The sequence below is a fragment of the Pandoraea pnomenusa genome, from assembly GCF_040391475.1.
In the GTDB taxonomy this organism is placed as follows: Bacteria; Pseudomonadota; Gammaproteobacteria; order Burkholderiales; family Burkholderiaceae; genus Pandoraea; species Pandoraea pnomenusa_C.
This window is the reverse complement of the sequence record NZ_JBEBXS010000005.1, coordinates 114,370-226,136: the sequence shown is the minus strand read 5'-3', so window position 1 is coordinate 226,136 and position 111,767 is coordinate 114,370. Positions and strand designations below refer to the sequence as shown.

Annotated in this window: 110 protein-coding genes and 1 pseudogene (1 of these 111 running past the window's edge); 69 read left to right on the top strand and 42 right to left on the bottom strand. The window is 65.2% G+C overall.

The window, feature by feature from the left end; all coding sequences use genetic code 11:
* Positions 1-68: 68 nt before the first annotated feature.
* The 7 genes from mhpT to ABWO90_RS08140 all read left to right on the top strand — a co-directional run bounded on the left by mhpT (position 69) and on the right by ABWO90_RS08140 (position 9,705).
* A complete protein-coding gene (gene mhpT / locus ABWO90_RS08170; protein ID WP_353190706.1) occupies positions 69-1,325 on the top strand; it encodes a 3-(3-hydroxy-phenyl)propionate transporter MhpT in 1,257 nt (418 codons plus the stop codon).
* Positions 1,326-1,482: 157 nt separating this feature from the next.
* Positions 1,483-2,631 carry a porin gene (locus tag ABWO90_RS08165; RefSeq protein WP_353190705.1) on the top strand — a complete coding sequence of 383 codons (1,149 nt, stop codon included), beginning with the start codon at positions 1,483-1,485 and terminating at the stop codon, positions 2,629-2,631.
* Between the two features lie 141 nt (positions 2,632-2,772).
* A complete protein-coding gene (locus tag ABWO90_RS08160) occupies positions 2,773-3,603 on the top strand; it encodes a p-hydroxycinnamoyl CoA hydratase/lyase (RefSeq protein WP_353190704.1) in 831 nt (276 codons plus the stop codon).
* A gap of 53 nt (positions 3,604-3,656) precedes the next feature.
* The gene (locus ABWO90_RS08155; protein WP_353190703.1) at positions 3,657-5,108 is read left to right on the top strand and encodes an aldehyde dehydrogenase; all 1,452 of its coding nucleotides are present in this window, start codon (positions 3,657-3,659) and stop codon (positions 5,106-5,108) included.
* An 82-nt stretch (positions 5,109-5,190) separates the two neighbouring features.
* Positions 5,191-7,074 carry a feruloyl-CoA synthase gene (locus ABWO90_RS08150; protein WP_502922565.1) on the top strand — a complete coding sequence of 628 codons (1,884 nt, stop codon included), beginning with the start codon at positions 5,191-5,193 and terminating at the stop codon, positions 7,072-7,074.
* A gap of 1 nt (position 7,075) precedes the next feature.
* Positions 7,076-8,794: an acyl-CoA dehydrogenase family protein gene (locus tag ABWO90_RS08145; RefSeq protein WP_353190702.1), complete on the top strand. Its 1,719-nt coding sequence runs from the start codon at positions 7,076-7,078 to the stop codon at positions 8,792-8,794.
* Positions 8,791-9,705 carry an amidohydrolase family protein gene (locus ABWO90_RS08140; RefSeq protein WP_353190701.1) on the top strand — a complete coding sequence of 305 codons (915 nt, stop codon included), beginning with the start codon at positions 8,791-8,793 and terminating at the stop codon, positions 9,703-9,705. Before ABWO90_RS08145 ends, ABWO90_RS08140 begins: the two co-directional genes overlap by 4 nt.
* A 12-nt stretch (positions 9,706-9,717) precedes the next feature.
* On the opposite strand, the gene pcaQ is transcribed toward ABWO90_RS08140, so the two are convergent.
* Complete coding sequence (gene pcaQ, locus ABWO90_RS08135; protein ID WP_353190700.1) at positions 9,718-10,665, bottom strand: pca operon transcription factor PcaQ; 948 nt, start codon at positions 10,663-10,665, stop codon at positions 9,718-9,720.
* Between the two features lie 131 nt (positions 10,666-10,796).
* Between pcaQ and pcaH the strand changes: the two genes are divergently transcribed.
* From pcaH to pcaD, 5 genes are all read left to right on the top strand, one after another.
* Positions 10,797-11,507: a protocatechuate 3,4-dioxygenase subunit beta gene (pcaH, locus tag ABWO90_RS08130; protein ID WP_353190699.1), complete on the top strand. Its 711-nt coding sequence runs from the start codon at positions 10,797-10,799 to the stop codon at positions 11,505-11,507.
* Between the two features lie 3 nt (positions 11,508-11,510).
* Positions 11,511-12,101: a protocatechuate 3,4-dioxygenase subunit alpha gene (gene pcaG, locus ABWO90_RS08125; protein ID WP_353190698.1), complete on the top strand. Its 591-nt coding sequence runs from the start codon at positions 11,511-11,513 to the stop codon at positions 12,099-12,101.
* Positions 12,102-12,206: 105 nt separating this feature from the next.
* Positions 12,207-13,583 carry a 3-carboxy-cis,cis-muconate cycloisomerase gene (locus ABWO90_RS08120; RefSeq protein WP_353190697.1) on the top strand — a complete coding sequence of 459 codons (1,377 nt, stop codon included), beginning with the start codon at positions 12,207-12,209 and terminating at the stop codon, positions 13,581-13,583.
* Complete coding sequence (gene pcaC / locus ABWO90_RS08115) at positions 13,580-14,011, top strand: 4-carboxymuconolactone decarboxylase (RefSeq protein WP_353190696.1); 432 nt, start codon at positions 13,580-13,582, stop codon at positions 14,009-14,011. Before ABWO90_RS08120 ends, pcaC begins: the two co-directional genes overlap by 4 nt.
* Positions 14,012-14,024: 13 nt before the next feature.
* Positions 14,025-14,831, top strand: coding sequence for a 3-oxoadipate enol-lactonase (gene pcaD / locus ABWO90_RS08110; RefSeq protein WP_353190695.1), 807 nt, complete (start codon positions 14,025-14,027; stop codon positions 14,829-14,831).
* 89 nt (positions 14,832-14,920) lie between these two features.
* Here the strand turns inward: pcaD and ABWO90_RS08105 are convergent, their stop codons facing one another.
* A complete protein-coding gene (locus ABWO90_RS08105) occupies positions 14,921-15,850 on the bottom strand; it encodes a helix-turn-helix domain-containing protein (RefSeq protein ID WP_353190694.1) in 930 nt (309 codons plus the stop codon).
* 278 nt (positions 15,851-16,128) lie between these two features.
* Between ABWO90_RS08105 and pobA the strand changes: the two genes are divergently transcribed.
* Positions 16,129-17,307: a 4-hydroxybenzoate 3-monooxygenase gene (gene pobA, locus ABWO90_RS08100; RefSeq protein WP_353190693.1), complete on the top strand. Its 1,179-nt coding sequence runs from the start codon at positions 16,129-16,131 to the stop codon at positions 17,305-17,307.
* Between the two features lie 321 nt (positions 17,308-17,628).
* Positions 17,629-19,005 (top strand): MFS transporter, encoded by a 1,377-nt coding sequence (locus tag ABWO90_RS08095; RefSeq protein WP_353190692.1) that lies wholly within the window; start codon positions 17,629-17,631, stop codon positions 19,003-19,005.
* A gap of 108 nt (positions 19,006-19,113) precedes the next feature.
* Here ABWO90_RS08095 and ABWO90_RS08090 read toward each other — a convergent pair whose 3' ends face one another.
* The 3 genes from ABWO90_RS08090 to ABWO90_RS08080 all read right to left on the bottom strand — a co-directional run bounded on the left by ABWO90_RS08090 (position 19,114) and on the right by ABWO90_RS08080 (position 22,311).
* Complete coding sequence (locus ABWO90_RS08090) at positions 19,114-19,962, bottom strand: DUF72 domain-containing protein (protein ID WP_353190691.1); 849 nt, start codon at positions 19,960-19,962, stop codon at positions 19,114-19,116.
* Between the two features lie 110 nt (positions 19,963-20,072).
* The gene (locus tag ABWO90_RS08085) at positions 20,073-21,830 is read right to left on the bottom strand and encodes a chloride channel protein (RefSeq protein ID WP_353190746.1); all 1,758 of its coding nucleotides are present in this window, start codon (positions 21,828-21,830) and stop codon (positions 20,073-20,075) included.
* A 52-nt stretch (positions 21,831-21,882) separates the two neighbouring features.
* Entirely contained in the window at positions 21,883-22,311 is a 429-nt protein-coding gene (locus tag ABWO90_RS08080) for a MarR family winged helix-turn-helix transcriptional regulator (protein ID WP_353190690.1), read from the bottom strand.
* Positions 22,312-22,562: 251 nt separating this feature from the next.
* Between ABWO90_RS08080 and ABWO90_RS08075 the strand changes: the two genes are divergently transcribed.
* Entirely contained in the window at positions 22,563-22,805 is a 243-nt protein-coding gene (locus ABWO90_RS08075; protein WP_353190689.1) for a hypothetical protein, read from the top strand.
* Positions 22,806-22,871: 66 nt separating this feature from the next.
* On the opposite strand, the gene ABWO90_RS08070 is transcribed toward ABWO90_RS08075, so the two are convergent.
* Positions 22,872-24,104, bottom strand: coding sequence for a porin (locus tag ABWO90_RS08070; protein ID WP_353190688.1), 1,233 nt, complete (start codon positions 24,102-24,104; stop codon positions 22,872-22,874).
* 379 nt (positions 24,105-24,483) lie between these two features.
* Here ABWO90_RS08070 and ABWO90_RS08065 point away from each other — a divergent pair, with 379 nt between their 5' ends.
* The 34 genes from ABWO90_RS08065 (at position 24,484) to ABWO90_RS07900 (ending at position 56,628) form a co-directional block, all read left to right on the top strand.
* On the top strand, positions 24,484-25,395 hold the full coding sequence (locus ABWO90_RS08065) for an N-formylglutamate amidohydrolase (RefSeq protein WP_353190687.1): 912 nt from the start codon (positions 24,484-24,486) through the stop codon (positions 25,393-25,395).
* Positions 25,392-26,186, top strand: a complete 795-nt coding sequence (locus ABWO90_RS08060; protein ID WP_353190686.1) for an IclR family transcriptional regulator — start codon at positions 25,392-25,394, stop codon at positions 26,184-26,186. Before ABWO90_RS08065 ends, ABWO90_RS08060 begins: the two co-directional genes overlap by 4 nt.
* Positions 26,187-26,269: 83 nt before the next feature.
* Positions 26,270-27,802 (top strand): YfcC family protein, encoded by a 1,533-nt coding sequence (locus ABWO90_RS08055; RefSeq protein ID WP_353190685.1) that lies wholly within the window; start codon positions 26,270-26,272, stop codon positions 27,800-27,802.
* A gap of 73 nt (positions 27,803-27,875) precedes the next feature.
* Complete coding sequence (locus ABWO90_RS08050) at positions 27,876-29,096, top strand: helix-turn-helix domain-containing protein (protein ID WP_353190684.1); 1,221 nt, start codon at positions 27,876-27,878, stop codon at positions 29,094-29,096.
* Between the two features lie 44 nt (positions 29,097-29,140).
* Complete coding sequence (locus ABWO90_RS08045) at positions 29,141-29,815, top strand: Vgb family protein (protein ID WP_353190683.1); 675 nt, start codon at positions 29,141-29,143, stop codon at positions 29,813-29,815.
* 180 nt (positions 29,816-29,995) lie between these two features.
* Entirely contained in the window at positions 29,996-30,559 is a 564-nt protein-coding gene (gene ahpC / locus ABWO90_RS08040) for an alkyl hydroperoxide reductase subunit C (protein WP_353190682.1), read from the top strand.
* Between the two features lie 194 nt (positions 30,560-30,753).
* Positions 30,754-32,340, top strand: a complete 1,587-nt coding sequence (ahpF, locus tag ABWO90_RS08035; RefSeq protein ID WP_353190681.1) for an alkyl hydroperoxide reductase subunit F — start codon at positions 30,754-30,756, stop codon at positions 32,338-32,340.
* A 366-nt stretch (positions 32,341-32,706) separates the two neighbouring features.
* A complete protein-coding gene (fliF, locus tag ABWO90_RS08030; RefSeq protein ID WP_353190680.1) occupies positions 32,707-34,353 on the top strand; it encodes a flagellar basal-body MS-ring/collar protein FliF in 1,647 nt (548 codons plus the stop codon).
* On the top strand, positions 34,337-35,356 hold the full coding sequence (locus ABWO90_RS08025; RefSeq protein ID WP_353190679.1) for a FliG C-terminal domain-containing protein: 1,020 nt from the start codon (positions 34,337-34,339) through the stop codon (positions 35,354-35,356). Before fliF ends, ABWO90_RS08025 begins: the two co-directional genes overlap by 17 nt.
* Entirely contained in the window at positions 35,353-36,087 is a 735-nt protein-coding gene (locus tag ABWO90_RS08020; RefSeq protein ID WP_353190678.1) for a FliH/SctL family protein, read from the top strand. Before ABWO90_RS08025 ends, ABWO90_RS08020 begins: the two co-directional genes overlap by 4 nt.
* Positions 36,084-37,385, top strand: a complete 1,302-nt coding sequence (locus ABWO90_RS08015; RefSeq protein ID WP_353190677.1) for a FliI/YscN family ATPase — start codon at positions 36,084-36,086, stop codon at positions 37,383-37,385. Before ABWO90_RS08020 ends, ABWO90_RS08015 begins: the two co-directional genes overlap by 4 nt.
* Entirely contained in the window at positions 37,382-37,951 is a 570-nt protein-coding gene (locus tag ABWO90_RS08010; protein WP_353190676.1) for a flagellar FliJ family protein, read from the top strand. The genes ABWO90_RS08015 and ABWO90_RS08010 overlap by 4 nt, the downstream gene beginning before the upstream one ends.
* A complete protein-coding gene (gene fliD, locus ABWO90_RS08005; RefSeq protein WP_353190675.1) occupies positions 37,939-39,360 on the top strand; it encodes a flagellar filament capping protein FliD in 1,422 nt (473 codons plus the stop codon). Before ABWO90_RS08010 ends, fliD begins: the two co-directional genes overlap by 13 nt.
* 34 nt (positions 39,361-39,394) lie before the next feature.
* Positions 39,395-39,772 (top strand): flagellar export chaperone FliS, encoded by a 378-nt coding sequence (fliS, locus tag ABWO90_RS08000; protein WP_353190674.1) that lies wholly within the window; start codon positions 39,395-39,397, stop codon positions 39,770-39,772.
* Complete coding sequence (locus tag ABWO90_RS07995; RefSeq protein ID WP_353190673.1) at positions 39,765-40,064, top strand: hypothetical protein; 300 nt, start codon at positions 39,765-39,767, stop codon at positions 40,062-40,064. The genes fliS and ABWO90_RS07995 overlap by 8 nt, the downstream gene beginning before the upstream one ends.
* Complete coding sequence (locus ABWO90_RS07990; protein ID WP_353190672.1) at positions 40,054-41,349, top strand: flagellar hook-length control protein FliK; 1,296 nt, start codon at positions 40,054-40,056, stop codon at positions 41,347-41,349. Before ABWO90_RS07995 ends, ABWO90_RS07990 begins: the two co-directional genes overlap by 11 nt.
* Complete coding sequence (locus ABWO90_RS07985) at positions 41,346-42,290, top strand: FliA/WhiG family RNA polymerase sigma factor (protein ID WP_353190671.1); 945 nt, start codon at positions 41,346-41,348, stop codon at positions 42,288-42,290. Before ABWO90_RS07990 ends, ABWO90_RS07985 begins: the two co-directional genes overlap by 4 nt.
* The gene (locus tag ABWO90_RS07980) at positions 42,287-43,159 is read left to right on the top strand and encodes a motility-associated protein (protein WP_353190670.1); all 873 of its coding nucleotides are present in this window, start codon (positions 42,287-42,289) and stop codon (positions 43,157-43,159) included. Before ABWO90_RS07985 ends, ABWO90_RS07980 begins: the two co-directional genes overlap by 4 nt.
* Complete coding sequence (locus tag ABWO90_RS07975; protein WP_353190669.1) at positions 43,156-44,049, top strand: OmpA family protein; 894 nt, start codon at positions 43,156-43,158, stop codon at positions 44,047-44,049. The genes ABWO90_RS07980 and ABWO90_RS07975 overlap by 4 nt, the downstream gene beginning before the upstream one ends.
* Positions 44,050-44,066: 17 nt before the next feature.
* Positions 44,067-44,366: a flagellar biosynthesis anti-sigma factor FlgM gene (locus tag ABWO90_RS07970; RefSeq protein WP_353190668.1), complete on the top strand. Its 300-nt coding sequence runs from the start codon at positions 44,067-44,069 to the stop codon at positions 44,364-44,366.
* Between the two features lie 44 nt (positions 44,367-44,410).
* Positions 44,411-44,818 (top strand): flagellar export chaperone FlgN, encoded by a 408-nt coding sequence (gene flgN, locus ABWO90_RS07965; protein WP_353190667.1) that lies wholly within the window; start codon positions 44,411-44,413, stop codon positions 44,816-44,818.
* Between the two features lie 193 nt (positions 44,819-45,011).
* Entirely contained in the window at positions 45,012-45,455 is a 444-nt protein-coding gene (flgB, locus tag ABWO90_RS07960) for a flagellar basal body rod protein FlgB (RefSeq protein ID WP_353190666.1), read from the top strand.
* Between the two features lie 2 nt (positions 45,456-45,457).
* A complete protein-coding gene (gene flgC, locus ABWO90_RS07955) occupies positions 45,458-45,868 on the top strand; it encodes a flagellar basal body rod protein FlgC (protein ID WP_353190665.1) in 411 nt (136 codons plus the stop codon).
* Positions 45,865-46,569, top strand: a complete 705-nt coding sequence (locus ABWO90_RS07950) for a flagellar hook assembly protein FlgD (protein ID WP_353190664.1) — start codon at positions 45,865-45,867, stop codon at positions 46,567-46,569. The genes flgC and ABWO90_RS07950 overlap by 4 nt, the downstream gene beginning before the upstream one ends.
* A gap of 14 nt (positions 46,570-46,583) precedes the next feature.
* Complete coding sequence (locus ABWO90_RS07945) at positions 46,584-47,684, top strand: flagellar hook protein FlgE (protein WP_353190663.1); 1,101 nt, start codon at positions 46,584-46,586, stop codon at positions 47,682-47,684.
* 4 nt (positions 47,685-47,688) lie between these two features.
* On the top strand, positions 47,689-48,420 hold the full coding sequence (locus ABWO90_RS07940; RefSeq protein WP_353190662.1) for a flagellar basal body rod protein FlgF: 732 nt from the start codon (positions 47,689-47,691) through the stop codon (positions 48,418-48,420).
* 91 nt (positions 48,421-48,511) lie between these two features.
* Entirely contained in the window at positions 48,512-49,300 is a 789-nt protein-coding gene (gene flgG / locus ABWO90_RS07935; RefSeq protein WP_353190661.1) for a flagellar basal-body rod protein FlgG, read from the top strand.
* Positions 49,301-49,315: 15 nt separating this feature from the next.
* A complete protein-coding gene (gene flgH / locus ABWO90_RS07930; protein WP_353190660.1) occupies positions 49,316-50,047 on the top strand; it encodes a flagellar basal body L-ring protein FlgH in 732 nt (243 codons plus the stop codon).
* 3 nt (positions 50,048-50,050) lie between these two features.
* Entirely contained in the window at positions 50,051-51,208 is a 1,158-nt protein-coding gene (locus ABWO90_RS07925; protein WP_502922564.1) for a flagellar basal body P-ring protein FlgI, read from the top strand.
* A gap of 17 nt (positions 51,209-51,225) precedes the next feature.
* Positions 51,226-51,561: a hypothetical protein gene (locus tag ABWO90_RS07920; RefSeq protein ID WP_353190659.1), complete on the top strand. Its 336-nt coding sequence runs from the start codon at positions 51,226-51,228 to the stop codon at positions 51,559-51,561.
* Positions 51,562-51,590: 29 nt separating this feature from the next.
* Positions 51,591-52,922: a FlgK family flagellar hook-associated protein gene (locus tag ABWO90_RS07915; protein ID WP_353190658.1), complete on the top strand. Its 1,332-nt coding sequence runs from the start codon at positions 51,591-51,593 to the stop codon at positions 52,920-52,922.
* 25 nt (positions 52,923-52,947) lie between these two features.
* On the top strand, positions 52,948-53,841 hold the full coding sequence (locus tag ABWO90_RS07910; protein WP_353190657.1) for a flagellin family protein: 894 nt from the start codon (positions 52,948-52,950) through the stop codon (positions 53,839-53,841).
* Between the two features lie 47 nt (positions 53,842-53,888).
* A complete protein-coding gene (locus ABWO90_RS07905; RefSeq protein WP_353190656.1) occupies positions 53,889-55,139 on the top strand; it encodes a hypothetical protein in 1,251 nt (416 codons plus the stop codon).
* Between the two features lie 253 nt (positions 55,140-55,392).
* Positions 55,393-56,628, top strand: a complete 1,236-nt coding sequence (locus ABWO90_RS07900) for a flagellin N-terminal helical domain-containing protein (RefSeq protein ID WP_353190655.1) — start codon at positions 55,393-55,395, stop codon at positions 56,626-56,628.
* Between the two features lie 121 nt (positions 56,629-56,749).
* On the opposite strand, the gene ABWO90_RS07895 is transcribed toward ABWO90_RS07900, so the two are convergent.
* From ABWO90_RS07895 to ABWO90_RS07865, 7 genes are read right to left on the bottom strand one after another with little or no spacing between them, the layout of a single operon-like run.
* Positions 56,750-58,828 (bottom strand): flagellar biosynthesis protein FlhA, encoded by a 2,079-nt coding sequence (locus ABWO90_RS07895; RefSeq protein WP_353190654.1) that lies wholly within the window; start codon positions 58,826-58,828, stop codon positions 56,750-56,752.
* A 4-nt stretch (positions 58,829-58,832) separates the two neighbouring features.
* Complete coding sequence (gene flhB, locus ABWO90_RS07890) at positions 58,833-59,981, bottom strand: flagellar type III secretion system protein FlhB (protein ID WP_353190653.1); 1,149 nt, start codon at positions 59,979-59,981, stop codon at positions 58,833-58,835.
* A 3-nt stretch (positions 59,982-59,984) separates the two neighbouring features.
* Complete coding sequence (locus ABWO90_RS07885; RefSeq protein ID WP_353190652.1) at positions 59,985-60,812, bottom strand: flagellar biosynthetic protein FliR; 828 nt, start codon at positions 60,810-60,812, stop codon at positions 59,985-59,987.
* Positions 60,813-60,839: 27 nt separating this feature from the next.
* A complete protein-coding gene (gene fliQ, locus ABWO90_RS07880; protein WP_353190651.1) occupies positions 60,840-61,112 on the bottom strand; it encodes a flagellar biosynthesis protein FliQ in 273 nt (90 codons plus the stop codon).
* 9 nt (positions 61,113-61,121) lie between these two features.
* Positions 61,122-61,979, bottom strand: coding sequence for a flagellar type III secretion system pore protein FliP (locus tag ABWO90_RS07875; protein ID WP_353190650.1), 858 nt, complete (start codon positions 61,977-61,979; stop codon positions 61,122-61,124).
* A complete protein-coding gene (locus tag ABWO90_RS07870; RefSeq protein ID WP_353190649.1) occupies positions 61,976-62,452 on the bottom strand; it encodes a FliM/FliN family flagellar motor switch protein in 477 nt (158 codons plus the stop codon). The genes ABWO90_RS07875 and ABWO90_RS07870 overlap by 4 nt, the downstream gene beginning before the upstream one ends.
* An 11-nt stretch (positions 62,453-62,463) precedes the next feature.
* The gene (locus tag ABWO90_RS07865; protein ID WP_353190648.1) at positions 62,464-63,330 is read right to left on the bottom strand and encodes a flagellar motor switch protein FliM; all 867 of its coding nucleotides are present in this window, start codon (positions 63,328-63,330) and stop codon (positions 62,464-62,466) included.
* Positions 63,331-63,554: 224 nt separating this feature from the next.
* Here ABWO90_RS07865 and fliE point away from each other — a divergent pair, with 224 nt between their 5' ends.
* Positions 63,555-63,887 (top strand): flagellar hook-basal body complex protein FliE, encoded by a 333-nt coding sequence (fliE, locus tag ABWO90_RS07860; RefSeq protein WP_353190647.1) that lies wholly within the window; start codon positions 63,555-63,557, stop codon positions 63,885-63,887.
* An 84-nt stretch (positions 63,888-63,971) separates the two neighbouring features.
* On the opposite strand, the gene ABWO90_RS07855 is transcribed toward fliE, so the two are convergent.
* From ABWO90_RS07855 to ABWO90_RS07830, 6 genes are all read right to left on the bottom strand, one after another.
* Positions 63,972-65,630, bottom strand: a complete 1,659-nt coding sequence (locus ABWO90_RS07855) for an ABC transporter permease (protein WP_353190646.1) — start codon at positions 65,628-65,630, stop codon at positions 63,972-63,974.
* A gap of 2 nt (positions 65,631-65,632) precedes the next feature.
* Positions 65,633-66,571: an ABC transporter substrate-binding protein gene (locus ABWO90_RS07850; RefSeq protein ID WP_353190645.1), complete on the bottom strand. Its 939-nt coding sequence runs from the start codon at positions 66,569-66,571 to the stop codon at positions 65,633-65,635.
* Positions 66,572-66,610: 39 nt separating this feature from the next.
* Positions 66,611-67,324 (bottom strand): ABC transporter ATP-binding protein, encoded by a 714-nt coding sequence (locus ABWO90_RS07845; RefSeq protein ID WP_353190644.1) that lies wholly within the window; start codon positions 67,322-67,324, stop codon positions 66,611-66,613.
* Positions 67,324-68,460 (bottom strand): porin, encoded by a 1,137-nt coding sequence (locus tag ABWO90_RS07840; protein WP_353190643.1) that lies wholly within the window; start codon positions 68,458-68,460, stop codon positions 67,324-67,326. Before ABWO90_RS07840 ends, ABWO90_RS07845 begins: the two co-directional genes overlap by 1 nt.
* A 198-nt stretch (positions 68,461-68,658) precedes the next feature.
* Entirely contained in the window at positions 68,659-69,966 is a 1,308-nt protein-coding gene (locus tag ABWO90_RS07835) for an ATP-binding protein (RefSeq protein WP_353190642.1), read from the bottom strand.
* 3 nt (positions 69,967-69,969) lie between these two features.
* Positions 69,970-70,674 (bottom strand): response regulator, encoded by a 705-nt coding sequence (locus tag ABWO90_RS07830; RefSeq protein ID WP_353190641.1) that lies wholly within the window; start codon positions 70,672-70,674, stop codon positions 69,970-69,972.
* 256 nt (positions 70,675-70,930) lie between these two features.
* Between ABWO90_RS07830 and ABWO90_RS07825 the strand changes: the two genes are divergently transcribed.
* Positions 70,931-71,809: a MipA/OmpV family protein gene (locus ABWO90_RS07825; RefSeq protein ID WP_353190640.1), complete on the top strand. Its 879-nt coding sequence runs from the start codon at positions 70,931-70,933 to the stop codon at positions 71,807-71,809.
* 46 nt (positions 71,810-71,855) lie between these two features.
* Positions 71,856-72,551: pseudogene (locus ABWO90_RS25040) on the top strand (SDR family oxidoreductase); the annotation flags it as partial.
* A 496-nt stretch (positions 72,552-73,047) separates the two neighbouring features.
* Here ABWO90_RS25040 and ABWO90_RS07815 read toward each other — a convergent pair.
* From ABWO90_RS07815 to ABWO90_RS07805, 3 genes are all read right to left on the bottom strand, one after another.
* Positions 73,048-73,956: a LysR family transcriptional regulator gene (locus ABWO90_RS07815; protein WP_353190638.1), complete on the bottom strand. Its 909-nt coding sequence runs from the start codon at positions 73,954-73,956 to the stop codon at positions 73,048-73,050.
* Between the two features lie 100 nt (positions 73,957-74,056).
* Entirely contained in the window at positions 74,057-75,004 is a 948-nt protein-coding gene (locus ABWO90_RS07810; protein WP_353190637.1) for a carbohydrate kinase family protein, read from the bottom strand.
* 89 nt (positions 75,005-75,093) lie between these two features.
* Complete coding sequence (locus ABWO90_RS07805; RefSeq protein WP_353190636.1) at positions 75,094-75,936, bottom strand: sulfite exporter TauE/SafE family protein; 843 nt, start codon at positions 75,934-75,936, stop codon at positions 75,094-75,096.
* Positions 75,937-75,996: 60 nt separating this feature from the next.
* Between ABWO90_RS07805 and ABWO90_RS07800 the strand changes: the two genes are divergently transcribed.
* Both ABWO90_RS07800 and ABWO90_RS07795 read left to right on the top strand, forming a co-directional pair.
* Positions 75,997-77,016, top strand: a complete 1,020-nt coding sequence (locus tag ABWO90_RS07800; RefSeq protein ID WP_353190635.1) for a LysR substrate-binding domain-containing protein — start codon at positions 75,997-75,999, stop codon at positions 77,014-77,016.
* Positions 77,017-77,256: 240 nt separating this feature from the next.
* On the top strand, positions 77,257-78,669 hold the full coding sequence (locus tag ABWO90_RS07795; protein ID WP_353190634.1) for a methyl-accepting chemotaxis protein: 1,413 nt from the start codon (positions 77,257-77,259) through the stop codon (positions 78,667-78,669).
* A gap of 117 nt (positions 78,670-78,786) precedes the next feature.
* On the opposite strand, the gene ABWO90_RS07790 is transcribed toward ABWO90_RS07795, so the two are convergent.
* The 5 genes from ABWO90_RS07790 to ABWO90_RS07770 form a co-directional block, all read right to left on the bottom strand.
* Positions 78,787-79,086 (bottom strand): hypothetical protein, encoded by a 300-nt coding sequence (locus ABWO90_RS07790; protein WP_353190633.1) that lies wholly within the window; start codon positions 79,084-79,086, stop codon positions 78,787-78,789.
* Positions 79,087-79,575: 489 nt separating this feature from the next.
* On the bottom strand, positions 79,576-80,157 hold the full coding sequence (locus ABWO90_RS07785) for a hypothetical protein (RefSeq protein WP_353190632.1): 582 nt from the start codon (positions 80,155-80,157) through the stop codon (positions 79,576-79,578).
* Between the two features lie 130 nt (positions 80,158-80,287).
* On the bottom strand, positions 80,288-80,425 hold the full coding sequence (locus ABWO90_RS07780; RefSeq protein ID WP_353190631.1) for an entericidin A/B family lipoprotein: 138 nt from the start codon (positions 80,423-80,425) through the stop codon (positions 80,288-80,290).
* 109 nt (positions 80,426-80,534) lie between these two features.
* Positions 80,535-80,741: a CsbD family protein gene (locus tag ABWO90_RS07775; protein WP_353190630.1), complete on the bottom strand. Its 207-nt coding sequence runs from the start codon at positions 80,739-80,741 to the stop codon at positions 80,535-80,537.
* 142 nt (positions 80,742-80,883) lie between these two features.
* Positions 80,884-82,452 carry a sensor histidine kinase gene (locus tag ABWO90_RS07770; RefSeq protein ID WP_353190629.1) on the bottom strand — a complete coding sequence of 523 codons (1,569 nt, stop codon included), beginning with the start codon at positions 82,450-82,452 and terminating at the stop codon, positions 80,884-80,886.
* Positions 82,453-82,688: 236 nt separating this feature from the next.
* On the opposite strand from ABWO90_RS07770, the gene ABWO90_RS07765 reads away from it, so the two are divergent.
* From ABWO90_RS07765 to ABWO90_RS07725, 9 genes are all read left to right on the top strand, one after another.
* Entirely contained in the window at positions 82,689-82,865 is a 177-nt protein-coding gene (locus ABWO90_RS07765) for a DUF1328 family protein (RefSeq protein WP_353190628.1), read from the top strand.
* 89 nt (positions 82,866-82,954) lie between these two features.
* Positions 82,955-83,116: a DUF1328 domain-containing protein gene (locus ABWO90_RS07760; protein ID WP_039374862.1), complete on the top strand. Its 162-nt coding sequence runs from the start codon at positions 82,955-82,957 to the stop codon at positions 83,114-83,116.
* A gap of 137 nt (positions 83,117-83,253) precedes the next feature.
* Positions 83,254-83,811, top strand: coding sequence for a ferritin-like domain-containing protein (locus ABWO90_RS07755; RefSeq protein WP_353190744.1), 558 nt, complete (start codon positions 83,254-83,256; stop codon positions 83,809-83,811).
* A gap of 72 nt (positions 83,812-83,883) precedes the next feature.
* Positions 83,884-84,525 carry a response regulator gene (locus ABWO90_RS07750; RefSeq protein WP_353190627.1) on the top strand — a complete coding sequence of 214 codons (642 nt, stop codon included), beginning with the start codon at positions 83,884-83,886 and terminating at the stop codon, positions 84,523-84,525.
* Between the two features lie 13 nt (positions 84,526-84,538).
* Complete coding sequence (locus ABWO90_RS07745; protein WP_353190626.1) at positions 84,539-84,961, top strand: response regulator; 423 nt, start codon at positions 84,539-84,541, stop codon at positions 84,959-84,961.
* Positions 84,962-85,314: 353 nt separating this feature from the next.
* Entirely contained in the window at positions 85,315-86,349 is a 1,035-nt protein-coding gene (locus tag ABWO90_RS07740) for a methionine ABC transporter ATP-binding protein (protein ID WP_353190625.1), read from the top strand.
* Positions 86,339-86,992, top strand: a complete 654-nt coding sequence (locus ABWO90_RS07735; RefSeq protein WP_039400341.1) for a methionine ABC transporter permease — start codon at positions 86,339-86,341, stop codon at positions 86,990-86,992. The genes ABWO90_RS07740 and ABWO90_RS07735 overlap by 11 nt, the downstream gene beginning before the upstream one ends.
* A gap of 79 nt (positions 86,993-87,071) precedes the next feature.
* Positions 87,072-87,884: a MetQ/NlpA family ABC transporter substrate-binding protein gene (locus ABWO90_RS07730; protein ID WP_353190624.1), complete on the top strand. Its 813-nt coding sequence runs from the start codon at positions 87,072-87,074 to the stop codon at positions 87,882-87,884.
* Between the two features lie 442 nt (positions 87,885-88,326).
* Positions 88,327-90,138, top strand: a complete 1,812-nt coding sequence (locus ABWO90_RS07725) for a GGDEF domain-containing protein (RefSeq protein WP_353190623.1) — start codon at positions 88,327-88,329, stop codon at positions 90,136-90,138.
* A gap of 81 nt (positions 90,139-90,219) precedes the next feature.
* Here the strand turns inward: ABWO90_RS07725 and ABWO90_RS07720 are convergent, their stop codons facing one another.
* The 3 genes from ABWO90_RS07720 to ABWO90_RS07710 all read right to left on the bottom strand — a co-directional run bounded on the left by ABWO90_RS07720 (position 90,220) and on the right by ABWO90_RS07710 (position 95,590).
* Complete coding sequence (locus ABWO90_RS07720) at positions 90,220-91,836, bottom strand: APC family permease (RefSeq protein WP_353190622.1); 1,617 nt, start codon at positions 91,834-91,836, stop codon at positions 90,220-90,222.
* Between the two features lie 425 nt (positions 91,837-92,261).
* Positions 92,262-93,773, bottom strand: coding sequence for an NAD-dependent succinate-semialdehyde dehydrogenase (locus ABWO90_RS07715; RefSeq protein WP_353190621.1), 1,512 nt, complete (start codon positions 93,771-93,773; stop codon positions 92,262-92,264).
* A 266-nt stretch (positions 93,774-94,039) separates the two neighbouring features.
* Positions 94,040-95,590 (bottom strand): UbiD family decarboxylase, encoded by a 1,551-nt coding sequence (locus ABWO90_RS07710; protein ID WP_353190620.1) that lies wholly within the window; start codon positions 95,588-95,590, stop codon positions 94,040-94,042.
* A 569-nt stretch (positions 95,591-96,159) separates the two neighbouring features.
* On the opposite strand from ABWO90_RS07710, the gene ABWO90_RS07705 reads away from it, so the two are divergent.
* A complete protein-coding gene (locus tag ABWO90_RS07705) occupies positions 96,160-97,215 on the top strand; it encodes a transglycosylase SLT domain-containing protein (protein ID WP_353190619.1) in 1,056 nt (351 codons plus the stop codon).
* 158 nt (positions 97,216-97,373) lie between these two features.
* Here ABWO90_RS07705 and ABWO90_RS07700 read toward each other — a convergent pair whose 3' ends face one another.
* The 4 genes from ABWO90_RS07700 to ribBA all read right to left on the bottom strand — a co-directional run bounded on the left by ABWO90_RS07700 (position 97,374) and on the right by ribBA (position 100,949).
* Positions 97,374-98,579 (bottom strand): pyridoxal phosphate-dependent aminotransferase, encoded by a 1,206-nt coding sequence (locus ABWO90_RS07700; RefSeq protein ID WP_353190618.1) that lies wholly within the window; start codon positions 98,577-98,579, stop codon positions 97,374-97,376.
* Between the two features lie 146 nt (positions 98,580-98,725).
* Positions 98,726-99,181, bottom strand: coding sequence for a transcription antitermination factor NusB (gene nusB, locus ABWO90_RS07695; RefSeq protein ID WP_353190617.1), 456 nt, complete (start codon positions 99,179-99,181; stop codon positions 98,726-98,728).
* Positions 99,181-99,696 (bottom strand): 6,7-dimethyl-8-ribityllumazine synthase, encoded by a 516-nt coding sequence (gene ribH, locus ABWO90_RS07690; RefSeq protein WP_353190616.1) that lies wholly within the window; start codon positions 99,694-99,696, stop codon positions 99,181-99,183. Before ribH ends, nusB begins: the two co-directional genes overlap by 1 nt.
* Positions 99,697-99,827: 131 nt before the next feature.
* The gene (ribBA, locus tag ABWO90_RS07685; protein ID WP_353190615.1) at positions 99,828-100,949 is read right to left on the bottom strand and encodes a bifunctional 3,4-dihydroxy-2-butanone-4-phosphate synthase/GTP cyclohydrolase II; all 1,122 of its coding nucleotides are present in this window, start codon (positions 100,947-100,949) and stop codon (positions 99,828-99,830) included.
* 241 nt (positions 100,950-101,190) lie between these two features.
* Between ribBA and ABWO90_RS07680 the strand changes: the two genes are divergently transcribed.
* Complete coding sequence (locus ABWO90_RS07680; RefSeq protein WP_353190614.1) at positions 101,191-101,523, top strand: ArsR/SmtB family transcription factor; 333 nt, start codon at positions 101,191-101,193, stop codon at positions 101,521-101,523.
* A 2-nt stretch (positions 101,524-101,525) separates the two neighbouring features.
* Positions 101,526-102,023 carry an SRPBCC family protein gene (locus tag ABWO90_RS07675; RefSeq protein ID WP_353190613.1) on the top strand — a complete coding sequence of 166 codons (498 nt, stop codon included), beginning with the start codon at positions 101,526-101,528 and terminating at the stop codon, positions 102,021-102,023.
* Between the two features lie 161 nt (positions 102,024-102,184).
* Here the strand turns inward: ABWO90_RS07675 and ABWO90_RS07670 are convergent, their stop codons facing one another.
* The 6 genes from ABWO90_RS07670 to ABWO90_RS07645 form a co-directional block, all read right to left on the bottom strand.
* Complete coding sequence (locus ABWO90_RS07670) at positions 102,185-102,886, bottom strand: ABC transporter ATP-binding protein (RefSeq protein WP_353190612.1); 702 nt, start codon at positions 102,884-102,886, stop codon at positions 102,185-102,187.
* Entirely contained in the window at positions 102,886-103,653 is a 768-nt protein-coding gene (livG, locus tag ABWO90_RS07665; protein ID WP_353190611.1) for a high-affinity branched-chain amino acid ABC transporter ATP-binding protein LivG, read from the bottom strand. Before livG ends, ABWO90_RS07670 begins: the two co-directional genes overlap by 1 nt.
* A complete protein-coding gene (locus ABWO90_RS07660; RefSeq protein WP_353190610.1) occupies positions 103,650-104,924 on the bottom strand; it encodes a high-affinity branched-chain amino acid ABC transporter permease LivM in 1,275 nt (424 codons plus the stop codon). Before ABWO90_RS07660 ends, livG begins: the two co-directional genes overlap by 4 nt.
* A gap of 8 nt (positions 104,925-104,932) precedes the next feature.
* A complete protein-coding gene (livH, locus tag ABWO90_RS07655) occupies positions 104,933-105,856 on the bottom strand; it encodes a high-affinity branched-chain amino acid ABC transporter permease LivH (RefSeq protein ID WP_023597247.1) in 924 nt (307 codons plus the stop codon).
* 104 nt (positions 105,857-105,960) lie between these two features.
* The gene (locus tag ABWO90_RS07650; protein ID WP_353190609.1) at positions 105,961-107,073 is read right to left on the bottom strand and encodes a branched-chain amino acid ABC transporter substrate-binding protein; all 1,113 of its coding nucleotides are present in this window, start codon (positions 107,071-107,073) and stop codon (positions 105,961-105,963) included.
* 446 nt (positions 107,074-107,519) lie between these two features.
* Positions 107,520-108,425, bottom strand: a complete 906-nt coding sequence (locus ABWO90_RS07645; protein WP_353190608.1) for a LysR family transcriptional regulator — start codon at positions 108,423-108,425, stop codon at positions 107,520-107,522.
* Between the two features lie 160 nt (positions 108,426-108,585).
* Here ABWO90_RS07645 and ABWO90_RS07640 point away from each other — a divergent pair, with 160 nt between their 5' ends.
* From ABWO90_RS07640 to ABWO90_RS07630, 3 genes are read left to right on the top strand one after another with little or no spacing between them, the layout of a single operon-like run.
* On the top strand, positions 108,586-108,795 hold the full coding sequence (locus tag ABWO90_RS07640; protein WP_023597244.1) for a tautomerase family protein: 210 nt from the start codon (positions 108,586-108,588) through the stop codon (positions 108,793-108,795).
* The gene (locus ABWO90_RS07635) at positions 108,795-109,634 is read left to right on the top strand and encodes a 2-keto-4-pentenoate hydratase (protein ID WP_353190607.1); all 840 of its coding nucleotides are present in this window, start codon (positions 108,795-108,797) and stop codon (positions 109,632-109,634) included. Before ABWO90_RS07640 ends, ABWO90_RS07635 begins: the two co-directional genes overlap by 1 nt.
* A complete protein-coding gene (locus tag ABWO90_RS07630; RefSeq protein ID WP_353190606.1) occupies positions 109,631-110,392 on the top strand; it encodes a 2-keto-4-pentenoate hydratase in 762 nt (253 codons plus the stop codon). Before ABWO90_RS07635 ends, ABWO90_RS07630 begins: the two co-directional genes overlap by 4 nt.
* 127 nt (positions 110,393-110,519) lie before the next feature.
* Here the strand turns inward: ABWO90_RS07630 and ribD are convergent, their stop codons facing one another.
* Together ribD and ABWO90_RS07620 are read right to left on the bottom strand one after the other, a co-directional pair.
* Entirely contained in the window at positions 110,520-111,617 is a 1,098-nt protein-coding gene (gene ribD / locus ABWO90_RS07625; RefSeq protein ID WP_353190605.1) for a bifunctional diaminohydroxyphosphoribosylaminopyrimidine deaminase/5-amino-6-(5-phosphoribosylamino)uracil reductase RibD, read from the bottom strand.
* A gap of 6 nt (positions 111,618-111,623) precedes the next feature.
* Positions 111,624-111,767, bottom strand: partial view of a TPM domain-containing protein gene (locus ABWO90_RS07620; protein WP_353190604.1) — the final stretch only. 432 nt of this gene lie beyond the right edge of the window; only the last 144 of its 576 coding nucleotides appear in the window; its start codon lies beyond the right edge, outside the window; the stop codon is at positions 111,624-111,626.

The following is a 111,767-nucleotide window of genomic DNA, read 5'->3' as shown; positions in this document are numbered from 1 at the left end:
CCCGCGGTGTCAGTCGCGGCCATCGGGGAAGGTGACCGAAGTCCATCAAGAAGATCACAGGAGACACCATGGAATCGAATCGGGACGGCAGCGCGCGAGCGTTGCCATTGGGTGAGGGCGGCGCGGCGAGCAACGCCAGCCCGGTCGCGCTCACGCTTGCCTTGTGCTTCGCCGTGGCGTTGCTCGAAGGCCTCGACCTGCAATCGGTCGGCGTGGCAGCGCGTGGCATGGCGAAGGAATTCGGTCTGAGCGTTGCGCAGATGGGTATTGCGTTTTCGGCAGGCACGTTCGGGCTGTTGCCGGGGGCGATGGTGGGCGGCCGGCTGGCCGACAGCATCGGCCGCAAGCGTGTGTTGATGCTCTCGGCAGCGCTGTTCGGCGTGTTGTCGATCGCCACGGCATTCGTATCGGATTTCTGGATGCTGGTGATTGTGCGCGTGCTCACGGGCATTGGACTGGGCGGCGCCATGCCGAACCTGATCGCGCTGTCGTCCGAAGCCGTGGCGCCGCGCTCGCGTGGCACCGCCGTGAGCATCATGTACTGCGGCATTCCGCTGGGCGGTGGCATCGCGGCCACCATCGGCATGCTCGCCGTGAGCGACGCCGACTGGCGTCACATCTTCTATGTCGGTGGCGTGGGTCCGTTGCTGCTGTTGCCGCTGCTGGCATGGTGCCTGCCGGAATCGCGCGCGTTTGCCGCCGCCACGGCGCAAGGGCAGCGCGCCACGCCCGCGCCGATGATGTCGGTGCTGTTCTCCGAAGGGCGTGGCGTCTCGACCGTCCAACTGTGGCTGTCGTACTTCTGCACGCTGATCGTGCTGTATTTCCTGCTCAACTGGCTGCCCTCGCTGATGGGCTCGCGTGGCCTCGCGCGTGGCGAGATCGGCTGGGTGCAGATTCTCTTCAACGTGGGAAGCGCCGTGGGCGTGCTCGCGCTCGGCTATCTGATGGACCGCGTGCGCATGTCGCTCGTCATCGGCGGCATGTACCTCGGCATGATCGCGTCGCTTGTCGGTCTGGCTGCGGCACAGGGCTTCAACGTGCTCGCCACGGCGGCGTTCTTCGCGGGCATGTTCATCATCGGCGGGCAATCGGTGCTCTATGCGCTGGCGGCGGCCTACTACCCGACGGCCATGCGTGGTACCGGTGTCGGCGCGGCCGTGGCCATCGGCCGCATCGGCTCCGTGGTCGGGCCGTTAGCTGCCGGCATGTTGCTGGCCGTGGGCAGCAGCGCTGCGGTGGTAATCGGCGCAAGCATTCCCGTAACGATCGTGGCCGCGCTGGCCGCACTCACGCTTATCCGTCGTCCCCGCGCGGCTGACTGACCTGCATCGGTTGGCCTCGCTTCTCACGCGACGGACGGCATTCGGCTGCCCCGTCGCGTTTTTTCTTGTGCGAGCCGCGTTCCCGACACGCGTCGCGCACATTTGCCGGAGCACGCGCTTTACCGATAACGACATCAATAATCCATTGGAGACTCGCATGGCATTGGCACTTCCCTCGCACAAACGAGCGCTGGCCGCCCTCGGAGCGGCTGCGGCATTCGTGGCGCCCGGCATCGCTGGCGCGCAATCGAACATCACGCTGTACGGCATTGTCGACACCGGCATCGAGTACGTCTCGAACGCCAGTGCCAACGGCGCCGTGTGGCGCATGCCGGGCGTGACCGGCGAACTGCCCTCACGCTGGGGCCTGCGTGGTACGGAAGATCTCGGCGGCGGCCTGGCCGCCATCTTCCAGCTGGAGAGCGGCTTCAATGTCCGGGGCGGCGACCTCGGGCAGGGCGGACGCCTGTTCGGGCGTCAGGCCTTCGTGGGCGTGAAGGCACCCTACGGCACGCTCGCCTTCGGTCGCCAGTACACCATGACGTACTACGCGCTGCTGGGCTCCGACGTGCTCGGCCCGGACATCTACGGCATGGGATCGTTCGACGCCTATATTCCCAACGCACGGACCGACAACTCGGTCACGTACCAGGTCGCGTGGCAAGGGCTGTCGTTCGGCCTGGGCTACTCCTTCGGCCGCGACTCGGCCGGAACGGGCAACTCGCCGGGGCAGGGCACCTGTGCCGGGCAGGTGCCGGGACAGTCGGTGCAATGCCGCGACTGGTCGGCCATGCTCAAGTACGACGCGAGCAACTTCGGCGTGGCGGCGTCGTATGAAGAGCAGCGCGGCGGCACCAACGCCGCGGCGAACTTCTTCGACGGACAGGCGACCTCGGCCTTCACCAGCAGCAGCGACAAGGACACCCGCACGACCCTGGGCGCGTACTACAAGTACGGCGCGTTCAAGGTCGGTGGCGGCTGGCTGGGCCGACGCGTCTCGACGGCTGCCATCAACACGCACTCGAACCTGTTCTATCTCGGCGCGGCGTACAGCATCACGCCGGCATGGCTGGTCGACGGCGAGGTCTATCGCATCATCAACAGCGACCACAACACGCGCGGCACCATGACCACGCTGCGCGCCACCTATTCGCTCTCCGTGCGCACGGCCGTCTACGCGCAAGCCGCCTATCTGTTCAACAGCGCACACGCCGCGTATTCGGTCAGCGGCGGCGGTGGCGGTACTACGCCGCCCGTCGGCTCCGGCCAGACCGGCGTGATGCTCGGCATGCGTCATACGTTCTAACGCTTATTCGTTAGGGTTTTCACTGCAATCGCAGTGCTTGCAATGTAAGGTTGCCTGATATTAAATGTGCGTGTTGGCAACACCGCGCGCCACTCCCGGCGCGCGGCGCACGTTGTCCCGGACACTTGGGAATTACGCAAAATGAACGCATACGAAGGACGCTGGAAAACGGTCGACGTGAAAGTCGAAGGCGGTATCGGCTGGGTGATCTTCAATCGCCCGGAGAAGCGCAATGCGATGAGCCCGACGCTGAACACCGAAATGAATCAGGTGCTCGACGCGGTCGAACTCGATGCCGACATCAAGGTGGTGGTGCTCACGGGGGCCGGCGCCGCGTGGACTGCCGGCATGGACCTGAAGGAGTATTTCCGCGAGATCGACGGCGGTCCTGAGATCGTGCAGGAACGCGTGCGTCGCGACGCATCCGACTGGCAATGGCGCCGTCTGCGCATGTACTCGAAGCCCACGATCGCGATGGTCAACGGGTGGTGTTTCGGCGGCGGTTTCTCGCCGCTCGTGGCCTGCGATCTGGCGATTGCCGCCGACGAAGCCGTGTTCGGTCTGTCGGAGATCAACTGGGGCATTCCGCCGGGCAATCTGGTGAGCAAGGCGATGGCCGATACGGTGGGGCATCGTCGTGCGCTGCACTACATCATGACGGGCGACACGTTCACGGGCGTGGAAGCGGCCGACATGGGACTGGTCAATCAGAGCGTGCCGCTCGCCCAGTTGCGCGACGCCACGCTGGCGCTCGCCGCCAAGCTGCTCGAGAAGAACCCGGTGGTGCTGCGCGCCGCGAAGCACGGTTTCAAGCGTGCACGCGAACTCACGTGGGAGCAGAGCGAAGACTATCTGTACGCCAAGCTCGATCAGGCACAACTGCGCGATCCGGAACATGGCCGTGAACAGGGCCTCAAGCAGTTCCTCGACGACAAGTCGATAAAGCCGGGGCTGCAGGCCTACAAGCGCTGACAGGGCGTACGCAACGATCGAAGCGAACCAGCAAACGAGAAAGGACTCACGCGATGCATGAAGTGCAGATGCTGATTGGTGGCCAGTGGCGCGGCGCGCAGGGCGGGGCGACGTTCGAGCGGATCGACCCGGTGACGGGCGCCGTGGCGTCTTGCGCCCCGGCGGCCACGCTGGCTGACGCCGACGCCGCCGTCGATGCCGCGCAGGCGGCATTCCCCGCCTGGGCGGCGCTCTCACCCACGGCACGTCGACAGCGTCTGCTCGCCGCTGCCGAGCGCATGGATGCACGCGCGGCGGAATTCATTGCCACCGGTGCGGCCGAGACGGGCGCGATGGCCAACTGGTACGGCTTTAACGTCATGCTCGCGGCCAACATGCTGCGCGAGGCGGCAGCCATGACCACGCAGATCGACGGCAGTGTGATTCCGAGCGACGTGCCCGGCAGCCTCGCGATGGCGGTGCGCTCGCCGGTGGGCGTGGTGCTCGGCATCGCCCCGTGGAACGCCCCGGTCATTCTCGCCACGCGTGCGCTGGCCATGCCGCTCGCCTGTGGCAATACGGTCGTGCTCAAGGCTTCGGAGCAATGCCCGGGCGTGCATGCACTGATCGGTGCGTGTCTGCATGAGGCGGGGCTGGGCGACGGGGTGGTCAACGTCGTGACGAACGCGCCCGCCGACGCGGGCGAGATCGTGGCGCGTCTGATTGCGCATCCCGCCGTGCGCCGCGTGAACTTCACCGGCTCCACGCATGTGGGGCGAATCATCGCGCGTGTCGCGGCCGAGCATCTCAAGCCGGCGTTGCTGGAGTTGGGCGGCAAGGCCCCGGTACTCGTGCTCGACGATGCCGATCTGGACGCCGCCGTCGACGGCATTGCCTTCGGCGCGTTCTTCAACCAAGGGCAGATCTGCATGTCGACGGAGCGCGTGATCGTCGACGCCCGCATTGCCGACGCCTTCGTCGAAAAACTCACCGCCAAGGCATCGACGCTGCATGCCGGGGCACCGACATCGCCGGACAGTGTGCTGGGGGCGATGGTGAGCGCACAGGCGGCGTCGCGCGTGGCGGCGTTGGTCGAAGACGCGCGCGAACATGGGGCGCGTCTGCCGCTGGGCTGTCGCGTCGACGGCGCAATCATGCAGGCCACGATTGTCGACGGCATCACGCCCGCCATGCGCCTGTACCGCGAGGAATCGTTCGGTCCGGTGGTGACGATCCAGCGCGTGCAAGGCGACGACGAAGCGGTAGCGGTGGCCAACGACAGTGAGTTCGGTCTGTCGGCGGCGATCTTCAGCCGCGACGTGTCGCGCGCGCTGCAACTGGCCAGGCGCATCGAGTCGGGCATCTGCCACATCAACGGCCCGACCGTGCATGACGAAGCGCAGATGCCGTTTGGTGGCGTCAAGGCCAGCGGTTACGGGCGCTTCGGCAGCAAGGCGTCCATTGGCGAGTTCACCGAGTTGCGCTGGATTACCGTGCAGACGACGCCGCGCCACTATCCGATCTGACCTTTCCCGGGGATGAGACTGTGCCCGCCGGCGAACGCGACCGAGAATGCGTCGTGGCGGGTTCGAAGCAGGAGACAGTGTTTTGAATCAAGGCAACAACACGGCCGCGGCCCCGGTGTCGACCGGCATCGCCGCGCATCGTTATCGTCAGGTCACCATCGGCAATCCCGGCGTGGACGTGAAGCGCGACGGCGAGTTCTGGTATCTGCGCTCGCGTGAGGTCCTCGGCGACTTCCCCGAGCGGCTGACCGACCGACTGGTCTCGGGCGCGGCTCGGCATCCGGAGCGCTGGCTGATCGCACGACGTGGCCCGGACGGCGCATGGATCGGCATCACCTATGCGCAGATGCTGCTGCGCGCACGCGCCATCGGCCAGGCCCTGCGGGATCGCGGGCTGTCGGCGGAGCGTCCGGTAGCGATCCTCTCCGGCAACGATCTCGAACACTTCCAACTGGCGCTTGGCGCGATGTACGCGGGCGTGCCGTTCGCGCCGATCTCGCCCGCCTATTCCGTCGTGTCGACGGACTTCGGCAAGCTGCGGCACACGCTCGGCGTGCTGCGCCCGGGCCTCGTCTATGCGACGGACGCCACTGCCTACGGTCGTGCGATGGATGCCGTACTCGGCGACGACGTGCTGCGTGTGACCGCACGCGGCGACGGCGGCACACTCCCGTTCGACACGCTGCTCGACGCCGTGCCGCGCGACATCGATGCCACGCACGCACAGGTGAGCGGCGACACGGTGGCGAAGATTCTCTTCACGTCCGGCTCGACGCGACAGCCGAAGGCCGTGCCGACGACCCAGCGCATGCTTTGCAGCAACCAGCAGATGCTGCTGCAGACATTCCCGACGTTCGGGGAGGCGCCGCCGGTGCTGGTCGACTGGCTGCCGTGGAATCACACCTACGGCGGCAGTCACAATGTGGGCATTGCGCTGTACAACGGCGGCACGCTCTACATCGACGACGGCAAGCCGGTGGCCGGCAAGTTCGAGGAGACGCTGCGCAATCTGCGCGAGATTTCCCCGACGGTGTATTTCAACGTGCCGAAGGGATGGGAAGACCTCGCCATCGCGCTGGAAAGCGATGCCGACTTGCGGGCGCGCTTCTTTGCCCGCGTGAATCTCTACTTCTTTGGTGGTGCGGGACTGTCGCAGGCCGCCTGGGACCGGCTGGAGCGTGTGACCGAAGCGCACTGCGGCGAGCGTATCCGGATCATGTCCGGCCTCGGCATGACGGAAACCTCGCCAAGCTGCATGTTCACCACCGGGCCGATCATGCGCGCCGGCTACATCGGGTTGCCCGCGCCAGGCTGCGAGGTGAAGCTCGCGCCGGTGGGCGGCAAGCTCGAAGTCCGCTTTCGCGGGCCGAACGTCATGGCCGGGTACTGGCGTCACGAGGCGAGCGATCCGGTCTTCGACGACGAGGGCTACTACTGCACGGGCGACGCGGCGACGTTCGTCGACGCCCAACAACCCGAGATTGGTCTGCAGTTCGACGGACGCATTACCGAAGACTTCAAGCTGAGTTCGGGCACCTTCGTGAGCGTAGGGCCGTTGCGCGCTCGCGTGATCTCGGAGGGGGCGCCGTATGTGCAGGACGCCGTTGTCACCGGTATCAATCGCGACGACATCGGCCTGATGGTGTTCCCGCGTGTGGAGGATTGCCGACGGCTCAGTGGAATGGCGAAGGATGCGTCGCTGGCCGATGTGCTCGGCTCGGCGGCTGTGCGTGACGCTTTCGCGGCGCTGCTCGCGCGCCTCAATACGACGGCGGGCGGCAGCGCCACGTACGTCGCGCGTCTCATGTTGCTTGACACGCCGCCTTCGCTGGATCGAGGCGAAGTCACCGACAAAGGTTCGATCAACCAGCGGGCGGTGCAGGACCATCGCGCGGCGAGTGTCGATGTGTTGCACGCGGCGCAGGTCGACGCGCGTCACATCATTCTCGCGCCAGCAAGGCGTTGATATGCGCTATTCCGAATTGCAGAGCGCGGCGGACGATATCGCATTCGTTCTGGACACGTTGGGCGTGGGCGATGCATTGACGCGACTTGCCCCGTTCCGTGAATTCGACACGGCGACGCTCGTGCAGGTCGTCGACGAAGCGGCGCGGTTCTCGCGGGAAGTGCTCGCCCCGCTGAATGCCGTGGGCGACCGCGAGGGATGCACATGGCGCGACGGCGAAGTCGTCACGCCTGCGGGATTCGCCGACGCCTATCGTCAGTATCGCGATGCCGGCTGGCCGTCGTTGCCGTGCGATCCGTCGCTGGGCGGGCAGGGGCTGCCTGTCGTGGCGCAGGTTGCCGTACAGGAACTGATCGCGGGCGCGAATCTCGCCTGGACGATGTATCCCGGCATTCTGCACGGCGCCTACGAATGCGTGCATCGCTTCGGCAGCGACGCGCTGCGCGAGGCGTGGCTGGGGCCGCTGGTCAGCGGCGAGTGGCTGGCGACGATGGCGCTCACCGAACCGGGCGCGGGCAGCGATCTGGGCCAGATTCGTACCCGTGCGGAATGGGTCGCGGGGCAGGACGAGACCGTCCTTGTCACGGGCGAGAAGATCTTCATCTCCGGCGGCGAGCAGGACCTGACGCCGAACATCGTCCACCTCGTGCTGGCTCGCACGCCGCAGGCGCCTGCCGGCAGTGGGGGACTGTCGCTGTTTCTCGTGCCGAAAGTGCTCGCGAACGGCGAGCGCAACGCGGTGCGCTGTACGGGCATCGAGCACAAGATGGGGATTCGCGGCAGCGCCACGTGTTCGATGGCGTTCGAAGGCGCGACCGGGTATCTCGTCGGCAAGCCGCATCGCGGGCTTGAAGCGATGTTCGCGATGATGAATTCGGCGCGTTTGCACGTGGGCGCCTCCGGCGTCGGACTCGCGCAGAGCGCCTATGAAATGGCCATGCGCCACGCCAGCGAGCGCGTGCAGTCGCGCGTGCCGGGTGCGCCGGCGGACACGCCTATCGCACAGCACCCGGCCGTGTGGCGTTTGCTCGAAGGGCAACGCGTTGCGGTCGAGGGCGCGCGACTCCTGCTGTACCGCGCGGCGCTCGCCATCGACGAGGCACATCACGCCTCCACGGCACAGGCACGCGCGCAGGCCGACGCGCTGGCCGCGCTGCTGACCCCCGTCGTCAAGGCGATGCTCACGGCGCAGGCGTTCGAAGGGGCGAGCGGCGCATTGCAGGTCTTCGGCGGCTACGGCTATGTTGAGGAGACCGGCATCTCGCAGTATCTGCGCGACGCGCGTATCCCCATGATCTACGAGGGGACGAACGAGATTCAGGCCGTCGATCTGCTGATGCGAAAGATCGTTCGAGACGAAGGCGCGACGCTGCGCCAGTGGGTCTCGTGGGCACGGGAACAGATGCATGCCGCACGCGGTATCGAGGCACTGGGTGGCTTCGACGCAGCGCTGGCGGCGCTCGACGAATGGACCGCGCTGGTGCCGCAGGTCGTCGCGCTGGCGCAAGCGTCGCCGCGCGCGGCGCTGTGCGTGGCAGGGGAAGCGATGCGTGTGGTGTACGGGCTGTCGATGGCAGGACTGTGGGCGCAGGCGGCGCTGACCGATGCACCGGGCAAGCGCCGTGCTGCCCGCTATTGGCTCAAGTTCGAACTGCCGGAGGCACGTCGCGCAATGGCGATCGTGGCAGCCCAAATCCTGGACCCGGAGACAGCCGAATGAAGCTCGACACGCTCATCGCCATCGACACGCACGTGCATGCGGAGGTGTCGTGCTGCCAGCCACCGGACCTGTTCGGCAAGGACTTCGATGACGCTGCCGACAAGTACTTCGGCACCGTGCTCAAGCAAAATCGCCGGCCGACCATTCCCGAGACGATCGCGCACTATCGCGAACGCAATATCGGCTTTGTGATGTTCACTGTCGATTGTGAGGCGAACATCGGGCGTCGCCGCATTCCGAACGAGGAGATCGCGGGCTTCGCGCAAGAGAACGCCGACATCATGATCGCGTTCGCGAGCATCGACCCGCACAAGGGACGCATGGGCGTGCGCGAGGCGCGACGCCTCGTGGAGGAGTTCGGGGTGCGCGGGTTCAAGTTCCACCCGACCATGCAGGGCTTCTTTGCAAACGACCGCATGGCGTACCCGATGTACGAGCTGATCGCGGAGTACAAGCTCACGGCCGTGTTCCACAGCGGGCATTCGGGCATCGGTTCGGGCATGCCGGGCGGTGGCGGGTTGCGGCTCAAGTTCTCCGAGCCCATTCATCTGGACGATGTGGCGACCGATTTCCCGGACATGAACATCGTGATCGCGCATCCGTCGTGGCCGTGGCAATCGCAGGCGCTGTCGATTGCGCTGCACAAGCCGAACGTCTACATCGATCTGTCGGGATGGTCGCCGAAGTACTTCTCGCCGGAACTGATCCAGTACGCAAACTCGCTGTTGCGGGAGAAGATGCTGTTCGGCTCGGATTTCCCGCTCATCGCACCGGATCGCTGGCTGCGCGACTTCGAGACGGCGGGCTTTCGCGACGAGGTCAAGCCGCTGCTGCTCAAGGACAACGCCGTCAGGATGCTCGGGCTGGCGCCGGCGCATACGGCGGACGATGCCACTGTGGCGCAGACGTGACGCGTGGCGCCGTCAGCGAAGCCCCTGCATGCCGTAGCGCGCCCGCGCGGCTTCGCGCATGGCGCTGATGAGCGTCTGCTCGGGCGGGGTGGGGACGGTGTCGTTGCGCCACAGAATGCCGATGGATTCCTCGGTGCCCTGCGTGGCAAAGGGCAGGGCGCACAGGGCGCCGTCGGCGAGGTCGTCCTGCACGGTGATCTCGGACGCGATCCAGACGACGTCGTCGCGCAAGGTCATGGCGCGGGCGAGCGACATCGACAGCAACTCGGAGTAGTCGTCGAGCGTACCCACACCATGCGCCCGCAGGAAGCTGTCGGCGGTATGCCGCAGGATCGTGCCGTGCGGCGGCAGGATCACGTGATGGTTCGCCAGGTCCGCCATCGACACGCTGCGCTGCTGCACGAGCGGATGCGTCGGGCGCACGACCACGCACAGGGGGGTGGCGCACAGATGCTCGAACGTGAGTCCGGCCATGCCTTCCGGATCGGACATGCGGCCGAGCGCCAACGCCATTTCCCCGGATTTCAGGCGGGTGAGCAACTGCTGATTCGCCCCGGTATGCACCTGCACCACGATGCCGGGCCATTCGCGGCGGAAGGCTTCCAGCACGCTGGGCATCATGGCGGCGGCCAGCGTGGGCAATACGGCGATCTCGATCACGCCGCCGGTCTGGCCGACGGCTCGCGAGAGCACGTCGATGCCCTGGCGCAGCGCACTCACGCTCGCGCCCGCATGACGCAGGAACAGTTCGGCCTGCGCCGTGGGCCGCGCCCCGTTGCGTCCGCGCTCGAACAGGCGCACGCCCAGCAGGCTTTCCAGCTCGGCAATGGTCTTGCTCACGGCGGGTTGCGTGATGGACAACGCATCGGCGGCGCGCTGGAGGCTGCCGTGCTGGGCCACGGCCAGCAGGCATTGCAGATGGCGCAGCTTGATTCGCCCGTCGAGTAGGTGTCTTTCCATGCCGGAAAGTTATGAAAAGCCTAAGAAAATGTCAATAAATATATCCGTTGATTATGGATATAGTGTCGAAAACAAGCTGGCGATGGGCCACGACGCCTGCCAGATCAGTCAACACAAAATGGAGTGAGACCATGTCGAACACGACAACCGTCCTGCGCCCCCGCGACTGGGATTCGCATCCCAAGCTCATCGACAGCGGGTACAAGTCCACGGCGCTGCGCGGGCCCAAGCAATTGCTCGTCCCCGTCAAACAGAACCTCGCCGACCTGCGCGCGCCGGTCTACGGCAACGGCATCATCGGCGCGCTCGACGGCGACCTCACGCGCAATGCCGTGCGCAACGGCGAGCCGCTCGGCGAACGCATGATCGTCACGGGCCGCGTGCTCGACGAAGGCGGTCGTCCGGTGCCGAACACGCTCGTGGAGCTGTGGCAGGCCAACGCCTGCGGGCGCTACGTGCACAAGGTCGATCAGCACGACGCGCCGCTCGACCCGAACTTCCTCGGGGCCGGTCGTGCCATGACCGATGCCGAAGGCCGCTACAAATTCCTGACGATCAAGCCGGGCGCGTATCCGTGGAAGAATCACCACAATGCGTGGCGCCCGCAGCACTTGCACTTCTCGGTGTTCGGTCACTACTTCGCGACGCGTCTGGTCACGCAGATGTATTTCCCGGGCGACCCGCTGCTCGGCTACGATCCGATCTTCCAGGCCACGCCGGCGCATGCCCGCGACCGTTTGATCGCGCGTTTCTCGATGGATATCACCGAGCCCGAGTACGCGCTGGGTTATGAATTCGACATCGTCCTGCGCGGTGCCGACCAAACGCCGATGGAGTCCTGAGCCATGTCCGACTATCAGCAAACGCCGTCGCAGACCGTCGGCCCGTATTTCGCCTACGGCCTGTCGCCGGAGCAGTACCTGTACGACTTCAAGAGCGCCTTTACGCCCGTGGTGGCGACCGACCGTGCCGAGGGCGAGCAGATTCGCCTGATCGGCTGCGTGTACGACGGCGCCGGCAATCCGATCAACGACGCGCTGATCGAGGTGGTGCAGGCCGACGCGCATGGCAAGTACGTGCGTACGGCCGAGGATATCGAGCGCACCGGTTTCGCGGGCACGGGCCGTTGCGGCACGGGCACGGATCCGGAGCACCGCTTCGTGATCGAGACGATCAAGCCGGGCGCGGCTGCGCCGGGCGATGCCCCGCGCATCGACGTGATTCTGACGATGCGGGGCTTGCTCAATCATCTGTTTACGCGTATCTATTTCGACGACGAGGCAGCGGCCAATGCGGCCGACCCCGTGCTGCAACAAGTGCCGGCCGAGCGTCGTCACACGCTGGTCGCGCGTCGCGAGGTGAGCGGTGGCCGTGTGTCGTACCGGTTCGACATCCGCATGCAGGGCGACGAGGAGACGGTCTTCCTCGACCTCTGATGTCGGTCATGCAAGGCTGAAACTGGCGCGGCTTCAGGCTGCCGGCATGCAAGTGCCGGCGGCCTGGAGCCGTATCTGCATTTTTGCAACGCAACAGACTCTCCGATGACGGAACTGCTTGATTCCTTGCTGCGCGGCTCGGCCGTGACGGCGCGATTCTCGCGCGACGCCACGCTCCAGGGCATGCTCGACTTCGAAGTGGCGCTTGCCGCCGCCGAAGCCGAGACCGGCCTGATTCCGGCCGCCGCCGTCGCCCCGATTGCCGCCGCTGCGCATGCCGGCGCGCTCGACTGGCCCGCTTTGCGCGATGCCGCAGCCTGTGCGGGCAACCTCGCCATTCCTCTGGTCAAGCAACTCACGGCCCAGGTGGCGGCGCACGATGCCGACGCCGCGCGCTTCGTGCATTGGGGTGCCACCAGTCAGGACGCCATCGACACCGGCCTCATCCTGCAGGTGCGCGGCGCCCTCGACGATCTCGGTGCCGACCTGGATGCCTTCATCGGCGAACTCGCCGAACAGGTTCGCCAGCATCGCGCCACGGTCATGGTGGGGCGCACGTGGTTACAACACGCGTTGCCGATCACCTTCGGGCTCAAGCTCGCCGGTACCCTCGACGCCTTGCTGCGCGCCCGGACCGACCTCGCGCACGTGCGCGAACAGGCGCTGTGCGTGCAGTTCGGTGGTGCGGCGGGCACGCTGGCGTCGCTCGGCACGCAGGGACCGGCGGTGGCGGCGGCGCTCGCACGACACCTCGGCTTGCCCGACGCCGACACGCCCTGGCATGGGCAGCGCGATCGCATCGTGCGCGTGGGAGGTTGGGCCGCGTCGCTGACCGGCTCGCTCGGCAAGTTCGCGCGCGATACGGCCATGCTCACGCAGACGGAAGTCGGCGAGATCGCGGAAGCCTCCGGCCCCGGGCGTGGCGGCTCGTCCACCATGCCGCACAAGCGTAATCCGGTCGGATGCGCGGCCATTCTGGGTGCGGCGGCACGCACGCCGAACCTCGCCGCCACGCTGTTCGGCGCCATGCAACAGGACCACGAGCGCGGACTCGGTACATGGCATGCCGAGTGGGAAACCTTGCCCGAACTGCTCATGCTGTGCGGCGGCGCGCTCGCCACCGCGCGCACGCTCGTCGCCGACTGGACCGTCGATGCGGCGCGCATGCGTGCCAACGTGGACATCACCCACGGGCTCATCATGGCCGAGGCGGTCACGATGGCGTTGGGTGAGTCGATGGGACGGCTCGAAGCGCATCGCCGCGTCGAAGCACGCTGTCGCGACGCCATCGCGCAACAGCGGCATCTGCTCGACGTGCTGCGCGAAGACAGCGATATTACCCGCGTGCTATCCCCGGAGGCGCTCGAGCGCCTCACCGATCCGCAACATTATCTGGGCGCCGCCGAGACGTTCGTGAGCCGCGTGCTTGCGCGCGTCGATGCGGCTGCGGTGCCCGCTCAATCCGGCAGGAAATCCAAATGAACGATCAGGACCGCTACGACAACGGCATGCAAGTGCGCCGCGCCGTGCTCGGTGACGCCCACGTCGACCGCACGCTCACGCGCATCAACGACTTCAACGACGACTTCCAGAACTTCATCACGCGCTTCGCCTGGGGCGATGTCTGGACGCGACCCGGCCTCACGCGCCATATGCGCAGCATGGTCACGATGGCGTTGCTCATCGCACTGAATCGCGGCGATGAATTCCGCATGCACGTTCGCGCAGCATTCAACAACGGGGTGACGCGCGAGGAGATGAAAGAGCTTTTCATGCACGCTGCGCTGTACTGCGGACTGCCGGCGGCGAATCAGGCCATTCACGATGCCGAGAAGGTCTTCGCGGAAATGGAAGCGGCCGATCCCGGCTCGACCACCCGTGCGCGCGAGCGTGCGGACGGCCAGGTGTGAGGGGGCGACACGAATGACCGTAGAACGATTGATCGATGTCGGCGACGCGACGCTGCGTGTGGCTATCGACGGCGACGACCGCGCACCTGCGCTCGTGTTGTCCAACTCGCTGGGGACGACGCTCGACATGTGGGCGCCCCAATTGAGCGCACTGGCTCGCGAATTCCGCGTGATCCGTTACGACACGCGCGGACACGGCGGATCGTCTGTGACGCCCGGTCCGTACGTTATCGACCAATTGGGCCGCGACGTGCTCGCGCTGCTCGACGCGCTGAACATCGAACGCGCCAGTCTGGCGGGCGTATCGATGGGCGGAATGACCGGCATGTGGCTCGGCATTCACGCGCCTGAGCGGCTAGAGCGCCTCGCGATTGTCTGCTCGTCGGCACACATCGGCGGCGAAGACGGCTGGAACGCGCGCATCCGCACCGTACAGGCCGACGGCATGGGCGCGGTTGCCGACGCCGTGGTATCGCGCTGGTTCACGCCCGAATTCGCCGAACAGGAGCCTGCGCTCATCGAGCGCATGAAGGCGATGTTCCGGTCGCTTTCGGCACAGGGCTATGCGGCGGCGTGTGCGGCCGTGCGCGACATGAACCAGCTCGATGAAATTGCGTCGATCAAGGCGCCGACGCTGGTCGTGACCGGCGCGGGCGATCTGGCCACGCCGCCCGCGATGTCGACGGCTATCGTCGAACGGATTCGCGGCGCGCAGCAGGTCATCGTGCCCGGGGCGCATCTGTCGAACATCGAGTGCGCAGGCGCCGTTACCGACGCGCTGCTGTCCTTTCTACGGGGGAAGACGCCGGTCGGCGCATAAGCAGTACCAGCGCTGGCTGTGGCGTAATAGCGCGGGGGCGGGGCACGCGATGGCGCTGCCCCGCCAACCCGACAGGTGTCATCGACGTCTCACGACTCGTCGCCGAGATGGGCGTGCTGTGCCGTGCGCCGGAAGGCCGACGGCGTGACCCCGACATGCCGCTTGAAGACACGGCAGAAGTACGCGGGATCCTGGAAGCCCAGTTCGTACGCCACGTGCGAGACCGGTGCCGGGATGTAGATGAGTTTGCGCCGGGCTTCAAGCATCAGGCGATCCTGCACCAGATCGAACGCCGACTTGCCCGCGATACGCCGACACAACCGATTGAGCTTGCTCTCGGTCACATGCAGCCGTTCGGCATACGTGGGGATAGCCCACGCTTCGGTGTAGTGCGTCTCCACCAAGGCGCGAAATCTCGCGAAGAGATCCACTTCCGAGCGCCCCGCACGGGTCGCAGAGTCGTGATGCGCATGCAGGCGAGCGAGCAGTAACAGCACGCTGCGCGTAAGCCAGCCGACCATTTCCCCGTGCCCCAGTTGCGGGCGCGAGAACTCGTCCATGATCAGCCCGAGCAGGGTGTAGAGACGGTCGCGCGTTTGCGGCGCGTCGGCCAGCGGGAAGAGCCACGGCTTGCGCAGCAGCGACGCCATGTCGGCCTCGGCGCCGATCGAGGTGTCGAACGGCACGCTCTGCGCCATCGTCAGCACCAGCCCGTGTGCGCCGCGCGAGAAGCGGAAGTTGTGGACCGCCGACGGGTGCACCGTGATGACGGCCGGGCCGGTGACCACCCACGTCGCGTCGTCGACGTTCGCCTCCACCGAGCCCTCGAAAATCGCCAGTACCTGAAACAGCCCGAGATGCCGGTGCGTGTCGATATGCCAGTCGTACAGACGGCTGCGCGTTTCAATCCATTCGATGTGGACGAAATCGGCGCTGTCGGTTTCCGTCAACTCGCCGTAGAGCGAAAACTCCGGAATCGTCTCGCGCGCCGCGCGCAGCCGGGATGTCGCGCCTGACATACTGGTTTTCCCTTGGGCGAAGTTGTCAAAAAAGTACAAGAAAGTCGTCGATTCATCCATTCAACGCGACGCGCGCGCTCCATAAGATATGACGCATTCGCTCCTCGTGACAAGGCGAAATAATCGCTTTCGACATGCTCGTTTACGCGCAGTCCTAAGTGCAGGCGGTGTGCGCAAGGCAACCGAGAAATGCAATCCGCACGCCTGCCGGGTTTCTGTCGCGACATGCCCGGCAAACGGTCGCCGGACGAGGGCGAGGCAACTACAGGAGACAACTCATGCGTACCCATTACCCAGTCGTCATCGTCGGCGCCGGTCCCGCCGGCCTGCTGCTTTCCCATCTGCTTCACCTGCAGGGCATCGAATCGATCGTGCTCGAATCGCGCTCGCGCGAGGCCGTCGAATCGACCATCCGTGCCGGCGTGCTGGAGCAGGGCACGATGGACATCCTCAACGAGACGGGCGTCGGCGAACGCATGCGCCGCGAAGGGGCGGTGCACCACGGTGTCGAACTCGCCTTCGGCGGCCAGCGTCATCGCATCGCGCTCACTGAGCTCACGGGGCGGTCCATTACCGTCTATGCCCAGCACGAGGTCATCAAGGATCTGATCGTGGCGCGCGAAGCGGCGCAGGGCGAGATTCTGTTCGACGTGTCGGATGTATCGGTGCACGACATCGACAGCACGCAACCGAGTGTGCAATTCACCGTTGACGGGCAGACGCGACGCCTGACGTGCGACTTTGTCGCCGGCTGTGACGGTTTTCATGGCGTATGCCGCCAGGCGATGCCCGCATCCGTGCGCAAGGAGTATCAGCGCGTGTATCCGTTCGGCTGGTTCGGCGTGCTGGTCGAGGCCCCGCCGTCGTCCGACGAACTGATCTACGCAGCGCACGAGCGCGGTTTTGCGCTCATCAGCACGCGTTCGCCGACGGTGCAGCGCATGTATTTTCAATGCGATCCGAGCGAGCGCGCCGAGCAGTGGAGCGACGAGCAGATCTGGCACGAATTGCACACGCGTACGGAGACGAGCGATGGCTGGCGTCTCACGGAAGGCCCGATCTTCCAGAAGAACGTGGTGGCCATGCGCAGCTTCGTTGCCACGCCGATGCAGTATGGTCGTCTGTTCCTCGCCGGCGACGCCGCGCATATCGTGCCGCCGACGGGCGCCAAGGGCATGAACCTGGCGGTCGCGGACGTATGGCGTCTTGCCCGCGCGCTCGACGACTTCTTCCACCGCGACAGCGATGCCGGGCTGCAAGGCTATTCGGAGGCAGCGCTCAAGCGGGTCTGGCGTGCCGAGCACTTCTCGTACTGGATGACTCGCATGCTGCATCGTCTGGACGACGCCACGCCGTTCGAGCAGCAAATGCAGCGCTCGGAGCTGGAGTATGTCGTCAGCTCGCGTGCCGCATCGCTCATGCTGGCAGAGAATTACGTCGGGTTGCCGCTGGTCTGATCGATGCAGGCACGGGGGCGGGCATGGCCCGCCGTGCCCGTATGGGGCGGTGTGCCATAACCGATGCATCGACCGATCGGCCTCGCCACCCACCGCCCAACCGCACGATTCCCTTTGCGTCCATAACTGTGCGTTATGGATGAACTGACGAAAGATCATTTCGAGCGGCATTCGAAGGACGTAAAGTAGCGGCAGAATTCGAGACGCCGCCGGGCAGACATTGCGCACCACCCCCAACCCACGGTTGCGCAGGCGGTGCCGGATTCCAACAAAAATAATGGGATGACAAACGAGGCGGACACGCCTCGAGGAGACAGCTTCATGAATCAAACGCGCACGGTGGACGTACCCACCTATATCAACGCACAACGTTTTTCCGGCTACCAGTGGCTGGTGCTGATCCTGTGTTTCTTCATCGTTGCCATCGATGGATTCGATACGGCCGCGATCGGCTATATCGCCCCTGCACTCGTGCAGCAGTGGCACATCGACAAGGGATCGCTCGGTCCGGTCCTCTCGGCGGCACTGTTCGGTCTGGCCGGCGGCGCGATCTTCGCCGGGCCGCTCGCCGACAGGCTCGGCCGCAAGACCCTGCTTGTCCTCTCCGTGGTGTTCTTCGGTGTCGCGAGCCTCGCGACGGCTTTCGCGCAAGATCTCGAGACCCTCACGGTGCTGCGGTTCCTGACCGGTCTCGGGTTGGGCGCGGCCATGCCCAACGCGGTGACGCTGATCTCGGAATACGCGCCCGAACCGCGCCGCGCGATCATCGTCAACACGATGTTCTGCGGGTTTCCGCTCGGTGCGTCGGTGGGCGGGTTCGTGGCGTCGTGGCTGATCCCGCACTTCGGCTGGCATAGCGTGCTCGTGCTCGGCGGCGTGCTGCCGCTGGTGCTCTCGGTACTGCTCATCCTCTGCCTGCCGGAGTCGGTCAAGTTCCTCGTCGTGCAACGCAAGCCCGTCGAGCGCGTGCGCCGCATTCTGTCGCGGATCTCGGGCGAGTCGCTCGCCGACGTGGCCACTTTCACCGTCAACGAAGCTGCGCCGAAGCGCGCCGGGTCGGCCATCGGCGTGGTGCTCTCGAAGCAATACGGCTTCGGTTCGCTCACGCTGTGGGTGACCTACTTCATGGGGCTCGTGATCTTCTATCTGCTCACGAGCTGGATGCCGATCCTCTTCAAGGATGCAGGTTTCACCATCGAGCGCGCCGCACTGATTACGGCATTGTTCCCGCTGGGCGGCGGCATCGGCACGATTCTGTCCGGCTGGTTCATGGACAGGTTCAATGCGCAAAAGGTGGTGGCCGTGGGCTACGCGCTCACCGCCGTGCTGGTCTACGCGGTCGGGCAGGCGATGGGCAACATCGGCGTGCTCGTGACCTTGATCTTCCTCGCGGGTACGGCAATGAATGGTGCGCAGTCGTCGATGCCGTCGCTGGCCGCGATGTTCTACCCGACGCATGGCCGTGCCACGGGCGTGGCGTGGATGCTGGGCATCGGGCGCTTTGGCGGCATCGCTGGCGCCTTGCTCGGTGCGGAACTCATGCGTCGTCACCTGGGCTTTGCGTCGACGTTTTCGCTGTTGGCAGTGCCCGCGCTGATCGCTACCGTTGCCTTGCTGGCGAAGAATGCGTGGGAGCGTGCGAGCGGGCATGTTGCCGCGACGTCGGCAGATGCGCGCAACTCGGCGGCCATGCACTGATTACTCCCCGCGGGCCAGACTCGCGGGACGGACCGATTGACCGTAGTGGCTGTACCGAACGCGGCGCCTTGTGCGCCGCGTTTTTCATTCGTCACGCCAGCGTGTAATTCAGTGCTTGGCCAATGCCGCAATCATTGCCATCGCTGCCGCCGGATTGCGTTCCTTGAAGCCGCTGATCACATAGAGAAAGACATCACGATGCTTCGCCTTGGGCGGCGCACCGGCGAGGGTGTCGAGGTCCTTCGGCACGCCGCCCTGTGCAAACGTTTCCGCCCGAGCGAGCCATTGCGTCATCGCCTTGGGGGCATAGCCGAGCTTGTAGCGTTCCTGTGTTCCCATCAGCCGCGCATAGACGAACGGTGCGGTGACGTCGGCAATGCACGGAAACTTCGCATCGCCGGCCAGGACGATGGCCATTTTGTACTTGCGCGCCAACGCGACAAACTCGGGCACGGCGAAGCTTTCATGCCGGACCTCGAGCGCATGGCGGATCGGACGACCCCCTGCCTCGACCGGCAACAGGCGCAGGAAATGCTCGAAATCCTCGGCGTCGAATGCTTTCGTCGGGGCGAACTGCCAGTTAACCGGCCCTAGCTTTTTGCCCAGTTCCAGCACGCCGCTATCGAAGAAGCGGGCGACGGAATCGCCAGCCTCGCCGAGCAGGCGCCGATGCGTGGCATAGCGCGACGCCTTGACCGAAAACACGAAATCGTCCGGTGTCTCTTCGAACCAGTTGCGGAAGGTGGCCGGTTTCTGCGAGCCGTAGAACGTGCTGTTGATTTCGATGGAGGAGAGGTGCCGGCTGGCGTATTCGAGTTCGCGGCGCCTGGGCCACTTCTCGGGATAGAACGTGCCTTGCCACGGCGCGAAGTTCCAGCCGCCGACGCCGATACGAATGCGCTCGCTGTCGGCGGCGCGTGTGGTTTTCGTGGAGGTTGACGCGGGCGTTTTCACCATCGGAGCTTGCGCATGTGAGCGATGCGCCGTGAGGAGGATGAAGTCCCCGATGGTGGGCCAACGGTGTGGCGTGCGTCAACAACGGTGTGGGCCGCACGCCACGATCGGTGCTATCGATTACGTCGGCGTCCGAGATGAAGCATGCGCTCGCGTACCTCTTCCTCGGAGCGCCAGTGCTCCGCCGGTTTGACCAGATCGCTGCGACTGATGATGCCGACAAGCTTGCGCGAGGTGGCGTCGCTGACCACGGGCAGACGTTCCAGATGGTGCGCCGCGAAGCGCGCCGACACGATGCGTCCGGTCTCCGACGGCAAGGCGACCAGCGGCGGGTTCACGCCGTAGAGCTGGCCGAGTGTTTGCAGTCCGTTCGCCTGGGCATGCGTGAGTCCCTGACGGTCGACCATGCCCAGCACCGCGTGCGTGGCGTCCACCACGGGGTAGGCACGATGGCGCTGGCTTGCGCCGAAGGCTTGCGTGGCGGCGGCTTCGATCGTCATGTCGGCACGCAGCGATTCGGGTTCGCGGCTCATCAACTCACCCACATGCAGGCGTTCAAGCGGATCGACACCATATTCCCGGTGGATGTGACGCCCGCGGCGGGCAATCTTCTCCGTCATGATCGAGCGCGGCATGATCCAGATCGTCACGCCGTAGGAGACGCCGCAGGTGAGCAGTAGTGGCAGCAGCGCGTTGACATCGTGGGTGAGGCCCAGCGCGAAGACGATCGCGGTCAGCGGTGCGCCGAGCACGCCCGCGAGTGTGGCGGCCATGCACACGAGCGCCCAAAGCGAGACGTCGCCACCCGGCAACATCGGGGCGAGCAGCGTACCCAGACCCGCGCCGATCATGAGCAGCGGGGCGAGCACGCCGCCCGAGGTGCACGACCCCAGCGCAATCGCCCAGATCACGGCCTTCACCAGCAGTAGGGCGAGTGCGGCATGCATCGTGAAGTGCCCGTTGAGCAGATCGGCGATCACGTCGTAACCGACGCCGAGGGCGCGCGGTTGGAAGTAACCGCCAATGCCCACAGCCAGGCCGCCGATGGCGGGCCACCACATCCAGTGCACCGGCAGCTTGTGGAAGCCGTCTTCGATGGCGTAGAGGGCGCGCGACATGCCGGCCGACAAGATGCCCGCACACAGTCCCGCAATCAGGCACGACACGATGGCGATGGGGGCGGCGGGCGGCGTGGCCAGCGGGAACAGCGGTCCGGCCTCGAGCATCAGCGGACGGGCAAAGCCTGCGACCGCGCACGCCACGATGACCGGCAGCAGACTGCGCGGACGCCATTCGAACAACAGCAATTCCACCGCGAGCAGCACCGCGGCGACCGGCGTGCCGAATACGGCCGTCATGCCGGCTGTGGCGCCGGCGACGAGCAGCGTCTTGCGTTCGGCAGCACTCAGATGGAAGTACTGCGCGATGAGCGAGCCGAGTGCGCCGCCCGTCATGATGATCGGTCCCTCGGCGCCGAACGGTCCGCCGCTGCCGATCACGATGCCCGACGACAGCGGCTTGAGCACCGCCACGCGCGGCGACATCTTGCTCTTGCCGAACAGGATTGCTTCGATGGCCTCGGGAATGCCGTGACCGCGAATCTTGTCGCTGCCGAATCGGGCCATGGCACCGACGATCAGGCCGCCGATGACGGGCAGCACGATCACGACGGCGCCGAGCGTGTTCTCGGCAGGCGAGCGCGGCGCGAACGAGAGCGTCTGGTAGAAAAAGAGGTTGGTGAAGCCCTGAATCAGGTGCAACAGCAGCCATGCGGCAGGCACGCCGCAAAAGCCGATCACGGCGGCCAGCGCGATGAGACGCGGCAGGCCCGGCGCGCGCGAAAAGTCGCGGGCATGCTCGGGCGCCGCCATCGGGGCGTGGTGCGAAGACGTGTTTGGAACGGTGGACATGGGACTGCCGTGTTTACAGGTGAACGCCACGAATGTGGAAGATGTCTGCGAAGGTGCTCAATTCGTTGCGGTGCTGCGCCGCGAGATTGGCGAGGCACGCTTCACCGGTCGCCGAAAGGTGGATTTCCACCACGCGCCGGTCGCTCTCGTTTTGCCGCCGCGTGACGAGCCCCGCCTTTTCGCAGCGCGCCACCAGCGCGACCATGCTGTGGTGCACGGCTTGCAGCCGCTCGGCCAATTCACTGATGGACGCCCAATCGCGTCCCGGGATACCTTTCACATGCAACAACAGCAGATATTGCTGGGGCGTAATGCCGCCTTCGCGGGCGGCGGCTTCGCTGAAGTTCAGGAAGCGGCGCAGGCGATAGCGAAACTCCGAAAGGGCTTCGAAATCACTCTTGGTCAGGGCATCGCCAGTGATCGGCGGATTCGGTGAAGGCATAGATTCGCAGGCGTTGGAATAGGAAGCGTCCGAAAGAGGCGTCGAAAGCGAAAAAATATATCACATCGCGATATATTCGGCGGTCTTAGGGATACCCGGGATGACAAACGGGGCGGCGAACGTGCAGAATCGCGAAAAAACGAGACTCAGCAGTGACTGGAACTCGCACCCCGCCGAGACACTGGATTCCGGGAAGTCATCACCGGTGACAGATGCCCTGCGAGCGGGCCGACCTCTGACAGGGAGGAGACATGGCTTCCACGGTCCGACGCCGCTGGCGTACGGGTACGTTGTTGTTGCTGTCGGTGGCGCTCGGTTCGACCGTGGCCGCCTATCACTACGCCACTGGCTTCGAATTGGGTGGTGGCGTATTTCAGCAGATCGGCTTCGGACGTTCGGGCACGTCGTCCGGGTCGCCTGCGCGTGCGCGAGGCGCACCGGCTTCCTGTTCGGGGAGCGACTGCCGCGACGACGCGTCGCCCCCGGCGCATTGATGCGCGCTTGATCCTTCCGTGCTGCGCACCGCACCCCGTTGCAGGGTGCGGCTGGCTTTCGCCGCGTTAGAACACGTGGCGCAGGCCGATGGTCATGGCGTTTTGCGTGGCATCGCGTCCCGGCGCACCGCCTGTGATCCCGGGGTTGTACATATCCCAGGCGCGCAGGTTGGCGAAGTATGAGTAGATGTCGGTGCGTTTGGACAGGAAGTAATCGACGCCGACGTTGAACTGCAGCAGGCGGCCGGTGGCCGGAGCGCCGACGAACGAATAGCGCGAATGCAGCACGGCGCCGACCAGCTCGAGGTTCGGCGCAATCCAGTAGTTCACCCCGACATCGAACACGTTCGTGGCATTGTTGTTCGAACCGGCGGCCGCAAAGGCGCCGCTGCTGGCCGCGCTCGTGAACTGGGTGGCCAGCGGCGCCGACGTGCCGCCGAAGCGCGCGAGCGGTTGCAGCGTGCGCGACCACGACGCGTAGACACGCGCCTTCTCCCACTTGTAACTCGTGCCGACCATCCAGGTCCGGATACACACGTCGCCGGCATGCCCGAATGACGGATCGCACCCGGCACCGGAGGCGGCGCCGACGTCGCTCGACGAATTGGTCGCCGCCGTGCCCGTACCCAGCCGCGATTGCCAGTAGCCGAAGCCCACGCCAAAGCCGCCGTATTTATAGTTCGCGCCGAACCCCAGTGATTGTCCCGTGGACATCGAGCCGGGGGTGCCGCCGAAGCCGTAGGTGGCGTTCGCCGTCAGTCCGTGAAAGTCCGGCGAGTCGTAGCGCACCGAGTTGTTCGATCGATTGCCACCCACGCGGTCGAGATTGTTGTTGTGTACGCCGTTGATGAAGGTGCCGAAGTTGTAGACGCTCGAATACCAGGTGGCAATTTCATCGATGTAGTCCTTGCGGCGACCCAGTTGCACTGTGCCGTAAGGGCTCGACAGGCCCACGACCGAGGTGCGTCCGAGCGGCAGGTTCCCCTGACCGGCCGTGCCGTTGGCAACCGAGAAGCCGCCTTCGAGGATGAAGAGCGCCTTCATGCCGCCACCCAGATCCTCGGTGCCCTTCATGCCCCAGCGCGATTGCTGGAGATCGCCGCTGTCCACGCTGAAACGACTGCCAGTGGCCGTGCCGCTCGGACCGGCGACCTTGCTCACGTAGGTCACGCCGCTGTCGAGCAGACCGTAGAGCGTGACGTTCGATTGCGCGCGTGCCGACGTGCCGAACATCGTCAGCGCCGCAGCGCCCATCCCCATGACGGCCACGCGAGCGATTGGCCAAGCCTTGTATTTCATATCCCCCCTCCGGGTGTGTTTAATGAACTTGTTACAAATGTTTTAATAATTAAAACAACGTTTCGAAAATTATCGTGTTCAGATGTCCGAATCGTCAACCATCGATAAAAATTCATGCGACGAGAGACGGCGGAGTCGATGGATGGGGGGGTATTTCAATGATTGAAACACGTCCATTTCACGAGGGTTTGCGAGTGATTTTGGAGGGTGTTGCCTATGTGGCTTGTTCTGATGACAGATTCCCTGCTTGACCCGCTCAATATTTTGAGGCTTAATTTTTAATACGTTGTTTTAATCAATAAGACATAGTGAATCGACGAAGCGTCGAGTTGCAGATCGGGGCTGTCGGATGGCCCTCGGCTCGCGGGAAAAATTTTTTATGGTGACGCAAGAAAACAACACGAACGCTTCCGGCGTGGCCGAGGCTTCGCGAAACCCGGCGTGTATCGTCGTGCCCGCGCAGGCGGTGCCGCTGCCGATCGTGTTCGACTCGCCGCATAGCGGCATCGACTTGCCGGCCGATTTCGGCACGGTGGCATCGCGCGAGGCATTGCTCACAGGGTGGGACGCGTTCGTCGACGAGCTGTGGGCGTGCGTGCCGCGCCATGGCGGCACGCTGATCGCCGCGACCTTCCCGCGTGCGTACATCGACGCCAATCGCGCTGTCACCGATATCGATGCCGACATGCTTGACGCGCCGTGGCCGGGCCCGATCGCCCCGGAAAAGTATTCGGCGCGCGGCATGGGGCTGTTGCGCCGTTACGCGCTGCCGAACCAGCCGATGTACGACCGGAAACTCACGGTGGCGGAGGTGCGTCATCGCATCGACGCGTATTACCTGCCGTATCGCCGTGCGCTTGCCGACGCCGCTGAGGCGGCGTATGTCCGGCATGGGGCGCTCTGGCACGTCGACTGCCATTCGATGAAGTCGCGCGGCAATGCCATGAATGTGGACGAAGGGGCGGCGCGCCCCGACATGGTCGTGAGCGACCGGCTCGGCACCACGGCCGACCCGGCGTTCACGCAATGGGTCGCCGAAACGCTGCGCGAGCTGGGCTACCGGGTTCAGGTCAACTCGCCGTATCAGGGGGGAGATTTGCTCACTGCGGTCAGCGATCCCGCCCGCGGTCGCTCCAGCCTGCAGATCGAAATCAATCGCGCGCTGTACATGGACGAGGCGCGCTTTGTGAAGCACGCGGGATTTGATACGCTCGGGCGCAACCTGGAAACGTTCACGGCTGCGCTCGCCCGTTGGGTGCGTGCGCAGTCAAGCCCGAAGGAAACCCCATGAACTACATCGTCGATTCCGTCGACAGCGCCCTGAAACTGCTCTCGCTGGTTGCGGAGCATCCCGGGCTCGGTGTGACGGAGCTGTCCAATCGTCTGGGCATCAACAAGTCGCGCACCTATCGCATGTTGTGCACGCTGGAGCACAACCGCTTCGTGTTGCAGGACGAACGCACCACGACCTACGCGCTCGGCCCGCAGGCATTTGTCATCGGGGTGGCGGCCTCGCAGCAGAACATACTCGTGCGCGCTGCGCAGAAGCACATGCTCGCGCTGAACCAGGCGATCAACGAAACCATCGTGTTGCGGGTACGCGAGGGGCTCGAGACGGTGTGCGTCGCACGCTGCGAGACCACGCATCAGGTGCGCTCGGTGGGTTCCGTCGGCAACCGTCGCCCGCTCAGTTCGGGGGCGTCGGGCAAATTGCTGCTCGCATTTGCGCAGGACGCCATTCGTAACGAGTTCTTCTCGCGCATGAAGCACCTGCCGGTCGCGGCCGACCCGATGACGTTCGCCGACGAGCTGGCGGCCGTGGCACGCAAGGGGTATGCGATGAGCGCGGGTGAAGTCACCAGCGGGGCCGTGGCGATTGCGGTACCGGTGCGCGACGTCTCCGGCGAAGTCGTGGCGGCCATTTCCATTTCGGGTCCCGAAGCGCGCATCAGCCGTATCGAGATTCCCGACTATCTGGAACGTCTGCAAGCGTGCAGTCGCCAGATTTCCGCAGAACTGGGGTACACGGGCACCGCCGGTGCGCAGGCCCCGAACGAGGCGCGAGCCGACAAGGTGGCGTAAGCCCGCCGCCCGCCCGGTCTGCCGGGCAGGGCGCAGCGCGACGTCATTTCACAACCATAAAAGAGACAACAGGCAGGACTGATATGACAGCGCTTGCGCCGACGCCCGTCGACGGGCATTCCCGTTCCCATTCGAATGCGGTGGATCCCGCTTCGGCATCGCCCCCGGCATCTGCCGACGCCGGCCAGGGCGAGGGCGCGCCCGGTCACACCGAAAAACCGCACGGCAAGATGCTGCACCCGGTCGTCATGATGCTGTGGGTGTTGATCATGGCGGTCGCGATGACCTGGTGGGTCGATGCCGGCCGTTTCGAACGCGAGGGCAAGCTCGTGGTGCCGGGCACCTATCAGGTCGTGCCGAAAACCCATGATCCCGCGCTGCTGATCGCGCCGCGTGCCACGCGCAGTACGCCCGAGCAGGCGCAGCCGGCGAACGTGGTGTCGGCGTTTCTCGCCGTGCCGCAGGGGCTGGTGAAAAACGCGCCGCTCATCTTCATGGTGATGTTCGTGGGTGGCATGTTCGGCGTGATGCGCAAGACGGGCGCCATCGATGCAGGCATCGACCGGCTTTTGCAGCTGACGTCGGGCAACATGTATGTGCTCGCGCCGCTGCTGATGGTGTTGATCGCACTGGGCAGCACGCTGCTCGGTTTCATCTCCGAATATCTGGTCGTGATTCCGATGGTAATGGTGCTCACGCGCCGTCTGGGCCTGTCGAATCTCTTCGCGGTAGCGCTCGTCGCGATTGCCGCGAAAATCGGCTACATCGCCTCGGTGACGAACCCGCTGGCGCTGGCCGTGGCGCAACCGCTCGTCGGCCTGCCGCTGTTCTCAGGCATCGGGTTGCGTATTGCGATATTCGTGGTGTTTCTCGCGTTGGGTATCGCCTATTTCCTGTGGCACGTGTATCGCAGCGACTATCGTCTGGCGCAGGCGCGCGCGCAGATGGACGCGGTGGCGCATCTGCACGCCCGACTCTCGGGCCGCCACAAGGCCACGTTGCTGGTGCTGGCGGTCGCGGCGGCCATGCTGGTGTACGGCACGCGCGAACTGAAGTGGGGCAATCTCGAGTTGTCGGCGTTCTATGTGCTGACGAGCCTCGTGACGGCCGTGGTCGGTCGTCTCGATTCGCGCACCGCCGCCGATGCCTTCGTGGAGGGACTGAAGGGCATGATGCTCGCGGGGTTGCTGATCGGGCTGGCCGCGTCGGTCGAGCTGATCCTGCACGGTAGCTATGTGCTCGATACGTTGATCAACGATTTCACGCAACGGGTGCGCGGGCAGTCGGCGGTCGCGGTGGCCAATGGCCTGATGGGCGTGCAGATGGCGCTGGATGTCTTCATTCCGTCGGTCTCGGGCAAGGCGGCGGTGAGCATGCCGATCATCGGGCCGATCGCGCAGCTCTCGGGCGTGAGTCCGCAAACGTCCGTGCTGGCGTTCCTGCTCGGCGGCGGATTGACGAACATGATTACGCCGACATCCGGCATGTTGCTTGCCTATCTCGCCACGGCACGTGTGGGCTTCGGCCAGTGGCTGAAGTTCATCCTGCCGCTGTTCTTCGTCTTGCTCGTGCTCTCCGGTGGGGCGCTCGCGTTCGCGGTCATCAGCGGATATTGAACGCGGCGACCACGCCGTGACGCCGTGACGCCCGCGAAAGCGAGCGCGAGGACGCACGCGGTAATATCGCGCGATGGACTCCCTGATTGCTGCTTCCGCCCGCGCGCTGGCCGCGGGCGATCCGCTCGGTGCGCTGCGCCGCGTTGCGCTTCGCGACGACCCGCCTGCGCTTGCGCTGCGCGGCATCGCAATGGCGCAGCTTGGCGACTACGCGCGCGCCCGCGAATTGCTCAAGCGCGCTGCGCGGGGCTTTGGCACGCATGAGGCGCTCGCGCGGGCACGTTGCGTCGTCGCCGACGCCGAGGTCGGCCTCGCCATGCGCGATCTGGGGGGCCACCCGCGCGCGCTGCAATCCGCAGCGGCGCTGCTCGAAACCCATGCCGATTTTCCCAACGCCATGCTCGCGCGGCTGCTCGTCGCCCGGCGGCTATTGCTGCTGGGCAAGCTCGATGCCGCAGCACAAGCCGTGCGCGACATTCCCGCCGCCAATGTCCCCGCCCGTCATGCCGCAGTCTATGCGTTGATCGCGGCGGAACTGGCACTTCGCACACTGCGCATTGCAGATGCGCGAGACGCGCTCGATCACGCGCACACCGCCGCCATTGCCGCTGACGTGCCGGCGCTCAGCGCCGAAATCGAGAATCTGCGCGATGTACTGACACGCCCGGCGGCGCGCCAGTGCGACACGGGCCACGAGCGCGAACTCTGTCTCGACGACGTGGCGGCGTTGCTCCACTCAGATGCCCTGGTGGTCGACGCGTGTCGTCGCGGCGTGAGCATCGGACATCTGTGGCGTCCGTTGGCCCGACGTCCGGTGCTGTTCACACTGGCACTGCAACTGGCGCGTGCGTGGCCGGGCGATATTTCGCGCGAAGCGCTGATCGAAGAGGCGTTTCGTATGCGTCACCCGGACGAGACGCACCGAGCGCGGTTACGCGTGGAAATCGGCCGCCTGCGCAGCTTGCTGCGAGGCGTCGCCGAGATCGATGCGACGCCCGATGGCTTCGCATTGCGCACGACCGGCGCGCGCACGGTATCGGTCCTGCTGCCGCCCATCGACGGTGAGCGCGCATCGCTCATTGCCCTGCTCGCGGATGGCGCGGCGTGGTCGACGTCCGCGCTGTCCCTGGCGCTCGGCGCGAGCCAGCGCACGGTGCAACGGGCACTGGGCGAACTGGAGGCGCAGGGGCGCGTGCGTTCGGTAGGGCGCGGCCGGGCGCAACGCTGGATGGCGCCGCCGCTCACCGAATTCGCGACGATTTTGTTACTCCCTGCCGGGTGGTCGTTTGGCTAGAGTGGACTTGCACGCTAATTACGGCGTCACAACCGGAGCCTGACATGACGAGCAATACGCAACGCATTTCCTCACGCACGCCTGCGGTAAGCACCGCCGACATTACCTCGGAGTACGGACCATTCCCCGGCTTCGAGCGGATTCACGGCGTGACCTTCGACGGACAACGGGTCTGGGCCGCCACCGGCGACAAGCTGATCGCTTTCGATCCGGCCAGCGGCAAGTTGCAGCGCACGCTCGATGCCGCGAGCGACGCCGGCACGGCCTTCGACGGCAAGCATCTCTACCAGATTGCCGACGCGCGCATCGACAAGATCGACCCGTCGACCGGACGCGTCGTGCATTCGTTTGCGCTAACGCACGGCAGCGGCAGCAACTCGGGGCTGACGTGGGCCGAAGGCAGCCTGTGGATGGGACAGTACCGCGACCGTCGCATTCTGCAGATCGACCCGGAAGACGGGCGGGTGCTGCGCACCATCGAGTCGGACCGTTTCGTGACCGGGGTGACCTGGGTCAACGACGAACTCTGGCACGGCACGTGGGAGGACGACGAGAGCGAGTTGCGTCGCGTGGACCCCGTTGACGGCGAAGTGCTGATGCGTGTGCAGATGCCCGAAGGCATCAACGTGAGCGGCGTCGAATACGACGGTCACGGTCTCTTCTACTGCGGCGGTGCGGCCACCGGCAAGGTTCGCGCGGTGCGTTACCCGAAGGATTGATCGCCCGACGCGGCCCAAGGGCGGCGGCGTCCGGCGGTAACGGACTATCCGACGTTGCATACGCAGGCTATCGATCCCGATAGCCTGTCTCAATTGAATAGATTTTTATAATCAATTTCCTGAGATTGATAGCATTCGGCATACTGACAACACTTTCCACCCAGTCAGAGAGACACCGAAATGCCGATCATCAATACCCAGATCAAGCCGTTCAAAGCCCAAGCCTACCAGAACGGCGATTTCATCACCGTGACCGACGAGACCCTCAAGGGCAAGTGGTCGGTGGTGGTGTTCTACCCGGCCGACTTCACCTTCGTGTGCCCGACCGAGCTGGGCGATCTGGCCGACAACTACGAAGAATTCAAGAAGCTGGGCGTTGAAATCTACAGTGTTTCGACCGATACCCACTTCACGCACAAGGCCTGGCACGACACGTCGGACACGATCCAGAAGATCCAGTACCCGATGATTGCCGATCCGACCCTGGCGATCTCGCGCAACTTCGACGTGCTGATCGAGGAAGAAGGTCTGGCCCTGCGTGGCACGTTCGTGATCAACCCGGAAGGCGAGATCAAGCTGTGCGAAATCCACGACAACGGCATCGGCCGCGACGCCAAGGAACTGCTGCGCAAGGTGCAAGCCGCGCAATACATCGCAGCGCACCCGGGCGAAGTCTGCCCCGCCAAGTGGACGCCGGGCGCTGAAACGCTGAGCCCGTCGCTCGACCTGATCGGCAAGATCTAAGCCCAGCAGCAACCGAAGCAAACCGCAGCAAACGCCGCTCCCGTCACGGAGCGGCGCTCCGCCGGCGCGTCGGCCCCCTAAACCCGACGCGCTGGCACCCAATCCCGAATACCCGATGCCTTGCTGCAACGGCCGCCGGCCGACGCGGAAGCCCTCGCTCGCCCTTTTTTACCCAATCGAGACGGATAAACGCCATGTTGGACGCGAACCTCAAAGCTCAGTTGCAAACGTACCTCCAGAAAGTCACGCGCCCGATCGAGATCGCCGTGTGGCTCGACGATAGCCCCAAGGCGGCCGAAATGAAGGCGCTGGTCGACGAGATCGCTCCGCTGTCCGCACAGATTCAGGTGGTTGCCCGCGACGATGCCGGCGAGCGCCGTCCGTCGTTCGCGATCGGCACGCCGGGCGAGGCGCCGCGTATTCGTTTCGCAGGGTTGCCGATGGGCCACGAGTTCACGTCGCTGGTGCTGGCGCTGCTGCAGGTGGGCGGTCACCCGGTCAAGCTCGACGACGACACCATCGCGCAGATCCGCGAACTCGACGGCGATTTCCGCTTCGAGACGTACATCTCGCTGTCGTGCCAGAACTGCCCGGAAGTCGTGCAGGCACTCAATGTGATGGCGCTCATCAACCCGCGTATCCAGCAGGTGACGATCGACGGCGCATTGTTCCAGGGCGAGGTTGAAGCGCGTCAGGTGATGGCGGTGCCGACGGTGTTCCTCAACGGCGAATCGTTCACGCAAGGTCGTACCAGCGTGAAGGAACTGCTTGCCAAGCTCGACACCGGCGCTTCGGCGCGTGCCGCGAAGGCGCTCGAGAACAAGCCGGTCTATGACATGCTGATCGTTGGTGGCGGTCCCGCAGGGGCGGCGGCCGCGATCTATGCGGCACGCAAGGGCATCAACACGGGCGTGGTTGCCGAGCGCTTCGGCGGTCAGGTGCTCGATACGATGGCCATCGAGAACTTCGTCTCCGTCACGCACACCGAAGGCCCCAAGTTCGCCACGGCCCTCGAGCAACACGTGAAGACGTATGACGTCGACATCATCGACACGCAACGCGCCGAGGCGCTGATTCCGGGCAAGATCCACGAAGTGCATCTGGCCAGCGGTGCGGTGCTCAAGGCACGTGCGGTGGTGTTGGCCACCGGGGCACGCTGGCGCGAAATCGGCGCGCCGGGCGAGCGCGAGTATCGCAATCGCGGCGTGGCGTACTGCCCGCACTGCGACGGCCCGCTGTTCAAGGGCAAGCGCGTCGCGGTCGTCGGCGGCGGCAACTCGGGCGTGGAAGCGGCCATCGATCTTGCCGGCATCGTCAAGGAAGTCACGTTGATCGAATACGGCGCGCAACTGCGCGCTGACGAAGTGCTGCAGCGCAAACTGCGCAGCCTGCCGAACGTGCGCGTGTTGATGAACGCACAAACGACCGAGATTCGCGGCGACGGTCAGAAAGTGAACGGTCTCTCGTATCTCGACCGCGTGTCGGGCGAGACGTCGACGATCGCGCTGGAAGGTGTGTTCGTGCAGATCGGTCTCGTGCCGAACACCGAGTGGCTCAAGGGCACGGTGGCGTTGTCGCGTCATGGAGAAATCGAAGTCGATGCCAAGGGCGCGACGTCGGTGCCGGGCGTGTTCGCCGCAGGTGACGTGACGACTGTGCCGTTCAAGCAGATCGTGATCGCCGTGGGAGAGGGCGCAAAGGCATCGCTCGGCGCGTTCGAGCACCTGATGCTCAGCTCCGTCGAAGACGAAGCGAACGAACCGCAGGCCATCGCGGCTTGACACCGGGCGGCCCGAGCGGGCCGCCAACCCCATCGAGTCTTAACGGATCGGCCTTACGCAGTCGTCGTATGGCCAGCGGAAGCCCTCACGCGTGATGCGCGTGAGGGCTTCTTTCATATCTGCCCGTGTGTCATCGATTTCGGGGTGTTGTTAATGGGAAATCGCACATATTCGCTTTCCCGATACAGACGATGCCCAAAGAGCGTGGAGATTTTCGATAGTCGGCGAATTCGTCGACAACATGTGTCCCTTCAATCGACAGACGACGCCTGAGGCACCCGCTTCGAGCGTCAATCAGGTATTCGCCGGTGGATGGCGGCCGGATTTCGATCCGTGCCAGGCATGACCGGCAAGATGAATGGACATATGGGAATCGACAACTTCTTGCGCACACTGAGTGACGCCGGCAGGCGATCGCGTGAGCGGTGGCAGAAGTGGCGCGCGCAGTCGACCGGCCTCGGCGCACCGTTGCGCAGCGCGCTGCCGATCGTGCTGGCGGCGGCTGCCATCACGGCGCTCACCGTGGCCTGGTACGCGCGCGACGCGGGCTATGCGCCGCTTTTCGGTCAGCACCAGCGTGTTTCGATCGAACGGGCGGCGGAGGTGCTCGACGCCGAGCGGATTCCGTTTCGCATGCATCCGGAAACCGGCGCAATTCTGGTGCCGCACGACCGGCTCGGCCGCGCGCGTCTCGCGTTGGCCGCCAAGGGCGTGACGCCGGAGCTGCCGCCGGGGCTGGAGCTGGTCGATCGCGACGAGCGTCTGGGTGTGCGCCAGTTCGTGCAGGACGTGCGCTTTCGCCGTGGCCTCGAAGGAGAACTGTCGCGCACCATCATGTCGATCGACGCGGTGGACGCCGCCCGCGTGCATATCGCGCTTGCGCCGCAGACATCGTTCGTGACGAATACGAAGGCATCGGCGAGCGCGTCGGTACTGATTTCGGTGCGCCCCGGTCAGACGCTTGCGCCGCAACAGGTGAGCGCCATCGTGAAGCTGGTGGCCGGCAGCGTCAACGGCCTGTCGACGGAGCATGTCGCCGTCATCGATCAGCACGGCACGCCGCTCACGGCGAATCTGGATCTGGACGAGGCGATGCACGGCGAAGCGCAAGCGCGCACCCGTTCGCGCGACGACGCGCTGCGAAACGTGCGGGCGCTGCTCGACGGCATTCTCGGTGCGGATCGCTATCGCGCGAGCGTGAGCGTCGATCTGGACGAGGATGTCGTCTCGAACACCACGGAAGCGCTTGGCGCCGAGCCGCGCGTGATGCAGGAAGCCGTGCGCGAAGCGCGTGACGAAGACAACGTCGTTGGCGGCGTGCCGGGTGCCATGAGCAACCGTCCGGTCGATGCAGCGCCGCTGCTGGCCGGCGAGGGCGGTGCCATGCGCACCACGTCGTCCACTCGCCAGTTCGCCTACGACCGCTCGATCACGCAGACGAAGCGTCAGCGTCCGCGCGTGCGTCAGATGCATGTGGCTGTCATGGTCGACGCGCAGGCCGCGCCAGGCGGCAATGGCTGGACGAGCGAGGCGCTTGCCGATCTGGAGCGCACGCTGCGTGCGGGCGTCGGCATCCAGCCGCAGCGTGGCGACACGTTGGTGCTCAGCGCGCTGCCGTTTGCGCCGTCCCAAGCCGTGTCACCGTTCGGCGTGCCCGACGCCGAACCGGGCGGGCTGGCGCTGACGGACAAGCAAAAGCAATACGCCGCAATCGCGGCCGGGGCGCTGCTCCTGATCGCACTGGTCGCGTGGGCGATGCTGGCCCGGCGAGCACGCCGGCGCAAAGCGGCCGTTCAGGCCGCCGAGGCCGAGGCGCGCGAGCGTAGCCGACGCGAAGCCGAGCTGGCTGCGCAGCAGGCAGCGCTGCCCGCCTTTGCGCGCGATCTGCCGCCAACGTCGGACACCTCGTTCGACGCCAAGCTCGAACGCCTGGGCGCGCTGGCGACGAGCGAACCGGAGCGCGTCGCGCAAATCATCAAACACTGGATCGTTTCGCATGCTGCCTCCCGCTGATACTTCCGCGCTGACGCAAATCAACGGTGTCGACCGCGCGGCCGTGCTCTTGCTCTGTATGGGCGAATCGGCCGCTGCCGCCGTGATGGCCCAACTCGCCCCTGGCGAGCTCTTGCGCGTGGCGCGCGCCATGTCGCGGGCCGGTAGCGTCAAGAAACACGACGTGCACGCCATCGTCGATCAGTTTCTCGACGCCTGTACCGAGCACGGCGGCGCCAATGCCGCACCCCGCGCGTATCTGGAGCGCTCGCTCTCGGCAGCGCTCGGCGAGGGCATCGCGAGCAACGTGCTCGACGGCATCTACGGCGATCGCGTGCGGCCCAAGCTCGCGCGCCTGCAATGGGTGAGCGTGGCCAGACTGGCCGACGTGCTCTCGCGGGAGCATCACCGGATGCAGGCGTTGCTGCTCGCCTACCTGCCGGCCGAACTCGCGGGCCAGTTGTTGCGCGCGCTGCCCGACGCGCAGCAGGAGGCGTTGCTGCTGGAGACGGCGCAGCTCACGCGTGTCGATCGCGAATTGTTGGCGGATCTCGAAATGATTGCCGACCGATGCCTTGCCGGACTGTCCGCAGACAGCGCCGATGTGCCGGGGGCACGGCTCGCTGCCCAGATCATCGGTCATGTGCCCGACGAGCAGAAGCGGCTGATGGCTGTCCTGCGCGGGCACGACGTGGCGCTGGCCGAGTCCGTCGAAGCCAGCATGTATGGTTTCGACATCCTCGCCCACCAGGCGCCCGAGGTCCTCGATCTCGCCGTGGCCGACGTGTCGATCGAGACGTGGGCGACGGCGCTCAAGGGTACGGATAACCATTTGCGTCAACGCGTACGAGAGCGCATGTCGCGTCTCCAGGAAGATGCGCTCGCGCAGGCAATGCAGCGTCTGGGTGCCGTCTCTGCTGCGCGCGTGGAAGCCGCGCGTGCCGAGATCATGGCGACGCTCCGGACGCGTACTCGCGAAGCGGAGATGACACTGCGGCTGGCTGACGGTGAGGTACTGGAATGAAACAGCACCGTTTCGGCACGAAGGCCGATGCAGCGGCCCAACGTGGCTGGCTGCCGCTGCAACCCGACATGGCGACCGTGCGCGCGCAGGCTTATGCCGAAGGGACAGCGCACGGCGAGGCACAGGCGCGCGAGGCGGTCTGGCAGGCGGCGTTCGAGGCGGGCCGCGCCGAGGGCGAACAGGCTGCGCAAACGCATTGTCGCGCGTCATATGCCGCGCAGTTGCGCGACGAGCTGGACGCAATCGCAGGGCCTGTCGCCGCATTGCAAGCCGCTTGCGACCAGGCGCGTGCTCGCCTTGCCGCTGGCGCACTGGCGGTGATGACGGACGTCACGTCGCGCGCCGTGCAGGCCGTCGTGCAGCGGGAGCTGCACACGGCGGGGCCGGACATCGATCGCGTCGTCCATCGCTTGATCTCGCAGTTGGGTGCGGGCGGCAGCGTGACCGTCTACATGAATCCGGAAGACGCGCAGGCGCTCTGCGCGCGTGTCGGCGTGGAGCCGCCCGGTGCGGGATGGCAGATCGTGTCCGACGTGGCGCTGCCGCGCGGCGAGAGCCGCGTCGACGTCGATGGTCTTTGGTACGACGCCGGGTGCGAAAGCCGCGAAGCGGCCGTGCGCGAGATCACCCGCGAGCAACTGAGCAAATGGGTTGACCTGTCGATCGCTGGGACCGCCGGGACCACGGGGATCGCTGGCGACGAACCGATTGTCGTGGTGAGTTCGCGATGAACGACCGGATTGCACCCGCGAGTCCCATGGCGTTCGTCACTCGCGCCAATGGCTCGGTCATCGAGGCGCGCGGCCAGCGTTTCTCGCTTGGCCAGTTGTGCCGCGTCGAAACCGCAGCAGGACGCTGGATCGATGCCGAAGTGGTCGGCTTCGCGGATGGCGTGCTGCATCTGTTGACCTATGCCAGCGTCGCCGATATCGCACCGGGCGCGCGCGTGCTGCCGGGCGGAGGCGGGCAGGCACCCGACATCGGAATGGCATGGCTGGGACGCATTGTCGACGCGTTCGGCCACCCGCTCGACGGCAAGGGCCCGCTACGTGGCGACGCGCGGCTCGATACGCGTTGCACGCCGCCCCCGCCATTGGCGCGACGCGCGATTTCCGAGCCGCTGTCGGTCGGCGTGCGTGCGATCGACGGGCTGCTGAGTCTTGGCAAGGGGCAGCGCGTCGGACTCTTCGCAGGCAGTGGCGTTGGTAAAAGCGTTCTGCTGGGCATGATCACCCAGCGTACCGAGGCGCAGATCGTCGTGGTCGGGTTGATCGGCGAGCGCGGGCGCGAAGTCGGCGAGTTCGTGACCGAAACGCTCGGTCGGACCGGGCTCGCCAAGGCCATCGTCGTCGCCGCGCCGGCCGACGCTCCGCCAGCGCAGCGCATGAAGGCCACGGAGCTATGCCACGCGATTGCCGCACACTTCCGCGATGCGGGGCACGACGTGCTGTTGCTCGTCGACTCGCTCACGCGCTACGCGATGGCGTGTCGCGAGGTGGCGCTCCTGCTCGGCGAAGCACCGGCGGCGCGCGGCTATCCGGTGTCGGTGTTCGCACGTCTGCCGCGGTTGGTCGAGTGTGCGGGGAATGCGTCGGGCGACGGGAGCCTGAGCGCGATCTACACCGTGCTGGCCGAGGGCGACGATATGCAGGACCCCGTCGTCGACACGGCACGCGCCGTGCTCGACGGCCACATCGTGCTCTCGCGCGAGTTGGCGGACGCGGGCCATTACCCGGCCATCGATGTCGGCGCCTCGGTGAGCCGGTGCATGACGCGCGTGGTGGGCGCACGCCACGCCAGCGCGGCCAACGCGTTCAAGGCGCAGTGGCACGCCTATCGTCAGATCCGCGAATTGATCCCGTTGGGGGCGTACGTGCCCGGGGCACACGCGGAAACCGATCGCGCTGTGTCGCGATACCCGGCCATGTGCGACTTTCTGCGTCAGCAAGGCGGCAAGGGTGAACAGGGGAGCGATGGCGACAACTCACCAGACGCCTTGTGCGACCGGTTGGAGGCGCTTTGCCGATGACACCGAAACCGTCGAGGGCGTTGTATGCCCTGTTGTCGATGCGAGACCGCGAGCTTGACGCCGCGCAGCGCGAGGGGCGGCTGCTGGCCGAGCGGCAGATACGGCTTGCGCGAAATGTGACACAGCTCACGCAGTTATATCGCGCCGTGGCCATCGGTGGCGGACGCGCGCGAGCACACAGCTTTCAGAACCGCGCCGATTACAAGCGCACGCTCGTCGACATGATCGAGACGCAGCAGACCCCGTTGGCCCAGTTGGCGCGCAGGCAGTCCGCGCTCGCGCAGGCCGTGCGCGAGGCCCAGCGGCGCCGCGAAGGTGTCGCGACGCTCGTCGCCCGACACGAGGCGTCTGCGCGTGAAGCGCAGCGACTTTGCGAGGCACGAGAGCAGGTCGAGCAGGCGTTGGCCATGTGGCAGAGAGGCAGGGGCATGCCCGCACGAAATGAGGACATCACCTCAACCGAACGCGTTGACAAATGCCGCTCGGCGGTCGCTTTGCTTGGGGAAACGGCGCACGTCGCGTCGCGTGCCTATCCCGAACCAGGAGTTGCCCCATGCTGCAAGTGAAAGAACGTATCGAGAAGCTGGCCCAGGACGTTGCCTCAAATCGCATGCGGGCGGAGTTCGGCCGTCTCGGCAAGGAGAAGACCGACGCCGAGGCTCGCCAGAAGGGCATCACCACGCTCAAGGAGGCATTGGGTACCTTCGAGAAGCAACTGCGACGTCTGGGGGAGAGTGCCGACCTTCGGCAGCACAAGGCTACCCAGTCGAGCGACGAGGCGTTTTCGGTCAAGCTGGAAAAGGGGGCACAGCAACTCGATTTCGACGTGCGTGTCGAGCAACTGGCAACCGTGCATCAGGTGCAAATCCGCGACGCATCGGGGTTGAGCGGCAGTGTCATCACGTTCGGCAACCCGCCCCAAACCGTCGCGCTCGATGTTTCGGGGCTGGATTTGACAACTCCCGAAGGCGTGAAGGCGCTCGCGACGCATCTGAACGAAAACCCCGCACTCAAGGGGGTGCTTCGCGCTGACCTGCGCCATGTGCCCGGCAGCACGACGCCGCATCTGCTGCTCACCGCCACGAAGTCCGGCGAGGCCGCAGCATTCACGTTGGAGCAGAGCGCGCAGGCGCCGGGTGCCAAACCGCTCTTCGACGTGCTCGCAAAGGGACAGGACGCCGTCGTGGTGCTCGGCCAACAACGTGAATCGTACGCAAGCAACGAGATCACGCTGTTCACTGGCGTGAAGCTATCTCTGAAGAAGAAGCAGGCCGTTGGCGAGACCACGCGGGTGTCGATCTCCCCCGACATGGAAGGCACCGCAGCGAATCTGGGCACGCTCGTAAAAGCGTACGACGCGTTGCGAAAGCAGCTCCGCGAGTTGATGGACCCGGGAACTCCGGGGGCGTCGGCCTCCCTTGAAGGCGAAGAAAAGGGCACCGACGTCAAGCCATCGGGGCCGTTCTACGCGGACGCAGGCGTACGTGCCCTGTTGCGCGACCTCGAGCGCCATTTCGAGCGCCGGACGACGATCGACGGCAAGACCTTCGATCCTTCGGCGTTCGGCGTGAAACGCAATGCAGACGGCTCGGTGAGTTTCGACCAGAAGCGCTTCGAGGCCGAATATGGAAAGGACCGGGAACTGCTCGCCAAGTGGTTCGGCGAGAGCGCCGACGTCATGAAACGCGACACCGGCGTGGACATGGACAAGCAAGGCGCGGGCATGCGCCTCGCCGTGCGGATTCGTGAGTGGACGGACGAGGTCACCGGCGTGCTCAAGCACCGCACCGACAGCGACGAGATCGTCTCGCGCCGGATTGCGGAACAACAGGAGCGGCTGAGCACGCGCTTCCGTGCGCTGGTCGAGCGATACACGCGCGAGTTCGCCCGCGCGGAACAGGTTCGCCAACAAATGAACGAGACACGCAGCTTCGTCGACGCGCTCTTCAGCAGTGGGCGCAAATCCGACAGGTGACGCGTGAGCGCATCTTCAAGAGACTGAAACCGTCATGACTTACCAACAATACCGGGCGTCGGACCTCGACGCCCGCATCGCCGGCGCCACGCCGTTGCAATTGATGCTGATCGTGCTCGATGGCCTGCTCGACGAGCTCATGCGCGCACGGGCACATATCGAGCACGCGCGGCACGAAGCGCGCCTGCGAAGTGTCACGAAGTGTCTGAATCTCCTTAACGGTCTGGCGTCGCATGTCGATGCTGCCGACGGTCCGGACGTGACGCAGTCGCTTGCGAAGGTGTACGACTTCTGCATGCGAGCGGTCGCGCAGGCCAGCGTCGAGGGCGACGTCGAAAGACTCGACGAGGCGACGGCCGTCATCAGGCAGTTGGCCCAGGGCTGGCGCTCACTGGAGGCGCACCGTGGCTGATGTGGCAACGTTCCGGGGACTGGCGCACGATCTGCGGCGACATTCCGCAGCTCGCGAGTGGGACCTGCTGCAGGCGACGGACGCCCTGCTGCGACGTGCCTGGCAACGCGCGCCCGCGCCCGGTGCGCGCGCCGAACCGCTCGCCCGTGCGATGGCCGACGCACTCGCGGCGCACGATCAGGCTTATCTGCTGACGCAACGCGCGGCCACCGACGCACGCCGACGCCTGTCAGGACTCGGCCCATGGCGCGAAGGTGTGCTCGGCTATCTGAGGATGAACGATGATCGCTGAGTTCACACCACTGGCAACGATTGTCGGTCACGGCTCGCCGTGCGTGTCGTCGAAAGCTGGGCAGCATGCGACGTCGAGAGACGACTTCTCGCGTCCCGGGGACGTCGCGATGATGACCGATTTCACCGCGACCCTCAGCCGTTCGCTGGCGGCAGCGCCGGACGCTTCCGAGCGCCACCGTCTCGCTGCAGTCGACCCCGACACCGAGACGCCTGCGCAGGCGACGCCGCCTGATGCAGTGGGCGTGTCTGTGCCGATCGCCGAAATTGAAGCGACTCCGGTTCTGTCGGAAGTGTCGATCGGCGTCGATAGCGCCGTGCAGACGTCAACCGGCAATGGGATCGCCACGTCGACCGACGTTGCGAGCCAGTTTGAAGAGGGCGCGAACAATGGCACGCGTACGCCGGCTCTCGTTCCGGACGACGGGCGAGCACATGCACTGCGCGACCACTTTCCCGACGACTTCACGTCGCCGTCGATCGAGACGCTGCTTGTTGCTCATCGGCACCGAATGCGCGGCGCGCTGGAAACGCGAGCCGTGGCACCAACGGTGACGGCAACCAACGACGGTGACATGTCGTCGGACGCTCACCTTGTGCAGGCGACTGAGCGTCCGACGTCGACGCGTGCGGCATCGGTACAGACGTTGCTGCCGGGCACGGGGCGTCACGGCGGCTCGCTGGCGTCGCTCCTCGCGATGCCCGCGCCAGTGTTCGACACGGAGCGCGGCACGCCGCAGCCGCCAGTTGTCGATGATCCATCGAACCCGATCGTCCGCGGCGCATTCCCCGGCCAGTTGTCGGCGAGCGCGATCGTTCGCGATGCCCTCGGCGCTGCGACGCAGGGCGAGAGAATCGGCGCTCATGTGATCGCTGGCGACGGCGCAGCTGTGGCTCGCACATTGGCCGAACGCGTGTCGTCAATGACGAGCGAGGGTGTGCACGAGGCGCGCCTGCGATTGATGCCGGACGAACTCGGCGATATCGACATCGTGGTGCGTAAATCGGCGATGCAACTGCGTGTGACGTTGCAAGTGGCGCGCCCGGAAGTGCTCGGTCTTGTGCAGGGGACTGCGGCGTTGCTGCGCGACATGCTCTCGCAGCGACATGCCGGAGAGGTTCACGTGAGCACGGGCGCCATGACGGGCTTCGACGGCGACGGCGCGCCGGGGGATACATCGAAGCGACGCCACAGCGAACTGCCGCAGGACGACGCGAACCCGGGACTGGCGCTCGGGGCTTCCGCGCACGGGGGGCTCGTTGAACAAGGCGTCTTCCGCCTATGACCGGGCTGACCTACGGCCCGGCGCCGTACCCGAGGCCCGCAGGAGCCGATGGACGGCAGGCGGATGCGCATCGCGATGACTGCGCCGGCCAAACCAGCCGCGCCGCGGCGTTCGACACCGCCGGTGACGGCAACGCGGTTGGCGATACGGGGGGACGACGTGCCATGCCGATGGCGTCGCAGGTGGTACATCCGACCGTGCCGGTCGCCGACGAACAGGCGCGCGTGCTGCGCCTGATGCCGGTGGTTGCGCGCATCGTTCGATCGCTGGCACCGCAGACGACGGTCGCCACGGCCCAGGACGACATGACGCAGATCGCGCTCATGGCGGCGCTCGACGCCGTTAGGCGCTATGGCCCCCCGGACGAGCGCTTCGGCGCATTCGCCGCGACGCGCATCCGGGGGGCGGTGCTCGATGAGCTTCGGCGCCTGGACTGGCGCCCGCGAACGCTGCGTCAAGCGTCGCACCGACGTCGCGACGCGGTACGGGACCTGACCCGAACACTGGGGCGCCCGCCCACCCGCGAGGAGCTGAATGCGCACGTCGACATGGACGAAGCCACGCTCGAAGCAGCGGAGATGGCCGAACATGCGGAGAGCCTCGCGAGCTTCGATCAGTTGCTCGCGGATGGTGGCATGGCTGCCAGCGAACGGCTTGTCGAGCGGCGCAGCCCGGAGGACCTGATCGCCACACGGCAGAGTCTTGTGCGCTCGTTCGCGGTGCTCGGCGAGAAGGAGCAGCGCGTCGTGCAGCTTCACTACGAATTCGACCTCAATCTCGAAGAGATCGGCGAGGTGCTGGGCCTGACCCGCGCCAGGATCTGCCAGATCCATCGAAGCGCTCTCGGAAAGATGAGATCGGCCATGCAGGAAACCGCGTCCGGAGGCGCGCGCGACAAGCGCGTACCACAACGCAATCGTGAAACGAGGCAAGGGAAATGATTCTACTGGCGCTTGGGGCGACGATTATCGTCGCCAGCGTTTTCGGCATGTTCTGGCTCAATGGCGGCCAGTTCGGCACCATCTTTCATCTGAACGAGTTCGTGCTCGTGGTCGGCACCGCGCTGGGGGCGTTCCTGCTGGGCAATACGTCACGGGTGCTCGGGGACTTGCGCGCCGTGGTCGCGGCGGCCATCCGGCGACGCCGACACGGCGAGGCGTTCGAGCAACAGTTGCTCACGCTGACGTACACGCTGCTGCAAACGTCGTCGCGCGACGGCGTTCGCGCCCTGGACGAGCATCTCGACGATCCTGGACGCAGCAGCATCTTTCAACGCAATCGCCATGTTCTGGCCAACGCGAAGCTCGTGGATTTCACGGTCGATGCGTTGCGCGTCGCCGCGCTGAGCAAGGGCACACGCGGCGAGCTCGACAGCCTGCTCTCGATGGAGATCGAGAGCCGCGAACGTCGCATGATGCAGCCCGTGCGGGCACTGAACAAGCTGGCCGATTCGATGCCGGGCTTCGGCATCATCGCCGCCGTGCTGGGGCTCGTGCTCGCCATGTACGACATCGGCGCGGGCGAAGCCACGGCCACGGTCACGCGTCAGGTCGCCGTGGCCATGGTCGGCACGTTCTTCGGCGTTTTCGCGTGCTATGCGGTGCTCAGTCCGCTGGCCAACCGCCTGTCGCAGTCGGTCACGGTCGAGATGACCGGGTACGAGTGCGTGCGCGCGGCGCTCGTCGCGTTCATGAGCGGGAAGTCGCCGCTACTCTCTGCCGACGCCGGACGTCGCATGCTGCAGTATGGCGCGTTGCCCAGCTTCAGTGCACTCGAGGGCTGGGCGCGGCGCGCCGGGGACGGGCAATGAGCTCGCGGCGTGCCCATGCGGCGGAACATGACGAGTCCGGTGGTGCCTGGAAGGTGGCGTTCGCCGACCTCTGCCTGGTGCTGATGTGTCTGTTTGTCGTGATGTGGGTGCTGGAGCGGCGGGTGTTCGAGGCGCCGCAATCGGCCGAGATCAAGGTGCTTGATGCGTTGCAGGCCGCCGGCGCACAGCCGTCGTCTTCCGATTTGCCCGGCATTGCCACCCAAGCGTCGGGCGTGCCGGTTGCCGGGCTTCCCAGCGGTCAGTTCGAGTCGCCCGCCGATCTGGTGCGCCTTGCCAGCGCCGTACAGCAATTGAGCGAAGCCGCCAGACTTTCCGATCATGTGAGTACCTTCATCACCCCCGACGGCCTGCGCGTGCGCCTCGCCGATTCGGAGGCGCTGGGCCTGTTCGAGCGCGGTAGCGCGAAACCGTCGCCCGCTGCGACATCGCTGCTCTCGCGCATCGGTCACCTGTTTGGCGGCATCGACAACGCGTTGATGATCGTGGGTCACACCGACGCTGTCCGGTACCGCATGACCGGCGCCGACAGCTACACCAACTGGCACTTGTCGTCGGACCGGGCGCTTGCGGCACGCACGGCGCTGGTCGCCGGGGGACTGCCGCTGGAGCGCGTGCTGATGTCCGTGGGCATGGCCGACCATGCGCCGCTGCGACCCGACGACCCCACGGCAGCGGCGAACCGCCGTATCGAATTCGTTGTGCTCACGCAGGCGAGGGCCAGACAACTGGCCATGATGTTCGGGGCGACGCACGCCAGCGAAGTCGTCCTGACCGGACGCGACGCGCAGAGCGACGCCGCGGCCATCGCGCAGGGAGCGGCAAGCTTAACAAGCGAGGCCGACGCGTCGCCTGGTGCGAGTGAACCGTAATTTTCATGGAGCTGACCATGACCAAGATCGACTCGATTTCGTATATCCCGCCCATTGACGGTGCGCACCTGCGTCGCGCCGCAGCGGGCACCCCTGGGCCGTCGACGCCGGTCAATGCGTCGTCCGGCGCCGTTCGCGTGGCGTCGGAGGGCACGGGGGAATGGTTGATGAACGCCCGCGCCGCCATCGAATCCGTGCCGCGCGTGGATGCCGTCAATGTCGCACGCCTGAAGGCGATGCTCGCGAACGGCGAGCTGGCCTTCGACGGTGAGCGCGTGGCCGATTGCATTCTGGACCGTCACGGGATGTCGCGTTGAACACTGCCGGGCAAGGACACCGCCGTGCGTACGTCGCGCGCATCGTGGACGACGTCGATGCCGACCTGGAAGACTATCGTCGCCTGGTCGTGACGCTGGAAGCGCTGCATCGTGCGCTGGCCGACGAGCGCCTGGACGCGTTGGCCCGAACGCACGACACCGCGCTGCAACTGGTCAGCCGACTGCGCACTCGCGCGCGCCGCCGGGTGCAGTGCCTGGAACGGGCGTTCGGTGAGACGTCTGCGAACACGATGGCCCCGGTACTGCGCTGGCTGGCGGCCGACGCGCGCGACGCGCATGAAGCGTTTGCAGCGCGGTGGGAGGCGCTTCAGGCGCTTGCCGCGCGCGCCAAGGCGATCAACACGCGCAACCTGCACGACATCGGTGCGAAGCTCCAGGCGCTGGACGTCGTGCTCTCGCCGGCGTCTGCGACCTACGCGCCGCAACGATAGGCGGGCGCCGTCGTTCGAGCCTTTTAATGACGTCGGCTGAAGCGATCTCCCGGCGACCTGGCGACATCCGTTGCATGAACACGCGAAGTGCGTTGAGTGAATTGCCCAAAGCGCCTTGAGACGCTTGGGAAATCTGTCAATTTCCCGCGCTTTTGCGTCGCATTTCGATAGCTATGCCGACAATGGGGCAGTCATGTCATCTGCTACCCATGGAGGCGAAACCTTGCAGACGTTCTTTTCTCAGGCGCTGGGCGTTCATGCGGCTGCATTGCAGGCGCGCGAAGCGCGCACCCGTGTGCTGGCCGCGAACCTCGCAAACGAGGCAACGCCGGGTTACCAGGCTCGCGATCTCGATTTCGCCGAGCAGGTACGGCGACATCTCGACCACGGTGCGCGCGAAAGCGTGCTCGACACTGCTGCGGGCGCATCTTTCCCTTCGAGCGGGTTCGACGCTGCCGATCCGTCCGACGCGCTGCGCTATCGCGTGCCGATGCAGGCGCGCGCCGACGGCAACACCGTCGAGCTTGGTATCGAGCAGGCCCTCTTCGCGCAGAACCTGTCCGACTGGCAAGCCAGCCTGTCGTTTCTGAACCGGCGACTTGCCGGTTTGCAGAAGGTCATCGACGGAGGCCGTTGACGATGAGCTTCAGAGAAATCGCGGCTATTGCCGGTTCGGCGATGGCGGCACACACCATCCGGCTGAACACGGTGGCGAGCAATCTGGCGAACGCCAGTGCCGTGTCGGGAGACGCCGACGAGGCCTATCGCGCGCGCAAGCCCGTGTTTGCGACGATGCTCGGTGCGGCGAAGGGCGCGCAGCACGTGCAGGTCATCGACATCTACGAGAGCGAAGACCTGCCCCGCGTGTCGCATGAGCCGGGCAATCCACTGGCGGACGCCGACGGCAACGTCTTTTACGCCAACGTGAACGCGATCGAAGAGATGACCGACATGCTCGACGCATCGCGTGCGTTCCAAACCAACCTTGAAGTGCTCGCCCGCGTGCGCGCGGCGCAGCAGGATCTATTACGACTGGGAGAGCGGGGATGACGCCAATGATTGGAGGCGGGACCAGCGATATCGCGCGTGCCGGGGCGCGCCCGGATACGGGGATTGGCGCGTCGAGCGCCGACGATGCCGCCGCAGACATGCGTGACATGTTCACGAAGCTGCTTGTCGCGCAGATCCGCCATCAGGATCCGCTCAACCCGAGCGACCCGGCGCAGTTCGTCGCGCAGCTTACGCAAATGAGCCAGACCGAAGCCATGCACGAGGTCAGCCGGCGCGTACTCGATCAGACGAAGGCGCTCGGGAGCATGCAGGCGTTCGCGCTTGGCAGCCACGTCGGGCGCGATGTGAGCGTTGAAGTCGAGCACGTGGAACGTGCCGAGGGGGCAGATGTGCGCGGATCGGTCGCACTGCCCGAGCACACACAACGCGCCGAGATCGTGTTGCGCGACAGCCGGGGCGTGACGTTTCGCAAGTCCATCGAGCCGTCGGCTTCCGCTGGCGGGCAGACGTCGTTCCACCTCGACAACGCGTGGTTCACGCAGCAGAAGCTTGGTGCCGGGACTTACTCGATTCATGTGGAGGTCGATGGACAGCAACTGCCGGTGCGTGCTTCCGGACGCCTGGAACGCGTGCATCTGGACGGTGCGCAGGCACGTATCGACGTAGCCGGCGTTGGCACCGGGATCGACGCCGCAAAGTTGGTGGAATTGTCGGGCGGTGCGCCGTCGCGCACGAGCTAACCAAGGAGTTCAGTATGAGTTTCGATATCGCCCTGTCGGGCATCAATGCCATCAATCAGTCGCTCGAGACGATTTCGCAGAACATCTCGAACGTCGGCACGAATGGCTACAAGTCGGGAAGCACGAGCTTCGCATCCGCCATGGCGGGCACGCAGTCCGGAGGGGTGCGTGTCAATGGCACCCGTTACTCGGTCGACGCCAACGGGAGTTTGCGTCCGTCCGCGAATCAATTGCATCAGGCGATCCAGGGCGGCGGTTTCTTCGTGCTCAAGGAAACGAACGGTCAACGCGTCTACTCGCGCGTGGGCGACTTCAGCGTCGACAAGAACAATCGCCTTGTGGACGGCGCGGGTCGCCTCGTGCAGGGCTTCGGGAATGGCCAGTCGAATGTCTCGGACGTGACGATCGACAAGCGTCCGATCTCGGCACTGCCGAGCAGCGGTGTCAAGGTCACGGGCCGTCTGCCCGATCCGTTGCCGACGGCGCCCGCGCAGATCGGCGAGACGTCCGTGACGTTCCGGGACGCCAGCGGCGAAGTCGCGGTGAGGACCCTGCGATTCTCGATGGTGGCCGGGCAGTCGGAGGTGCAGGTCTCGGAGATCAACGGCGGTGTGGAGACCGTGATCGGCACGCTCGATCCGACATCGATGGCCTTTACTCGCACCGCCAACGGCGACTTGCCGACGCCCGACTTCAGCGGCATGTCGCAACAGATCGGCACGTTCTCCGCCAGTGCCACGGAAGTCGGTGGTCGCGATGCCGGTGAGTTCGTGCGGGCGCGCATCGAACAGGACGGTTCCGTGGTCGCCGAGTACAGCAACGGCACCACGCAAACGCAGTACCAGCTGGCCCTCGGGGAATTTGCCAATACGGACGGTCTGGATCCCTCGGACGGCACTGTCTGGCGGGAAACCGGTGAGTCAGGCTTTGCACAGTTGCGGCGTCCGGGAGAGGGCGCCACGGGGGTGCTCGTGAAATCGTCTCTCGAAGGCTCGAACGTCAACGTGACGGACGAGCTGGTGGGCCTGATGTCGGCACAGCGCAACTACCAGGCAAACACCAAGGTCATCTCCACACAGAACGAGATGATGCGCAACCTCATGCAGTCGATCTGACGCCATGGACGCCCTCATTTACACGGCGATGTCCGGCGCGCAGCGCGCACAGGACACGCAGCAGGTCGTTGCGCACAATCTCGCCAATTCGACTACAACGGGCTTTCGCGGGTCTCTGGCGGTCGCGCAGACGGGCGCGATGCCCGGTGCGGGGCTGTCTTCGCGCCACTTCGCCCTGCAGGCGCCGGCCGGCATCGACGCCACGCCCGGCGTGCTCGAACCGACCGGCCGGGCGCTCGACGTCGCCATCGATGGCGACGGCTATCTGGCGCTTGCGGCACTACCGGGCGAGGGTGTGGACATTGTCTATTCGCGCGGCGGATCGCTGACGCTCGATGGCGACGGCACGCTGCGGCTGCATGGCCGTGCCGTGCTCGGTGAAGGCGGGCCGGTGGTCGTGCCGCCGCATCGGGAACTCGATATCGACGCGGATGGCACGTTGTCCGTGGCGCTCGACGGGAACGGCGAACAGATGAGCGTGGACCGGCTGCAACGCGTACTTGCCATGCCGGGTGCCATGCGCGCTGCAGGCGGCGGCGTGCTGGTGGCGGACGGCGGCACGTTGCCGGGTGACGATGTCACGCTGCGCGGTGCGCATCTCGAGGCCAGCAACGTATCGGCCGTCGGTGCCATGGTGCAAAGCATGAATGCCAGTCGCGACTTCGAGATGCAGATGCGCGTGTTCAAAATCGCCGACGACCTTGCCGAAGGCGGCAACCGTCTCATGCGTACATGAGGCTTTCCGGCAGATCGTCCGGTACACGACGAGTGCCTCTCGGGCGCCCGAGCGACGCCTCCCGGTTTCACAAATTGACTTTCGATATCTCATGAATCCTGCACTTCTCATCGCCCGCACGGCGGTCCACGCGCAGGACGCGCAATTGCAGGCGATCGCCAACAATCTGGCGAACGTCAACACCACAGGCTTCAAGCGCGACCGGCTCGCGTTCGAAGACACGTTCTATCGCGCTGTGCGTCCGGCCGGCGCGCGCACCCAGGCCGATGCGACATTGCCCGGCGGCACGTATTTCGGAACGGGCGTGCGGCTGGCCGGCACGCAAAAGCAGTTCGTCAACGGCGTGGAAAAAGACACGCAGAACGAACTGGATGTTGCCATCACAGGACGTGGCTTCCTGCAGGTGGAAATGCCCGACGGCGAAACGGCCTATACGCGCGCCGGGAACCTGCGGCTCGATGTGGAAGGACGTCTGGTGACGCAGGCGGGGCATCCGATCGTTGGCGATATCGTGCTGCCACCGGGCGCGCGCGACGTGACGATCAGCGCCGATGGTGAGGTGAGCGCCGTGGAACCGGGCGACGCCGAGTCGACGTCGCTTGGCCGTCTGTTGTTGGCCGACTTCGTGAACCCGTCCGGCCTGCAGCCGCTGGGCGGCAACCTGTTCGCGCGCACGAGTGCGAGCGGTCCGGCCATTGAAGGCAGTCCCGGCGAGGAGAACCTGGGGCTCCTGCGGCAAAAGGCGCTCGAAGGCTCGAACGTCGTGGCCGTTGAAGAGATGGTGAACATGATCACGGCGCAGCGCGCCTACGAGATGAGCACCAAGGTGCTCTCGGCCGCCGACAACATGATGCAGAGTCTCGCGCAGGTCGCGCGATAACGGAGGGAGACGACGATGACGCACGGGATTTGCGGTCGTTCGCGCGATGTCCTTGCACGTCATCGCGTTGCGGTTTCAGGCGCGCGTCTGCCACGCGGGTCGCGATGTGCGGCGGCGTTGCTGACGGCGATGCTCGCTGGATGCGCGGGCTTCATGCCGCCCGCACTCGAAGAAAGCGATGACTTGCCCAGCGTGGCCGAGATGTCGTCGCAAGGGCAGGCGGGCGGGTTGTTCTCGTCCGGACACGCGTTGTCGCTCACGTCGGATCAGCGGGCTTTTCGCACTGGCGACGTGCTCACCATCGTATTGCAGGAGCAGACGCAGGCGAGCAAGCGCGCCGGAACGCGTATGGACAAACGCAGCGATATGTCGGTCGACGACGCCACGCTGATGGGGAAGCCGCTCCTCGGCGACACCTCGGTCGGGGCGAGTCGGGGATTCCGGGGCGATAGCTCGAGCTCTGCGCAGAATACGCTGCGCGGGGCGATTACGGTCGTGGTGCATCGCGTCTTGCCAAGCGGTCTGCTGCACGTGCGCGGCGAGAAGCGTCTGTACCTGAATCAGGGAGAGGAAACCGTGCGTGTGGCCGGCTACGTGCGCGCGGGCGATATCGATACGACCAACCGGGTGTCGTCGCTTCGTGTCGCGAACGCGCGCATCCAGTATTTCGGCACCGGAGCGCTGGCCGACAGCAACAACCCGGGCTGGCTTACGCGCTTCTTCAATAGCCAGTTCGCACCGCTCTGAGTCATGTTTCCATCCAGAATTTCCTTCGCATTTACGCAACTGATCCGCACGGGACCGGTGGCATTGGTGTCAATGCTGAGCGCGTTGATCTTCGCGGCCTTCGCCGCACCGGCTGCGCATGCGCAAACCGTGCGCAACTACGTGAACGTCGAGGGCGTGCGTGACAACCAGCTCGTGGGCTACGGCCTCGTCGTGGGGCTCGCCGGCACGGGCGACGGCCCGCGTTCGCGTCATTCGAGCCAGTCGCTGGCGAATCTGCTCAAGCAGTTCGGCGTGAGCATGCCCGACAACGTGCGACTGCGCTCGCGCAACGTCGCGGCCGTGATGGTCAGCGCCACCTATCCTTCCGGCTTCCTGCGCGGACAGACGATCGACGTCACGGTGTCGTCGATGGGCGACGCGCGCAGTTTGCGCGGTGGCACGCTGCTACTCACGCAGTTGCGTGCGGTCGACGGACAGACCTACGCGCTCGCGCAGGGCAACCTTGTCGTGAGTGCGATGCAGGCGGAGGGCCGCAGCGGGTCGCGTGTCCAGAAGAACACGCCGACGGCGGGACGCATTCCCAACGGCGGGACGATCGAACAGGAGATTCCCGTACCGGTAGGCGAGGGCGGTGCCATGCGACTGAGTTTGAAACGACCTGACTTCCAGCTCGCCGCGAATATCGCCGACGCCATCAACACACGCTTCGGCGAGCGCACGGCGCAGGCGAAAAACGGCAGCACGATCGAAGTGGTCGCGCCCGACGACGCCGACGCTCGCGTACGTTTTCTCGCCGACGTGCATTCGTTACCCGTGCCCGGTGTGAGCCGGGTGCCGCGCGCCGTCATCAACGCACGCTCCGGGACTGTCGTGATCTCTCAGGGCGTGACGGTGCGTCCGGTTGCCGTGTCCCATGGCTCGTTGCGAGTGACGGTGAGCGAGTCGCCAATCGTTTCTCAGCCCGCGCCGTTCTCGCGGGGCAGGACCGCCACCGCGTCGCGTTCGAACATCGACGTCGAGGAGGACGGCATGGACATCCACGTATGGCCGGCCGGCGTGGATCTCCAGACCATTGTCGACAGCCTGCGCCGCTCGGGTGCGACACCCGACGACGTCATCGCGATCTTGCAGGCGCTCGACGAGGCGGGCGCGCTGAACGGCGAGCTGCACGTTATTTGACCGAGTCGAGGACATCGATGGCACACGATCATTTACCCATTTCCCCCTCCGGGTCGCCTTGGTATGGCGTGAGCGCACCCGCATCCTCACCCTCACCGTTCGGCGGCGGCGCCGATCTCGACGCCGCCGCCGAACAGTTCGAAGCGATTTTCATTGCCCGGCTGCTCGGCGAGATGCGTCGCGCGACCCAGGCACTGAGAGACGACAGCGAGGGCGCTGGCGGGCTGGGCAAGCGCGACCGAACCGCCGACGGCCTGCATGAATGGGCCGACACGCAGGTCGCACAGGCACTCGCCGCACGTCGCGCGTTCGGCATCGCCGACACCATCGTGCAGCAGATGACGCAGCGCTGAACTAACCGAGAAGGAACAGGGCACTACCGATGAATATGCTGAATATCGCTACGCAAGGCGTGAAAACGGCGCAGTCGTTGCTCGACAACGCGGCGCTCAACATCTCGCAGATGGGCAACTCGGCGTACACGCGTCGAGATGTGCGTGTGAGTTCTCGTGCCGACGGCACCGCACAAGCGCAGGACGCGGCGCGCGTGGCAAGCCTCGCGCAACGCGAGCGGCTTTGGCGGGCGCTGGCGGGGGCTGGCGAACACGATGTCCAGAAACCGCACGTCGACGCGCTGCTCACGCAACTGGGTGGCAGCGACGTGACCAGCGATCCGATGGGCCTGCGCGATTTGCTCAAGGCGCTTGGCCACGAGGCGCAGGTCACGGGCAGCGACGTGCACGCCGACGAAGTCTTCGAGGCATTGGGCCGCGTTGCCGAGCGCACCAATGCACTGTTCGCATCGCTGGCGCGTCTGCGCAGCAATCTGAATTCGGTCCGGGCGGGGGAGGCGGAGAAGGTGAACCGTCTGGCGGCGTCGGTTGCCGAATTGAATCGCCTGCATCGTCTCACTCCGGACGCGGCCGGCCGACTCGCTATCGAAGATCAGCGCGATCAGGCGCTCGGTGAACTGGCGGCGCTGGTCGACATCGACGTGCGCGAAGACGCGAGTGGCGCCTATCACGTGCTCACGCGCGGCGGACATCCGTTGGTGCTTGGCGGGCGCTCCGCGCGGCTTGAAGCGCAGTCGGACGGCGGCTATACGTTGAGCGCCGGCGCATCGAGTGTGAGTGTGCCGCCCGATGGCCTCGGCGGGCGCCTGGGCGGGCTCGATCGTTTCCTGACCCGCGAGCTGGACAAGCGCATCGAAGAGACGACGGAGATTGCACGCACCGTCGTCGAACAAATCAACCGCGCCCATGCCGACGTTACGGCGGGACCGTTCACCGACACCCCGCTGCTGTCGATGACGACGGATGCCGACGGTGTGCCGAGGCTGCAGCGCACCGTCGGGAGCGCGCAGGATCTTGCGCTCGGCACCGAAAGCGCCAACGGAAACGGCACGATGCTGCGTCGCCTGAAAGGTGCGCTGGATGCGAAGGTCTCACTGTCGGGGCGTTCCGGTGTGACGCTCACCGAGGCGATGAGCGCGCTCGCCGGCGAAGCCGGACGCCGCGCCAGCGAGATTTCGGCAAGCGCCGGTTCGGCGCAGTCGGTGCTGGTGTCTGCGCGCACGCAATTTCAGAAGCAGGCAGGCGTGGACGAGACCGACGAGGGCGCATCGCTCATGGCCTACATGAAGCTGTACCGCGCCAACGCTCGCGTGGCGTCGGTCGCCAACGAACTGTTCGACGCCACGCTGGCAATGGTCTGACCGGCACGCGTCAAAGGAAGTCATCATGCAAATCACCCACTTCAGCCGCTTCGAACGTGAGCATGTGCTGCGCGAAATGAAGGAGAGGCTCGACCGGACGGCCGAGCAGTCGCGTGAGCACAAGCGTGTGCTGCGCGCATCGGACGATCCGGTCGACTTCGAACGCATCGCGCGCATCGATAGAGAGCAGCAAGCCATTGCCCGCCGCACGAAGATCATCGCCAGTCTCGATGCCGATCTCAAACAAGCCAGCGCAAGTCTGCAAAGCGCCTTCGACCGGTTGAGCGCGTTCAAGAATGACGCGGCGCTCAAGGCCGATGCCATGCAGGTCGGCGACGCGCGGGCCAGCGCGGACAAGATTCGTGACTTGATGCGCAGCGTCGTCGACGCGTTCAACGCCCGTCGCGCGGACGGCAGCTACGTGTTCTCCGACAGTGGCGCCCCTGTGCGAGACACGGCGGGACAGGGGGGCGACCCATCGAATTTCGTATCAAGCGGGGCTGCACGGCCGCCCGCTTCGATGGAGATCGGTGAGGGGGTGTACCACACCAACCCGCCGCGCGCCTGGCAGGGGGTGCCGGATTTACTCAACCGACTTGCGTCAGCCGCCTCAGCGTTGACAGGCACGCCGCCTGCGGACCCGACGAGCTCCCTGCGGGATCTCATCGATCCTCTCGATGCGCAGATGCAGCAAATCTCGGCGGTGCGATTCTCGAACGACCACAGTGCGAGACGACTGGAAGCGGTGGGCAAAGAGCAGTCGTTGAAAGGCGAGGTACTGGGGAAGACGCGTCTCGCGCTCGAAGGACGAGATGCCACCGAAGCCATGACGGCCTGGCGGGAGCTGCTCATGGCCCTTTCCACCGCGCGCAACGCGCATATCCAGGTGGGCCAGTTGTCGTTTTTCGATGTCGTCTGAGGCTTGCGCGATGGGCCTTCGCTGGCTGAGTTCATCGGAGAGGAAGCATGGTTGACGCCATTCGCGATATTCCGGGGAACCCCGCGCTCGATGACGCGCGAGCCGCCGGTCGCGTACTGTCGCGGCGTGAGCCCGGGGCTGGCCGAGGGGCCACCGCGCCCGCAGCGGCCGACGTATCGCCCGCGAGCGCGGCCGGACGAGCGCATGACGCGCTCGGCGCAGCGCCAGCGCGGTGGCCGACGTGGCTTTCCCCTGCCGCCTTTGACCGACGGCGCGCCGCGCTCACGGTCGACCTGAATTCACACCATGTCACCGCCAGTCGTGCGGCTGCGGCACTCGACTGGCTCGCCGGACTGCATGCATGCGCGAACGCTGCACTGGCGACCCTGGCGCGCTGGCGCGATGGCGACCCGGCATCGCACGAGCGCGCGCAGCGTGCGCTGGCGAGTCTCGGCGCACAGTGGCAAGCCCGGGACCGGGCGAGCCTTGGCACCGTCGACGATCGCCTGCACTTCGATTCGCGCGGCGACGCGCCGAGGCGCTTCACCATCGAAGGCGTTGCCCCGCAGCATTGGCGCGTATCGAAGCCGGAGCGGATCACGCTCTATCCCGTCGGCGCCGACAGTGCCGGCGTGGAGGTCGACGTGGCAAACGCCATATCGGAGGCCGGGTTGCGCGGGCGTACGGCGCGTGCGCTTGCGGCGTATGGCATTACGCTCGAAGCGCCCCCGCCCCAGCAAGCCTGGGTGATGCGAACCGCAGGCGCAAGCTGGCCGTCGATTGCCTCGCGGTTTGCCATCGCCCAAACGGGCGGCGGGGTTTCGCAGGCATCGCACAGCGCCGGCGACTCGGTCGGTGCCCGTGCCTCGACGCAGACTTCCTCCGCAAGCGGCCGAAACGGCCGAAACGACCGAAACAGCGTAAACGGCGTAAACGGCGCGGCGCGCCGCCCAGTCCTTCGCGACGCCCCCGATGCCATCTCGCCGTCCACGTGGCGGATCGACGGACGTGCTTCCGTCGTTCGCACGCGACGAACGCTTGCGTCGATGGTGAGCGCGATTCGCGCGGCGCATGCCGAAGCCACACGGGCGGCGCGAACGTCGGCGCAATCCGTCGCCCGCACCGTGGGCGCAGGTCAAGCCGCCCCGATGGGCGTTGACCATGCGCATGCGATGACCTCCGCCAAGGCATGGGCGACGCGGCTGGGCAAGTCGCCGCCGTTCGTCGCGCTGGCCCTCGCGATGCCGGGCGGCGTTCCGGTCTCGCGCGCCAACGTGCGTGCCTTGCTGGCGGACTGACATCGGTCCGGACGGCATCGAACGGCCGTCGTCGATCGCGATCCGTCAGGTCGCACCACAGCGCGACTTCGCCGTCGCCGCATCCCTCTTTCCGACTTTCCAACACCTGTCTCGCTGAGCCCGTCTCGCGATGGCTGCCGGATGGGAGAAATCACGTCGGTCACGCATTAACAATTTTCGCGCAGGGACGCCTTATCAAAGTGAGGCAGGCTATCCGGTCTGCCATCGCTCACAACGTAAAGGAGCCTGAGCAATGTTGACTCTGCACACCAATGTGTCGCAAATGTCGTCGCTGAACACGCAGCGCGCTACCGGCAGCAAGCTGAACGAGATCATGCGCGATCTGTCGACCGGCAAGAAGAACGACCTGTACAAGAACGATCCGGCCGCCGCGCGCATCTCGGCCATGCTGAACATGCACGCCAGCGGTACCAAGTCGGCCATCAGCAACATGAAGTACGCGCAGTCGAGCACCCGTGTGGCGCAAGGTGCGCTGGACAAGGTCAACGAACTGCTGGTCACGATGAAGGATCTGGCCACGCAAGCGAAGGACGGTCTGAAGGGCGAAGCCGAGAAGTCCGCGCTGCAACAGCAATACACGAACAACGCCCAGGCACTGAAGGCGATCTTCGACAACACGACGTTCGCTGGCAAGAATCTGCTGAAGATGACGTTCGGCGGCGATGCCACCGGCATTCTGGCGAAAGACAAGATCGACCTGCAAGTCGGCGCAGACAAGAACGAGACCAAGGAACTGAACATCAGCGCGGAACTCCAGGCGCTCTTCGCCAGCATCGGCGATGCGACGGGCAAGTTCGGGACGCAGCAGGTCAAGGCGTTTGACGGTACTTTGAAAGCGTACGAAGTCATGGGCGCTTCCAACGCTTCCGCCGGCGCAGATGCAGTGATCTCGGCGCTCAAGGCAAATCCGGAGATGGCTCGCATTCTGGCCTCGGAGCACACGGCCGCCGGTTCTAACCCTGCCAAGTCGTGGGAAGACATGCTGAAAACCTCGCTGGAGACTGAACTGGACAAGGCGCCCAACGACGCCGCGGCATTCTCAACCGCATTGCAAACGGCGATGGGCGCCCTGATCGGCGGCGGTAACGCGGCCAACACGCCCCTGAATGATCGCTCGGCGCTCGTGGTGGAAGTGAACAAGGCGTTGCAATCGAAGCTGACGGCGCAATCGCAACTGGGCGACGCCGCGGGCGCCGGCAGTGCGATTCAGAATCTCGAGTCGGCCATCAGCCAGCTCGCCACCGTGCAAGCCAGCATCGGTGCGGCCATGATGGACCTCGACGGCCGTGAAGAAGTGCAATCGACGCTGCTGCAGAACACGAGCGAAGCGAACTCGCGTCTGAACGAGGTGGACTTCGCCGAATCGGTGTCGGAGCTGACCAAGCTGCAAACGCAGATGAACGTGAACCTGCAAATGCTGCAGAAGGCCGGCGAAATGCCGGGCATGATTCAGATGCTTCTGCGCTAATCCGTCCGTGTGACACTGGCCGGCGTTGAACGGCCAGTCAGGTGTGGAAACGAAAGAGCCAACGGTTTTGCGCCGTTGGCTCTTTTTCATGCACGCTAAGTATCGCGCCGCGTCGCTGCGCTTATCCCAACGTCCCCGTCACCTCGATCTCTTTCGTCTGAGGCACCTCGTTGTAGGACAGAACGTGCAGGCCGCTTGCGAACATGCGTGCATAGCGCGCAAGCAACGGCCGGATCTGCGGCATGACGAGCAAGACCGGCATGTGTCCGGCCTGCCGCATGTTTTCGCGTGCCTGCGGCAGATGAGACTGCAATTGCGCCAGCAACTGTGGATCGAGCGGGAACGCGTCGGCGGCCGTCTTTCCCGCCTGTTGTGCTGCCGTGAAGGCGCCCAGCAACAGGTTTTCAAGATCGTTCGTGAGTTGATAGACGTGCAGCGACGGCGCATCTCCGATGAGGCCGTGCACCAGACGTCGCTTGAGCGCGGTGCGCGCTTCGGCACACAGCACCAGCGGGTCCTTGCTGGTCGTTGCCGCGTGCACGAGTGCCGTCGCCAGCACGTCGATGTCCTGCAGCGACACCTCCTCGTCGAGCAGCAGGCGAATGATGGCCAGTTGCTGCTGATGCGTGAGCGCCTTGTCGAGCGCGTCGGCCAGTGCCGGCGAAAGCTCCCGCAGGCGCTCGCCGAGCGATGTCACGTCCTGGTAGGTGAACAGCTCGGCCAGATGCGCTTTCATCGACTGCTGGACGTGGGTGGCGATCACCCCGGCGGCGTCGACGATCTGATAGCCGAGCCCCAGCGCGTTGGCGCGTTGCTCGGGCTCGATCCAGACCACCGGCATGCCGAACGACGGATCGATGGCCGGCATGCCGTCCAGCTCTCCGTAGCCGTCCGGTGCGGGAATGGCCATCAACCGATCGTGTGGCAGCGACGCGCTGGCCACGCGTACGCCGCCGACATCGATGGCATACTCGCCCGGCCCCAGTCCCAGCCCGGTATCAAGACGCACCGCCGGCACGACGAAGCCCATCGCCTGCGAGAGCGTCTGCCGCATGCCGTAAAGGCGTTGCACCAGCGGCGCACCTTCGCGTTTGTCGACCAGACTCACGATCTGGTAGCCGAGACTCACCGTGACCGGCGAGACGAACGGCAGTTGCTGCCAGGTGAGCGTTGGCGGTTCGTTCGTCGACAGCGCGGCTTCGAGCGCTTCAGTGTCGTCCGCTGCGGCGGGCGGACGTCGTTGACTCACGCGCCACGCCACGAATCCCATGACGGCGGCGAAGGCGAGGAAGGGCGCCGTCGGCATTCCCGGAATCAACGCCAGCACGAACATGAGTACCGCCACGCTCGCCAGTACTGCCGGCGAGGCGAGCAACTGGTCGCCGACCTGCTGCTCGAAGTCACCGGCGTCGGACACTCGCGTGACGATGATGGCGGCGGCGGCCGAGAGCAGCAACGCCGGAATCTGCGCGACCAGCCCGTCGCCGATCGTGAGCAGCGAGTACTGGCGGAACGCGTCGCCCGCACTCATGCCGTGCATCGTCACGCCGATGGCTACGCCGCCGATCAGGTTGATGAGCAGGATGAGAATGCCCGCGATGGCGTCGCCGCGAACGAACTTCGACGCGCCGTCCATCGCACCGTAGAAGTCGGCTTCGGCGCTCACCTCGCGCCGTCGTGTCTGGGCCGCCTCCTGATTGATGAGGCCCGCATTCAGGTCGGCGTCGATGGCCATCTGCTTGCCGGGCAACGCGTCGAGCGTGAAGCGTGCCGACACCTCCGAGATGCGCTCCGCGCCCTTGGTGACCACGACGAAGTTGATGATCATCAGGATCACGAAGACCACCAGACCGACGACGAAATTGCCGCCGATCACGACGTTGCCGAACGATTCGATGACGCGCCCGGCCGCCTGCGTGCCTTCGTTCCCCTTGAGCAGCACCACGCGGGTAGACGCCACGTTCAGCGTGAGGCGCATGAGTGTCGTGGCGAGAATGACCGTGGGGAACACGGAGAAGTCGAGCGGACGCCGCACCGACAGGCTCACCAGGATCACCACCATGGAAAGCACGATGTTGAACGTGAAGAGCGTGTCGAGCAGCAGCGGCGGCAGCGGCAGAATCACCATCGCGAGAATGGCGAAGACGAGGAGCGGCGTCAGGAACTTCTGACGCCGCAGGTCGAGCAGCAATCGGGACATGGCATCAAGGGCGGGTTTGCGATGAGGGAGGATCGGAGAGCGAGGCCGGCACGCGAGGCGGCTCGGGTCGCTCGGGTTGCGTTGCACGTTCGCCGACGCGCCAGGCGCGTAGCTGAAGCACGTAGGCCAGCACCACGGCGACGGCGTCGTAGAGTGCGGCGGGAATCTGCTGGTTGACCTGGCTCGTGTGATACAGCGCCCGGGCCAGTGGCGGGGCGCTCACGACGTCGATCTTGTGCTCGCGGGCGATTCGTCGCAGCACGGCAGCAGTCTCGTCCAGACCGCGGGCCACGACGAAGGGTGCCTGCGCACGGCCGGTGTCGTACTTCAGGGCGATGGCGTAGTGCGTCGGGTTGACGATCACCACGTCCGCCGTGGGCACCACGCGGCGCAGGCTGCGCTCGGCCAGACGGCGTTGAATCTGACGGATTCGTTGCTTGATTTCCGGGCGGCCTTCGGTCTGTCTGTGCTCCTGTTTCACTTCCTGCCTGGTCATGCGCTGGTCGCGCATGAAGAAGAAGCGCTGCAATGGCAGGTCGAGCAGGGCGAACGCCACGAACGCACCGCCCAGCATCAGCACCGCGTCGCGCAACAGAAGGAGTCCGACAGCGATGGCTTCGCGCGGGGCGCTCGCCTGCAAGGCAAGCAACGCATCCCAGCGCGCGCGGACGACGAACACCAGCACGCTGGCCACGAGCACTACCTTGAGGATGGCGGTACCGACTTGTGCGTAGTGCTTCATCGAGACCAGTCGGCCGAGGTTCGCCTTCGGCGACAGGCGTTGCCATTTCGGTTTGAGCAACGTGGTACTGAAAACGTAGCCGCCGGGCAGCATGGCCGCCACGGCGATGCACAGCGGTATCGCCGCGAGCGGGGCGAGCAGCGCCAATAGCAGCCACATGGCTGCGGGCAGCAGCGCCGTCCAGGCGTCGTCGAAGCCGATACCCGCGAGATCGGCGAACGCTGCGGCGTAGAGCGAGCGGAAGGCGTCGAGTTGCGACGGCGCGCTCACCGCGAGCACGGCCACGCTGGCCATGATGCCGACAGCGGTGGCGGTGTCGCGCGAGCGCGCCACCTGACCCTGCTCGCGCGCACGGCGCAGTTTCTGGGCGGAAGGGGCTTCCGACTTGTCGCCGGTGTCTTGCGCTGCCATGCGTCAAGGCCCTCGTGAGACCGGGCCGAGTGCGTCAAGCACGCGCTCGGTGAGCGTCAGATAATGCGCGGGCAGTGCCGGCACCACGGCGGCGAGCACGACGAGACCGACCAGCGTCGTCACCGCAAAGCCGAGTGAAAACAGGTTGAGCGCGGGTGCAGCGCGATTGAGCAGCCCGAGCCCGAACTGGACAACGAACGTGGTCAGGACCACCGGCAACGCCAGTGTCATCGCCGCAGCGAATGTCCAGCCCAGCGCGCGCAGCAGGCCGCTCAGGCCGTCGAGGGGCAATCCGCCGCCGACGGGCCACACGTCGAAACTGCGGCCCACGACGGCTACCGCGACGAGATGCCCGTCCGCAATGAAGAACAGCAACATCCCGAGGCACACCATGAGTAGCGAGACAGGCTCCGTGGCTTCGCCGTTGATGGGATCGTTCATGGCCGCCATGGCGAGCCCCATTTGCGAAGCGCACAGATAGCCGACGAGGGTGAGCAACGCGCGCACGATGAAGAACGCGAGCCCCAGGCCGGCGCCGATGAGCGCCTGTTCCGCAGCCAGTGCCACGCCGGCGAGCGAGAACGGGTCCGTGGCGGGTACGCCGGAGCGCGCGAGCACCGGCCATAGCGCCAGGCTCAAGGTGAACGCCGCGAGAATGCGCCAGCGCACCGGGACCACGCCTTCACCCACGAGCGGAAGCATGCTCAGTGCGGCGAGGAAGCGGCAGAAGGGCCACCACAGCAGCACGAGTTGCGCGGGCCACTGCGCGAGCCAGCCTTCAAGGCCGGGCCACGCGGCAAGCGAGAGCGATGAAGAAAACGACGTCGGCATGATCGGGCGGCGGCAAGCGCGGCGGCGCTAGCCGGCCAGCGACGCCGCGCGGGCGAAGATGTCGGTGGCGAAGTCGGTGAGCGTGCTCGCCAGCCACGGTGCGGCGAGGCCGAGCGTGAGCAGCGTGACGATCAGGCGGGGCAGGAAAGACAGCGTCTGTTCGTTGATTTGCGTGGCCGCCTGAAACAGCGCGATCACCAGGCCGGTGACGAGGCTCGGCACGATCAGCACGAGCACGACGAGGATGACGAGACGCAGGGCGTCGAGCCCGAGGTCGATGGCGATATCGCTGGTGAGCATCGTGCTTCCTCAGACCGCCTGAACGCTGGTCACGAGCGTGCTGACGGTGAGCGTCCAGCCGTCGATGAGCACGAACAGCAGGAGTTTGAGCGGCAACGAGACGACCAGCGGCGAGAGCATCATCATGCCCATCGCCATGAGGACGGACGCGACGACGAGATCGATCACGAGAAACGGGATGAACAGCATGGCGCCGACCTGGAACGCGGTCTTGAGCTCGCTCAGCAGGAACGCCGAGGCCTTGACCAGAAAGCTGTGCGCCTGCGGTTCGGCAACATCGGATTCGCCGGTGAGTCGCGCCATCAGGTCGAGCGACGTCTGGCGCGTCTGCGCCAGCATGAAGCGCGAGAGCGGTGCCTCGCCGGCGTTCAGGGCTTCGGTGAGCGTGATGCGATTCTGGTCGTAGGGCACGACGGCGTTCGTCCAGATGGCCTCGCCGACCGGACGCATCACGAGCAGGCTGAGCAGCAGCGCCATGCCGGTGAGCACGCGCGAAGGCAGTCCCTGTTGCAGTCCCAGTGCCTGCCGCAACAACGCGAGGATGATCGCAAAGCGCACGAACGTCGTCATCACCATCAACAGCATCGGCAGCAAGCCGAGCAGTGTCATCAGGATGAGCAACTGTGTCTTGACCGTGAAGTCGGTGGTTCCGCCTTGCGTGCGTATTTGCATCAACGCGCCAGCGTCGTCCGCGCGTGCACTCGTTGCGAAGCACGCGAAGCCGATCGCGACCAGCGCGAGCACGAAGATCTCCGACGCACACAGCGGAAATCGGTGTTCGTGCTCACTGCGCTCGCGTTGCGGTGCTTGCCGGTGGTCGCGCAGGCGCGGCTGGCACAGGCGCAGGAGATGCCGCGCGATTTTCATTGCGCGAGCCGATCGAGCTCGATGGCGTCGAGCGTGAGGATCTTCAATCCGTACTGCGTCCCCGATACGACCACTTCGGCGAGGCCGACCGGCACGCCGTTGACCAGCACCGACAGCGGCGCGCCGGCCGCGCGATCGAGACTGAGCACGTCGTCGGTGCGCAGCGCCGAGAGTTCGCCCAGCGTCAGACGCGCAGCGCCCACTTCGAGCGTGAGCTTCACGGGCACGCGCCGGAGTGTTTCGCGCATGGCGAGCGGCGCGGCGGCACGCTCGCCACCGGCAGCGCTCCCGCTGCCGATCGCGTCAGCGTTGTCTTGCCAGTCGGTACCGAGGTCGTCGGAGAGGTCGCCGGACAGGCCGTCGAGCGGAAGCAGGGCGTCGTCGGCGAGCGGGTCGATGGCGCCGGGCGTCTTGCCGTCGGAATCCGACGGATGATCGGCGGAGAAGGGGGGGAAGGGGGAGGTGTCGGACATGGAATTCGGGATCAGAGAGTTTGGAAGTGCGTCAGGCACAGCTGCGCGTCGCGCTCGACGATGTCGGCCGTCATCAGCGCGTCGTTGTCGATGCACACGAGTGCGCGCGACATGAAGCGCACCGGCAGCACGTCGCCCGCGCGGGCGTCGAGCAGGGTGCCCAGCGTCAGGTCGACATCGAGCCAGTGCGCGCTCAGGCGAACGGGGACCGTGGCGAGTTCACACGGTGGCGTGGTGCGCTGTGCCGCGCGTTCATCGGCGTCGGGGGCGAGCTTCGACAGCCAGCCGCGGGCATCTTCGGCGGCGAGCCGATACGCGACAGCGCCCAACGGCATGCCGCCGGCATGCCCGGTAGGATCCGCCCGGTCCGTGATGTGTGCGACGATCCACAGCGACGGTGGCGTCCGACGAGGATCGGTGTCCATGGTCTCGACGACGTCCGGCGGCATGAGGGACGCATCCGGCGACAACGCCTGACGTAACGCATCGAGCATCTGTCGCGCAAACCGAACGACGAAGCGCTCGTAGGTCGCGGCACGCGGCGCGATATGCCGCGCCGGCGGACCAACGAAGTCGTCGGCGTCGTACCGGAGGCGAAAGGCGTCGCGCAACAAGCCGGCATCGAGCGCAACGTCGATGTCGTGATCGGCGACGCGAAATCGCTGCACGATGACGCTGCTCGCCTCCGGGAGCGTGGTGCTCACCGACATGGTCGCGACGCGCCACGTCGTAGCATGGCGATGACGGACGTGCTGCGGCAATTGGACATCGAGCCGAGAGCGCAGGCGTTCGGTCAGTGGATCGAGGCGTTGTGTCGGCTGTCCGAGCCGACACGGATCGAGTGCCCGGAAGTTCCGGTGCGGCGTAGGCGCGTGCATGGCATTCACATGATTGGAGACGATTCGAACGATTCTCAACGCTCGTAAGCGCAAGGAAGTTCGCATCCTAAAGGCCATGCCCGACCTTGTTGTTGGGGAATGCCCCAACCCATCCATCTTTGGGGGAACGCCTATTTATGGCGGTGATGGGCGTGCGTAAAGTGCGGAGTCTTCAAGGGCCAACTCCCGTCAGGAGTGCGCCGAAATTGACCAGGGAGACCCCAATGCCTGTCTCGATGACTCAAGCGCTGACGAACGCGCTGGATCGTATGCACGCGACGCAGCGTGAACTCGGCCGAGCTGCCGGGGCAAGCGAGCCATCGCTCGCGTACGCCGGCGCGACGGCCCCGCCGGACTTCGGCGCCATGCTGCGCGGCGTGGACGCCGCACAGCGCGAAGCGGGTGCGCGCATGACGGCGGTCGATCTGGGACACAGTGACGACCTGACGGGCGCCATGCTGGCGAGCGCACAGGCCGATCTGTCGTTCTCGATGTTGATGAAGACGCGCGACAAAGTCGTAGGCGCGGTCGAGGAACTCGTGCGCATGCCGTTCTGATCGCGGCAGTCAGGGGTATCGCGCCCGGCACGCGTCTGTTTGCGCCGGACGCGACACGAGTTCCTTGCGGGGCAAGCGGAACGCCTAGCCGTTCGCGGGCTTGCCGTTCAGTTTCGAGGCCAGCATGAGCAGCGTCCCGCTCACCGCCATCGATACCACCCCCATCGCCATCCCTTGCCCGATGGAGCCCTGCTCGAACTGACGCCACACGAAGATCGAAACCGTCTGCACACCGCTCGGCGCGAGCAACAGCGACGTCACCAGTTCGCGCGATGCGATGGCGAACACGATCATCAGCGACGCCCCGAGCGCGGGCATGACGAGCGGCAGCGTGATTCGCCGCAGCGCCACACCGGCCGGCGCACCGTGCACGCGCGCGGCGGCTTCGAGGGACGCGGCCGTCTGGCGCAGCGCCGCACTCGTGTAACGCACCGGGTACGGCAGCAGCAGGCAGCTGTACGACAGCAGCAGAATGCCCCACGTGTTGTACGGCGTGACCGGCCAGAACGGCAGATTCCACGCGAGGATCAGGCCCACCCCGACCACGATGCCGGGCAAGGCGTGCGGCAGCAGCGACAGTCCGTCGATCAGCACGCGGGCGCGCATCGTCGACTTCACGACACACCAGGCGCACAGGAAGCCGAGCACGCCGGTCACGAGCGACGTGCCGAGCGCGAGCGACAGGCTCGTCGCCAACGCTTCGAGTCCGTCCGCGCCCTGACCCAGCAATGCGACGAAGTGTGACGTCGTCAGATTGGCGACCGACAGGCCGCCCGAGAGCGTGCCCGAGAACGCCGTCGCCAATATCGAGAACAACGGTGCGAGCGTCGCGAGCAAGGCCACGAACCCGAAGCCGAGCAGCACCGGCCATTGCCAGCGCCCCAGCGCGCGTGGTGGCGAGGCGATCGGTTTGCCCGTCTGTGTCTCGAAGTCCTTGCCGGCCGCGAGTCGGTGCTGCAGCACGAAAGCACACAACGCCAGCCCCGCCAGCACGACCGAGAGGATCGATGCGCCGGGCAGGTCGATCGGCCAGTCCGCAAAACGGCCTTCGATGGACGTCACCAGCACGGAGAATCCGGCGCGCGCACCGAGCGCGGCAGGTGCGCCGAATTCCTCGATGGCCATCGTGAACGCCAACAGCAGACTGGCGGCAAAGGCGGGCAGCGCCAACGGCAGTGTCACTCGTGCGAACGCGCGCCATGCCGACGCGCCATGCACCCGTGCGACATCGGCCAGACGGGAGCCCGTCGTCGCGAACGCACGGGAGACGGCGAAGTACACGACCGGGAAGATGTTGAGCGTCATCACGAAGACGAGGCCCGGCAGCGAGAACAGGAACTGTCCGGCATCCAGCCCGGTGAGCTGTTGGGCGTAGCCGCCGGTTTGCAGCAGGAGCATCCAGCCGAGTGCCGCGAGATACGGCGGCACGAGAAACGGCAGCAGGAAGCACAGGTCCCAGAGCCGCGCGCCCGGCACATGAAACAGGCCGCGAACCGCCCCCAGCGCGCCGCCCACGAGGGCGGTGCCGAGGGCTACCGATACGCCGAGCCGCAGCGTATTGCCCACGAGCGGCAACGTACTGTCATGCGACAGCGTGGGCCACACGGCGGAGAAGGGCCCCGCGAAGGAACCCTGCGCAAGATTCGGAAAGATGGCCTGCAACAGCACGAACGCGACCGGTAACGCCACCACGACGGCGAGGGCTGCGACCGTCGCCGTCGGGAGTAGTCGGAGCGATTTCACCGTCAGTGCTGGCCGTTGAGTTTGGCGAAACGTGCCAGGACATCGGCGCGCGAGGCGCTCGACGATTGCGCGTCGCCTTGCGGCAGCAGACGCAGGTCCTTGAACGATGCACGCTTGATGGCGATGTCTTCGCGCGCCGGAATCAGCCAGGCCTCGGCCACCAGTTGCTGACCCTCTTCCGAGAGCACGTAGTCGATGAACTGACGGGCTTCGTTTTGCAGCTTCGAAGTGTTCAGGATCATCATGGGACGCGGGGCGATGACCGTGCCGCTCGTCGGGAAGATCACCTTCACGGCTTCGCCGTTCGCCGCCGCCGCGTAGGCAACGTAATCGACCGCGCCGAACACTGCGGCCTTCGCGCCTTGCAACACCGGGTTGAGCGCTTGCGCATTCGGGCCGGAGACGACCATGCCGTTATGCTTGAGATCGTCGAAGAGCTTCCACGCTTCGCCGCCCAGACGCGCCTGCAGGCCCAGCAGCAGGTCGGCCGATGCGCCCGAGAGCGCCGGGTCCGGCATGGTCACGAGATTGCGATAGGCGGGCTTGGTCAGATCGCGCCAGTCATGCGGCTCGGGCGTGCCCGACTTGGCATTCCAGACGATACCGAGTGCCGAGAGGCCCTGGGCGACATAGTGCGACGTCTTGAACGGGGCGGGCACGCGTGCGGCGTTGGCGCTCTGGAACGGCGCGAGCCAGCCGCGCTTCTCCAGATCCTGTGCCGTGTCCCACGACGCCGAGATCAGCACGTCGGCGCGCGGATTGGCTTGCTCGGCTTCGATGCGGGCCATCACCTTGCCGGTCGTGGCCTGAAACACATCGACCTTGATGCCGGTCTTCTTCTCGAAACCCGTGGCGAGCTTCTTGCTCAGGTTGCCGGGGCCGGCGGTATAGACGGTCAGCGCATGGGCGTGTTGCACGCCAACGCTTGCAGCAAAGGCCATGGTAAGTGTCGCGATAATTTTGCGGTGGAGCATTATGGGCTACCTCGTAATACGTTTGTCAACGCGCCCGTGGGCGAGGATCACGATCTGGTCGGCCAGCGCCTCGGCTTCGTCGCGGTCGTGTGTCACATACACGGCCGTGGTGCCCAGGCGCGTGAGCAGCGCGCCGATGTCGGCGCACAAGCGCGTGCGCAGATCGCGGTCGAGGTTGGAGAGCGGTTCGTCGAAGAGCAGCAGTCGCGGGGCCGCAACGATCGCGCGCGCCAGGGCGACGCGCTGTTGCTGGCCGCCCGAGAGCGCCTGTGGGCGCCGTGCGCCCAGACCGGCGAGGCCGACGAGCGAGAGGGCTTCTTCCACGCGTTCGGTACGCTCGGCGCGCTTCACGCCGCGCATCTCGAGCGGGAATGCCACGTTGGCCGCCACGCTCATGTGGGGCCACAACGCGTAGTCCTGAAAGACCATGCCGAGCGAGCGCAACTCCGGCGCGTGGCAGACGCTTGCGCTGGCCACGACCGTGTCGTCGAAACGGATTTCGCCCCCGGTGGGGGCGAGCAGTCCTGCGAGCAGTTTGAGCAGCGTGCTTTTGCCACAGCCCGAGGGGCCGAGCAGGGCGGTCGTGGTGCCGGCGGGGACATCGAGGTCGATGCCGTCGAGCACGCGCGCCGCACCGAACGTCTGGTGCAGCGCGCGCAGCGACAGGGACACGCCCGGCGACACGCGGCCTTCCTGCGAAGCGCGAGTGTCGCCTGCCATCAGAACGTGTGCTTGATACCGGCCATCGTGCCGAACTGGTTCTTGCCGGCGACCACGTTGGTGCCGAAACCGTTCAGACCGAGATCGGAACCATTGCGGTTCACGACGTAGCCGAGGTTCACGTAGACGTCGGTACGCTTCGAGAAGCTGTAGTCGGCGCTGACCTGGAACGACAGCGGATCGCGATTCGTGCCGTAGAAGTCCTGATACATCGCCGTGGCCGACAGGTCGAGCGTCGGCGTGGCGTGCCACGTCGTGCCCACCCAGTAGTAGCTCGACGCTTCCACCGGGCTCTTGTTCAGTGCCGAGAGGTGGATTGCCTTGGCGTTTAGGTAACGATAGCCCACGTACAGATCGACGCTTTGCAGCGAGTACTGGACAGCGGCGGCAATGCGGCGATCCATGTTGCCTTCGTAGCCGCCGACCTTCGAGGTCATGGCCGCATTGGGCAAGGTCGAGCCGCCGTTCTTCTGGTCGTACGCGATCACGAACGACAGCGGGCCGTTGGCGTAGCGCACACCGGCGTCGACGACCTGCGCGCGACGGTTGTCGCCCGGCGTCGTGCTGGACGCACCGAAGCTCACGTCGTCGTAGCCCTTCGAATACTGGACCATCGCTTCGAAGCCACCGAACTTGCCGGTGTAGCGCAGGCTGTTGTCCAGACGGTCGGAGAACGCCGTGTCCTGCATCTTGATCGCGTAGACCGCGTTGTTGAGCGGGTTGAACTTGCTCACCCAGTCAAGGAACACGCCGCCCTGACGGCCGATGGTGAACGACCCGACGGACTTGTTCGACAGGCCGACATACGCCAGGCGACCGAACTGGCGGCCGCCCTGGAGCGACTGGCCGTTGGCGATGTTGAAGCCGTTTTCGAGCAGGAAGAACGCCTTGTTGCCGCCACCGAGGTCTTCGGCGCCCTTGATGCCCCAACGCGAACCGGCGAGGTTGCCCGAGGTGACGCGCGTGAGGTTGACGGTGTTGCCGGCGGTGTTCTTGTCGGCGTTGGTGAGGAATTCGACGCCCGAGTCGATCAGCCCGTAGAGCTGAACGTTGGACTGGGCCAGAGCGGGCATGGGCAGGCTGCTGGCGAACGCCACGCAGCACCCCGCCGCCGCAATGCGGAAGTTGGGTTTCATTACTAAGGTCCTCTTTGGGATTAAATTGAGTCGCCAATGTAAGCGGCCAACATGTCGCGAACATGACAATTCGTCGTCATCCGAAATGAGACGCTGCAATGAAATCGGCCGGCGCAGCGCATGCGCGCTTGCCGACCGTGGGGGGCCGCTTGTTGCCACTGGTTGCTGGCGGGGCGCGCAGGTAGGCGCCCGTGCGGATCAGGCGGGCTGGGTACCCGGCAGTGTGATGGTGAAGCGTGCGCCGCCGAGCGGCGATGTGTCGACGCCGACGCGTCCGCCGTGCAGCAACGCAATGCGCCGCACGATGGCCAGCCCCAGTCCGAAGCCACCGGTGGCACGGTTGCGACTGCTGTCGAGCCGGTGGAACGGCTCGAAGATGCGGGCGCGCTCGGGCACCGGCACGCCTTCGCCGTCGTCGTCGACGTAGATCATGACCTCGCCGCTGTCGCACTGCCGGGCGCCGCAGACAATGCGTCGCGTGGTGTGGCGCATGGCGTTGTTGAGCAGGTTCTGCACGGCGCGTGCGAGCAGCTTGGGTTCGACTTCGACGCAATCGGCCCCGGGCTCGGCGGCAATGTCCAGCGCAATCGAGCGGGCGGCAAGCACTTCGGTGCAGTTGGCTGCGAGGCTGTCGAACATCAGGCGCAGCGATACGGCGTGGCGCGTGGGCGGTGCCGTGATCTGATCGAGGCGAGCGAGCGAGAGCAGTTCGGTCACGAGCTCTTCGAGTTCGCGAATGTCGCCTTTGAGGGCGTTGATGCGCTCGTCGGCGTCGGGCTCGTGGCGGCGCTGTTGCAGGATCTCCAGGCCGAAATCCAGGCGTGCAATCGGTGTTCGCAGTTCGTGCGAGACGGCATTGATCATGTCCTTCTGCGCCTTGATGGAGCGCTCGATGCGATCGGCCATCGTGTTGAACACGCGCACGAGCGCCATCAGGTTGGAGAAGCGCGACACGCGCGCCCGCGCGGTGAAGTCGCCCTCGCCGAAGCGGCTCGCCGCACGATTGAGCGCCTGCATGTCGTTCCAGTACCAGCGCACCCAGGTCAACACCGCGATCAGTGTCAGCAGCGCCAGCACCGCGTACGCGAGATAGTTGATCGTCTTGAGATTCCAGTCGGTGATCGTGCCGCTCTCGGAGGTCAAAACCCAGTTGGACTTGCCCAGACGCATGGCGTAGTGATCGCCGTCGGTGGCGGTCGCGATGACCTTGCCGTCCTCGAGTTGCTTGCGCACGTACTCACGTGGCAGCACGAAGCCGTCGAGCGGCTTGAGTTCGAACTTGTCGTTGCCGCGCGCCTGAAGATCGTTCAGGAAGTTCGGCCATTCCGATTCCGGCAGCGTATTCACGCGCTCGTTGATCAGCCATGCATAGGCCCCCAGTTGCTTCTGTGCGACCTGATTGAGCACGTCGTAGAAGATGTAGCCGAACGCGTAGTTGATGATGAGGATCGTGGCGACGAGCGAGATCGCCACGAGCGCGTAGAGCTTCAGAAGAATGCGAATCATGGCTTAGCTCTCCCACGCCGAAGGGCTGAAGAGATAGCCGCGTCCCCAGACGGTCTTGATGCGTTGCGGCTCGCCATCGGTGTCCTCGAAGCGCTTGCGCAGGCGATAGATGCCCACGTCGACGGTGCGGTCGATGCCGTCGAACTCGATGCCTCGCAACTGCTGCAGGATCTCGTCGCGGGTGACGACGCGTCCGGCCCCGCGCGCCAGAATCAGCAGCAGGCTGAATTCGTTGGACTTCAGCTCCACGGGCGTACCGCGCCAGAACACCATCCGATCGCGCGGCACGATGCGCAACTGGCCGAAGGCGAGGCCGTCGTCGGTAGCGATCTCGAATTCCGCTACAGGCGTGACCCGGCGCAGCAATGCGCGCAGGCGCGCGAGCAGCAGGCGCGGTTCGACCGGCTTGACGACGTAGTCGTCCGCCCCGACTTCGAGCCCCGCGACCTGATCGTAGGTATCTTCTCTCGCCGTGAGAATGAGGATCGGCGTGGTGCTGACGGCGCGCAACTGGCGGCAGATTTCCATGCCGTCCATGCCGGGCAGCATCAGATCTAGCACCACGATGTCCGGCGAGAACGCGCGAAAGCGCTCCAGTGCGCGTGCGCCGTTGGACACGACCGTCACTTCGAAGCGATAAGCGTGCAGGTATTCCGTGACGAGCGCAGCCAGGCGCGCATCGTCTTCGACCAGCAAGACACGGTACATGGCCGTATTCCTTTCCTGTTGTGCTGTGCCGCAAAGGGTCGGCGGCACTGTCGTGAAGCGCATTCTACTGCCCCGGAGCCCCACCGGGCGGGCGTTTCAAACCTGCGAACAATTGAAAACACTTGTTCACAACTCTCCTAAATCGGGTAACAGCCACGGCGGCGCATCACGCCTACCATGCGCTTCAACTTGCGACCCATCCGTAGGTCGCAATTTTCCCAACGAATGAATCTCACCCGGATTTTGTAGGAGTGCCATGAAAAGCCGCAATGTTCGTCTCGCTCGCCCCCATCGTCGTCTTCCCCGTCTGGCCGCCGCCAGCGCTGCCGGCCTGCTGTTTGCCGGCGCCGCTTCGCAGGCCGGGGCGGCCGAGCCGGCGCGCTACAGCGGGATTCAGCCCGACCAGAGCCTGCCCTCGCAGAAGCCCGAAAGCGGCTACGAGTTCACGATCGGCGGCGGCGTTGGCGTGTCGCCGCGCTACATGGGCAGCGACGAGTACCGCGTGACGCCCGCGCTGAACCTGGCACTGCAAACGCCCTATGGCGTGTTCGTCGGGCTGGGCGGCATCGGCTACCGGCTCTCGCTGGCCAAGGGCTTCTTCCTGTCGGCCGCGATTTCCTACGACGACGGCCGCAAGGACCGCGCCAAGGGACTCGACTCCGGCTCCGACAAGCTGCGCGGCATGGGCGACATCAAGGGCTCGGTGTTCACCACGCTGCAAGCCGGGTACGCCATTGGCGAGATCGCCGTGGTGAGCGTGGCGGCGGACATTCCGTTGTCCAACCGCGATCGCGGCAACGTCTACCGCTTCTCCGTGGATAGCGAAGTGTTCAAGGCGGCCAACGACACCATCGGCGTGGGCGCCACGGCGCACTTCGCCAGCGGCAAGTACGCACAGACCTACTTCGGCGTGACGCCCACGCAGAGCCTGAATTCCGGCTTCCGTCAGTACTCGGCCGGTGGCGGCCTGTACGGCGTGAGCCTCACGGCGAACTGGACGCACAAGTTCACCAAGCACTGGAGCACCAACGTGGCCGGCGGCCTGATGCGCTACACGGGCAACGCGTCCAGGAGCCCGATCGTGTTCAACAAGACCAATTACCAGGTCGCTGCAACGCTGAATTACACGTTCTGATTCACGCGTTGCAGTTCAGTCTCTTCTGTTTTGCGAGGCCATTGCCATGCGAATTCTCGTCACCGGCAGTACCGGTTTTGTGGGCGGCGCCGTCGTCGCCCAACTTCTCAAGGACGGGTTCGGTCCGTCGTTGTTGCTGCTCGTGCGCGCGCGTACCAGCAGCGACGGACTCGCCCGCGTGCGTGCGGCGATGGATCGCTTCCGTGTCGCGCCGGTACACCGGCTCTCCCTGACGGAAGCGAATATCGTGTGCGGCGATCTTGCGCAGCCGGTCTCGTTCGAGGACGACCCGCGCATGCGGCGCGTCACCCACGTGATTCACGCGGGCGCGATCGCGAGCTTCTCCGCACATCCGCAGCTCGACGTCGTCAACGTAAACGGCACGCTCGCGCTCGCGCGCGCGGTGGCCGCGTCGCCGGTGCTGGAGCGCTTCGTGCACGTGGGCACCGCCATGGCGTGCGGTGACGCGCTCTCCGGCCTGGTGCAGGAATCGCACGAGCTTGCGCGCGCCGATCATCAGGTGGTGCCGTACACGGCATCGAAGGCCGAGGCCGAGCGCCGCTTGCGACGCGAGTGGCCCGGCTTGCCGCTCGTGGTGGCGCGTCCGTCCATTGTGGTCGGCCACACGCGCCTCGGATGCGAGCCGTCGGGCAGCATCTTCTGGATGTTCCGCATGGTGCAGTTGCTCGGCGCTTTTACCTGCGGCCTCGACGACCGGCTGGACGTGGTGCCCGTGGACTTCTGCGCCGACGCGCTGATCGATCTGGCGTTCCTGCCGCACCTGCGTCACGACCTGTATCACGTGTCGGCGGGCGAGGGCAGCACGCGCACGATTCGCGAGATCGAAGCGGCGCTCGCCAGGGCGCGGGGCGTGCCCCCGCTCGGTGAACGGTTCCGTCATGTCGGTGCCGCGGAGATCGACCGTCTGACGCCGGCGCTCGCGCACCAGTTGGGGCAGGGCAACAGCCGCCTGATGGCCAAGGCGTTGCGTCGCTACGGCTCGTTTGCCGCGCTCGACTATGTGTTCGACAACCGCCGTCTGCTCGACGAAGGCACACCCGTGCCGCCGCCGGTAACCGACTACCTCGACGTGTGCGTGCGCTCCTCGGAAGCCACCTCGGTGGCCGAGCAGATGGCGTGGGATTTCAAATGAGGCCGTAGGAGGTCGGCCTGACGCGCCGGTCCGGTGAGCATTGCGACGAGTGCCGTGCAGTGTACGATGGGGTCGCTGTCACGTGTCACCGCAAGGCAGCCGGATCGGCAGCGTCCCCCGCGAAGCATTGCGCAAGGAAGCGCTCGGTGGGGCGCGACAGGGCGTCGGCGTGCGGCACGAGCGCCGTCAGCAAACGTTTCAGACCGTGCGGCGGGTCGATGCGCACGGCCTTGAGCGCCGCGTCCTCGTGTCGCATCGACATGGCCGACACAAAGCCCACCCCCATGCCGGCGCGCACGGCTTCCTTGATACTTTCCACCCCCGCCAGTTCGAGCGCGACACGCGGCGTGAGTCCGGCCACGGAGAACGCCCGCGCCACCAGCGCGCGCACGCCGGAGCCGGGTTCGCGCAGGATCAGCGGATACTCGGCAATCGCCTGCAACGACGCCCCCTGCGGCCACTGCGCGAGCGGGTGGTCGGCGCGCGCGATGGCGACGACCTCGTCGTCGCGCCACGGCCGCACCGCGATCTCCGGCGACAGTCCCGGTGGCACCGTCCCTTCGATGAACGCCACGTCCAGCCGGTCGAGTTGCGCCACGATTTCGCTGGTGTTGCCGTCGACGATATGGAGCGCGACGGCCGGGTAACGTTGATGGAATTCCGCAATCACGTAGGGCAGCAGGTAGCTCGCGGGCGTCGTGCTCGCGCCGATGCGCAGCGCGCCGGTCTCCATGCCGCGGAGGCTGTCGCGCAAGGCCATCGCCTGACGGTAGTCCTGGCGCAGCTTGTTCGCGTACACCGCCACTTGTTCGCCTACGGCCGTGAGGCGGATACCGCGCCCGTCGCGGCGGTAAAGCGGCTCGCCAAATGATTCCTGCAACAGTCGCAATTGCCCCGATACCGCCGGTTGGGAGAGGTGGAGCGCTTGCGCGGCGTGGCTGATGTTGCCAAGCTCGGCGACGGTCGCAAAGGTCAGCAGTTGGTCCGGCGTCATGGCGAATTCATCGGCTGTGGTGATGATTTGACGTCATCATAGCCAATATTTCGATGATTGAGCGGGCAGCACCAGGCGATCGCGGGTGGCTCGTGGCCGGTCAGCGGGTCGATGACGCTTGCGCGAGCGCGTCCACGGCCTCCCAATCGGGCGCGTGGGCGCCGGTGCGGGTGCAGGCGAGGGCGGCGGCCGCAGCCGCGCGGCGAAGATGATGGGGGAGCGGTGCGTCGGGTGAGCGCGTCAGGCTGGCGAGCCAGCCGCCGATGGCGGCGTCGCCCGCACCCACGGTATCCGCCACGTCGACCCGGTAGGCGGGCTGCGTGATGACCGCGCCGTCCGGCAGCAGCAGGCGCATGCCGCGCTCGCCGTCGGTGAGCAGGATGTGCGCCTGTGGCGCGATGCGTCTGACGTCGGCCAGCGCGTCGACGTCGGTGGATGCGGGATAGAGCCCGCGCAGGTCTTCCACCGAGAGCTTGAGCCAGGTAGCGAGCGTGGCCATGCGGGTGAAGGTCGCGTGGTACGCCGGGCCCATCAGGTTACGCAGATTCGGATCGAAACTGATGGCCACGCCACGAGCATGGAGTCGCGACGCCAGCGAGACCAGCGTGGTCGCAAGCGGTTCGCGCACGAGGCTGATGCAACCGAAGTGGGCGGTGCGTGCCGCTTCCTGCCAGCCGGCGGGCAGCCCGTTCGGATCGAAGGCCAGATCGGCAGCCCCTTCGCCAAGGAAGAAATACGCGGGTGGGTCGTGTCGGTGGACGACGGCCACGAGTGGCGGGGCGTCGACCGGCTGGAGATAGCGCTCGTCGAGCCCGGCGTCACGCGAGAGCGCGAGCAGCTCGGTGCCGAACGGGGCGTGCGTGCTGATCGCGCCGCCGTAGCCCGTAGCCACGCCCATCGCCGCACTCACGCGGGCGACGTTCCAGCAAGCGCCCCCCGCACGGCTGACCCATTGACGGCCGTCGTCGCCGGGCAGGCGGATCAGGTCCGTGAGTGCCTCACCGAAGACGAGCAGGGCTGGCAAGGGGGCGGCGGCAACGCTGGACATGACGGGCGAGTGTGAGAACGAAGACGAGGCCGTCAGCATACCCGCTGGCGCGGCGCCTCGTCGCGACGATGGCCTGCGACGTTGACATCTCAACCGCGCAACAGCAGCGCGATCCCGGCGGCCAGCACGACGACATTCACGGCCTTCACGAATTGCTGACGCGAGAGCCGCAGCGTGATGTGCCTGCCGAGCCACATGCCGACCATCATGGCGGGCACGAGCGACGCCGCCGTGACGAGCATCGACACATTCGCGTAGACCCCGGCGAACAGGAACAGCGTGGCGCGCACCAGCGTGCTGAAGCCGATCAGCGTGGATTGGGTAACGCGCATGGCTTCCACGCGCTCGAGACGGCTCGTCAGGTAAATCGCAAAGATGAAGCCACCGCTGCCGAACATCGCCCCGAACAGGCCGCCGAGTGCGCCGAACGGGATCGCCCATGCCTGCGACAGACGCGACTTTGCGCGGGGCCCGATCAGCGAGAACACCGCGTAGCCGCAGACGAACCAGGCGAGCGCGCGCAGCAGCACGTCCGGACGCAAGGTCAGCAGCAGCGCACCGCCCGCGAGGCTGCCGGCGACGATGGCGGGCACGAGCCGTCGCAACTCGCTCGTGTCGGCCGCCCGCGCATTGCGCACGACACTGCCCGAGGCGGCGCTGAAGTCGAGCAACGCGAGCATCGGCACGATCTGCGCGACCGGCATCGCGTAGGCGAGCACGGGACTGGCGACCAGCGCGGTGCCGAAGCCCGCAATTCCGAAAATGACGTAGGCGACGACGAGTGCGGCGCTCATCAATAGCCAGTGGCCGGGTGATGGCAGCGCGGTGGTGAGGGTGTCGAGCAGCGGGGAGGACAGCGTCGAGAGCATGGTGACGGACGAGGTGTAGCGAAGCGAGTGGCGCGCAGAGGTGCGCAGGTCTTCCGTCAGCATAGGGGCGCGTGCCGGGCTGGCGCCAATATAGAATGTGGCGATATTCGATCTCGAAATGGCATGGTCATGGTGTCGCTGCGGCAGTTGCGGTATTTCCTGGAGGTGGTCGACGCGGGTGGCTTCAGCGCGGCGGCCGAACGTCTGTTCGTCGCCCAGTCGGCGCTCAGTCGCCAGATTTCCGAGCTGGAACGCGAGCTTCAGGCGGTGTTGCTAGAGCGCTCGTCGAAGGGCGTCACGCTCACGCCTGCGGGTCGCACTTTCGTGGACGAAGCCCGGCGCGTGCTCACCGAACTCGAAGGCTCGGTCGCGCTCACGCGCAGTGTGGCGCGTGGCGAACAGGGCACCGTGCGGCTGGCTCACTCGAGTTCCGTGCCGTTCGCGGGCGCGCTGCCCGCGGGCTTGTACGCACATCTGAAAGCGCATGCCGGGGTGAGTGTCGATGTGTCGACGCTGTCCTCCGAGCAACAGCAGGACGAGATCGAAGCCGGGCGTGTCGATCTGGGGCTGGTGCGTCTGCCGGTGCTGCGGCCCGCGCCGTCGCTCATCTGCGAAACCATCGCCGTGGAGCGTCTGCAGCTGCTGGTGCCGCCGGGTCACGCGCTCGCGCAGGCAACGTCGGTGAGCGTGGCGGCGCTGGCGGACGAGCCGTTCGTCTCGGTCCCGCACCGCGAGCGCGGCGGGTTGAGCTATCGCGTCGCACAGCTTTGCCAGCAGCACGGATTCTTCCCCAGGGCCGCAGTCGCCACGTCGCGCAAGGCCACGCTCCTCAATCTGGTCGCAGCGGGCTTCGGCGTCGCCATCGTGCCGGAAAGTCTGGGGGCGCTGGCCGGGCCGGGCGTGCGCCGCATCGCGCTCGACGAGGCCAACGCCAACAGCGAGGTCGCGCTGCTGCACCGCCGCGACGCCGGCGCGCTGGTGCTGGCCGTGGGCGAGGCGTTGCGCGCTGCGCTGGCGGGCGCGCCTGCCAGCGGCGCCGAAGGCACCGAGGCTGCCAGGGCCACCAAGGCCACCAAGGCCACCAAGGCCACCAAGGCCACCAAGGCCGTCAGCGCTGTGGCGAAGCGCCGCACCGTGCAGTAAGTCCGGCGTAAGCCTTGCGTGAGAGGGTGCCTCCGATACGTCGAAAAGTCGCCGAAATCGGGGCGGCAACACGCGAGGAAACCCTCAAGTCAGCCGTTTTTTCTCCCGTTATACTTTTCGACACTTAGTGCACATAAGCACTAGCGTGTGGCGCGAACGTCCATCTGGCGTTTCCGGCAGTACCGGTGACTGTCGCGCCCTCGTCATAACAAGCAGATCAGAGATGCGAGGAGACTGACGATGGGGCTATTCACGCGCACAAGGGGAGCCGCGCAGACCGTCAACATCATGAACGAGGTGGCCGTGAACGCGGGCACGCTCGGCGTGGAGTTGTGCGATATCGCGGGGAACGTCGACGAGATCGCCGTGCGGGTCAAGCGGCAGGCCGAAGTGTTTCAGGAGCTGCGTCGCGCCGCCACGGACACCAGCGAAGGCAACCAGCGCATTGCCGCTGCCGCGCGTGAAGCGCGCGACGTGGCCGATCGCGCCAGCGGCGAAATTGCGGCCTCGCGCAGCACGGCGGACGCTTCGCTGGCATCGATCCACGGGCTGGTCGAAGGCGTCTCGGGCATGGCCGAGGAAATCGCGGGTCTGCGCGAAGCGCTGGAACATGTCGGCAAGGTGGCCGAAGGGATTTCCGTCATCGCCCGTCAAACCAATCTGCTTGCCCTGAATGCTGCCATCGAGGCCGCGCGTGCCGGGGCCGCCGGGCGAAGCTTCGCGGTCGTGGCCACCGAGGTCAAACTGCTCGCGAGCAAGACCGCCGAGGCGACGCAGCAAATCGAACACACCCTCACCGCGCTGGGCGAACGCACCCAGCGACTCATGCGCGAGAGCAATGCGAACGTGGCGCGCGCCAGCGAAGCGCGCGAAGGCACGCGCGCGATTGCGAGCGTGATCGAGACGGCCGGCTCGGCGCTCGACACGTTCGATCGTCAGGCCGGACAGATCGCACAGGACAGCGAAGCCATCGAGACCGAATGCTCGACGCTCGCCGCGCATGTCGACGAAATGGCCGACGGCGTCGCGCATTCCGCCGAGCACGTCGAAAGTGCACGTGAGCGCATCAACGGTCTGCTGTCGGTGTCGGAGCATCTGATCGGGCTGATTGCCGAAGCCGATGTCGAGACGGCGGACACGCCGTTCATTCGTGCCGTGCGGCGCGCCGCGAAGCAGGTTGGCGAGAGTTTCGAGGCGGCGCTGGCCAAGGGCAAGATCAGCGAGCAGGAGCTGTTCGACCGCAGCTACGAACCCATTCCCGGCTCGAACCCGCAGCAGTTGATGGCGCGTTTCACGCGCTTCACCGACGAAACGCTGCCCGACATTCAGGAGCCGCTGCTTGGCCTGAACGATCGCATCGCGTTCTGCGCGGCCGTCGACGAAAACGGCTATCTGCCCACCCACAACCGCAAATTCTCGCAGTCACCGACCAACGATCCGGTATGGAACGCGGCACATTGCCGCAATCGCCGGTTGTTCAACGACCGCACCGGCGCTGCAGCGGGACGCAACACCAAACCGCTGTTGCTGCAAACCTACCGGCGCGATATGGGGGGCGGGGAATTCGTGGTGATGAAGGACGCGTCGGCACCGATCTACGTGAACGGCCGGCATTGGGGCGGTTTCCGTATCGCGTATCGGGTGGCGCAATAAGCACCGCGACGAGATTTTTTCCCACCTGAAAAACAAACGCGCCACCGGTTGCAAAGCCGGTGGCGCGTTGCGTTGCGCTCGGGCAGTTGACGCCGTTACCCGGGCATCAGCCGTCGATCAATAGCGATACCAGCGGCCGTGGCGCCAGTAACCGTGACCACCATAGTACGGGCGGCCGTAGTAGACCGGGGGCGCGCCGTAGTAGACGGGCGCCGGGGCAACGTAGACCGGCGGCGGGGCGACATAGACCGGCGGAGGCGGCGCCACGTACACCGGGGCCGGTGCATAGACCGGGGCCGGTGCGATCAGCGGTACGCCAATGCCGATACCGACCGAGACGTGAGCCTGCGCCGTCCCGATCGCGCCCGCGGCGAGCGCGATCCCGGCGATGGCAAGGGCGGCAAACTTGGTTTTCATGACATTTCTCCTGCGGACTTGGCAGCGTACTGATGACAGCGCTCGCACGGCACCATGCCGTTCGACGCGCCCGGTGCCCGCCGGCACCCTGGTTCGTCAGATTCCTTGGCTTAACTTTACTGAAGTTCCGAATCTCGGGCGGGACGCAATTGTTGCAAAGTATGCGCACTGACACCGCATGGGGAACGTCCGGGCGTGGAAAAGCTGCCGCCAAACGTGTGAATCAGGCCCCCATTCTATTCAGAATCAACGCTTTGCGCTCGTTTCGGTTGACGCCGTCGCGCGTCGGAACGATGCCGCCGAGGTCCCGGCGGCGCGACACTTGTTACATTCATTTACATGGGGTTGCGCGCGTGTGGCGCAAAAACAGCGGCGGATGCCGCTTTCGCAACATCCGCCGCCGCCGGCGTAACCCGCATGCGGTCGTCACGCCGTCTCCTCCCCTGCTAAACCGGTGTCGGCCCCGCGTTTGCCGGGCCGGGTGCCTGCTTACTGATGGAAGCGCGCCTTGGCGTCGGCCACGCACGCGTCCTTGCTGTTGCCGGTCATGGCGTCGCAACGCTCGAGCGCGGCCTTGTACTGGGCCTTGTTCGCGTCGGCATTGGCGTCTTCACGCGCCGCCATCGTGTCCTTCGACGACTCGCGGCTCGTGCGCATCACCTTGGCGTCGCCGTACGCCTTGGTCTTGGCCGCGTCCGCGTCCTTGCGGCAAACGTCCTTGTCGTTGCCCTTCTTGTCGTCGCAGCGCAGCTTGGCGACGCCGTAATCGGCGTCGGCCTTGGCCACTGCCGCGTCGTAACGCGCCTTGGGCGTTTGCTCGTAGTCGGCTTCGGCGTTGGCCTTGGCGACCTTCTCGTTGCCCTTGGCCGACTCGACGCAGACCTTCTTGGCGTTGTCCTTCATGTCGTCGCATCGTGCAGCAGCGGCCTTGTAATCGGCCTCGGCGGATTTCTGCGCCGCCTCGTAGCGATCCTTGGCTGCGGCGTCGGCCGCGTTCGCGGCCGCCGTGCCGAGCATGCCCGCGGCCAGACAGGCGCAGGTCAGCAAGTTCATGGCGATTCGGTGTGACATCTCGTCCTCCTGTTGAGCTGACGGTTCATTTGACGATCGGGGGGCGATAGCGGGCCATATGGGGCCATATGGGGCCATACAGGGCCCAAAGGGGCCGATCGGGGCCGAAGCAACGATCAGGCAGCAAAACTTACTTGTTGCGGTCGGCGGCGCCCTGGATCGCTTCTCCACCGCGTTCGACGTCCTGGCCGGCGCCGTGAATGGTGTTGCAGCCTGCCAGGCCGAGTGCGAAACCCGAGAGCAGAGCGATGGCGATCAGTCGTTTCATTTTGATTTCTCCTTGGGGGATGGCGTCGTCGGTCGCGCAAACGGCGCGCGACGGCAGCACGAGACGATGAGGGGAATGCCCGCCTCCCGGCGGGCGCGACAACACGCGCTTACCAGAGCTTGTGATGGTTGTTCCAGCTGTCGACTTCCCGCTCGGCTTCGGCCTTTTCCTTGCCGTAGCGCTCCTGGATCACACCGATGAACTTGTCACGGTTGCCCTCGATCTTGAGCAGGTCGTCGTCGGTGACGTTGGCCCACTGCTTCTTCACTTCGCCCTTGAGCTGGTTCCACTTGCCCTTCATTTGATCCGAGTTCATGACCACTCCTTATGGGTTGGGTTCAGGCCTTGCCGCACACCGAGGTCTCGGGCGCGGCAGGTGATTCCATGGTAGGGAGTGCGAAATGTTCGCGCTGTCAGCCGCGACAGCGTCGCGGTGTAGGCGGAGTCGGGTTGCGCTGTCAGTGCATTCCGACGCGCCGCGACGCAGGCTCGGCGGCGTCGGTGGCATCAGGTGCCGGCGCGGTGGTGCTGTGGTCGCCGTCGGTTGCGGGCGAGGTGGGCTGGGTGGGCGGGGTGGCAGGAGAGGCGTGGGGGGATGGCGCGTGTGACGCGGTACTTTCCGTGGCTTCGGTCGCGATCTCCGGCGCGTCGGCCGGATTGCACAGCGGCAGCACGACCTGAATCTCGGTGCCCATGCGTTGCGGCAGCGAGTGGATGTCGATGCGCCCGCCCTTGGCCGATACACGTTGACGCATGCCGAACAGGCCGTGTGTCTTGGGCTTGTTGAACTGATCGCGGGTGAGGCCGATGCCGTTGTCGATGACTTCGAGCCGCACGCGTTGCTCGTCGCACGCGAGCGCCACGCGAACTGTCGTGGCGCGTGCGTATTTGCCCGCGTTCGTCAGTGCTTCCTGCGCGACGCGAAACAGCACGATGGCCGTAGATTCGGGCAGCGCGAAGTCTTCTTCCGGCAGATCGAGATCGAGCTGCCAATGCTGTTGGTCCGCAGTCTCTTCTGCGAGCGAGCGAAGTGCCGTGACAAGTCCGAAGTTGATGAGCACCGTCGGGCGAAGATTCTCGATGATGCGGCGCTTGATCTGAATCCCCGAGTCGAGATTGCGCTGCGCACGCGCGAGCTTCTCGGCAATGACGGGCTCGGTATTGCGCAACTTGTGATGCGCCCATGTCACGTCCATCTTGCAGGCGGTGAGGATCGCGCCGAGTTCGTCATGCAGTTCGCGCGACAGCCGTGTCTTCTCGTCTTCACTCACGTTCTGCAAGTGCGTGGCGAGTTCGTCGAGCTGTTCGGTGCGCTCACGCACGAGACGATCCAGATGCGTTTGCTGTTCGTGCAGTTGATCGCGGGCGAGCTGCTCCTGACGCATCTGTTTGCCGAGCGTGCGAAAGAGCATCACGAACAGCAGGATGGTGAGCACCGAAAGCGCGCCCGCACTGATCGCCGAAATGGCCTGGTCGAATCGTCCGTTGCTTTGCGCCGTGCGCGCACGGGCAAGTTCACGGTTGTACAGATCGGTCAGGCCGATCTGGACCGGCTCCATCGTGCCGATACCGAGATTGGATGGCGAGAGCGCTTCTTCGAGGCTCATGCTGCCTTGCTGGACGGCTGCGCGCGCCGCTTCCATGGCGGTGATGCGCTGCGAGAACAAGGTCATCACGCGCGCGAAATCCTGCGTTGCCTGCGTGTCGCCAACGTCCTGGTAATGCGCAATGACGACCGCCGCGAGATCGCGAATGCGGCGCACCGCAGACAGATAGGGATCGAGGTAGACCGGGTCGCTCGTGAGCAGATAGCCGCGCTGGCTCGACACGACGGTCGACGTGCGCGCCATGATCTCGTTGAGCTCGTTCGCCGCGATCATGCCCTGCAGTGCCGCCTCGTACGTTGACGCCAGCCGGCGGTGCGCGGACTCCAGCCCGATCAGGCTGCCGACCGTGATGACGATCGCCGCGATCATCGCGATGATCCAGCTTCGACGGCGCAACCAGGACGTAAACAATCGGGGCATGAGGGTTTGACCGGAGATGAGACGCGTTTCGATCATAAGTCGAAAAACGCGACATTGCCCAAATTGTCAGTCAATTCCTACGCAAAAACCAGCGCCGGCCGGGCAGTCTCGTCTGCGGGCTTTTTCTACCATACACACAGCACCCAGGAGTTCGTGCGGCCTGACATCAAGGGAACGCGGGACCGAGGGAGCCAAGAAAGTCTCCGGGAAATGATGCTTTGACCAAGGAGAACGCTATGTTGAAGTGGGCTTTGTTGTTCGCACTGATCTCGCTCGTGGCTGGCCTGCTGGGCTTCACGGGGATCGCCGCCGGTGCCGCCGGGATCGCGAAGATCCTGTTCGTGCTGTTCCTGGTGCTGTTCGTGATCTTCCTGCTGCTGGGGCTGACTGTCGCCAAGAAGATCGTCGACTAGACGGGGGCTGCGGCACGGTGCGATGTGCCGCAGCCAAGCCGTGAGGCGATACGTCGCCTCGCGGACTGTCCAACTACAAGGAGGTTGCGATGCTTCACTACGCCGTCGTGTTTTTCGTGATCGCATTGATCGCCGCGGTTTTCGGTTTCACGGGTATCGCTGCCGGTGCCGCCGAAATCGCCAAGATTCTGTTCTTCATTTTCCTGGTGATCTTTTTGGTCACGTTGCTCTTCGGGGTGGTTCGACGATAGCGGCCAGCGTGCGCGTGCCTGAACGTGTTGCGCGCCGCCGACCCCGCCCATCCCCCATGAAACTCTGACAGGAGGAATCGCTCATGCACACCGCCAAGCACGCCAAGCACCATGCCAAGCATCAGGGCAAGTACGCCATGACCGGCAATGGGCACAGCCAGCACGCGGGCGAGGATTTCGAAATCGACGTTCGGGCGCTGCGTGAGCGGGCCCGGGACCATCTCGACGATGGTGCCGTCACCGAGGACTACCGGGCCGATCGCGACGCCGTCGTGCAGATGCTCAACGGTGCGCTGGCCACCGAACTCGTGTGCGTGCTGCGCTACAAGCGCCACCATTTCATGGCGACCGGCATTCATGCGGAGCCGGTCGCGGCGGAATTCGCCGAACATGCCGCACAGGAGCAGGATCACGCCGATCGCATCGCCACGCGTATCGTGCAGTTGGGCGGCGAGCCCGACTTTTCACCGGACACCCTCTCGTCGCGCAGTCATGCCGAATATGTCGCGCCAAACAAGCTGCGCGACATGATTCGCGAGAACCTGGTGGCCGAACGCATTGCGATTGAGAGTTACCGCGAGATGATTCATTATCTGGGTGACCGGGATACCACCACGCGTCGCTTGCTTGAAGAAATTCTCGCCGTCGAGGAAGAGCATGCCGACGACATGCGAGACTTGCTCGACCGGGAGTGACGGTCATGGCACGCGCACCGTTCTCCCAAAAGCGCTGCCCGTTGACCGATGGGGACAGTCTCTGGAGCTTAGATGTCACTGACAATAAAAATCCTGATTGCCGACGACCACGCCATCGTTCGTACCGGCTTCAAGCAGTTCATTGCCGACGAGTCGGACATGGAAGTGTTGGGCGAGGCCGCGAGCGGCGACGAAGTGATTCGTGCCGTTCGCGATACGGCATTCGATGTCGTGCTGTTGGATATCGCCATGCCTGACAAGAACGGCATCGACACCCTGCGCGTGATCAAGCAATTGCGGCCCGAGCAGGGCGTGCTGTTCCTGTCGACGTATCCGGAAGCGCAATACGCGGTGAATCTGCTGCGCGCCGGGGCCAACGGTTATCTGATGAAGGACGCGGCGCCCGAGGAAATCATTCGGGCGATCCGCACGGTGGCACGCGGCCATCGCTATGTCAGTGAAGTGACTGCCGATCTGCTCGCGCAGAAGCTCGACCAGCCGGTCGACGAGCCGATGCACGAGCAGCTCTCCGAGCGCGAATTTCAGGTGTTCTGCAAACTCGCCCAGGGGAGAACGCCCACGGAGATTGCCGACGAACTTCATTTGTCGGTCAAGACCGTCAGCACGTACCGCGCGCGTGTGCTGGAGAAGATGCATTTGAAAACCAATGCCGATCTGACGCTCTACGCGCTCAAGAACGGCTTGATCAGTTGAGAGAGAGGCTGTCATGTCAACCGGGAACGCAGCAACGCATCCGGAGGGCCGATCTCCCCTCAAAGTGCTGCTGATCGAAGACTCGGCCGTGATTCGAGAGAGCCTGTCCGAGGCGCTCGGCTCGACCGGGATGCTTCAGGTGGCAGGGGTGGCGGAAACGGCCGACGACGCGGTGCGCACGCTCAAGGAAGATTCGTTCGACGCCGTGATCGTCGATATTCAACTGCGGCGCGGCTCCGGCATGGATGTGCTCTCGTATCTGCACGATGCGGGAATGCTGCCGCAGTTGATGGCCATCGTGCTGACGAACTATGCGCTCGCAACGTACCGCAAGCGGTGTCAGCAGCTGGGTGTTCAGTACTTCTTCGACAAATCCCTCGAATTCGATCGTGTGATCGAAGTACTCGACGACTTCGCCAGTAGCCGGCGAGCCTGAAACGCTTCGCGCTGCTGCGGCATTCGGTGCCGCCGTGCGCCGTCTGTCTTGCATTCTCGTCAGGCGAGAATCTCGCTCCCTTTTAGCGAAATCACCTCACGTTTTCTCATTTGAGAGGGCGCGTCATACGTCGCGCGCGCATTTCGTGTTGCATTGCGACGCGAGGTCGGATCGTCGCGTTGCAATCGCCGCGCGATCGCGGCGATTTACGATGAATTTCCGTATAAAGAGATCAAATTTTATTATTTTCAACTATTTAGGTGCATGGGCTAGAATGTCGGCTTCACGCTAAATACTGAGTCTCGGCGGCGCACTGTGGGCAGTTTCCGGCAGTGGGGCTGCTATTTTTTTGCATGATCGAACTCCAGAACATTACCCAGCGCTTCGCTGGGCCCAAGGGGCCGATCGACGCGCTTTCCAATATCAGCCTGTCGATCGAGCGCGGCGAAGTTTTCGGCATCATCGGCCGAAGCGGCGCCGGTAAAAGCACGCTCGTGCGTGTGATCAATCTGCTCAACCGTCCGAGCGACGGTTCCGTGCGTGTCGACGGTCAGGATCTGACTTCGCTCTCGGCGGACGACCTGCGTCAGGCGCGCCGTCGTATCGGCATGATCTTCCAGCACTTCAACCTGTTGAGCTCGCGCACCGTGTACGAGAACGTGGCGCTGCCGCTCGAACTGGCAGGCCTGCCGGCAGCGGACATTCGCGCCAAGGTCCTGCCGCTGCTCGAACTGGTGGGTTTGACGGCACAGAAGGATCGCTATCCGGCGCAGATCTCCGGCGGCCAGAAGCAACGCGTGGGCATCGCCCGTGCGCTTGCGAGCGAGCCGCAGGTGCTGCTCTCGGACGAAGCCACGTCGGCGCTCGATCCCGAGACCACGCGCGCGATTCTCGATCTGCTCAAGCGCATCAATCGCGAGCTGGGACTGACCGTCGTGCTGATTACGCACCAGATGGAAGTCATCAAGCAGGTGTGCGACCGCGTTGCCGTGCTCGACGCCGGCCGTGTGGTCGAGCAGGGACGCGTGATCGACGTGTTCCTGCGCCCGCGCCACGAAGTCACGCGCGCGCTCATCGGCGACGTGATCTCGCAGGAGTTGCCGGCGGGCGTGCGCGAGCGCGTCGCGTCGCGTCTCGGCAACGGGCACGATCACCTTTACCGCCTGGCCTTCTCGGGTGCGGGCGTCGATCAGCCGCTGCTCTCGGAAGCCATTCGTCGCTACGAGCTCGATTTCAACATCCTGCATGGCCAGATCGACGAGATCCAGGGGCAGGCCTTCGGGTCGCTCGCCGTGCTCGCGGGCGGCACCCCGGCCCGGGTGGCCGAAGCCATGGCGTTCCTCGCCAGTCAAGGCGTTGTCGTTGAGGAGCTGAGCCATGTGGAGTGAAATGTTCGATCTGTTCGTCTCGTCGTTCTGGGAAACGCTCATCATGGTCGGCATCTCCGGCCTGATCGGCGCCGTCGTGGGCGTGCCGCTCGGCGTGCTGCTCTATCTGACGGATCGCAATGGCGTGCTGCAGAATCTGCCGACCAACCGTATCGTCGGTATTCTCGTGAACGCGGTGCGTTCCACGCCGTTCATCATCTTGCTCGTGGCCGTGATTCCGTTCACCCGCCTGATCGTCGGCTCGTCGATCGGCACGATGGCTGCCGTGGTGCCGCTGACCATCGCCGCTGCGCCGTTCGTGGCGCGTCTGGTGGAGACGGCGCTGCGCGAAGTCGATCGCGGTCTGATCGAAGCGGCCCAGTCGATGGGCGCGACGACCGGCCAGATCGTCATGAAGGTGCTGCTGCCCGAGGCGCTGCCCGGTATCGTGGCGGGCCTGACGATCACGTTCGTCAGCCTGGTCGGCTACTCCGCGATGGCAGGGGCCATCGGCGGTGGCGGCCTCGGCGATCTGGGGATTCGCTACGGCTACCAGCGCTTCCTGCCGGAAGTGATGATTACCGTCGTGCTGATTCTGATTGTCTTCGTGCAACTGGTGCAGACGTTCGGCGACTGGTTGGTGCGTCGCCTCAGCCATAAATAAGTCCCGCATAACAACATCGCCGGTTCGCTGCGTCTCTGACACATCAACGCCGGCATTTCACTCACACGCGAGGTTTTCTATGCAACGCCGTACGATTTTCAAGCTGCTGGCCGGCATTGGTGCCGCCACGGTATTCGCCACGCAATTTGCTGCCACCGCCACGGCGGCCGACGCCATCAATCTGAAGGTCGGCGTCACCGGCGGCCCGCACGCCCAGATCTTCGACGAAGTGAAGAAGGTCGCCGCCAAAGACGGCCTGAATCTCAAGGTCATCGAGTTCAGCGACTATGTGCAGCCGAACGCGGCACTCGCCTCGGGCGATCTGGACGTGAACAGCTACCAGCACCAGCCGTATCTCGACGCGCAGGTGAAGGATCGCGGCTACAAGCTCGAATCGATCGCCAAGACCGTGATCTTCCCGATGGGCATCTATTCGAAGAAGCTCAAGTCGCTGGCCGATCTGAAGACGGGTGACAAGGTGTCGCTGCCGAACGACCCGACCAACGGCGGCCGCGCGCTGCTCCTGCTCCAGAAGCAAGGGCTGATCAAGCTGCGTGCCGACGCCGGTCTGAAGGCCACGCCGCTCGACGTTGCCGAGAATCCGAAGAAGCTGAAGTTCGTGGAACTGGACGCCGCCCAACTGCCGCGCTCGCTCGACGACGTGGCCGTGGCCGTCATCAACACTAACTTCGCGATGGAAGCCGGTCTGAACCCGAAGAAGGACTCGCTCGCCATCGAAGACGCGAACGGCCCGTACGCCAATGTGCTGGTCATTCGCTCGGCCGACAAGAACAAGCCCTGGGTGGCCAAGCTGATCAAGGCTTACCATTCGCCGGAAGTGAAGGCCTTCATCGAGCAGAAGTTCGGCGGGTCGGTCGTCACCGCCTGGTAAGGCGATGGACGTCACGCCGCGCTGCAGCGCGATGTAGTCCCCAAAAACGGCAACGCTTTACGGCGTTGCCGTTTTTTTTGCCCATGCGTCGTGTGTTGCAATTCCGACGATGTCACGGTTTTGTCAAATATCGGCGATAGCCTGATTGCCAGTAAAAGAGGGCGCCCGCGGGCGCCGTCACAAGACGCGGATATGGGCCAAAGAGCAGCGACCGCACGTGAAGCACGGGGAACAGGCGAGGCACTTCATCGGAAGTCGGCTTGCCTTCGGCGCGCGTATCGAACGCGCCCCGACACATGCCAGCACGACGCTACGCTGCATGCATGATGGCGGCGCACCGCACCGACTTACGGAGTCCCAGTTGAACCCTCCCCCGCCTGTCGCGATACGTTCGCCAGAGCGTTTTGCCGCGTCCGCGACATTGCGCGATGCGAATGCTGTCATGTCGCCGCCTGCCAGTCCTTATGCCGACCCCGACGAAAGCGCGTTGCTCGCCGAACTGTGCGAGGGCATCGGGCTGACCTGCGTGTTCCAGCCGATTGTCGACTTCCGTACCTCTGAGGTCGCGGGCTTCGAAGGGTTGGTGCGCGGCCCGGCGGGTACGTCGATCCATTCGCCAATGGCGCTGTTTGCGGCGGCTCGCCGCCAGGGCCTGAGCGGTCCGCTCGAACTCGCCTGCCGCCGTGCAGTGCTGCGCGGCTTCGTCGAACAGGACTTGCCGGAGCGGTTGTTCCTGAACATCGGCCCGGTGACGCGCGCACAACCGGGCGGCGGCGTGACCGAATCGCTCGGCCTCGACGAAACGTTCGCCATGCTGCAGACGCTGCGCCTGGCCCCGGAGCGCGTGGTGCTCGAGTTGACCGAACACGCACCCACGCTGGATCTGGCGAGCACGCGGGCGTCACTCACGGCCTATCGCGCGCTCGGCTTCGAAGTCGCGCTTGACGACATGGGCGAGGGCTACGCGAGCTTGCGTCTGTGGTCGGAACTGCGCCCCGATTACGTCAAGATCGACCGGCACTTCGTCGACGGCATCGATGCCGACACCGTCAAGCTCCAGTTCGTGCGTTCCATGCGCCAGATCGCGGAGACGAGCGGCACGCGCGTCATTGCGGAGGGCATCGAGCACGCCGAGGAACTCCAGGTCGTGCGCGATCTGGGCATCTTCCTGGGGCAGGGGTATTTCATTGCCCGGCCGGAGGCGCAGCCGCAGCGAGCGATTACAGCCAACGTGCAGGAGGTTGTGAACGAGCGCCGCGCCTACGTGCACCAGCAACCCAGCCAGTTGGGCGCGGGCAACGTGACGCTCGAACGCATTGCGTCGTATGTCGAACCGGTATCGCCCGATACGCGCAGCGAGGATGTCGTGGCACGCTTCGAGACCGATGCCGCGCTCGAAGTGCTGCCGGTCGTGGAGCGCGATCGCGCGGTGGGATTGATCGGCCGCGCGTCGCTCATCGGCCGCTTCGCCCGGCCGTTCACGCGCGAGCTGTATGGACGCAAGCCCTGCTCGGCAGTGATGGAGCCGCGTCCGCTCACGTTCGACAAGGGCGCGCGCATGGAGGATCTGAGCCGCATGATCGCCGAAGGCGCGAGTCGTCAGATCGCGGCGGGCTTCATCGTGACGGATCAGGGACGCTACTTCGGTGTGGCGCAGGGGCATGCCCTCATGCGTCACATCACCGACATGCAGCTCGATGCGGCACGTTACGCCAATCCGCTTACGTTACTGCCCGGGAACGTGCCGATCGACGATTACATGGATCGCATGATCGGCGAGCGTCAGTCGTTCCATGCGTGTTACGTCGATCTCGACAACTTCAAGCCGTTCAACGATGTCTTCGGCTATCGGCGCGGCGACGATCTCATTCAGTTGGTCGCGCGCGTGCTCATGGCGGTGCGCAATCCCGAACGCGACTTTCTCGGGCACATCGGTGGCGACGATTTCCTGATTCTGTTCCGCAGCCCCGACTGGGAGGCCCGCTGTCGCGAAGCCCTTACGCGCTTCGGCGAGGCGGTGTCGGAGTATTTTCATCCGGACCAGATCGCGGCGGGCGGCTTCGAAGCGGAAGACCGTCGCGGCATGGTCATCTTCCATCCGATCACCAGTCTGTCGATCGGTGTGGTCGCGGTCACGCCCGAGAGCTTTCCTTCGCACGTGGAGGTCTCGGCCGCTGCGGCCGACGCCAAGAAGATGGCCAAGCGTGCACTGGGGAACAGCCTCTTCATCGAGCGCCGGCGCGCGCATCGTTGAGCGTTTGCCTGATTGCGTCAGGCATGAAAAAGCCCGCCGGATTGGCGGGCTTTTTTTCTGCCGCGATGAAGGACGGAATACTCAGTGCGACAGTGCCGGCATGCCTTCCATGCTGGCGGCGTCCTGCTCGCGTTCCTCGGCGAGATAAGGCGTACGCCAGCCGGCCTTCACGCCCCAGTGATAGAAGGCGAGCGCCAGCACGGCGACGATGACCATGTCCCAACCGTACGGCAGCAGACCGAGTCCGCCGAATTCCTTGCTGCCGATATACGAGCACAGCGCCATCACCGGCAGGTAGCCGATCAGCCACCACGACGCCTTGAGGTCGCGGCCGAAGCCTTGCCACTTGTCCTTCGCCTGATAGTAGAAGTACACCGGCAGCGCCACCACGACCAGCACGATGATCTGGCCGGTGAGCGGCCAGCGCGCCCAGTACAGGATCAGCGAAGCGCACACGAATGCGAACGGCGCGATGATCGACAGGCCCGGCAGGCGCAACGGACGATGCATCTCCGGCGCCGCCTGGCGCAGGGCCATCACGCTGATCGGGCCGGTCAGGTACGAGATGACGGTGGCGACCGAGATCACGGCGGCGAGCGAGTCCCAGCCGCGGAAAAAGAACATGAAGATGAACGAGATGGCCAGGTTGAACCACATGGCCGGGCGCGGCACGCCATACAGCGGATGCACGCGGCCGAAGATCGCGGGCAACGTGCGGTTGCGCTCCATCGCGTAGATCATCCGGCTCGTGGTGGCCATGTAGGTCGTGCCGGTGCCGCTCGGGCTCAGGAACGCGTCGAAGTACAGCACGATGGCCAGCCAGTTCAGCCCCAGTGCGATCGCCAGTTCGGCGAACGGCGAGCTGAAGCTCACCATGTGCCAGCCGCCTGCCAGTTGTTCGGACGACAGGGCGCCGATGTAGGCGACTTGCAGCAACAGATAGATGACGGTGGCCAGCAGGATCGAGCCGACGACGGCGAACGGAATGCTGCGTCCCGGATCGCGTGCTTCGCCGGCGAGGTTCACCGGGCTCTGGAAGCCATTGAACGCGAACACGATACCCGAGGTAGCCACCGCCGTGAGCACGGCCGACATGCCGTTCGGCGCGAAACCGCCGTGCTCCGCGAGGTTGAAGTTGCCCGGGTGGAAGCCCGCGACGATCAGCCCGGCGATGGTCAGCGCGGGAATCGCAAACTTGAACAGCGTGATCGCCGTGTTGGCGCGCGCGAAGAGTTTCACGCCCCAGTAGTTCAGCATGAAGTACACGATCACGAGCAGCGCCGAGAGTATCAGGCCGCTCGTGGTGAGCGTGCCGTCCACGAACAGGTTGTGCGCCCAGTCGTAAGGCCACGTGCTCATGTACTGGATCGACGCTTCGGCTTCGATCGGGATCACCGACACGATCGCGATCCAGTTCGCCCACGCGGCGATGAAGCCCACGAGGCTGCCGTGCGAATAACGGGAATAGCGCACCATGCCGCCCGATTCGGGGAACATGGCGCCGAGTTCGGCGTAGGTGAGGGCGATGGCCAGAATGACCACGGCGCCGATGATCCAGGCCAGCAGCGCCGCAGGACCGGCGATCTTGGCCGCTTTCCAGGCGCCGAACAGCCAGCCGGAGCCGATGATCGAGCCGAGGCCGGTCAACATCAGGGCGAACGGCCCGATGTTTCGCATGAGGGATGGGTTTTGATCCATTCGATGTCTTCTCCACGCCCGGGGGGAGCAGATGACAGCCCGCTGACTTCGATAGGGCGGGGCGGTCGACTGCAGGGCGGATAAACTTGCCGGCAGGCCGGGTGCCGTCACGGCGGGCATGACGGCGCGGGGGCGGCGCTGATGGGCACGACTGCGGTTGATCGGCTTCGCGAATCCGGACGGAGGACCGACAGGACGTCAGACACGGCAGCACGGGTGAGCGCGCAAAACCGAATTGGGGTCGGAGTCGCCGTTCGCGAAAAAAGCGCGATTCTACCCGAGCCGGCCCGCATGTGTGGGACTTTGTCACACTTTTGCGATGGCGTCGGGTTCGCCGACGTTGGGCAAAAATGCGCACAACCCAGGCAGGACGCGGCTCGTGGCGTGGGAATGTTCCTATTACAAATTGTTAAAGGGTCAGATGGTCAACCCATTCCCGCGAGGCAGAGATACTTCATTTCAAGGTACTCGTCGATGCCGTACTTGGACCCCTCCCGGCCCAGACCGGACTGCTTGACGCCACCGAAGGGCGCCACTTCGTTCGAGATGAGGCCGGTGTTGATGCCGACCATGCCCGCCTCGATCGCTTCGGCCACGCGCCAGACGCGTCCGACGTCGCGGGCGAAGAAGTATGACGCCAGACCGAAGTCCGTCGCGTTCGCCAGGCGAATGCCGTCGGCTTCGTCCTTGAAGCGGAAGACGGGGGCGACCGGGCCGAACGTCTCCTCTTGCGCCACGAGCATGTCGGCGCTGGCATCGGCGACCACGGTCGGCTCGAAGAAGCGGCCGTGCAACGCCTTGCCGCCGACCGTGACGCGTCCACCCTTGGCGATGGCGTCGGCCACGTGGCGCTCGACCTTCTCGACGGCCGCGTCTTCGATAAGGGGGCCGATCGCCACACCCGGTTCGAAGCCGTTGCCCACGCGCAGCTTGCTTACCGCGGCCGTGAGCTTCTCGACGAAGGTGTCGTAGATACCATCCTGCGCGTAGATGCGGTTCGCGCACACGCACGTCTGCCCGGCGTTGCGGAATTTCGAGGCGATGCAGCCGTCGACGGCGGCGTCGACATCGGCGTCGTCGAAGACGAGGAACGGCGCGAGGCCGCCGAGTTCGAGCGCCACCTTCTTGATCGTCGGTGCGCACTGCTCCATGAGTTTCGCGCCGACCGGCGTCGAACCGGTAAAGGAGAGGTGGCGCACGCGGGGGCTCGAGGTGAGCACGTTGCCCACGTCCGACGAGTTTTTCGACGTCACGACGTTGAACACGCCTTTGGGCACGCCGGCGCGGTCGGCCAGCTCGGCCAGCGCGAGGGCCGAGAGCGGGGTGAGGCGCGCAGGCTTGACCACGATGGTGCATCCGGCGGCAATCGCCGGGGCGATCTTGCGGGTGATCATCGCGATGGGGAAGTTCCACGGGGTGATCGACGCGCACACGCCAATAGGCTGCTTGAGTACCAACAGGCGCTTGCCGCCTTCGGGAGAGGCGAGCACGTCGCCGTCGATCCGTTTGGCCTCCTCGGCGAACCACTCGATGAACGACGCCCCATATGCCACCTCGCCCTTGGCTTCGGCGAGCGGCTTGCCCTGCTCGGCTGTCATGATGGCGCCGAGGTCGTCCTGGGCTTGCATGATCAGGTCGAACCACCGACGCATGACGCGGGCGCGTTCCTTGCCGGTCTTGCCGCGCCAGTCCGGCAGGGCGGTTTCGGCGGCGACCAGCGCGCGCTCGGTTTCCTTGGCGCCGAGATCGGCGACGTGGGCGATTTCCGCGTCCGTCGCCGGGTCGTTCACGGCGAAGGTCGTGTGGGCATCGGCTTGCGTCCAGACGCCATCGATATAGGCGTCGGACTTCAGCAGGGCGGGATCTTTCAGACGGGCCAGCGCCGGATGGGCCTTGGCCGGGGTGCGTGAAGACGCGGATGGGCGGGATGAAGACACGGTCAGCTCTCCTCTCGATGACCGGGCGGCGAAGTGAGTGACGTTGCGCCGCGCGGGGGACGGAAACGGATACGGCTTGTCGGTGTGTCGGGTCAGCTTACTCCAACGCCGCGTGTCTTTCGTGACGTGCGGCGTTGAAGCGGGTGATGCGATGGGAGCAGTGCGCCCCGAATACCGGGGCGTCACCCGTGCCGGCACCGGCGGCGCGATGACCGTCGGTGTCCGGCATGTCGATGATGCCTGTTGTGCCGGTCGCGGCGCTCGTTTTACAGGCCGAGCGCCTGATACAGCGCGGCCATCCGGGCGTCGACGTCGGCGGTCATTTCGATGGGACGTCCCCACTCGCGCGAAGTTTCGCCGGGCCACTTGTTGGTGGCATCGATCCCCATCTTCGAGCCCAGTCCGGCCTTGGGCGACGCGAAATCCAGATAGTCGATGGGCGTCTGGTCCACCAGCGTGGTGTCGCGCGTCGGATCGACCCGCGTGGTGATCGCCCAGATCACTTCCTTCCAGTCGCGGATATCGACGTCTTCGTCGACCACGACGATGAACTTCGTATACATGAACTGGCGCAGGAAGCTCCAGACACCGAACATCACCCGCTTCGCGTGTCCCGGATAGGCCTTCTTCATCTGCACGATGGCCATCCGGTAGCTGCAGCCCTCGGGCGGCAGGTAGAAGTCGGTGATTTCGGGGAATTGCTTTTGCAGCAGCGGCACGAACACTTCGTTGAGCGCCACGCCGAGGACGGCCGGTTCGTCGGGCGGCTTGCCCGTGTAGGTCGAGTGATAGACGGCGTTTCGGCGCAGGGTGATGCGCTCCACCGTGAACACCGGGAACCACTCCTGCTCGTTGTAATAGCCGGTATGGTCGCCGTAGGGGCCTTCGAGCGCGTGGGCGTAGCCCGCCGTGGCGCCACGTGCGGGCGGAGGCGGCGCGCCTTCGGGCACTTCCGGCGCCTGGTCCGACGGGTAGATGAAGCCTTCGAGCACGATTTCGGCGCGTGCCGGCACGCGCAGCGACTCCAGGCCGGGGGTCAGGCACTTGGCCAGTTCGGTGCGGCTGCCGCGTAGCAGCCCGGCAAACTGGTATTCGGACAGCGTGTCGGGCACCGGCGTGACGGCACCGAGCATGGTCGCCGGGTCGGCGCCGAGTGCGACGGCGATCGGGAACGGCTTGCCGGGATTGGCCTGCGCGAACTCGCGGAAATCGAGCGCGCCGCCACGATGCGCGAGCCAGCGCATGATGACCTGATTGCGGCCAATGACCTGCTGGCGATAAATGCCCAGGTTCTGGCGCTTGCGGTGCGGACCCTTGGTAATCACCAGTCCCCACGTAATAAGCGGTGCCGCGTCGCCGGGCCAGCAGGTCTGGATCGGCAGACGCGCGAGATCGACGTCGTTACCTTCCCAAACGATTTCCTGACACACCGGGCTGCCGACTTCCTTGGGCGCCATGTCCCACACAGCCTTCGCCATGCTGAACAGTTTGCCCGCATCCTTCAGTCCGCGTGGCGGCTCCGGCTCCTTGAGCGTCGAAAGAAGGTGGCCGATGTCACGCAACGAGCTCAGGGCATTCTCGCCTTTCTCGACACCCATACCGAGGGCAACTCGTTCAGGGGTGCCAAACAAGTTGGCGAGCACGGGCATGTCGTAGCCGGTCGGCCGCTCGAACCAGAGGGCAGGGCCGGCAGCTTTGAGGACACGGTCGGCGAGCGCCGTCATCTCCAGCACCGGCGACACCGGCACGTCTACGCGACGAAGCTGGCCGGATCGCTCCAGTTGCGCGGTGAAGTCACGAAGATCGAGATATTTCATGAAACAAACCGTTACCAAAAATTTTTACGAATTTCATACGGCCAGTGCGAACGGCCGTTTGAAACGCGTGAATGTCGGGGTGACACCCTTGTAAACGCAGGGTGAGGCAGGGCATTTTACCGGTCAAGGCGGTCAAACGTCACGGCAAAACGGGGCTTTTAAATTACTTTTGGTAATGATTTGAGGTTGATATAGTATTGACGGTTTATATATGGCTGCTACAATCCGCCCGTTGAATCCAGAAAGGCGGCTTCGATGACGGGTAGGCCAACCCGCTCGAGCTTAGCGACAACTACAACATCGACGTGGATTTTCAGTGGCTGGTTTTCTCACCGAGGTCGGGAAGCCAGTGTTTTAGGAAGCAGCGCGAGCGATAGCTCGTCAGCGCCGGGGACCTGAACAGGTCGGCGCGCTGCGGCGGTAGCGGCATCGTCCATAGTAAACACGATGCACCGCCTCGTTCCATATGCCGTAAGTAAGCGCTTCACGGGATGCCTGGCGGGCATGCCGGCTTATTTCCTTACGCCCCGGGGCCACCCCGTGGTGACGGCGTAACCGGAGTACGTAGTATGAAGAAGTCTGGTTTATCACCCTGGCTACTGGCCGCAGTCCACGCGCTTCGCGCGCGCGGTGTGGCAACGGTAGCCGCGGCTCGCCGCGATTGGCGTCGCCTTGCATGGCACGGCGGTCGTGTTGGACTGTATACGTCCAGCGCGGTCGGTCTGGTTGCCGTGGTCGGTACGCTGGCGCTGTGGGCTCGACCGACGTGGCGCGCCGATCTGGCGTCGCGCGTGGGTCCGCTGCTCGAGGCAGCCACCGGTACGGCCAACGCGGCCGGCCACAGCGCCAACGGCAGCACGGTCGCACAGGGCACCCCGTCCGACTCGGCGATGGTCGCGCAAGCGGCACAACACGTGCCGTCGGCCGCTGTCCTCGCGGCTTATATCCCGAACCAGCGTGTGGCCGCCGATGCGCGCGCCACCAAGGCGCTGGACACGCGCGAACAGATCGCCGTGGCCGACTATCTCGCCCGCCGTTATCGCGTGGCGGGGGACGTGACGGGTAACCTCGTTCGTGCCGCCTATTCGACCGGCAAGGAAGTCGGCCTCGATCCGTTGCTGCTGCTCGCTGTGATGGCGATCGAGTCGGGCTTCAACCCGTACGCCGAGAGCACGGTCGGTGCGCAGGGCCTCATGCAGGTCATGTCGAAGGTGCATCAGGACAAGCTTGAGTACTTCGGCGGTCCGGAAGCCGCGCTGCACCCGCTGGCGAACATCAAGGTCGGCGCGTTGATTCTCAAGGAATGCATCGCCCGTGGTGGCTCGCTCACCGGTGGTCTGCGTCTGTATGTCGGTTCGACCAGCGCCGGTGACGGTGGCTACGGTGCGAAGGTGCTGGCAGAGCGTGATCGTCTGCGCGGCGTGACCATGGGTCACAAGGTGTCGCCGAATGCGCCGCAAGCCCCGGTGATCGTCAGCTCGGCCAAGCCGGCGACGAAGCCGGTCTCGGCGGGCAAGTCTGACGATTCGAACGAATCGACGCCTGCCCCGGCAGCATCGACGACGGCAGGCAAGGCGGCAGCCGCTGCCAAGTCGCTCGAAGCCGACGACAGCACTGCAGCCTGATCGGAGGAGGCGTCCGGCCGACGCATCCGTTACCGCTGACGTATCGACGCTTTGTCTATCTATATAGCGCGTCGGTGTGCAGGCAACAAAAAACCCATCGAAGCGATTCGATGGGTTTTTTGCTTTCCGTGGCCGCGAGCCGTCGGCCTTCTGCAGGATTATCCGGCCGAGAACACCTTCCCGATCCGATCCATCGCTTCATGAAGTTGCGCGAGCGACGTGGCGTACGACAGTCGGATGTACTTGCGAGGTTCGGCGAAGCCGAAGTCCAGACCCGGCACGAGCACGACGTCGGCCTGTTGCAGCAATGACTGGGTGAGGCGGTCGCTGTCGGCAGCGTCGGGGTGCGACACACCGGTGCAGTCCGCATAAACGTAGAACGCGCCGTCGGGCATGACCGGCACCTGGAAGCCAAGGCGTTCGAGCGCGGGGACGACATAGTCGCGACGCTCGCGAAATGCCGCCTTGCGCGATTCGTACAGGGCGAGGGTATCCGGCAGGAAGCAGGCCGTTGCCGCGTGCTGTGCCACTGCCGACGGGCAGATGAACAGGTTCTGAGCGAGCTTTTCGAACGTCGATACCATCGACGGCGGCACGACCAGCCAGCCCAGGCGCCAGCCCGTCATATTGAAATACTTGGAGAAGCTGCTCACGACGAGGACGTCGTCACCAAACGTCAACGCCGTTGTCGGCTTGCCGTCGTACGACAGGCCCTGGTAAATCTCATCGACGAGCGTGAAGCCGCCGCGTGCCCGAACGGTCTTGACGATGCGCGACAGCTCCTCCGTCTCGATCGAGGTCCCCGTCGGGTTGGACGGCGAGGCCAGCAGCACGCCTTTCGTTGCCGGGCCCCAATGCGACTCGATGCGTTCCGCCGTCAGTTGGAAGCGCTCGGCCGGTCCGGACGGGATCAGCACGGGCTTGCCGTCGAACGTCGAAACGAAGTGTCGATTGCACGGGTAGCAAGGATCAGGCATCAGCACCTCGTCACCCACCCCGACGAGCGCTGCGCACGCCAGCACAAGGGCGGCCGACGCCCCGGCCGTCACGACGATGCGCGACGGATCGACATCCACCCCGTAGTAACTACGGTAGTAATCGGCGATGGCCTCGCGAAGTGCCGGGATGCCCATCGCGCCCGTGTATTGCGTCCGACCGTCGCGCATGGCTTTCGCTGCCGCTTCGATCACCGCTTCGGGCGCCGTGAAATCCGGCTCGCCGATACCCATGTGGATCACACGGTGGCCAGCTTTTTCGCGCAAGGCTGCCTGCTTCGCCAGCTCCATCACATGGAACGGGGCGATGTCGTCGACACGTTGTGCCAGTTTCAAGGCGGCGGGAGTGAGGTCAGCGGTGCGATCCATGATGTCGGGGGGAGACAAAAGGCGGTAGGGCGGAGAGACGGACAGTCGGCCAGTCGGGGAGGGCGTGGCAACGGGCAGGGGCGAACGCGTGCTCAAGGCATCGTCAGGCGCTTCGGCCGGCGCGATGCCCCGAGATGCATTGCGTGTCAGGCGCTCTTGCCGCGACCGCCGCCATTGCGATTGGCCGCGACTTCGGCCGGACGGACTTCCGCCGCGAACTTGTCCAGCACGCCGTTCACGAAGCGGTGGCCATCGACGCCACCGAAAGTCTTCACGACTTCCACGGCTTCGTTGATCACCACGCGATACGGTACGTCCTGAAGATGAATCAGCTCGTAAGCGCCGATGATCAGCGCGGCGTGTTCGATCGGCGACAGCTGGGCTGCCGGTCGGTCCAGGTACGGCTGGAGCTGCTGCGACAAGGCGTCCGCCTCACGGATGCTGCCATGCAGGACAGCATCCAGGTGGGCATGGTCAGCCTTGTCGTAGCCGGGGGTTGTGCGCAGATGCGCATCGATCTCACCCGCGTGACCGCGCGAAAGCAGCCATTGATACAACCCTTGCAGCGCAAATTCGCGCGCGCGGCGGCGAGCACTCTTCATTACCGATCTTCCTCTTCTTCGTCGTCTTCATCCGATCCGTCGTCGTCGCCACCGAGCATGTCGATGGCTTCGAGCAGATTGGCCATTTCCACCGCCACGCGGGCAGCATCGCGGCCCTTCTCGGCGGCGCGCACTTCGGCCTGTTCGTCGTTCTCGGTGGTCAGCACCGCGTTCGCGATGGGAATACCGAAATCGAGACCGATGCGCGTAATGCCGGCACCGCTTTCGTTCGAGACGAGCTCAAAGTGATACGTCTCGCCGCGGATCACCGCGCCGAGCGCGATGAGCGCGTCGAACTGGCCGCTTTCGGCCATCTTCTGCAATGCCAGCGGGATTTCCAGTGCGCCGGGCACCGTCACGAGCAGCACGTCTTCGCCGTCGACGCCGAGGCGTTCGAGTTCCGCCACGGCAGCGGTGCGCAGCGCAGCGCAAACAGCGTCGTTGAATCGTGCTTGCACGATACCCACGCGCAGGCCTTCACCGTCGAGTTCCGGCTGGTATTGTCCGATGTCCATAATGGGCTTCCTCTAAAAAAGTACCGTCCAGGCGGTGCGGCCAACGTTGTGCCGACACGTCCGAAACCGGCCGTGCTCGGCAAGATGACACCTCGCCGCTCGCGGGCGACAAGGCATCGATTTGCAAATACTCAGGCAGTCTCGGCGCCGGGCATCGGCTGGAAGCCGGTGACCTCGAGGCCATAACCTGCCATGTTGGGAATCTTGCGCGGGTTCGACAGCACACGCATTTTACCGACGCCAAGCTCGCGCAGGATCTGTGCGCCAACGCCGTGCGTACGGAAGTCGACCGGGCGGCGCTTGGCCCGTGCGGCCTTCTCGGTTTCGTCGAGCGCTTCGAACTGGGTGAACAGGTGCTCGGGCGTTTCCACGCAGTTGAGCAGCACCACCACGCCCTTGCCGGCTTCGGCAATGGCTTGCATCGCACCGGCCAGCGTCCACGAGTGGGTCGACACGCCGGTCTCGAGCAGGTCGAGCACCGAGAGCGGTTCGTGCACGCGTACCAGCGTTTCGTCGTCCGGCGTCGGGGTGCCGCGCACCAGCGCCAGATGCGGCGCACCGCTCGGCTTGTCGCGGTACAGGGTTGCCTGGAACGGGCCCCACGCCGTTTGCATTTCGCGCGAGGCAACCGTCTCGATCATCGATTCGGTGCGGCTGCGGTAGTGGATCAGATCGACGATGGTGCCGATCTTGATGTCGTGCTGTTCGGCAAACTCGAGCAACTGCGGCAGGCGGGCCATCGTGCCGTCGTCGTTCATGATCTCGCAGATCACGGCGGCGGGCGTGAGGCCGGCCATGGCGGTCAGGTCGCAACCGGCTTCGGTGTGACCAGCACGCACCAGCACACCGCCGGGCTGCGCCATGATCGGGAACACGTGACCCGGCTGAACGATGTCCTCCGGACGTGCGTCGCGCGAAATGGCCGTCTTCACGGTATGGGCGCGATCGGCAGCGGAGATCCCCGTGGTGACGCCCTCGGCCGCTTCGATCGACAGCGTGAATGCCGTACCGTACTGCGTGCCGTTGCGATAGGTCATCAGCGGCAGGTTGAGCTGCTTGCAGCGCGCCTGGGTAAGCGTCAGGCAGATGAGGCCGCGGCCGTACTTGGCCATGAAGTTGATGGCTTCGGGCGTCGCGAATTCGGCCGCCATGACCAGATCGCCTTCGTTTTCACGATCTTCCTCGTCGACGAGGACAACCATGCGGCCGGCCTTCAGCTCGGCAATGATTTCTTCTGTAGTGGCCAACGGCATAGCGGGCAACGCGGGGGCTGAATTTGGAAAGGCTCTATTCTACGCCAAGCCGGTGCACGAAAGCGCCCGAATCTCGTGTCGAATTGCCCGCAAACGCCCGCGACGGCGGCAAATCCGGTGTCGTCCGAAACGACAGTCGGACGAATCGGGCAGTCGTGTACCCGGTGCCCGCAGTGCCGGTCGGAAAAATCCGAATACAAAGGCATTGACCTAAGTGAGTGCGATGATTATAGTTAGGCACATGGCTAACCAACCCATCCCTCTCGACCGGATTTTTCAGGCGCTGTCCGATCCCACGCGGCGGGCGGTCGTCGAGCGCCTCACGCTCGGCCCGGCCTCGGTGAGCGAATTGGCGCGTCCGTTCTCGATGGCGCTCCCGTCGTTCTCGCAGCATCTGAACGTGCTGGAGGAGAGCGGGCTCGTCATTTCGCGCAAGTCCGGGCGAGTGCGCACCTACGCGCTCGAAACCGAGACGCTCGCGGGCGCGCAGGATTGGCTCCAGTTGCAGCGCGACAAGTGGACGCGCCGCCTCGATCAACTCGACAACTATCTGCTGCAAATGAAGGAGACGTGAACATGAGCCGTGCCAATCTTTTCTCCGTCGATCCGAAGCTCGATCTGGTGCTCGAGCGCTACGTCGACGTACCGTGCGAGCGCGTCTGGGCTGCCTGGACGCAACCGGAACACATCAAGAAGTGGTTCACGCCGGCGCCGTGGCAGACCGTCGAGTGCGAGATCGATCTGCGCCCGGGCGGCCTGTTCCGCACCGTGATGCGCTCGCCGGAAGGCCAGCAGTTCCCGAACGACGGGTGCTATCTGGAGGTGGTGGAGAACACGCGACTGGTGTGGACGAACGTCGTGCTGCCGGGCTTTCGTCCGGCTCCGACGCCCGTGGCGGAACACGGCGGTTTTCAGTTCACCGCGGCCGTGCTGATGGAAGCGCAGGGCAAGGGCACCCGCTATACCGCCATTGCGATCCACGGCAATGAAGCGACGCGCGCGCAGCACGAGGCCATGGGCTTCCACGACGGCTGGGGCAAGGCGCTCGATCAGTTGGTCGAATTGATGAAGTAACCGCGACGACGTTGCCCGCCGTTGCACGACGGCGCGAGACGCCGCGCCGCGCTCACGCATGAAAAAAGGGACATGCCCGAGAGGACACGTCCCTTTCTGCTTTTCACCGCATACGTCACGCGGCGCGAGTCGACGCCGCAGTACCGAGCATCTGGCGCCGATCAAGCGCCGAGGTAGGCGCGTTTGATGTCGTCGTTCGCGAGCAGATTCGCCGCTGAATCGGCGAGCACCACGCGACCGGTTTCCAGCACGTAGCCGCGATCGGCCACGTGCAGCGCCTTGTTCGCGTTCTGCTCCACCAGAAACACCGTCACGCCTTCCTCGCGAATCGCGCGGATGATGTCGAAGATCTGCGCAATGACGAGCGGCGCCAGACCGAGCGTCGGCTCGTCGAGCAGCAGCAGGCGCGGACGGCTCATCAGCGCACGCCCGATGGCCAGCATCTGTTGCTCGCCGCCCGACATCGTGCCGGCGCGTTGCTTGCCGCGCTGCGCGAGTCTCGGAAACAGCTTGAAGACGTGGTCCATGCCGGCATCGATCTCGTCCTTCGAGCCGAAGAAGCCACCCATCTTCAGGTTTTCGATGACGGTCAGGCTCGGGAAAACGCGACGGCCTTCCGGCGAGATCGCGAGCCCCATGCGCATGATTTCGTGCGTGGGGCGGCCGGTGATGTCGTTACCTTCGAACATCACACGTCCGCTCGACGCGCGCGGCGTGCCGCACACGGTCATCATCAGCGTGGTCTTGCCTGCACCGTTACTTCCGATGAGCGTGACGATCTCGCCCTTGTTCACTTCGATCGACACGCCCGAGAGCGCCTCGACGGCCCCGTAATGGGTATGGATCTGTTCCAGCTTCAGCATTATTCCTCCCCGAGGTAGGCCTTGATGACGCGCGGGTCGTTGCGCACCTCGTCGGGCTTGCCGGTCATGATCGGCTTGCCGTGCTCCATCACGAGAATCCGGTCGGAGACACCCATCACGAGACTCATGTCGTGTTCGATGAGCAGCACCGAGATGCCGAACTCGTGACGCAGGTTGTCGACCAGTTGCTGCAACTCGACCTTCTCCTGCGGGTTCAGGCCGGCCGCCGGTTCGTCGAGCATGAGCAGACGCGGCTCGGTAATCATGCAGCGTGCGATTTCGAGTCGACGTTGATGGCCGTACGACAGCGTGCCCGCCTCGCGATTCGCCACGGCCGTCAGTCCCAGCCGGTCGAGCCACGCCTTGGCGCGCTCCAGCGCAGTGCGCTCGGCACGACGGAAGGCGCCCGTCGAGAACAGCCCTTGCAGGAAGCCGCTGTGCACGCGCATGTGTTGCGCGACCAGCAGGTTCTCCACGACCGTCAATTGACGGAACAGGCGAATGTTCTGGAACGTGCGGACCAGACCTCGGCGCGCCACCATGTGACTCGGCAGGCCGGTGATGTCGTCGCCGTCGAGCGTGATGGCGCCACCGGTCGGGCGATAGAAGCCGCCGACACAGTTGAAGACAGTCGTCTTGCCGGCGCCGTTCGGGCCGATGATTGCGAAGATTTCGTTCTTGCGGACGTCGAACTCGACGCCATCGACGGCCAGCAGACCGCCGAAGCGCATCTGCAGACCGGAGAGTTTCAACAGTTCTGCGCTCATTGCGGCAACTCCACATGCGGACGGGTGGCGGGCAGCAGGCCTTGCGGACGCCACATCATCATCAGCACCATCACCAGACCGAAGATCAGCATGCGGTATTCCGCGAAGTCGCGGGCCACTTCCGGCAGGATCGTCAGCAGGATCGCCGCGAGAATCACGCCGATCTGCGAGCCCATGCCGCCGAGCACCACCACGGCGAGAATCAGCGCCGACTCGATGAACGTGAACGACTCGGGCGTGACCAGCCCCTGGCGCGCCGCGAAGAACGCACCGGCCAGCCCCGCGAACGACGCCCCCAGCGTGAACGCCGACAACTTGATGCGCGTGGGGTTCAGGCCGAGCGAACGGCAGGCGATCTCGTCTTCGCGCAGGGCTTCCCAGGCGCGGCCGATCGGCATGCGAATCAGGCGGCTCGTGACGAACAGCGTGAAGCCGACCAGCGCGAACGCGAGCAGATACAGCCAGATCACCATGTGCGAGCCGCTGTAGTCGAGGCCGATCAGTTCATGGAACGTCTTCGCGCCCTCCACGCTCGACGAGCGAGCCATCTCGAAGCCGAACACGCTGGGCTTCGGAATGCCCGACACGCCGTCCGGACCGCCAGTGAGGCTGGTCAGGTTGTTGAGCAACAGACGGATGATTTCACCGAAGCCGAGCGTGACGATCGCCAGGTAGTCGCCGCGCAGACGCAGCACCGGGAAGCCGAGCACGAAACCGAACGTGGCCGACATGAGCGCGGCGATCGGCAGGCATTCCCAGAACGTGAGCCCGAAATACTGATTGAGCAGGGCGTACGTGTAACCGCCCACGGCGTAGAAGCCGACGTAACCCAGATCGAGCAGACCGGCGAAGCCCACCACGATGTTCAGGCCGAGGCCGAGCACGCAGTAGATGAGGGCGAGCGTGGCGACGTCGACCGCACCGCGCGAGCCGACGAACGGCCACACGAGGCCGACGGCGAGCAGCACCCACATGGCGATCAGTTGCTGGCGGCGTCCCATGGTGGGCATCGTCGGCAACTTCACGGCACGCTTCGAGCGCACGAGAATCGGCTTGATCAGCTGGAACACGAACACGATGGCGGCCGCGATCCAGACCGGACGCCAGTGCTGTTCGAGCACGACCTTGTAGCCGTCGAGCTTGAGTTGCAGGCCCAGGATGGGGGCCGTGAGGACGATCGTCACGATCGCGGCGATGACCGCGCCCTTGAGCGTCTCGCCCGCCGGTGCGCGGTTGGCGGCACCGGACTTGAGAGTGAGTTGTTGTGTCATGGTCGACCTCAGACTTTCTCGACGTCGGGCTTGCCCAGCAGGCCGGTCGGGCGGAACAGCAGCACCAGCACCAGCAGACAGAACGCCACGATGTCCTTGTACTCGGAGGGCATGTAGCCCGAGGCGAGCGTTTCGGCCAGCCCCAGCAGCACGCCGCCGAGCATGGCGCCGGGAATGCTGCCGATACCGCCGAGCACGGCGGCCGTGAAGGCCTTGATACCCGCGATGAAGCCGATATACGGATTGAGCTTGCCGATGGTCAGCCCGATCAGCACGCCGCCGACGGCAGCGAGCATGGCGCCGAGCACGAACGTGAACGAGATCACGCGGTTCGTATCGATGCCGAGCAGGTTGGCCATGCGCATGTCTTCGGCGCAGGCGCGGCAGGCACGGCCCATGCGCGAATTGGCGATGAACAGCGTGAGCAGAATCATCAGTGCGACGGTCACGCCGACGATCAGCATGCGAGCGTAGGGGATCGTGACGGTGAAGTCGCCCATCGGAATATCGATGGCGCCCGAGATCAGCATCGGCACGGAGACATCACGCGCGCCCTGGCCGATCTGCACGTAGTTCTGCAGGAAGATGGACATACCGATCGCGGAGATCAGCGGTCCCAGGCGAGGTCCGCCGCGCAGCGGGCGATACGCCACCCGCTCGATCGCGAAGCCGTACAGGCCCGTGATCAGCACCGATACCAGCAGCGCCGCGCCCAGCACGAGCGGCAAGGGGTAGCCCGCCGCCGTTCCGATTGCAGTCAGTGTGACAAGCCCGACATAGGCGCCGATCATGTAGATCTCGCCGTGGGCAAAGTTGATCATGCCGATGATGCCGTAGACCATTGTGTAGCCAATGGCAATCAGCGCGTAGATCGCGCCCAGCGTCAGGCCATTGACCAGTTGCTGGGCAAGCTGTGGGAAAAATTCGTTCATGCGGGAAGCCTCGCGACGAGCGGGGGCCGAGCGCGAATGCGAGCCGCCCGCCGGGGTCGGCGGGCGGCTGGGGGAGATTCGCTGGCCGGTAAAGCGTCAGGGAATCAGTTGGCGGCGGTCTTGGTGGCGTCCTTGTGCCACGTGAAGACCACGAACTTGAACGACTTCAGATCGCCCTGGGCGTCATACGCCACCTTGCCGATCGGCGTGTCGAACGTGTTCGCGTGCAGGTACTTGGCCACCTTCTCCGAGTCCGTGCTCTTCGCGCCGGCAATGCTCTTGGCGATCAGTTGCACGCCCGTGTAGGCCGGCATCTGGAACGGACCGTTCGGGTCGCGCTTGGCGTCGGCGAAGGCCTTCACCAGCTTGGCGTTGGCCGGATCGGCGGCGAAGTCGGCCGGCAGCGTCACGAGCATGCCTTCCGACGACGGGCCGGCGATGGCCGTCACGTCCTTGTTACCCACGCCTTCCGGTCCCATGAACGTGGCCTTCACGCCTTGCTCGCGTGCCTGGCGCAGCAGCAGGCCCATTTCCGGGTGGTAGCCGCCGAAGTACACGAAGTCCACGCCTTGCGACTTGAGCTTGGTGATGACGGCCGAGTAGTCCGAGTCGCCGGCGTTGATACCTTCGAACAGCACGACCGGGATCTTGGCCGCGTCGAGGTCCTTCTTCACCGAGGTGGCGATACCCTGACCGTACGACTGCTTGTCGTGCAGCACGGCAACCTTCTTCGGCTTGACCTTGTTGATGATGTACTGAGCGGCTGCCGGACCTTGCTGGTCGTCACGGCCGATCGTACGGAAGATGAAGTGACGCTTCTTGCCTTCGGTCAGTTGCGGTGCCGTGGCCGACGGCGTGATCATCACGACGCCTTCGTTCTCGTAGATGTCCGATGCGGGAATCGTCGATCCGGAGCACACGTGGCCGATCACATACTTGATCTTCTGGCTGACGATCTTGTTGGCGACGGCGACGGCCTGCTTCGGCTCGCATGCATCGTCCATCATGACCGCTTCGAGCTTGTTGCCGTTGGCGCCGCCTGCCGCATTGATTTCTTCAATGGCGGTCAGCGCACCGGCCTTGACCATGTCGCCGTATTGGGCAACCGAGCCACTGAACGGGCCGGCGATGGCGATCTTGACGGTCTCGGCGTTGGCAGCCGTACCGATGAAGGCGAGCGCAGCGGCAACGAACAGGGATTTGTGACGGAACTGCATTGTGGACATCTCCTTGATTTGTATTTTTTGACTACCCGGCGTGGGGGAGTCTTGATCGACTGCTGAACCTGGTCGGTATTGGATCATTCTGCCGAGGCCGGCGAGAACGATGCGCCATAGTAGCGTAATACGCAGTCCAATTGGAACCGGTATAGAGGTGCATCCCGAAACCCGCATGGGTAAAGGGTTTCAAAAGGGTCGGAAGAATTAAATAAGACGCCTCACAACGATACTCCGTAGTACTACGCAGATAAACGTAATTCAAAACACCGCTTGAATCGGCAAATCGGGGCCACGTTGATCGGCGGCTTTGGACTACCGATCAGGACATTTTGGATACAATTTTCGCCAGAGTGGAATCCAATTAAATCCCATTGCATCCGATTTGATATACGGCGGCATATGCGGGCGGATATGTCGCGCCCACGGGGGCGCCTGTGCGATGGCTACATGGCCAGAGGTTGAGGGCGGTTGCGCGAATGCCGGATCAGCGCAAGAAACGCGGCGAGGATCGGCGAATCGTCGTCGCGCCGGTACATGCAGTTCAGTTCGATGGAGCGTAGTCGCCGCGACTTCAGCGGCCGGTACACCACACCGGGCAACCGCAGGTTTGCTGCCGACTCGGTTGTCACGCAGATGCCGAAGCGGCTCGCCACGAGCGCCATCGACGTCACCACATCCTCGACTTCCTGTTCCACGCGCAGCGTCACGCCTTCGTCGCGGAACGCGGCCGCGACTTCCTCGGCGAGGCCCGGCACCGGCGCGTTCGGGTAGAGGATCATGCGCTCGTTGTCGAGATCGGCGAGCGTGAGCGATGCGCGCTCGCACAACGGGTGACCTTCATATAGCGCGATGAGATACGGCTCGCGGTGAATCCAGTCGACGACGAGATCCGGCTCGTCCGGAATCAGACGGTTGAAGCCGATGGCGATGCGCCGTTCGCGAAGGGCGGCGATCTGCTCCGTCTTCGACAGGTTGTGCAGGCCGATCTTCACTTCCGGACGTTCCGTATGAAAGCTCGCCAGCAGGCGGGGAATCGCGTTCAGAATGCCCGAACTGAAGATGCCGACGTCGAGCCGGCCGATATAGCCTTCGCCCGCCAACCGCGTCTGCTCCTCGGCGCGACGGGTCAGCGAGAGGATATTCGGCACCTCGGCGAGCAGTGTCTGCCCGGCGGCGGTCAACGTCGCCCCCTTGGGTGTGCGCACGAAAAGCGCCGTGCCCAACTGGGCTTCGAGCGCGTGAATGTGTCGGGTGAGCGGCGGCTGCGCCATGTTCAGTCGCTCCGCTGCCCGTCCGAAATGCCCTTCCTGCGCCACGGCGAGGAAGTACCGCATCTGCTTGATATCCATGAAGACCTCGTTTCAACGTCATGACCGCACACGGCGGCGACGCCATCATCCAATACCGAAATGGTATCGGAATTGGGAAATTTGGTATTGGACGGTATCTTGTTGCGCGCGCATCATTGGGCACGAAGCCTCTTTTCGGGCATTTTCAGGGGACAGCATCATGCCAATCGTACATATCAACCTGGTGGAAGGTCGCGACGACGCCACCGTCAAGGCCTGTGTGAAGGCCGTGGCGCGCACCGTGCACGAGACGCTCGGCGCGCCGCTCGAATCGATTCGCGTCTACGCGACGCAGGTGCCGGCCGCCCACTGGGCCGTGGGCGAGCGTACCAAGGACGAGCCGGCCGCGCCGGCCAAGGCTGGCGCGTGATGGGAGCGACCTACAAGCACGACGCCGCCACGCACGCCCGTCTTCAACAGGCGGCCGACGCGCTGCTCGAAGCCGAGCGCTCGCACAAGTTCATCGCCCCGCTGCGCGACACGTATGCGCCGCTGAGCATCGACGACGCCTACGCGATTCAACGCATCAACACCGAGCGCCGTCTGGCCGCCGGGCGCCGCATCGTCGGTTGCAAGATCGGTCTGACGTCGGTTGCCGTGCAAAAGCAGCTCGGCGTGGACCAGCCCGACTTCGGCATGCTGTTCGACGACATGGGGTACGGAGACGGTGAGCCGATTCCCGCTTCGATCCTCACGCAGCCGAAGATCGAGGCCGAGATCGCGTTCGTGTTCGGGCGCGATCTGAACATCGAGAATCCCGGTCAGCTCGACGTGCTCAACGCCATCGACTACGCCCTGCCGGCGCTCGAAATCGTCGGCAGCCGCGTGGCCGACTGGAATATCCGCATCACGGACACGATTGCGGACAACGCCTCGTCGTCTGCGTTCGTGATCGGCAACACCCCGAAGAAGCTCTCCGAATTCGATGTGCGCATGTGCGGCATGGTCATGGAGCGTCGTGGCGAGCCGGTGTCCGTGGGTGCCGGAGCGGCCTGCCTGGGCAGCCCGATCAATGCCGTGGTGTGGCTCGCCCGCACGATGGCGGCCGTGGGCACGCCCCTCAAGGCCGGCGACCTGGTGCTCTCGGGCGCGCTCGGCCCGATGGCGGCCGTGACGCCCGGCGACATCTTCGAGACCCGTATCAACGGCCTGGGCTCGGTCCGCGCCGTCTTTGCCCCTGCCGACTCTGCCAGCGAGGCCGCACGATGAGCCACATTCAAGACTACGCCAAGCTGCTGGACGACGCGGCACACTTCGCCCACGAAGTCGAACAGTTCGATACCGACAATCGTCTGTCGCTCGACGACGCCTATGCCATCCAGGCCGCGTCGCTCGCTCGCCGGGCCGCGCGCGGTGAGACGCGTGTCGGCGTGAAGATGGGCTTCACGAGCCGCGCCAAGATGATCCAGATGGGCTTGTCCGACGTGATCTGGGGGCGCCTGACATCCGGCATGCAGGTCGAAGAGGGCACGTCGATCGACTTCAAGCGTTACGTGCATCCGCGCGTGGAACCGGAAATCGCGTTCATCCTGAAGAAGCCGCTCGAAGGCAACGTGACGGGGCCGCAGGCGTTGGCGGCGGTCGAGGCGATTGCCCCGGCCATCGAAATCATCGACTCGCGCTACAAGGACTTCAAGTTCACGCTGCCGGAAGTGATTGCCGACAACGCATCGTCCAGCGGTTTCGTGATCGGCGCGTGGCACAACCCGCACGTCGACTTCTCGAATCTCGGGCTGACGATGACGCTCAATGGCCGCACCGTGCAGGTCGGCTCGACGGCGGCGCTGCTCGGCCATCCGTTGCGTTCGCTGGTCGCTGCGGCCCGTCTGTCGGCCGCAGCGGGCGAGCCGTTGCAAGCGGGATGGATCGTGATGGCGGGCGGCGCTACCCCGGCCGAGTACATCCAGCCGGGTCAGTACGTGTCGGTCGAGATGGAGTCGCTCGGGCGCGTGGGCTTCCACGTCTGATCACGTGCCGATCGCTGCGTGAGCGGCATCGGCAAGGTCGGGAGCACCAACGAAAGCGGGGCGCCCCTTTGAGGGGGCGCCCCGTTTTTTTTAAAGAGATGCGACGGTCCGCCGCTTTATTTTCGCCTCAGTGCTGTGTCAGTCGAGCCATCACCCGCAGATCGCTGTCGATCATGCGCACATCGGTAAAGCGGAACGACAGCTTGTCGTCGAGCGACGTGAGTGCCGGCAGGTTGAACATGCCTTGTGCGTCGCCAACGATGCAGGGCGCGAAATACGCCAGCAATTCGTCGACGCAGTGCTCGCGCAGCAGCGAGCCGTTGAGCTTGTAGCCGGCTTCCACATGAACTTCGTTGAGCTGACGCTCGCCCAGCACGCGAAGCAGGGCGGGCAACTCGACCTTGCCGTTCGGATTCGGCAGGTCGAGCACTTCCACGCCGAGATCGCGCAAACGCGCGACGCGCTGCGCGTCGCCGTTCGCGCAGACCACGAGGGCGTTGCCGTTGGCGAGTACCTTGGCGGTCGGGGAGACGTCGAGCCGAGAGTCGACCACGATGCGCAGCGGCTGACGCGTGGTCTGCACGTCGCGCACGGTCAGTGACGGATCGTCTTCGCGCACGGTGCCGATACCGGTGAGGATGGCGCAGGCGCGCGCGCGCCAGGCATGGCCGTCCGCGCGTGCGGCGGGGCCTGTGATCCACTGGCTTACGCCGTTGTGAAGGGCGGTCTTGCCGTCGAGACTCGCTGCCACTTTCAGACGCACCCACGGTGTGCCCCGCGTCATGCGGGCAACGAAACCGATGTTCATCTCGCGTGCTTCGGTCTCGAGCAAGCCGCACCGCACATCAACGCCCGCCTCGCGCAGCATCGTCAGGCCGCGTCCGGCAACGACCGGATTCGGGTCTTCCATTGCCGCGATCACGCGCTTCACGCCGGCTTCGATCAGCCCCTTCGCACAGGGCGGCGTGCGGCCGTAGTGGCTGCACGGCTCCAGCGTGACGTAGGCCGTGGCCCCGCGCAGCGATTCACCACGCGAGCGGGCGTCTTTCATGGCCTGCACTTCGGCGTGGTCCTGCCCGGCAGGCTGCGTGAAGCCTTCGCCGATGACACGGCCGTCCTGCACGATCACACAGCCCACGCGCGGATTCGGCGTGGTGGTGAACATCGCGCGCTCGGCCAGCGCCAGCGCGCGACGCATGTAAGCAAAGTCCTGATCGGAAAACATGAGACGTCAGAGCATCAGCGGCCGGTCGGTCAACGCATTGGCCGGCGCTGCGCCGGCATGGGCCGGCAAGGATTCGCGCGCAATGCCGCGCAGGGTGTCCAAAGCTTCCAGCACGCTCGGGACATAGCGTTCGTCGCGGAAACCCGCGCT

Excerpts from the sequence above, each read along its gene's own strand:
- ABWO90_RS07795 (WP_353190634.1), top strand. The coding sequence starts at position 77,257 with ATGGGGCTATTCACGCGCACAAGGGGAGCCGCGCAGACCGTCAACATC.
- ABWO90_RS07635 (WP_353190607.1), top strand. The coding sequence starts at position 108,795 with ATGGGAGCGACCTACAAGCACGACGCCGCCACGCACGCCCGTCTTCAA.
- ABWO90_RS07755 (WP_353190744.1), top strand. The coding sequence starts at position 83,254 with ATGACCGGCAATGGGCACAGCCAGCACGCGGGCGAGGATTTCGAAATC.
- ABWO90_RS08160 (WP_353190704.1), top strand. The coding sequence starts at position 2,773 with ATGAACGCATACGAAGGACGCTGGAAAACGGTCGACGTGAAAGTCGAA.
- ABWO90_RS07710 (WP_353190620.1), bottom strand. The coding sequence starts at position 95,590 with ATGAAATATCTCGATCTTCGTGACTTCACCGCGCAACTGGAGCGATCC.
- ABWO90_RS07985 (WP_353190671.1), top strand. The coding sequence starts at position 41,346 with ATGACCGGGCTGACCTACGGCCCGGCGCCGTACCCGAGGCCCGCAGGA.
- ABWO90_RS07910 (WP_353190657.1), top strand. The coding sequence starts at position 52,948 with ATGCAAATCACCCACTTCAGCCGCTTCGAACGTGAGCATGTGCTGCGC.
- ABWO90_RS07680 (WP_353190614.1), top strand. The coding sequence starts at position 101,191 with ATGGCTAACCAACCCATCCCTCTCGACCGGATTTTTCAGGCGCTGTCC.
- ahpF (WP_353190681.1), top strand. The coding sequence starts at position 30,754 with ATGTTGGACGCGAACCTCAAAGCTCAGTTGCAAACGTACCTCCAGAAA.
- fliF (WP_353190680.1), top strand. The coding sequence starts at position 32,707 with ATGGGAATCGACAACTTCTTGCGCACACTGAGTGACGCCGGCAGGCGA.
- ABWO90_RS07805 (WP_353190636.1), bottom strand. The coding sequence starts at position 75,936 with ATGCTGACGGAAGACCTGCGCACCTCTGCGCGCCACTCGCTTCGCTAC.
- ABWO90_RS07645 (WP_353190608.1), bottom strand. The coding sequence starts at position 108,425 with ATGGATATCAAGCAGATGCGGTACTTCCTCGCCGTGGCGCAGGAAGGG.
- ABWO90_RS07660 (WP_353190610.1), bottom strand. The coding sequence starts at position 104,924 with ATGACACAACAACTCACTCTCAAGTCCGGTGCCGCCAACCGCGCACCG.
- fliQ (WP_353190651.1), bottom strand. The coding sequence starts at position 61,112 with ATGCTCACCAGCGATATCGCCATCGACCTCGGGCTCGACGCCCTGCGT.
- ABWO90_RS08050 (WP_353190684.1), top strand. The coding sequence starts at position 27,876 with ATGGACTCCCTGATTGCTGCTTCCGCCCGCGCGCTGGCCGCGGGCGAT.
- ABWO90_RS08025 (WP_353190679.1), top strand. The coding sequence starts at position 34,337 with ATGCTGCCTCCCGCTGATACTTCCGCGCTGACGCAAATCAACGGTGTC.
- ABWO90_RS07920 (WP_353190659.1), top strand. The coding sequence starts at position 51,226 with ATGGCACACGATCATTTACCCATTTCCCCCTCCGGGTCGCCTTGGTAT.
- flgB (WP_353190666.1), top strand. The coding sequence starts at position 45,012 with ATGTCATCTGCTACCCATGGAGGCGAAACCTTGCAGACGTTCTTTTCT.
- pcaG (WP_353190698.1), top strand. The coding sequence starts at position 11,511 with ATGTCCGACTATCAGCAAACGCCGTCGCAGACCGTCGGCCCGTATTTC.
- flgH (WP_353190660.1), top strand. The coding sequence starts at position 49,316 with ATGACGCACGGGATTTGCGGTCGTTCGCGCGATGTCCTTGCACGTCAT.
- pcaD (WP_353190695.1), top strand. The coding sequence starts at position 14,025 with ATGACCGTAGAACGATTGATCGATGTCGGCGACGCGACGCTGCGTGTG.
- ABWO90_RS07760 (WP_039374862.1), top strand. The coding sequence starts at position 82,955 with ATGCTTCACTACGCCGTCGTGTTTTTCGTGATCGCATTGATCGCCGCG.
- ABWO90_RS08165 (WP_353190705.1), top strand. The coding sequence starts at position 1,483 with ATGGCATTGGCACTTCCCTCGCACAAACGAGCGCTGGCCGCCCTCGGA.
- ABWO90_RS08045 (WP_353190683.1), top strand. The coding sequence starts at position 29,141 with ATGACGAGCAATACGCAACGCATTTCCTCACGCACGCCTGCGGTAAGC.
- ABWO90_RS08155 (WP_353190703.1), top strand. The coding sequence starts at position 3,657 with ATGCATGAAGTGCAGATGCTGATTGGTGGCCAGTGGCGCGGCGCGCAG.
- ABWO90_RS07705 (WP_353190619.1), top strand. The coding sequence starts at position 96,160 with ATGAAGAAGTCTGGTTTATCACCCTGGCTACTGGCCGCAGTCCACGCG.
- ABWO90_RS07840 (WP_353190643.1), bottom strand. The coding sequence starts at position 68,460 with ATGAAACCCAACTTCCGCATTGCGGCGGCGGGGTGCTGCGTGGCGTTC.
- ABWO90_RS07875 (WP_353190650.1), bottom strand. The coding sequence starts at position 61,979 with ATGAAAATCGCGCGGCATCTCCTGCGCCTGTGCCAGCCGCGCCTGCGC.
- ABWO90_RS07730 (WP_353190624.1), top strand. The coding sequence starts at position 87,072 with ATGCAACGCCGTACGATTTTCAAGCTGCTGGCCGGCATTGGTGCCGCC.
- ABWO90_RS07940 (WP_353190662.1), top strand. The coding sequence starts at position 47,689 with ATGGACGCCCTCATTTACACGGCGATGTCCGGCGCGCAGCGCGCACAG.
- ABWO90_RS07770 (WP_353190629.1), bottom strand. The coding sequence starts at position 82,452 with ATGCCCCGATTGTTTACGTCCTGGTTGCGCCGTCGAAGCTGGATCATC.
- ABWO90_RS07915 (WP_353190658.1), top strand. The coding sequence starts at position 51,591 with ATGAATATGCTGAATATCGCTACGCAAGGCGTGAAAACGGCGCAGTCG.
- mhpT (WP_353190706.1), top strand. The coding sequence starts at position 69 with ATGGAATCGAATCGGGACGGCAGCGCGCGAGCGTTGCCATTGGGTGAG.
- fliE (WP_353190647.1), top strand. The coding sequence starts at position 63,555 with ATGCCTGTCTCGATGACTCAAGCGCTGACGAACGCGCTGGATCGTATG.
- ABWO90_RS07945 (WP_353190663.1), top strand. The coding sequence starts at position 46,584 with ATGAGTTTCGATATCGCCCTGTCGGGCATCAATGCCATCAATCAGTCG.
- ABWO90_RS07790 (WP_353190633.1), bottom strand. The coding sequence starts at position 79,086 with ATGAAAACCAAGTTTGCCGCCCTTGCCATCGCCGGGATCGCGCTCGCC.
- pcaC (WP_353190696.1), top strand. The coding sequence starts at position 13,580 with ATGAACGATCAGGACCGCTACGACAACGGCATGCAAGTGCGCCGCGCC.
- ABWO90_RS08060 (WP_353190686.1), top strand. The coding sequence starts at position 25,392 with ATGAACTACATCGTCGATTCCGTCGACAGCGCCCTGAAACTGCTCTCG.
- ABWO90_RS07740 (WP_353190625.1), top strand. The coding sequence starts at position 85,315 with ATGATCGAACTCCAGAACATTACCCAGCGCTTCGCTGGGCCCAAGGGG.
- ABWO90_RS08070 (WP_353190688.1), bottom strand. The coding sequence starts at position 24,104 with ATGAAATACAAGGCTTGGCCAATCGCTCGCGTGGCCGTCATGGGGATG.
- ABWO90_RS08055 (WP_353190685.1), top strand. The coding sequence starts at position 26,270 with ATGACAGCGCTTGCGCCGACGCCCGTCGACGGGCATTCCCGTTCCCAT.
- ABWO90_RS07825 (WP_353190640.1), top strand. The coding sequence starts at position 70,931 with ATGAAAAGCCGCAATGTTCGTCTCGCTCGCCCCCATCGTCGTCTTCCC.
- ABWO90_RS07850 (WP_353190645.1), bottom strand. The coding sequence starts at position 66,571 with ATGGCCTTTGCTGCAAGCGTTGGCGTGCAACACGCCCATGCGCTGACC.
- ABWO90_RS07975 (WP_353190669.1), top strand. The coding sequence starts at position 43,156 with ATGAGCTCGCGGCGTGCCCATGCGGCGGAACATGACGAGTCCGGTGGT.
- ABWO90_RS07925 (WP_502922564.1), top strand. The coding sequence starts at position 50,051 with ATGTTTCCATCCAGAATTTCCTTCGCATTTACGCAACTGATCCGCACG.
- ABWO90_RS07630 (WP_353190606.1), top strand. The coding sequence starts at position 109,631 with ATGAGCCACATTCAAGACTACGCCAAGCTGCTGGACGACGCGGCACAC.
- ABWO90_RS07870 (WP_353190649.1), bottom strand. The coding sequence starts at position 62,452 with ATGTCCGACACCTCCCCCTTCCCCCCCTTCTCCGCCGATCATCCGTCG.
- ABWO90_RS08015 (WP_353190677.1), top strand. The coding sequence starts at position 36,084 with ATGAACGACCGGATTGCACCCGCGAGTCCCATGGCGTTCGTCACTCGC.
- pcaH (WP_353190699.1), top strand. The coding sequence starts at position 10,797 with ATGTCGAACACGACAACCGTCCTGCGCCCCCGCGACTGGGATTCGCAT.
- ABWO90_RS07765 (WP_353190628.1), top strand. The coding sequence starts at position 82,689 with ATGTTGAAGTGGGCTTTGTTGTTCGCACTGATCTCGCTCGTGGCTGGC.
- ABWO90_RS08075 (WP_353190689.1), top strand. The coding sequence starts at position 22,563 with ATGGCTTCCACGGTCCGACGCCGCTGGCGTACGGGTACGTTGTTGTTG.
- pcaQ (WP_353190700.1), bottom strand. The coding sequence starts at position 10,665 with ATGGAAAGACACCTACTCGACGGGCGAATCAAGCTGCGCCATCTGCAA.
- ABWO90_RS08140 (WP_353190701.1), top strand. The coding sequence starts at position 8,791 with ATGAAGCTCGACACGCTCATCGCCATCGACACGCACGTGCATGCGGAG.
- pobA (WP_353190693.1), top strand. The coding sequence starts at position 16,129 with ATGCGTACCCATTACCCAGTCGTCATCGTCGGCGCCGGTCCCGCCGGC.
- ABWO90_RS08105 (WP_353190694.1), bottom strand. The coding sequence starts at position 15,850 with ATGTCAGGCGCGACATCCCGGCTGCGCGCGGCGCGCGAGACGATTCCG.
- ABWO90_RS08145 (WP_353190702.1), top strand. The coding sequence starts at position 7,076 with ATGCGCTATTCCGAATTGCAGAGCGCGGCGGACGATATCGCATTCGTT.
- nusB (WP_353190617.1), bottom strand. The coding sequence starts at position 99,181 with ATGAAGAGTGCTCGCCGCCGCGCGCGCGAATTTGCGCTGCAAGGGTTG.
- fliD (WP_353190675.1), top strand. The coding sequence starts at position 37,939 with ATGCTGCAAGTGAAAGAACGTATCGAGAAGCTGGCCCAGGACGTTGCC.
- ABWO90_RS08010 (WP_353190676.1), top strand. The coding sequence starts at position 37,382 with ATGACACCGAAACCGTCGAGGGCGTTGTATGCCCTGTTGTCGATGCGA.
- flhB (WP_353190653.1), bottom strand. The coding sequence starts at position 59,981 with ATGGCAGCGCAAGACACCGGCGACAAGTCGGAAGCCCCTTCCGCCCAG.
- ABWO90_RS07950 (WP_353190664.1), top strand. The coding sequence starts at position 45,865 with ATGACGCCAATGATTGGAGGCGGGACCAGCGATATCGCGCGTGCCGGG.
- ABWO90_RS07725 (WP_353190623.1), top strand. The coding sequence starts at position 88,327 with ATGTCGCCGCCTGCCAGTCCTTATGCCGACCCCGACGAAAGCGCGTTG.
- ABWO90_RS07815 (WP_353190638.1), bottom strand. The coding sequence starts at position 73,956 with ATGACGCCGGACCAACTGCTGACCTTTGCGACCGTCGCCGAGCTTGGC.
- ABWO90_RS07750 (WP_353190627.1), top strand. The coding sequence starts at position 83,884 with ATGTCACTGACAATAAAAATCCTGATTGCCGACGACCACGCCATCGTT.
- ABWO90_RS07675 (WP_353190613.1), top strand. The coding sequence starts at position 101,526 with ATGAGCCGTGCCAATCTTTTCTCCGTCGATCCGAAGCTCGATCTGGTG.
- ABWO90_RS07905 (WP_353190656.1), top strand. The coding sequence starts at position 53,889 with ATGGTTGACGCCATTCGCGATATTCCGGGGAACCCCGCGCTCGATGAC.
- flgG (WP_353190661.1), top strand. The coding sequence starts at position 48,512 with ATGAATCCTGCACTTCTCATCGCCCGCACGGCGGTCCACGCGCAGGAC.
- ABWO90_RS07785 (WP_353190632.1), bottom strand. The coding sequence starts at position 80,157 with ATGTCACACCGAATCGCCATGAACTTGCTGACCTGCGCCTGTCTGGCC.
- ABWO90_RS07865 (WP_353190648.1), bottom strand. The coding sequence starts at position 63,330 with ATGCACGCGCCTACGCCGCACCGGAACTTCCGGGCACTCGATCCGTGT.
- ahpC (WP_353190682.1), top strand. The coding sequence starts at position 29,996 with ATGCCGATCATCAATACCCAGATCAAGCCGTTCAAAGCCCAAGCCTAC.
- ABWO90_RS07800 (WP_353190635.1), top strand. The coding sequence starts at position 75,997 with ATGGTCATGGTGTCGCTGCGGCAGTTGCGGTATTTCCTGGAGGTGGTC.
- ABWO90_RS07670 (WP_353190612.1), bottom strand. The coding sequence starts at position 102,886 with ATGCTGAAGCTGGAACAGATCCATACCCATTACGGGGCCGTCGAGGCG.
- ABWO90_RS08065 (WP_353190687.1), top strand. The coding sequence starts at position 24,484 with ATGGTGACGCAAGAAAACAACACGAACGCTTCCGGCGTGGCCGAGGCT.
- ABWO90_RS07895 (WP_353190654.1), bottom strand. The coding sequence starts at position 58,828 with ATGTCCCGATTGCTGCTCGACCTGCGGCGTCAGAAGTTCCTGACGCCG.
- ABWO90_RS07980 (WP_353190670.1), top strand. The coding sequence starts at position 42,287 with ATGATTCTACTGGCGCTTGGGGCGACGATTATCGTCGCCAGCGTTTTC.
- fliS (WP_353190674.1), top strand. The coding sequence starts at position 39,395 with ATGACTTACCAACAATACCGGGCGTCGGACCTCGACGCCCGCATCGCC.
- ABWO90_RS07775 (WP_353190630.1), bottom strand. The coding sequence starts at position 80,741 with ATGAACTCGGATCAAATGAAGGGCAAGTGGAACCAGCTCAAGGGCGAA.
- ABWO90_RS07650 (WP_353190609.1), bottom strand. The coding sequence starts at position 107,073 with ATGCAGTTCCGTCACAAATCCCTGTTCGTTGCCGCTGCGCTCGCCTTC.
- ABWO90_RS07830 (WP_353190641.1), bottom strand. The coding sequence starts at position 70,674 with ATGTACCGTGTCTTGCTGGTCGAAGACGATGCGCGCCTGGCTGCGCTC.
- ABWO90_RS08085 (WP_353190746.1), bottom strand. The coding sequence starts at position 21,830 with ATGGCGGCGCCCGAGCATGCCCGCGACTTTTCGCGCGCGCCGGGCCTG.
- ABWO90_RS07835 (WP_353190642.1), bottom strand. The coding sequence starts at position 69,966 with ATGATTCGCATTCTTCTGAAGCTCTACGCGCTCGTGGCGATCTCGCTC.
- ribD (WP_353190605.1), bottom strand. The coding sequence starts at position 111,617 with ATGTTTTCCGATCAGGACTTTGCTTACATGCGTCGCGCGCTGGCGCTG.
- ABWO90_RS07700 (WP_353190618.1), bottom strand. The coding sequence starts at position 98,579 with ATGGATCGCACCGCTGACCTCACTCCCGCCGCCTTGAAACTGGCACAA.
- ABWO90_RS07845 (WP_353190644.1), bottom strand. The coding sequence starts at position 67,324 with ATGGCAGGCGACACTCGCGCTTCGCAGGAAGGCCGCGTGTCGCCGGGC.
- ABWO90_RS07745 (WP_353190626.1), top strand. The coding sequence starts at position 84,539 with ATGTCAACCGGGAACGCAGCAACGCATCCGGAGGGCCGATCTCCCCTC.
- ABWO90_RS08020 (WP_353190678.1), top strand. The coding sequence starts at position 35,353 with ATGAAACAGCACCGTTTCGGCACGAAGGCCGATGCAGCGGCCCAACGT.
- ABWO90_RS07720 (WP_353190622.1), bottom strand. The coding sequence starts at position 91,836 with ATGGATCAAAACCCATCCCTCATGCGAAACATCGGGCCGTTCGCCCTG.
- ABWO90_RS08095 (WP_353190692.1), top strand. The coding sequence starts at position 17,629 with ATGAATCAAACGCGCACGGTGGACGTACCCACCTATATCAACGCACAA.
- ABWO90_RS07810 (WP_353190637.1), bottom strand. The coding sequence starts at position 75,004 with ATGTCCAGCGTTGCCGCCGCCCCCTTGCCAGCCCTGCTCGTCTTCGGT.
- ABWO90_RS07900 (WP_353190655.1), top strand. The coding sequence starts at position 55,393 with ATGTTGACTCTGCACACCAATGTGTCGCAAATGTCGTCGCTGAACACG.
- ABWO90_RS07970 (WP_353190668.1), top strand. The coding sequence starts at position 44,067 with ATGACCAAGATCGACTCGATTTCGTATATCCCGCCCATTGACGGTGCG.
- ABWO90_RS07640 (WP_023597244.1), top strand. The coding sequence starts at position 108,586 with ATGCCAATCGTACATATCAACCTGGTGGAAGGTCGCGACGACGCCACC.
- livH (WP_023597247.1), bottom strand. The coding sequence starts at position 105,856 with ATGAACGAATTTTTCCCACAGCTTGCCCAGCAACTGGTCAATGGCCTG.
- flgC (WP_353190665.1), top strand. The coding sequence starts at position 45,458 with ATGAGCTTCAGAGAAATCGCGGCTATTGCCGGTTCGGCGATGGCGGCA.
- ribBA (WP_353190615.1), bottom strand. The coding sequence starts at position 100,949 with ATGCCGTTGGCCACTACAGAAGAAATCATTGCCGAGCTGAAGGCCGGC.
- ABWO90_RS07990 (WP_353190672.1), top strand. The coding sequence starts at position 40,054 with ATGATCGCTGAGTTCACACCACTGGCAACGATTGTCGGTCACGGCTCG.
- ribH (WP_353190616.1), bottom strand. The coding sequence starts at position 99,696 with ATGGACATCGGACAATACCAGCCGGAACTCGACGGTGAAGGCCTGCGC.
- ABWO90_RS07885 (WP_353190652.1), bottom strand. The coding sequence starts at position 60,812 with ATGCCGACGTCGTTTTCTTCATCGCTCTCGCTTGCCGCGTGGCCCGGC.
- ABWO90_RS08090 (WP_353190691.1), bottom strand. The coding sequence starts at position 19,962 with ATGGTGAAAACGCCCGCGTCAACCTCCACGAAAACCACACGCGCCGCC.
- ABWO90_RS08120 (WP_353190697.1), top strand. The coding sequence starts at position 12,207 with ATGACGGAACTGCTTGATTCCTTGCTGCGCGGCTCGGCCGTGACGGCG.
- livG (WP_353190611.1), bottom strand. The coding sequence starts at position 103,653 with ATGAGCGCAGAACTGTTGAAACTCTCCGGTCTGCAGATGCGCTTCGGC.
- ABWO90_RS07780 (WP_353190631.1), bottom strand. The coding sequence starts at position 80,425 with ATGAAACGACTGATCGCCATCGCTCTGCTCTCGGGTTTCGCACTCGGC.
- ABWO90_RS08080 (WP_353190690.1), bottom strand. The coding sequence starts at position 22,311 with ATGCCTTCACCGAATCCGCCGATCACTGGCGATGCCCTGACCAAGAGT.
- ABWO90_RS07735 (WP_039400341.1), top strand. The coding sequence starts at position 86,339 with ATGTGGAGTGAAATGTTCGATCTGTTCGTCTCGTCGTTCTGGGAAACG.